The organism is Thauera humireducens (assembly GCF_001051995.2).
GTDB lineage: Bacteria > Pseudomonadota > Gammaproteobacteria > Burkholderiales > Rhodocyclaceae > Thauera > Thauera humireducens.
Map to the genome: position 1 here is coordinate 3,055,019 of NZ_CP014646.1, position 115,343 is coordinate 3,170,361.

The window sequence follows — 115,343 nt, forward strand, 5'->3', positions numbered from 1 at the left end:
GCCTGTCGCATGTCGTTGGATTAGGGCTGAATTGTATGTTGTCTGATGTCTTCAGCCAAGCACGCGAATGCTCGTCAGAACCATCACTTGTCAGACATCATCAGTAAAACCTCGGGGATCGGCCTGGTCATCACATCACCAGACACGTCTTGAAGCCCCCATTCATGCAATGCAGTAAGGGTTTGAGCCCTTATCGAAAGCGAAAAAACTCTTTGTATGCGCGCATTTCATGCTGCAAAGCAATAAATAGAATCTTTTCATTCATCAGGAAAAGTCTTGCACGAGGAAAAACCGAATTATAGGATGTCAGACATCTTAAGCCGCAGGACGCAGGAGCCCTCTTCATGAGTCTTTCCCAGCCCGCCAGCCACGCCCCGGTCGTCACCACCATGCGAGTCGTCCCGGTCGCCGGCCAGGACAGCATGCTGCTGAACCTGAGCGGCGCACACGGCCCTTACTTCACCCGCAACATCCTCATCCTGACGGACAGCGCGGGCAATACCGGCCTGGGCGAGGTGCCCGGCGGCGAGAAGATCCGCCAGACGCTGGAAGACGCCCGCAGCCTGATCGTCGGACAACCGGTCGGCAACTGGAACGCCGTGCTCAATGCCATGCGCCAGCGCTTCGCCGACCGCGATGCCGGCGGCCGCGGCCTGCAGACCTTCGACCTGCGCGTGACCATCCACGCCGTCACCGCGGTCGAGGCCGCGCTGCTCGACCTGCTCGGCCAGCATCTGGGCGTGCCGGTCGCGGCCCTGCTCGGCGAAGGCCAGCAGCGCACGGAAGTCGAGATGCTCGGCTACCTGTTCTTCATCGCCGATCGCAACCGGACCGACCTGAAATACCGCAGCGAAGCGGACGCCGACGAAGCCTGGTTCCGCGTGCGCAACGAGGAAGCAATGACACCCGAGGGTGTGGTGCGCCTGGCCGAGGCCGCCCACGCGCGCTACGGCTTCAACGACTTCAAGCTCAAGGGCGGCGTGCTGCGCGGCGAGGAAGAGGTGGAAGCCGTCCGTGCCCTGCACGAACGCTTCCCGCAGGCACGCGTGACGCTCGACCCCAACGGCGGCTGGCTGCTGAAGGATGCGGTGCGCCTGCTGCGCGACCTGCACGGCGTGCTGGCCTACGCGGAAGACCCCTGCGGCGCCGAAGGCGGTTTTTCCGGCCGCGAGGTGATGGCCGAATTCCGCCGCGCGACCGGCCTGCCCACCGCCACCAACATGGTCGCCACCGACTGGCGCCAGATGGGGCATTCGATCCAGTTGCAGTCGGTGGACATCCCGCTCGCCGACCCGCACTTCTGGACGCTGGCCGGTTCGGTGCGGGTGGCGCAGATCTGCCACGAATGGGGCCTGACCTGGGGCTCCCATTCCAACAACCACTTCGACATCTCGCTGGCGATGTTCACCCACTGCGCCGCCGCCGCGCCCGGCCGCATCACTGCCATCGACACCCACTGGATCTGGCAGGAAGGCAGCGAGCGCCTGACGCGTGCGCCACTGCAGATCGTCGACGGCAAGGTCGCCGTGCCGCAGAAGGGCGGCCTGGGCATCGAGCTCGACGAGGACCAGCTCGAGAAGGCCCACCGCTGCTACCTGGAGAACGGCCTCGGCGCGCGCGACGACGCGGTGGCCATGCAATACCTGATCCCAGGCTGGACCTTCGACAACAAGCGGCCGTGCATGGTGCGCTGAGCCGCCACCCCCGACCCCACGTCATTTCATACGATCACGGAGAACTCACATGAAACTCGGATTCATCGGCCTCGGCATCATGGGCGCACCGATGGCGGGCAAGCTGCTCGCGGCCGGTCACGAACTCTTCGCGCAGTCGCGCAGCGGGGTGCCGGCCGAACTGCTGGAGAAGGGCGCCAAGGCCTGCGCCAACGCCCGTGAAGTGGCACAGCAGGCCGACATCGTCTTCCTCATGGTGCCCGACACGCCGCACGTCGGTGAGGTGCTGTTCGGCGAGGACGGCGCCGCCGCAGGCCTGTCCGCCGGCAAGATCGTGGTCGACATGAGCTCGATCTCGCCGATCGCCACCAAGGCATTCGCCCAGCGCATCAACGCACTGGGATGCGAATACCTCGACGCGCCGGTGTCGGGCGGCGAGGTCGGCGCCAAGGCCGGCACCCTGACCATCATGGTCGGCGGCAACGAAGCCACCTTCGAGAAGGTCAGGCCGCTGTTCGAGCTGATGGGCAAGAACGTCACCCTGGTCGGCGGCAACGGTGACGGCCAGACCTGCAAGGTCGCCAACCAGATCATCGTAGCCCTCAACATCGAGGCCGTCGGCGAAGCGCTGCTGTTCGCCTCCAAGGCGGGCGCCGATCCGGCCAAGGTACGCCAGGCGCTGATGGGTGGCTTCGCGTCCTCGCGCATCCTCGAGGTGCATGGCGAGCGCATGATCAAGCGCACCTTCAACCCCGGCTTCCGCATCGAGCTGCACCAGAAGGATCTCAACCTCGCGCTCGAAGGCGCACGGGCCCTGGGGCTGTCGCTGCCCCACACCGCCAGCGCGCTGCAGCTGATGAACGCCTGCACCGCCCACGGCGGCGCGGCCTGGGACCACTCCGGCCTGGTGCAGGCCCTGGAGATCGCCGCCAACCACAAGATCGCCGGCAACTGAGCCCCCGACCCCGACCGCTCTCCCAGGCGGGCGCCATGGACGACGCCCGTCGCCGCGGTGCCTGCCACCTCCAACAGCCCTGACGGAACCGACCATGGACCTGCCCATCAACCGTTTCAAGCACGCCATCCAGTCCGGCCAGAAGCAGATCGGCCTGTGGTCGCACCTGTGCAGCAACATCAGCACCGAGATCCTCGCCCATTGCGGCTACGACTGGCTGCTGCTCGACATGGAGCACTCGCCCAACGAGGTCGGCACCATCCTGTCGCAGTTGCAGGCGATGAACGGCGGCACGGCCTCGGCCATCATCCGCCCCTACTGGAATGACATGGTGCTGTTCAAGCGCCTGCTCGACATCGGCGTGCAGACCCTGCTCGTCCCCTACGTGCAGACCGAGGAAGAGGCCCGCAACGCCGTCGCCTACACGCGCTACCCGACCCAGGGCGTGCGCGGCTACGCCGGCGCGCCGCGCGCGTCCAACTACGGCCGCGTCAAGGATTACGCCCATCGTTGCCAGGACGAGATCTGCGTGCTGGTGCAGGTCGAGACCATCGACGGGCTGAAGAACCTGGAAGCGATCGCCAGCGTGGACGGCATCGACGGCGTCTTCATCGGCCCGGGCGACCTGTCGGCCGCACTCGGCCATCTCGGCAATCCCAAGCACCCGGACGTGCTGGCCGCGATCGAGGACGCGATCCGCCGCATCCAGGCCTGCGGCAAGGCCGCCGGCATCCTGACCGGCGACGAGGCGCTGGCGCAGCGCTACGTCGAACTCGGCTGCCTGTTCGTCGCCGTTGGCGCCGACCAGAACGTGCTGCGCGACGGCGCACAGGCACTGGCTGCACGCTTCAAGGGCTGAACTCCCGCTTCGAACCCAGGACGACCATCATGCTCGACAAACCCGCCTCCCCCATCCGCTTCAAGCGCCTGCTACTGACCGGCGCGGCCGGCAACCTCGGCAAGGTGCTGCGCCCCCGGCTGCGCGCCTACTGCGACGTGCTGCGCGTGAGCCACCGTTCGGACCTCGGCGCCCCCGAGGCCGGCGAAGAGATCATGATCGCCTCGCTGGAAGACAAGGACGCCATGCTGGGCCTGCTCGAAGGCGTCGACGCCGTGGTGCACATGGGCGGCGTATCCACCGAGCAGCCGTGGGAGCCGATCCTCGCCGGCAACATCGTCGGCGCCTACAACCTGTACGAGTCGGCGCGCAAGAACGGGGTCAAGCGCATCATCTTCGCCAGCTCCAACCACGTCACCGGCTTCTACCGCCAGGACGAGGTGATCGACACCCGCGTGCCGGTCCGCCCAGACGGCTTCTACGGTCTGTCCAAGGCCTTCGGCGAGAACCTCGCCCAGCTCTACTTCGACCGCTGGGGCATCGAGACCGTCAGCCTGCGCATCGGCTCGTCCTTCCCGGCCCCGGTCGACCGCCGCATGCTCGCGACCTGGATGAGCTACGACGACCTCGAGCGCCTGGTGGTGGCCGGCCTGACCGCCCCCATCGTCGGCCACAGCGTCATCTACGGCATGTCGGACAACGCCACCACCTGGTGGGACAACACCTACGCCAGACACATCGGCTACCGCCCGCTCGACAGCTCGGACGTCTTCCGCGACGAAGTCGAGGCGCGCCAGCAGACCATCGACCGCAACGATCCGGTCGCGCTGTACCAGGGTGGCGGCTTCGTCACCAAGGGACCGTTCGACTGACCCCGCAATCCCTTTTCATAACCGGCCGCGCACCGCCGCAAGCGGCCTCGTAGCACCTCGCCAAAGGAAGGAGACTCAGATGAAAACCCGCAGGAAGTTCCTCGCCACCGGCGCCCTGATGGCGGCGCTCGGCTTCGCCGGCCTCGCTCCGATGAGCGCCAGTGCGCAGATGGTCATGAAGGCCGCCGACGTCCACCCCGCCGGCTACTCGACCGTGGTCGCGGTCGAGAACATGGGCAAGAAGGTCGAGGCCGCCACCAACGGCCGCATCAAGTTCCAGATGTTCCCCGGCGGCGTGCTCGGCGACGAGAAGACGATGATCGAGCAGACCCAGTTCGGCGCGATCCAGATCCTGCGCACCTCGCTCGGCCCGGTCGGCAACGTGGTGCCCGAGGTCAACGTCTTCAACATGCCCTTCATGTTCCGCGACGAGGCCCACCTGCACGCGGTGCTCGATGGCCCGATCGGCCAGGAGATGCTGGACAAGATCAGCGCCTCGCCGGCCAAGATGGTGGCGCTCGCCTTCACCGTGGCCGGCAGCCGCAGCCTCTACACCAAGAAGCCGGTGCGCACGCCCGACGACCTGAAGGGCCAGAAGATCCGCATGATGGGCAATCCGCTGTTCATCGACACCATGAACGCGATGGGCGGCAACGGCATCTCGATGGGCTACGGCGAAGTCTTCACCGCGCTGCAGACCGGCGTGATCGACGGCGCCGAGAACAACGAGCCCAGCCTGTTCACCTCGAACCACTACACCACCGGCACCAAGTACTACACCCAGACCAAGCACCTGATGATTCCCGAGATCATCGTGATGTCGAAGGTCACCTGGGACAAGCTGTCGGCGGACGACCAGGCGATGTTCAAGAAGCTGGGCCGTGAGGCGCAGATGGAACAGCGCGAGCTGTGGAACAAGAGCGTGGAGGAAAGCGTGGCCAAGCTGAAGGCTGCCGGCGTCGAGTTCATCGAGGTGGACAACAAGCCCTTCTACGATGCCACCGCGCCGGTGCGCGCGAAGTACGGCGAGAAGTACGCCGACCTGATCAAGCGCATCGAAGCCGTCAAGTAAGACCCAAGACGTCTCTCCCAGGGGCCGGTGTTCCGAGCGGGCATCGGCCCCACCTCCGGAGTCTTCTCCAAATGAGTCATCCCTTCGTCCGGCTGATGGACCATCTCTATCACGCCTGCATCTGGGTCGCCGGCCTGTCCATCCTGGCCATGTCCCTGATCATTCCCTGGGGCGTGTTCTCGCGCTACGTGCTGGGCACCGGCTCGCACTGGCCCGAGCCGATCTCGATCATGCTGATGGTGGTGTTCACCTTCGTCGGCGCCGCGGCCAGCTACCGTGCCGGCGGCCACATCGCGGTGGCCATGCTGACCGAGCGCCTGCCCGCGACCCTGCAGGGGCTGTGCGCGAAACTGGTCGACCTGCTGATGGCGGCCATCAGCATTTTCGTCGCCTGGTACGGCATGGACCTGGTGCTGGCCACCATGGGCCAGACCGTCGCCGAACTGCCCTCGATGCCGGTCGGCTACACCTATCTCGCACTGCCGGTCGGCAGCATGATCACCCTGCTGTTCGTCATCGAACGCATCGTCTTCGGCAGCCAGCACATGCGCCCGATCGTGCGCTTCGACGAGCACCACGAAGAACACGCCGAAGGAGGCGCATGATGGACGCCCTGGTCCTGCTCGGCAGTCTCGCCGTCTTCATCGCGATCGGGGTGCCGGTCGCCTATTCGCTGGGCCTGGCGGCGCTGGTCGGCGCGCTGTGGATCGAGCTGCCGCTCGAAGCGGTCATGATCCAGCTCGCCTCCGGGGTCAACAAGTTCTCGCTGCTGGCGATTCCCTTCTTCGTGCTGGCCGGCGCGATCATGGCCGAAGGCGGCATGTCGCGCCGTCTGGTGGCCTTCGCCGGGGTGCTGGTGGGTTTCATCCGCGGCGGGCTGTCGCTGGTGAACATCCTGGCCTCGACCTTCTTCGGCGCCATCTCCGGCTCGTCGGTGGCGGACACGGCCTCGGTCGGCTCGGTGCTGATCCCCGAGATGGAGCGCAAGGGCTATCCGCGCGCCTTTGCCACCGCCGTCACGGTCAGCGGCTCGGTGCAGGCCATCCTGATCCCGCCCAGCCACAACGCGGTGATCTATTCGCTCGCCGCCGGCGGCACGGTGTCGATCGCCAGCCTGTTCATGGCCGGCGTGGTCCCCGGTCTGCTGCTCGGGCTGACGCTGGCGATCATGTGCCTGTTCATCGCCAAGAAGCGCAACTACCCCAAGGGCGACCCGATCCCCTTGCGTCAGGCGTTGAAGATCGTCGGCGAAGCGATGTGGGGCCTGCTGACCATCGTCATCATCCTCGGCGGCATTCTGAGCGGCGTCTTCACCGCCACCGAGTCCGCGGCAATCGCGGTGGTGTACGCCTTCTTCGTCACGATGTTCATCTATCGCGACTACAAGTGGTCGGAACTGCCCAAGCTGATGCACCGCACGGTCAAGACCGTGACCATCGTCATGATCCTGATCGGCTTCGCCGCCGCCTTCGGCTACCTGATGACGCTGATGCAGATCCCGACCAAGGTCACCGCTGCCTTCACCACGGTCTCGGACAACCGCTACGTCATCCTGGCGCTGATCAACGTCATGCTGCTGGCGCTGGGCACGCTGATGGACATGGCCCCGCTGATCCTGATCCTGACCCCGATCCTGCTGCCGGTAGTCACCGCGCTCGGCATCGACCCGGTGCACTTCGGCATGATCATGATGGTGAACCTGGGCATCGGCCTGATCACGCCGCCGGTAGGCACGGTGCTGTTCGTGGGCAGCGCGGTGGCCAAGCTGCCGATCGGCGTGGTGACGAAGGCGACGATGCCCTTCTTCGTCGCACTTTTCACCGTGCTGCTGCTGGTCACCTACATCCCCGGCCTGTCGCTGTGGCTGCCGCGTGCACTGGGTCTGTGAGCCGGCCATGAGCACCGTCGTCTATGTCTCGAACGCCGACAGTGGCGACATCGCCATCCTGTCGATGGCGACCAACGGCAAGCTGGCGCCGCTCGGCACTGCCGAGGTCGGCGGCACGGTGATGCCGCTCGCCGTCAGCCCCTGCCGCCACTTCCTTTACGCGGCGCGGCGCAGCGAACCGATGGCGGTGGTCAGCTTCGCCATCGACCCCATCCACGGCGCGCTGAGCCGCCTGGGCGAAGCGCCGCTGCCGGCCAGCATGGCCTACATCGCCACCGATCGCAGCGGTCGCTGGCTGTTCGCCGCGTCCTACCAGGGTGACGTGGTCACCGTCAGTCCGATCGCTGCCGACGGCCGCGCCGGGCCGGTACGGCAGTCGATCGCCACCGGCCGCCACGCCCACGCCATCCTGCCCGCGCCGTCCAACCGCCACGTGCTCGCCACCAGCCTGGGCGGCGGTGTGGTGATGCAGTTCGCCTTCGACGCCGCGAGCGGGCGGCTGACACCGAACGTCCCCGCCGCACTGACCGTGCGCCCTGGCGCCGGGCCGCGCCACCTGCGCTTCCACCCGAACGGCCGCTTCGTCTATCTGCTCAACGAACTCGACGCCAGCGTGGACGTGCTCGGTTTCGACGCGGACACCGGCACGCTCACGCCGCTGCAGACCGTCGATTCCCTGCCGCCCGGATTCGAGGGCGAACCCTGGGCCGCGGACCTGCAGCTCACGCCGGATGGCCGCTTCCTGTACGCCAGCGAACGCCGTTCGAGCACGCTCGCGGCATTCCGTATCGATGCCGACAGCGGCCGGCTCGCCCTCGTCGGCCACGTGCCGACCGAAATCCAGCCGCGCGGCTTCGCCATCGATAGCCGCGGGCGATGGCTGCTCGCCGTCGGCCAGTTGTCCGACCGGCTCAGCCGTTACGCCATCGACCCCGTCAGCGGCGCGCTGGCTTCCGTGCAGCGCATCGAGGTCGGCCGCAATCCGAACTGGGTCGAGATCGTCGACCTGCCCGCGCCCTGATGCCGGACGCGCCCCTCCCGCCCACGCCGAGCCACGCCATGTCCCACCGCCCCGCCCCGCTCACGATCCGCATGCACCCCGCGGACAACGTCGCCATCGTCGCCAATGACGGCGGCCTGCCGGCTGGCACGGCGCTGCCGAACGGTCTCGTGCTGCGCGAGCCAGTGCCACAGGCCCACAAGGTGGCGCTGGTCGACATCCCCGCCGACACCGCGGTACGGCGCTACGACGTCGCCATCGGCTATGCGCTGAAAGACATCCCGGCCGGCAGCTGGGTACATGAACGCCTGCTGCGGATGCCCGAGGCGCGCGAACTCGACGGCCTGCCGATCGCCACCAGGCGCACCGCGCCCTTGCCGCCGCTGGAGGGCTACACCTTCGAGGGCTTTCGCAACCCCGACGGCTCGGTCGGCACGCGCAACATCCTCGCCATCACCACCACGGTGCAGTGCGTGGCCGGCGTGGTGGATTTCGCGGTCGCGCGCATCAAGGCCGAACTGCTGCCGAAGTACCCCAACGTGGACGACGTCGTCGGGCTGGAACACAGCTATGGCTGCGGCGTGGCGATCGACGCACCCGATGCCATCGTGCCGATCCGCACCCTGCGCAACATCAGCCTCAACCCCAACTTCGGCGGCGAGGTCATGGTCGTCAGCCTGGGCTGCGAGAAGCTGCAGCCCGAACGCCTGCTGCCACCCGGCAGCATCCCCATCGTCGACGAACGCAACGTCGCCGACGTCGGCACCAGTGCGGAACCCGGGCTCGACGTCGTCTGCCTGCAGGACGAACGCCATGTCGGCTTCATGTCCATGATCGAATCGATCATGCGCACCGCCGAGGAACATCTCGAACGCCTCAACGCACGCCGGCGCGAGACGGTGCCGGCCGCCGAACTGGTCGTCGGCGTGCAGTGCGGTGGCAGCGATGCGTTCTCGGGCGTGACCGCCAACCCGGCGGTCGGCTTCGCCACCGACCTGCTGGTGCGGGCCGGCGCCACGGTGATGTTCTCGGAAGTCACCGAGGTGCGCGACGGCATCGACCAGCTCACCGCACGCGCCATCGACGCCGGCGTGGCCGAGGCGATGATCGCGCAGATGGCCTGGTACGACGCCTACCTGCAGCGCGGCCAGGTCGACCGCAGCGCCAACACCACCCCGGGCAACAAGAAGGGCGGGCTGTCGAACATCGTCGAGAAGGCGATGGGCTCGATCATCAAGTCCGGCACCGCCCCCATCTCCGGCGTGCTCGCGCCGGGCGAGAAGCTGAAGCAGAAGGGGCTGATCTATGCCGCGACCCCGGCCAGCGACTTCATCTGCGGCACGCTGCAACTGGCCGCGGGCATGAACCTGCACATCTTCACCACCGGTCGCGGCACGCCCTATGGCATGGCAGAATGCCCGGTGATCAAGGTCGCCACCCGCAGCGAACTCGCCCGGCGATGGCATGACCTGATGGATGTCGATGCCGGCCGCATTGCCACCGGCGACGCCACGATCGAAGACGTGGGCTGGGAGCTGTTCCACCTGATGCTCGACGTCGCCAGCGGCCGCAGGAAGACCTGGGCCGAACACTGGAAGCTCGCCAACGCGCTGGTGCTGTTCAACCCCGCACCGGTGACCTGAACCCGCAGCGTCCCCCCGCCATTACATCCGCCGCGCCCCTTCCCTGGAGAACGGGCGCGCATCACAACTTGTACAGGGAGATTCGTACCAATGGACAGTCGCCGCTACTTTACCGGGCCGAGGGCCGTTCTCCTGCTCGCCACACTGTGCTGCATGCTGTGGGGCAGTGCCTACCCGGCAATCAAGAACGGCTATGCCATGTTCGGCATCGCCGCCGACGACATTCCGGGCAAGCTGGTGTTCGCCGGCTGGCGTTTCCTGTTCGCCGGCTGGGTGCTGCTCGTGCTCGCCAGCCTGATGAAGAAGCCCGTGTTCCGGCTGACCGGTCGCGACCTCGGCGCGCTCGGCCTGCTTGGCATCACCCAGACCACGCTGCAGTACGTCTTCTTCTACGTCGGCCTGGCCTACACCACCGGCGTGAAGGGCTCGATCCTGAACGCCACCGGCACCTTCTTCAGCGTGCTGCTGGCGCATTTCATCTATCACAACGACCGCCTGAGCTATCGCAAGGTCCTCGGCTGCACGGTGGGCTTCGCCGGCGTCATGGTGGTCAATCTGGCGGGCGGCGCGGCCGGCTTCGACTTCGAGTTCACGCTGCTGGGCGAGGGCTTCATCGTCATCGCGGCCTTCGTGCTGTCGGCCGCCACCATCTATGGCAAGCGTCTGTCGCAACGCATGGACTCGATGGTGATGACCGGCCACCAGCTCGCCATCGGCGGCGCGGTGCTGCTGGCCATGGGCTATGGCAGCGGGGGCACCCTGCAGGGCTTCACCCTCGCCTCCACCGCGCTGCTGGCCTACATGGTGGTGCTGTCCTCGGCCGCCTTCGCCATCTGGGCGACGCTGCTGAAGTACAACCGCGTCGGCATGGTCACCGTGTACAACTTCCTGATTCCGGTGTTCGGGGCCGTGCTGTCGGCGATCTTCCTCGGCGAGGACATCCTGCAATGGCGCAACGCCCTCGCGCTGGCGATGGTGTCGGCCGGGATCTGGTGGGTGACGACCGAGCGCAGCGCGGAAGCGACGGACGCTGCTGCAGAACGCGCCACCGGCACGAAGGACCGGACCGCCTGAGTGCGAACGGCAATCTCCGTGTCGGACAGGGAATCCTTCAGCACGGACGGGCAGACATGCCCGCGCGGAGGGTGGCGGCAACGTTGCGAGCCGTGAGTTCGACATTCGCCGCCGCCTCGCGCAAGGCGTCATCCAGCGAGCAAGGCGCGTTCAGCACGCTGAACACCGCGTCGATGCCGTGCGCGTAGACGACGCCGACATTGGCCCCGAGCGAGCCGGCGATGCCGATCACCGGCTTGCCGTGGCGCTTGGCCACGCGGGCGACACCGACCGGCGTCTTGCCGTGGACGGTCTGGAAATCGATGCGGCCTTCGCCGGTGATGACGAGATCGGCATCGCGGACGTGGGCCTCGAGTCCGACTGCCGCGGTGACGATCTCGATGCCGGGTTTGAGCGTCGCGCCGAAGAAGGCCAGCATCGCCGCGCCCATGCCACCGGCGGCACCGGCACCGGGTACCTGATCGACCGCGACACCCAGATCACGGTCGATGATGCGGGCGAAATGGGCCAGATTGGCGTCCAGGGTGGGCACCATCCCGGCGGTCGCGCCCTTCTGCGGGCCGAACACGGCCGAGGCACCGCGCGGGCCGGTGAGCGGGTTATCCACATCGCAGGCGACCTCGATGCGACATTCGGCCAGGCGCGGGTCGAGTGCCGACACATCGATGCGCGCCAGCGCCGCCAGCGCCGCACCGCCGGGTGCCAACACCTGCCCATCCCGGTCCAGCAGGCGCGCGCCCAGGGCCTGTACCATGCCGGCCCCGCCATCGTTGGTCGCGCTGCCACCGATGCCGAGGATGAAGCGGCGCGCGCCGGCGTCGAGCGCGCTGCGGATCAGCTCGCCGGTACCGCGCGAGGTGGTGAGGAGCGGATTGCGCCGCGCCGGCGGCACCAGCGCCAGGCCGCTGGCCGCGGCCATCTCGATCACCGCCGTTTCACCGTCTCCGGTGAGCCCGTAGAAGGCCTGCACCGGCTCGCCCAAGGGGTCAGTCACCGCCACCTCCAGCCGTCGCCCGCCGGTCGCGGCGACCATGGCCTCGACCGTGCCCTCGCCACCATCGGCCACCGGCACCAGCACATAGTCGGCCTGCGGGAACACGGCGCGGAAGCCCGCCTCGACCGCCTGTGCAACCTCCAGCGCGGACAGGCTTTCCTTGTATGAATCGGGGGCGATGACGATCTTCATGAACAGGGGGCTCCGGGCGACAAAAGGCTCACGAACAGGACGACACAGCTTAGGGCAGCGCCATCACCGGGTCTTCATGAAATTGCACATAAATGGCGCGTAAAACTGCGCGAAGAATGTGCTTTTTCACATCAATCAACCCTGATCGAGTTCGAGCGCGATGAACAGCAGCAGAACGTCGTCAAGGCGGCCGAGATCCAGTCCGCTGAACTCGCCGATCCGGCGCAAGCGGTAGTCGAGGGTATTGCGATGGACGTGCAGCGCACCGGCCGCGAGCGAGGACTTCATGTCGTGCGCGAACCAGGCGGCAAGCGTGCGCCGCAGGACACCGTCGCGGTCATGTTCCGCCACGCGCTGGAGCGGCCGGCGCAGCTCGTCTGCCTGCCAGCCTTCACCCAGGCCGGCGAGCAGTACCGCCAAGGTCTGGTCTGCATAGCAATGGAGCGCACGCGCCGGCTGGCGACGACGGCCCACGCGCAACACCGTGCGCGCCGACTGATAGGAGCGCACCAGACCGGCACGCCCGGGAAAGACACCGCCCAGCCCCAGCAGCAGGGGGCGCGGCGCCCCGCGCTGGAGGCGGACGAGCAGGGCGTCGACGCGCCCGTGCAGGCGCAAGGGATCATCCCCGGCGCCGGCCACCGGCAGCAGCCCCACGATCTCGCGCAGTGACACGGGTGCGCACAGGACGCCGGGTTCGGCCCGGGCGATCGACTCCAGCACGCGCTGCTGCTCGGCCAGCAGCGCGGTCGCGTCACCCACGGCCGGATCGAGCGCGACCAGCACGGCGACGCGCGGCATGTCCGGATCGACCCCCAGCTTGCGCGCCCAGTCCTCCAGCGCCGGCGTCGGCGTCGCGATGCCGACGAGCTGCAGCACGAGTTCTTCGCGCAAGCGGAGGTCGCGCGCGATGATCCGCATCAGCCACGCCTGCTCCAGCATGGTTTCGGCCGCCATGCGCAGCAGTTCGGCGAACTGCCGGATTGCATCGGGCGCACCACTCAGCCCGATCACCCCGACGATGGCGCCCTCGGCGCGCAAGGGCAGGTTGATGCCCGGGCGGGCATCGTGCAGGCGGCTCGCCAGCGCATCGTCGATCTCCACGGTGCGCCCCTGCGCCAGCACCATCGTCGCGCCCTCGTGCCGCGCACCGAGCCGCGCCGGATCGCCGCTGGCGATGATGATGCCGCGCGCGTCCATCACATTCACGTTGGCGTGCAGGATCTGCATCGTGCGATCGACGATGGACTGGGCGAGCGAGGCATCGAGCAACAGCATGGCGGCAAGGTCGTGCGCACGGGATGGCCCATGCTGCCGCGTCGCCACGGTAGGTACAAGCGCCATCGGACGGTAAACCGCTCAGCCGGGCACGCCCTCGGCTGGCCATATTGCTCACCAACATGCGTCCAAATGTAATTCTCATCCGGTCGCGGTGCCGCAGCGTCGTCAGCGAAGCCCCCTGTCCGCCTGCTGAGAACGGCAGCGTAAGGCACACATCGGCGACGATCCGGCACTGAAACAACTCGTCACGCTCGGTGGGGATCGCCGACGCCTCGCCGTGTTCATATGGATGCCACTGTGCGGAACACGCCAGTTCCGCCTCGAACAACGCAGAAGGAGAACAGCATGAAAGTCCAGACCCTGATTCCCGCCCTCCTGATCACCGTGGCCGCGAGCGGTTGTGCCACATGGGACAACATGTCGTCGCGCGAGAAGAGCGCAGCGACCGGTGCTGCCGTCGGCGGCGTGGCTGGCGCGGTCATTTCCAACGGGGGTGTCCTGGGCACGGTCGGCGGTGCAGCCATCGGTGGTGTGATCGGCGATCAGGTCGGCAAGAAGAAGTAAGCCGCTGCCGCGTCCCCGAGACGCGGACGCCGGATTTTTCCTTTCGCTCTCCTCATTCGGGGCATCGACGCCATGCATGGCCGACATGCCCCGTTTTCTTTCCCGTCTCAGCCCACCGCGCCCATCACCCCGCTGGCCAGCGCAGCGCCAACGACGACCAGCCACGGCGGCAGCCTCCAGAACATCAGTGCCACCAGCGCGAGCAGCGCCAGCGCGAAGTCCGCCGGCCCCAGGACCGCACTCGTCCACACCGGCTGGTAGAGCGCCGCGAGCAGCAGACCGACCACCGCGGCGTTGATCCCCATGAGTGCCGCCTGCATGCGCACGTGGCGACGCAGGCCTTCCCAGAACGGCAGTACGCCGACCACGAGCAGGAAGGCCGGCAGGAAGATCGCCACCAGGCAAAGCAGACCGCCGAGCCAGCCGTTCGGCGCACCCGTCATCGAAGCGCCAAGAAAGGCAGCGAAGGTGAACAGCGGCCCAGGCACGGCCTGTGCAGCACCATAGCCCGCGAGAAAGGTCTCGTTGTCGACCCAGCCATTGGGCACGACTTCCGCCTGCAGCAGCGGCAGCATCACGTGGCCGCCGCCGAAAACCAGCGAACCGGCACGGAAAAACACGTCCATGCGCGCCAATGCGGTCGCGTTCCACCCGTCCGCCAGCAAAGGCAGGACGAGCAAGAGGCCGAAGAACAGGACCAGCGCCGCGATTGCCGCCGGGCGGCCGACGCGGATCGGCAGCGACTCGTGTCCGTCGCGCGCCGCGGGACGAAACCAGGCGAGGCCGACGAGCGCGGCGAGGACGATCACGCCCACCTGCGTCCATGCCGACGGACTCGCCAGCACGATGCAACTCGCCACCGCCATGATGCTGACACGGGACGCATCGGGGCACAGCGTACGCGCCATGCCCCACACTGCCTGGGCCACGACGGCCACGGCGACGACCTTGAGCCCGTGCAGCACGGCCGGCGACAGCAGCGTGTCCTGTGCCGCGACGCCGAACGCGAACAGGATCATCGCGAAGGCCGAAGGCAGGGTGAAACCCGCCCAGGCCGCCAGCGCCCCCGCGTAACCTGCGCGCGACAGACCGAGCGCAATCCCGATCTGGCTGCTTGCCGGACCGGGCAGGAACTGGCACAGCGCCACCAGATCGGCATAGCTGCGCTCGCTGAGCCAGCGCCGGCGGGCGACGAACTCCTCGCGGAAATACCCGATATGCGCCACCGGCCCGCCGAAGGACGTGAGCCCGAGACGCAGGAAAGCCAGGAAGACGGACCACGCGTTGCGGTCGTCGCGAAGGGGTTCGGTCATGGCCGAGTGTCTCGCTGCTGGATCAACGGCAGGGATTATCGATTATTCCCCGTGACGCACGATCGTGCCTCGCGACTAACCAGGCTCTCGGGAATGCGGGCCGGCACGCATAGTCAGGCACTGAAGATATCTGCCCGAGCGGACTGCGAACCCCGCAAGGCAGCCCCGTAGTTCCTTGATAGAATTGCGCTTGTCCCGCCTCGCCCAAACCCGCGCAGGCGGTTTTTCTTTCTGCCGACGACTCTCGATGACCACCACCCCCTATCCGCCCGAGTTGCTGCGCGACGTCGAAAAGCGCCGCACCTTCGCCATCATCGCCCACCCCGACGCGGGCAAGACCACGCTGACCGAGAAGCTGCTGCTGTTCGGCGGCGCGATCCAGCTCGCCGGCACGGTGAAGGCGCGCAAGTCCGCACGCCATGCCACCTCGGACTGGATGGAAGTGGAAAAGCAGCGCGGCATCTCGGTATCGAGCTCGGTGATGCAGTTCGAGTACATGGACCACACCGTCAACCTGCTCGACACCCCGGGCCACGAGGACTTCTCCGAGGATACCTACCGCGTGCTCACCGCCGTGGACGCGGCGGTGATGGTGATCGACGCCGCCAAGGGGGTGGAGGCGCAGACCATCAAGCTGCTCGAGGTCTGCCGGCTGCGCAACACGCCCATCATCACCTTCGTCAACAAGATGGACCGCGAGGTACGCGAGCCCTTCGAACTGCTCGCCGAAATCGAGGACGTCCTCAAGATCACCTGCGCGCCGGTGACCTGGCCGCTGGGCATGGGCAAGGCCTTCCGCGGTGTCTACCACCTGCTGCAGGATCAGGTCCTGACCTTCACCCCCGGCCAAGAGCGGCGCAGCGACGCTGAAGTGCTGAAGGGCATCGCCAACCCCGAACTGGATGCACGCTTCCCAATGGAAGTAGGCCAGTTGCGTGAGGACGTCGAGCTCATCGAGGGTGCCTCGCCGCCCTTCGATCTCGACGAATTCCTGGCGGGCAAGCAGACCCCGGTGTTCTTCGGCTCCGGTATCAACAACTTCGGCGTGCAGGAGATCCTGCAGTCACTGATCGACTGGGCGCCGCCGCCCCAGGCGCGACTCGCGGGCACCGGTGCCGACGGCACGCGCATGGTGCAGCCGGCCGAACCGGCCTTCACCGGCTTCGTCTTCAAGATCCAGGCCAACATGGACCCGAAGCACCGCGACCGCATCGCCTTCTTCCGCATCTGCTCGGGTCGCTACACGGCCGGCATGAAGGTCAAGCACGTGCGCGCCGGTCGCGACATGAAGCTCGCCAACGTGCTCACGTTCATGGCCAATGAGCGCGTGATCATGGAAGACGGCGTCGCCGGCGACATCGTCGGCATCCACAACCATGGCCAGTTGCAGATCGGCGATACCCTGACCGAAGGCGAGAACCTCGGCTTCAAGGGCATCCCGTACTTCTCGCCGGAAATGTTCCGCGCCGCTCGCCTGCGCGACCCGCTCAAGTCCAAGCAACTGCAGAAGGGTTTGCAGGAACTGGGCGAAGAAGGCGCCATCCAGGTGTTCGAACTCGAAGGCGGCCAGATGCTGCTCGGCGCGGTCGGCGTACTGCAGTTCGAGATCGTCGCCCAGCGCCTCAAGGACGAGTACAAGGTCGATGCCATCTTCGAGCCCGCCGACATCCACACCGCGCGCTGGCTCACCTTCCCCGACGACGTCACCCGCCGCAACTTCGAGCGCGAGCAGGCGCTGCGCCTGGGCAAGGACATCGACGGCAATCCGGTGTATCTGGCCACCAGCCGCTACAATCTGGAAGTCACCGCCGAGAAGTGGCCGAAGGTGACCTTCCACGCCACACGCGAGCATGGGGAAGTGCTGGGCTGATTCCCACTCCCCAGAGTCGGCACGCTGACGCCTGCCGACTCCGCGCAGCTCAACGCGCCGACAGCGCCTCTCCAATCCCCGCACCGATCTCGCGCTGGCGTCCGATGGCCCGGGTGATCTGGGTCACCACCTCCACACGCCTTTTCGCCCCGGACTGGATTTCGGTCATTGCATCGCGTGCGCTCGATGCAAGCGCCAGTCCCTCATCGACGATGCAGAGCGTGTCGCGTACCGCATCGGACGCATCGCGCGACGTGCTGTTGAGATCGGCTGCAATCCGACCAATGCGTTCGCTGGCACTGCGCGCCTGCTCGGCCAGCTTTCGAACCTCGTCGGCCACGACCGCAAAGCCCCGGCCGGCCTCACCTGCCCGTGCGGCCTCGATGGCGGCATTGAGCGCCAGCAGGTTGGTCTGCTCGGAAATCTGCGTGATCGAGGCAACGATGCTGCGAATCTCGCCTGACTGCGCGGCCAGCGCGGTGAGATCCTGCTGCGCGCGGAGCAGACCGGCACCCAGCTTTTCGATCGACCCACGGGCGCGTGACATCAGCTCGGCCCCGGTCGCCACATTGCCACCACTCACCTTGGCGAGGGTATTCGCCTCGTCCATGTCGGCCAGGGTTCGATCCACCAGCCCGATCAGCTCATGCGTGAGTGCGAGCGCGCGGCTTTCCGCTTGCTGCAAGCGTTCCAGTCGCGTTGCAGCATCCGTGAGCTCAGCGGCCGGCTGCGCACATGCCTGAGCCTCGTGCAGGCTGAGCTGCAGGCGCTCGACCTCGTCCTGCGCCCGCGAACACCTGCCTTCAAGCGCCGCAACCAGCGCCGCCTGCTCGTTCGCCGCCCTCGCACTGCGCACACTCGATCCCGCCGCGGCCATGACGCACAACAGCGCAAGCCCGACAGGGACGGGAGCCAAATCAGTCGCCAGGAAGAAACTTGCAACCATGAACGCCGCGGACAACAGCCAAAGCGCGACCACGGCATTGAATCGGGAAATCGAGTTGAGATCGGACATTGCTCGGCGTCGTAGCTGAAGTAGGCCCTCAGCTTAATACGACAACCTGAAAATATCGAGATTTTGCCTCTCGATAAGGGCGAGGGGCATCAGTTGCCGGTGACGATCCCCTCGACGACCTTCTTGCCCTCCGAATACAGCGCCACCTGTCCGTCCTCGAACTCGACATTCATGCAGGCGGTGTTGCCCTTGAGCTTGCCGTCCAGCCATTCGCGGCAGTAGCGCGCCTGCTCGTCCACCCACCAGCGCGCCTTGGCACCGGTGGTGTCGGTCAGCATGCCATCGCTACCGAACTTGAGCGTGTAGGCGGACTCGGTGCGCAGATACACGCCGATGAAGGTGGCGCCGCTCAACAGCTGTTCGACTTCGGCCTTGCTGGTGATGAAGTTCTGCGCCAGCGCACCACCGGCCGCTGCAGACAATGCCAGCGCCGCCGCCAGGGCGCGTCCCGTGTTCCCGAGCTTCAGCTTCATGTTCGTCCTCATGTACGTACTTTCGGTCGATCGATGCGGAATGTCCCGCGATTGTCCATCTGCCGCGTGCGCCGCCGCCCCGTTCAGCCGCGTGCGCCCAGACGGCCCACGAGACCACGCAGGGTCTCCTGCAGGTCGGCCGGCATCACCACCACCTTGGAGCTGCCGGACTCGCCCAGCTTCTCGAGCGAGGCGATGTATTTCTCGCCCAGCAGGTAGAGCATCGGCGTCGTCTGGTCGCCGATGCTGGCCGTCACGCGGCGGATGGACTCGGCCGAGGCTTCCGCCAGCATGACCTGGGCGTTGGCGTCGCGCTTGGCGGATTCCAGCCGTGCCTCGGCTTCGAGGATGGCCGCCTGCTTGGCGCCTTCGGCCTTGGTCACCGCCGCCTTGCGCTCGCGCTCCGCTGCGGCCTGCAGCTCCATCGCTCTCTGCATCGATTGCGAGGGCTTGATGTCCTGGATCTCGACCGACTTCACCGTCAGCCCCCAGTCCACCGCCTCGTCGGCGATGCTCTCGCGCAGCCGCGCCTTGATCTTGTCGCGCGAGGAAAGCGCCTCGTCCAGCTCCATTTCGCCGACGATCGAGCGCAATGTCGTCATGATCAGGTTGCGGATCGCCTCGGAGAAATCGGTCACGCCATACACCGCCTTGACCGGGTCGGTGACCTTCACGAACGCGATGGCATTGGTCAGGATCACCGCGTTGTCACGGGTGATGACTTCCTGTTCCTGCACGTCGAGGATGATGTCCTTCGTCACCAGCTTGTAGGCGACGTTGTCAAGGTAGGGAATCAGAATGTTGAGGCCGGGACGCAAGGTGGCGTGGTACTTGCCCAGGCGCTCGACCACCCATTCCTCGCCTTGCGCCACCAGGCGCACGCCCTTGGCGATGGTGATGACGACAAACACCAGGATGGCGAGCGCAATGGCGAGGCCTTCGGTCATGAGTTCTTCCTTTCGTTTGAATTGATCAGGCCTTCGTCACCTTGACGAAGCTGCCTTCGACGCTGACGACACGCACGCGCTCGCCGGCCGCGATCGCGGTCTCCGCCATGCAGGCCCACTCCTCGGCGCCCAGCACCGGCCGCTGGAAACGCACCCTGCCGCGCTGGAAGGGGGCGACGGCACTGACCAGCAGACCCACCTCGCCGATCACCTCGCCCGCAGCCGTGCCGACGAGGGTCTTGTGCTGCGACCGCTTGAACACGCGGAACCACAGCACCGCCATTGCCACGGACGCGACGATCCAGGCCGCGATCTGCGTCGTCAGCGACAGTTCCGGCGCGACCAGCAACACCAGTCCGACCAGCAGCGCGCCGAAGCCGAACCAGATGACGAAGAAGGCCGGCACCGCCAGCTCCAGCAGCACCAGCCCCAGACCAGCCAGCTCCCAGTGCCACCATTCGATGATCAAGGCGTTTTCCATGGCGAGACTTTAGCGCACCCCGACGGCAAACGGATTTGACCTGTCGCAGGGCGCAGTGGGAAAGCTGTGGTTCCAGGGGGGGCGAAGTTGTGGACAACGATGATTCCGGTCTGGCGACGCGTTTCCATCAACAAATGATCCCGCGCTTCAAGCCCAGATATGAACGGCTTTATACAGATTGCAAATACCTGTTTTTATAGGTTAAAAACGACTTATCCACAGAAATCGCCGGTACACTATGTTTACAGTCTTTTAAATATATAAAACCTGTGTACACCCAGAAGAAAAAAAGCGCCGACCGCAGCCGACGCCTTTTCTACAGCCCCTTCGGGACAGGAATCAGAACGGCGGATCGTCCGCTGCAGGCTGCACGACTGCGGAAGACGACGGTGCCAAGGCCGTCGACGGCTCGGCCGCGACAAAGGCGATTTCGCCCCCGAGTGCCTGCACCACTGCCGGCAGCAGATGCGTCAGTTCACCTGTCATCAAGGCAAACTCAGCGTTGAACAGCGCTTCCGCGTCTTCCTTCTCGCCATCGATCTGGTCACGCACGACATCGAGGAAGTCCAGTCGCTTGATCTCGAGCTTTTCGGTGAGCACGAAGCTGACGCGGTCGTCGAAGGTCAGTGCCAGCCGGGTCGGCAGCTTGCCGGCTTCCAGATGGCCCTTCACTTCGTCACCGTCCAGTGTGTGACGCACGTAGCGCACCGCGGCCTTGTCCTCGCTGACCGAGCGCAGTTCGCAGTCTTGGTCGATGGTGAAGCCCGCCGGTGCCTCGCCACCGGCCAGCCAGTCGGCCATCGCCGACATCGGCGACAGTTCGGTGCGCAGCAGCGTCAGCGGAAAGCTGTCGAGGGTGTGGCGCAGTTGCTCGAGCATGTCCTCGGCCTTGCTCTGGCTCGCAGCGTCGATGACCAGCCAGCCATTGACCGGGTCGATCCAGGCGAACATCCGGCGACGACGGGTGAAGGCGCGCGGCAGGAGCTCCTGCGTGACCTGATCGCGCAGTTCCTTCATCTGCTTGCGACCGAGCTTGTAGCCCTGCTGCTCGGCAAGCTCCTCGGCGCGCTCGTCGGCCTCCTGCTTGACCACGGCCGAGGGCAGCAGACGGTGCTCGAAACCGAGCGAAACCAGCCACTGGTCACCGACGGCGTGCACCAGCACGTCATTGTTCAGCGGCGACAACCAGCCGCGGCTCTCCATGTCCTGGCTGCCGCAGGGATGGAAGGGCTTCTTCGCCAGTTGTTCCTCGAGGCGCTCGGCACTCATGTCCCACTTGGCGGGCAGGCGATAGATCTGCAGGTTCTTGAACCACATGGGGGTCTTTCCTTGTCGTGAACGAATACACGCCCGCTGCCGGGGCAACGGGCGCGGTCAATGGCGGGGATTACTGCTGCAGACCGCCGGATGCGGCGATCATGCGGATGACGCGAACGGTATCGACGTCGGACTGGTGGTAAGCCGAGCGCACGAAGTCGGCATAACGCGCATCGTCGCTATCCGCAGTTTCAGGCAGCGTGGTCTGGTAGCAGAAGCGCAGGAACAGCGCACCGGCCTGCGGTTCATCGATGCGAATCGTCAGGCTTCCCCCGGGATGCTGTGCGTTCGCCTCCGACTCGAAGCGAATCCAGTCGAAAGGACTGAACGTGACGCGGTCTCGAATGACCACGCCACCGAAGTCGAGGTCGCGCACCAGGCCAGCGTCGCTGCGCTCGACGATACGACAGGCTTCGAGACCCGGCAGGAAGGGACGGGCGTCCTCTGCCCGGCACAAGAGGCCGAACCACAACTCCTCGCGCGTCAGCGGATCCTGCAGGGGGTTAGCGAGATCGTTGACCTCGATCAGATGTTCGAATTTCAAGGGCATCTCCTGTGCAGGCGCGACAGTTTACCCCGTCGACCGGCCGGGCCGGGATACCATGCGCGCCATGCAACTCGAACGACTTCTCCATGCCCAGGGCTTCGGCAGCCGCAAGGAATGCCGCGCCCTGATCCGTGCCGGCCACGTCAGCGTCGCCGGCGTTTCCTGCGAAGACCCCTATGCGGATTTCGACCCCGGCAGCAGCGATGGTTCGGCCGGCCTCGAATTCAGTGTCGGCGACGAAACCTGGCGCTTTCGTGCCAAGGCCTACCTGATGCTGCACAAGCCCACGGGCTACGAGTGCTCGCACAAGCCGACCTTCCATCCCTCGGTCTTCACGCTGCTGCCGCCACAGATGCTGCTGCGCGACGTGCAGTGTGTCGGCCGGCTGGACCAGGACACGACCGGGCTGCTCCTGCTGTCGGACGACGGGCAGTTCATCCACCAGTGGAGCTCGGGCAAGAAGCGCACGCCGAAGGTGTATGAGGTGACGCTGAAGCATGCGGTCGGCGAGGATTTCGTCGCCCAGCTGCTCGCCGGCGTCGAGCTGCATGACGAACCGGCGCCGATCGCGGCGGCGGCCTGCGAACTGACATCCGAAACGACCCTGCGCCTGACGATCTGCGAAGGCAAGTATCACCAGGTCAAGCGCATGATCGCCGCCGCGGGCAACCGCGTCGAAGCCCTGCACCGCAGCCGAGTCGGCGGACTCTCGCTGGACCCCGCACTGGCGCCGGGCGAGTGGCGCTGGCTGGAAGCGGCCGACCTGCAGACGCTGGCCGACTACGCCTGAATCAACGCTGGCTTCGGGCCGGCGTTCAGAAACGCATTTCCAGGCCGGCTCCGACGGCCCAGCTGCGGTCGCGCTCGCGATCCTCGTGGCCCCGGGGCCAGAAATGGCCGACGATGAACTCCGCCAGCAGCCAGTCGCGATAGACGGGTTGCAGCCACTTCAGGCGGATGCCGTATTCGCCCACGTCGGTTTCCGCGCCGGTTTCACCACTGGCCAACGCCTCGAGCGACAGCAGCCTGGTATCGCCGAAGGTCTTGAACATCCCGATGCTGCTCGACCACGCGAAGCCGTCGGTTTCCTTGGTGAGGGTCGCCGCGTTCTGCCATTTCAGCGCCAGCGATGGCGAATAGGCGTGCTCGAGGTTGATTGCTGTGGTCGAACCCAAGCCGTCGCTGGCACGCCAGAACACCGTCTCGCGGAACTCGGCGCTGTTCGATGCCGAAAGCGCCCATGACCTGCGATAGCGTGCCTGTGCGTAGGGCTTGATGCCCCCCCGCACCCCGACCCGCAGATCGACATAGTCACGCAGGTTGAAACCCAACCCAAGGAAGCCGGTCTGGTCCGCGCTTCGACGCTCGCGCAGCAGCTGCTGTTCGCGGGAAAAGGTCTCCGGCTGGTCAGAGATCAGCTCGCGCTCGTTCTCCTGTCCGAAGAACACGTAGGCCTTGTCCTTCAGGTTCGGCAGGTCGAATCGGGCACGAAAGCGCACGCTGGTGCTGCTGCCGTCGTCTTCACGCCAGCTGGCGCGAATGCCCAGTCGGCCGTGCGACACCTTGCCGCCGTCGGCAAAGGGCTTGTCGCCGAACCAGTCGTTCACCTCTTCGCCCAGCCAGTGCGCGAATTCGCGAACCTTGCGCCGGGTCGTGTCGACGAAATCCTCCGATTCGTGTTCCGCGCCCGCAAGCCGCTGAGTGGGGGGCGCCGCAGGTGTCGTCCGCGCATCGTTGTCCCGCACATGCGGTGAGGTCGTGCCTGCACACCCTGCGAGTGCAACCACCAGGGCGAAGTGCCAGAAACGCCGGCAGATCATGACTGCCTCCCTTTGGGCCTTTCTTGTCCTTCCGATTCTACGCCGGTCTGTTCGACGGGGTTTTGCAGGGTCCACTGTCGTGCGGCGGGCAGCCAGATGGGGGAAGGTTTGTTTGTTCTGTTTTTCTTTTAATTTAAATAATAAAGATGTAAACAGTCGGGCAAAAACTGTGGATAAGTCCTGTGCGCCCTTGAAGGACAGGGTTTTGGCTGCGGTAAAACACCGTGGACAAACCCCGTAGACCGCTGTGCGTGAATTGTCCATCGTTTTTCGACACAAGCGGATTGTCCGGCTTGTTCACAAGCTTTCCCGCACTTTTGTCCAGGAATATCCACAGTCATGCAGTCCGTTCATCGCTCATCTGCCCTTAACTGGGAGATCTTCTGTCAGGTTGTGGATAATTTTGGGGATATTGGCGTCTGCTGGCGGCTCGCACGCGATCTCGCGGCTCGGACGGGATCTCAGGTCCGCTTGTGGGTGGACGATTGGACGGTGCTGACGCGCATCTGTCCCGAGGCACGAACGCTCGATCCGCAGCAGGGGGGACGGGTTGCCGGTGTCGACTTGCGGCAGTGGACGGATCCGTTCCCGCGGGTGGCGCCGGCCGATGTCGTGATCGAGGCGTTCGCCTGCGAGATCCCGGAGGCGCACCTGCAGGCAATGGCGGCGCGAACGCCGGTGCCGGTGTGGATCAATCTCGAGTACCTGTCGGCCGAGGACTGGGTGGCCGGTTGTCATGCGCTGGCATCGCCGCATCCGCGCCTGCCGCTGGTGAAGCACTTCTTCTTTCCCGGTTTCGACGAAGGCACGGGGGGCCTGCTGCGCGAGCCGGACCTGCTCGCGCGCCGCGATGCCTTCCGCGCCGATTCGGCCGGGCGGGGCGACTGGCTCGCGCGCCGCGGCGTGCTTGCCGGCCATGACGAGACCTGCGTGTCGCTGTTCGCCTACGAACAGGCCCGGCTGCCCGGCCTCATCCGCCTCTGGACGCAGGGGGCGCAGCGACTGCATGTGCTGGTTCCCGAAGGGCGGGTGCTGGGCGATGTCGAACGTGCGCTGGGGCGCACCGCGCTGAAGGTCGGCGATTGCATTCACGAAGGCAGTCTGAGCGTGCATGTGCTGCCCTTCACCGACCAGGATGGCTACGACGAGCTGCTGTGGGCCTGCGACCTGAACTTCGTGCGCGGTGAGGATTCCTTCGTGCGCGCACAGTGGGCCGGCGTGCCCTGCGTGTGGCAGATCTATCCGCAGGACGAGGATGCGCACTTCGACAAGCTCGAGGCCTTCATGGCCCGCTACCTTGCCGGTGCGGCCCTGCCCGAGGCGGAAGCGTTCGGCGCCTTCTGGCGCGCCTGGAACGGACGCGGTGACCCGGCGGCCGCCTGGCCGGCCTTCGCCGCCGCGCTGCCCGGACTGCAGCGTCGTGCCGCGCGCTGGTGCGACGACCTGGCGCGACAATCGGATCTTGTTTCACGCTTGACAGGATTCTGTTCCCACATTCCGGCCGTCGCGGGGTAGAATCCCGCGCCTAATTTTCAAAGACATGCGGCTCTCGCCGCGTCGATTTCATTCAGGAAACAGCATGAAAACCGCTCAGGAACTCCGCTCCGGCAACGTCATCATGGTCGGTAGCGACCCGCTGGTGGTGCAGAAGGCCGAATACAACAAGTCCGGCCGCAACGCCGCGGTCGTCAAGATGAAGCTCAAGAACCTGCTGACCGGCGCGCCCTCCGAATCGGTCTACAAGGCTGACGACAAGTTCGAAGTGGTCGTGCTCGACCGCAAGGAAGTGACCTACTCCTACTTCGCCGATCCGATGTACGTGTTCATGGACGCCGACTACGAGCAGTACGAAGTCGAAGCCGAGAACATGACCGACGCGCTGAAGTACCTCGAAGACGGCCTGCAGTGCGAAGTCGTGTTCTACAACGGCAAGGCCATCTCGGTCGAACTGCCGAACAGCGTCGTGCGCGAAGTCGTCTACACCGAGCCTGCCGTCAAGGGCGACACCTCGGGCAAGGTCATGAAGCCGGCCAAGATCTCCACGGGCTTCGAGCTGCCGGTGCCGGCCTTCGTCGAAATCGGTGACAAGATCGAGATCGACACCCGTACCGACGAGTACAAGAACCGCGTCAAGTAATCGACGTCGTTCTGCAAGCGAAAGGGCCCGCGTGGCCCTTTTGTTTTCTTGAGCGTCGAACCAGGCGTGCCGTGTGTTGTCTTCCTTGGCACAATCCTGTCGTTCCTCGTCAACTCACCGTCATCGCCGCCATGAAGCCCCTGATTGTCACCCTCGCCGGCCCGATCCTGATGCTGCTTGCCGCCTGTGCGCCCGAGGCCCCCGCGGAGAAAGCGGAGAAGGCGGCAAGCGAAGCGGCCGAGGCCGCGCGCGAGGCGCTCGACAAGGCGGGCGAGGCGGTGAAGAAGCTCGGCGAGTCCGGTAGCGCGGCCGCCCAGGCGGTGGTCGAGTCCGCCACCGAGAAGGTGAAGGAAGGCGCAGAAGTGGCCGAAGAGGCGGTGCGCGAGAATTCGGACGTCGCCCGCGAAGTCACCGATGCGGGCGTGCGTGACGCCAAGGAGGCTGCCGAAGCCGCGGCCCAGCGGATCGCCGACGCGACGCGCGGCGCGGCGCAACGCCTGAAGGAAGCCGGCCAGGGCGCGCTCGGCAGCGTGCGTCCGCGCGAGGATGGCGCACCGGTCGAGGACGCCACGGTCGAGGCGGCGACGGAACCGAAACCCGACGCCGTGAAGTGAGTCCGGCTCCGCCGGGCTGGCGATGTCGCTCCGGCCGCAATGGTCGATGTCGGTGCCTGATCCCCACCCGCAGGGGAACCTTTCACCCCCGGGCATGAGTCGGATGCCGGTCCGCGCCTAGAATGGCGTCTTGTGTCCGAGCTTTCCGTCCCATGTCCGCCTCTGCAACCCGCTACACCCCGGTCGATGCGCCCGCTTCGATCGCCGACGCCATCCGCATCCGCGGTGCGCGCCAGAACAACCTGCGCAATCTCTCGCTCGATTTGCCGCTGAACCGCCTGACGGTGGTGACCGGCGTATCGGGCTCGGGCAAGTCCTCTCTGGTGTTCGACACCCTGTACGCCGAGGGCCAGCGGCGCTACGTCGAGACCTTCTCGCCCTACGCGCGCCAGTTCCTCGATCGCATGGATAAACCGCAGGTGGATCGCATCGAGGGCGTGCCGCCGGCGATCGCGATCGACCAGACCAACCCGGTGCGCACCTCGCGCTCGACGGTGGGCACGATGACCGAGCTCGCCGACCACTTCAAGCTGCTGTACGCGCGCGCCGCGCACCTGCACTGCCGCTGCTGTGGCAAGCCGGTGCGGCGGGATTCGGCGGTCAGCATCGCTGCCGAGCTGCGCGCGCGCGCGGCCGCCGAGGGCGATCCGCGCCTGGTGGTGTGCTTTCCGGTGCCGGTGCCGTCCAACTTCAGCGAAGCGGAGGTGACCGGCCTGCTCAACGCGCAGGGCTACACCCGCATCCAGGAACGCATCGCCAGTGCCGGCCCCGAGGGGCAGGACGTGCTGCAGGTGGTGCAGGACCGCTTTCGCGCCTCGAACGCCGAGGATGCGCGTCTGGCCGAGGCGCTGGAGTCGGCCCTGCATCGCGGTCATGGCCGGCTGTCGGTGTATGCGTCGGGCGAGGGCGTGAGGGCTGAGACAAGGAATGGGACGGGGACGCCGGGCGAGGCGGTGTGGCGCTATTCGTCCGGCCTGCATTGCGCGGACTGCGACATCCATTATTCGGAGGCGACACCCGGCCTGTTCTCGTTCAACTCGCCGATCGGCGCCTGCGAGACCTGCCGCGGTTTCGGGCGCGTGATCGGGGTCGATTTCGGCCTGGTGGTGCCGGACGAGTCAAAGACCCTGGCCGAAGGCGCGGTGAAGCCCTGGCAGACCGAGAGCTACCGCGAGTGCCAGGCCGACCTCGAGAAGATGGCGAAGAAATACGGCGTGGCGATGGACATCCCGGTGCGAGACCTGCCATCCGAGCATCGTCACTGGCTGTTCGAGGGCGACCCGAAATGGAAGAACTGGGACAGCTCGTGGCCGCGCTACTGGTACGGCGTGCGCCACTTCTTCGACTGGCTGGAGACCAAGGCCTACAAGATGCACATCCGCGTGCTGCTGTCGCGCTACCGCAGCTATACGGAGTGCCCGGCCTGCCATGGCGCGAGGCTCAAGCCCGATGCGCTGCTGTGGCGGCTGCCCGTGGGTGACAAAGGCATCGCGATCCACGAGCTGATGGCAATGCCGGTCGATCGCATCCGCGAGGCCGTCGCCGCGCTGCAGATCCCCGGCCAAGCTGAGAAGCTGAGTGACGAAGCCACCGAGCTGGTGCTGGGCGAGATCCGCAGCCGGCTGACCTATCTCGCCGACGTCGGCCTCGGCTACCTGACGCTGGATCGCCAGTCGCGCACGCTGTCGGGTGGCGAGGTGCAGCGCATCAACCTGACCACGGCGCTGGGCACCTCGCTGGTGAATACGCTGTTCGTGCTCGACGAGCCCTCGATCGGCCTGCACCCGCGCGACATCGGCCGCATCCTCGGCGTGATGACGCGGCTGCGCGACGCCGGCAACACGCTGGTGGTGGTGGAGCACGACCCGCAGGTGATGGTCGCTGCCGACGAGCTGCTGGAGATCGGCCCCGGCCCGGGCGAGCGCGGCGGCAACATCGTCGCGCGCGGCACGCCGGCCGAGATCACGGCGAATCCGGACTCGGTGACCGGTCCGTGGCTGGCAGGCAGGAAGCGCATCGACATCGACCGTCCGCCGCGGCCGGTCGATGACGCCACGCCGCGCCTGACCCTGGTCGGCGCGCGCCAGCATAACCTGCGTGACCTCACGGTCGGTTTTCCGCTGCAGCGCATGACCTGCCTGACCGGCGTGTCCGGCTCGGGCAAATCGACGCTAATTCAGGATGTGCTGTACCCGGCGCTGGCCAAGCATTTCGGCGAGGCGACCGAATCGCCTGGGGTGTTCGATCGTCTCGAGAATGTGGATAACTTGCGTGGCGTGGTCATGGTGGACCAGTCGCCGATCGGCAAGAGTTCGCGGTCCAACCCGGTCAGCTACGTCGGCGCGTGGGACCCGATCCGCAACCTGTTCGCCGCCCTGCCGGAGGCGAAGCAGCGGGGTTACTCCCCCGGCACCTTCAGCTTCAACGCCGGTCACGGCCGTTGCCCGACCTGCACCGGTTCGGGCTTCGAGCATGTGGAGATGCAGTTCCTGTCCGATGTCTGGTTGCGCTGCCCGGACTGCGACGGCAAGCGTTACCGGCCGGAAGTGCTTGAATTGAAATGGAACGGGCTGTCGGTGGCCGACGTGCTCGAGCTGACCGTGCATGAAGCGCTCGACGTTTTCCGCGAGCATCCCAAGGCGATTGCCGCACTCGCACCACTGGCCGATGTCGGCCTCGACTACCTGCGCCTTGGCCAGCCGGTGCCGACCCTGTCGGGTGGCGAGGCGCAGCGTCTCAAGCTTGCCGGGCATCTTGCCGAGGCGTCGCAGAAGAAGACTGTACGCAAAGCCAGGGTTGTGGATAACTTTGTTGAAAATTCCGGGAGCACGTCTGAGCCGGGGCTGCTGTTCCTGTTCGACGAACCCACCACCGGCTTGCATTTCGAGGATGTCGCGACGCTGCTCGGTGCCTTCGACAAGCTGCTGCAGGCGGGGCATTCGCTGATCGTCATCGAGCACAACCTCGACGTGATCGCTGCGTCCGACTGGATCATCGACCTCGGCCCCGAGGGCGGCGACGGCGGCGGCGCGATCGTGGTCGAGGGGCCGCCCGAGGTGGTGCGCACTCATGTCGCATCGCATACGGGCGCCGCGTTGCGCGACTACGCCGAGGCACTGGAGAAGACGCGCATGGCGCCGCTGATCGCGGCCGAACCGCGGGTGGAATACCGCCCGGTCGCCGCGCCGGCGATCGCTGGGTCCGTCATTGAAATCCGCCATGCGCGCGAGCACAACCTCAAGAACGTCAGCCTGCAGATTCCGCGCGACCAGTTCACCGTGATCACCGGTCTGTCGGGTTCGGGCAAATCCACGCTGGCCTTCGACATCGTGTTCGGCGAGGGCCAGCGCCGCTACCTGGAGTCGCTCAACGCCTACGCGCGCCAGTTCGTCCAGCCGGCCAGCCGGCCGGACGTGGACGGCCTGTTCGGTATCCCGCCCACGGTGGCGATCGAGCAGCGCACCAGCCGCGGCGGGCGCAAGAGCACGGTGGCGACGCTGACCGAGATCCACCCCTTCCTGCGCCTGATGTACGTGAAGCTCGGCACGCAGTTCTGCCCGGACTGCAACGTGCCGGTGACGCCGCAGAGCTTCGAGGCCATCGTCGCGCAGATCCAGCGCGAGCTGCGCGGTGCCTCGGTCGAAGTGCTCGCGCCGCTGGTGGTCAACCGCAAGGGCCTGTACACCGACCTCGCCAAGTGGGCGCGCGGCAAGGGCCACACCCAACTGCGCGTCGATGGCGACTACCTGCCCACCGCCAAGTGGCCGCGGCTGGACCGCTACAAGGAACACAACATCGAGCTGCCCACCGGCATGGTGGTGGTGCAGCCGGAGCATGAGTCCACGCTGCGCGAGTTCGTGCGTCAGGCGCTGGAGATCGGCAAGGGCGTGATCAAGGTGCTGGAGATCGGCAAGCTCGGCGCGGCGCCGATCACCTTCTCCACCCTGCGCGCCTGCCCGAGTTGCGGCACCGGCTTCCCCGAGCCCGATCCGCGCCTGTTCTCGTACAACGCCAAGCATGGCTGGTGCCCGAAGTGCTACGGCACCGGGCTGAAGACCGCGGCACGCATCGAGGACCCGAACGCGCTCGACCTCGGCGACGCGGAGGAGATCATCGTCAGCGACGAGCTCTGCCCCGCCTGCGACGGTGCGCGCCTCAACCCGGTGGCGCGCGCGGTGCGTTTCCGCGCGCTCGGCCTGCATCAGCTTGCGGCGCAGCCTGTGGATAAGGCGGCCGGCTTCTTCGCCGATCTGGCGCTCAGCGAGCGCGAAACCGACATCGCGCGCGATCTCGTCAGCGAGATCCGTGGCCGGCTGGCCTTCCTGCAGCACGTGGGCTTGGGCTACCTGGCGCTGGACCGTGCCGCGCCCACGCTGTCGGGCGGCGAGGCGCAGCGCATCCGTCTGGCGGCGCAGCTCGGTTCCAACCTGCGCGGCGTGTGCTACATCCTCGACGAACCGACCATCGGCCTGCACCCGCGCGACAACCGCCTGCTGCTCGACACCCTTGAAGCGCTGCGCGACCGTGGCAACACGCTGCTGGTGGTCGAGCACGACGAGGACACCATCCGCCGCGCCGACCACGTCATCGACCTCGGCCCCGGCGCCGGCGTGCGCGGCGGCCGGGTGGTGGCCGAAGGCCGCATCGACGACCTGCTGGCGGCGCCCGAATCCGCCACCGGCGAATGCTTCCGCCATCCGTTGCAGCACCCGCTACGTCCGCGCCGCGCGGTGGCGGACGATCACCCCGCGATCCGCATCGAAGGCGCCAGCCTGCACAACTTGCGTGACGTCGGCGTGCGCATTCCGCTCGCGCGCCTCACCGTGGTGACCGGCGTGTCCGGCTCGGGCAAGTCCAGCCTGGCACGCGACGTGATCCACGCCAACCTGCGCGCCCGCCTGGGCGACCCCGAGGCCACCCGCGCCCGCCGCCGCGGCCAGGCGCAGCCGGAGGAGGTCGACCAGGCGCTGGTCGGCTGCAAGGGCCTCCACGGCTGGCAGCAGGTCGGCCGCGTGCTGGAAGTCGACCAGACTCCGATCGGCAAGACGCCGCGCTCCTGCCCGGCGACCTACGTCGGCTTCTGGGACGCGATCCGCAAGCTCTTTGCCGACACCTTCGACGCCCGCACCCGCGGCTGGAACGCCTCGCGCTTCTCCTTCAACACCGGCGCCGGGCGCTGCCCGGTGTGCGACGGCGCAGGCCAGACCACCGTCGAGATGAACTTCCTGCCGGATGTGAAGACGCCGTGCGAGGCCTGCGGCGGCGCGCGCTTCAACCCCGAGACGCTGTCGGTGCGCTGGAAGGAGAGGACCGTGGCCGAGGTGCTGGCGATGCCGGTGGACGAGGCGGTGGACTTCTTCTCCGCCCATCCCGCGATCGCCCACCCGCTGCAGCTGCTGCAGGACGTCGGCCTCGGCTACCTGACCCTGGGCCAGCCCAGTCCGACGCTGTCGGGTGGCGAGGCGCAGCGCATCAAGCTCGTGACCGAACTCGCCAAGGTGCGGCGCCGCCCCGGCGACGCGGAGGACACCGGCGGCGTGCCGCTGCCGGCCGACAAGCACAGCCTGTACGTGCTCGACGAGCCTACCGTCGGCCTGCACATGGCCGACGTGGACAAGCTGATCCGCGTGCTGCATCGCCTTGCCGATGCCGGCCACACGGTGCTGGTGATCGAGCACGACCTCGACGTGATGGCCGAGGCCGACTGGCTGATCGACCTGGGGCCGGAAGGCGGCGACGGTGGCGGACGGGTGGTGGCCGAAGGTCCGCCGGAGCTGGCGATGGCAACGGCGGAATCCCATACCGGGCGGCATCTGCGCGAGTTCCTGGCCCAGCGCAGGGCAGGATGATGCAGTGCAGCGGAACCCCGGCCGCTGTGTCCGGGTCATCTATGCGGCATGCCGCCGTTCGGCGGCGGGCGGCGGTCGCAATCATCTTTCGTGGGCGGGTGCCGTCAGGAAACCCGCGTTGTGGATCAATACAGGAATGCAGGAATGAGCACGCGAACGATAAAGGTGTGGGATCTGCCCACGCGCATTTTCCACTGGCTGCTGGCCATACTGGTGGTCGCCGCCTTCGTCACGGGCTGGCTGGGCGGCAACCTCATCGAATGGCACGGCCGTGCCGGCATCGCCATCACCGGCCTGCTGGCGTTCCGTCTCGTGTGGGGTTTCATCGGCTCGACCTACGCCCGTTTTGCCGACTTCGTGCCCGGCCCCGCCCATATCTGGGCGCACATCCGGGGTGAATGGAACGGTCTGGGCCACAATCCTTTCGGCGCCCTGTCGGTACTCGCCCTGCTGGGCATCCTGATCTTCCAGGCGGTGAGCGGGCTGGTGTCGAACGACGACATCGCCTTCGAGGGACCGCTGTACGCGCTGGTCAGCAAGGACACCAGCGACTGGCTCAGCAGTCTGCACCGGCTGAACTTCTGGGTGATCATCGCCTTGGTGGCGGCGCACGTGGGCGCCATCCTGTATTACCTGCATGCGAAGAAGGACAACCTGGTGAAGCCGATGATCGTCGGTACCAAGGAGGTCTCCGACCCGGATGCCCGGGCCGCGCAGGGCGGCGGTGTGCTGGCTTTCGTGGTTGCACTCGCGATTGCGCTCGCGGTGGTCTGGGCTGCCAACGGGGGTTTGCTGCCGCCGCCGCCACCGCCCGCGCCAGCCGAAGCGACGCCCGCCTGGTAAGCGCGGACGGCACGGTCGCCGTGGCGGCGGCGGTCGTGCCCCCCGGCCTTCAGGTGCGGCGCGCGCGGCTCAGCGTTCCCATCGGGAGTTCGCCGAACAACTCGCGGTAGTAGCGCGAGAACAGGCTCATGTGCCAGAAGCCCCACTTGGCGGCGACGTTGGCGATGGTGACGATCTGCTCCGGCGCGCTCTGCAACTGGGCGCGCACCCGGTGCAGGCGGATGTTGCGCATGTAGGTCACCGGGGTGATGCCCAGCACGCGGATGAAGGCATGGTTGAGCGTGCGCCGGCTCACCCGCAACTGTTCGCACAGCTCGCCGATCGTGGGCGGGTAGCCGGGGTTGGCCAGGGTCGCCTCGCGTACGCGATTGACGATGTAGCGGTGGATGCGGTGCTCGTGGTGCTTGGAGCCGTCCGAACGGCCGCGGGCCAGTACCTGCACGCAGGACGCGAGCAGTTCGTCCTCGAAGTGGCGCCACGCCTGATCGTTTCCGTCATCGCCGGGCAGGTGCTCCGCGAATCGCTGCAGGCCGCCCAGCACCGCCGATTTCAGGCGAGCCGAGATCTCCGCCGAGACACTTTCCGCGGGCTTCAGCGACTCCAGCAGTTTGCGCAGGTTCATGCATTCGACGCGTTCTGCGTAGCACTCGAGGCACTCCGCGGGAATGACGGCGGCGGCGATCTCCGAGCGTCTGGAGGTCCGGAACAGCAGCTCGCTGTTCTTGTCGAGCGTCAGCACGGACTGGGCGTTGATCGGCAGCAGGCCCCAGCTGGCTTCGCCCTCGACGACGGTCGGGAAGCCGATGACATAGCTGTCCGGCGGTGCGCTGGCCACTTCATCGACCGAGCGATTCATTGCTTCGCGGAACAGCTGCAGCCCTTGCCGGGACACGCTGGTGACTGCGCCGGTGAATTCACCCTTGCACAACTGCGTGTAGTCCTGTGACCAGAACGGCAGTGCATCCGCCTGTTCGAGCACATCGCTCGTCGTTCGCCGAACGACCATGAAGTCGCCGCGCGGGGTCGGCACCCGGCCGGCGAAGCTCTCGTTGAGATTCAATTCAACTCCTCCTCCGCATCCCTGTTCTCGTCGATGCGCACTTGAGCGGCATCGGCGGACATGGCTTTATCGTTTGAGTCTCCTCGACCTGCAGGTACCCGTGGGCCTGCTGCTGGCAAGGGCGGCGTCTTGTTCGCGCCGTGATCCCACTGCCACGCATGCAACATAAGCCAGATGCGTAGGCGCGGGATAGCAAGAATCAGCAACAGACCCTGCCCGACCGGGTTCACCGGCCGGGTCATGCCGAATATTGCTACGAGTGTCCGGGGTGCCCTCCTAACCTGAACCTGCACGATCAACCAGCGGGCCTCGGAGCCCGAACAGGAGGGGACAATGAACTCAAGCCCGGGTGCGGCTCGCTATGACGAGCCGGCATATCAGGATGACGGCACCGCCTGCATTCCAGACCAGCAGCGCTTCGCCCAGTCGCAGTCTGCAGCGGCACGCAGCCTGTGGATGCTATTGGCGGCGGCCGCCGGCGTGGCAGCGGGTTCTGCACTCGCGACACAGTTCCCGGTGGGCGGGTCGCTGACGCTGATTCTAGCGGTGCTTGCGCTGGTCGGCGGCCTGCTGTCGACGTGGTCGCCCTGCGGCTATTCCAGCTTGAGCCTGCTGCGTCCGGCGGGCCGCTACTCGGCAGCCTCGGTCCTGCGCTGGACGCCGACCTTCATCGCCCATGCCATCGGCTACGCCGTCGGCGCGCTGGTTCTCGGTTCCATGCTCGGCCTGGTCGGCGGCATCGCCCTGGGCGCGCTTCCGCTCGAGTATTCGGCAATCGGCCTTGCGGTGCTCGCGATCGCCTACGGGGTTCATCAGTTCGGCTTCCTGAAGATGCCGTATCCGCAGCGCCGGGCCCAGGTGCCGCACGATGCGCGTTTCCGCTTCCGTCCCTCGGTCATCGGGCTGCTCTACGGCTATGCGCTGGGGATGAACTACCTCACTTACGTGCAGACGCCGATGCTCTACATCGCCACCGGTGCGGCGCTTGCCAGCGGCAGCGTGGGGTCGGCCATCGCGATCATCGCCCTGTTCAACGTCGGCCGCTGCCTGCCGGTCGCGATCAATTTCCTGCCGGTCACCGACCAGGGGGTCCAGGCCTGGCTCGCGCGCTGGCAAGAGCGTGCGGTCGAGGTGGATGGCTTCGTTCTGATCGCACTCGGTTCGGCCGCGCTCGCCTTGTTGCTCGGCTGAAACGGTTCCACGCGCCGTCGCGGTGCGATCCAGCGCGGCGCAAGCACGAGAACCAGAAATCAACAGGAGACAAAATGAACAAGAAGCTTTCGACCGGCGCCCGACGCGGGCGCCTGGACATCTTGCTCGGCGGCGTGGCCTCCACGGCGCTGATCCTGGGGGCGGCTTCGGTTTCGGCGCAGGTGCCGGAACAGCTCGGCGCGGAGGCCACGGCGCAACTGCAGGAAGAGTCCGTGATCCTGTCCGCGCCGCCCAGCGATTCGAAGCGCGTGTATGTGCTGGATCCGGGCCATTTCAACGCGACCTCGACCGTCTACACGATCGATGGCAAGTCGTCTTCCCTGCTCGGCATGACCGATGCGGGCAAGCTGCCGCATGTGATGCTGGCCAGCGACGGCGGCTTCTTCGCGGTGGCGAACACGGTGTATTCGCGCATTTCGCGCGGCACGCGCAATGACTACGTCGAGCTGATCGACAGCCGCACGCACGACGTGCTGGCCGATATCGACATTCCGGAAGGCCGCTTCCTGACCGGTGTGCTCGAACGTCTTGCGGCGATGTCGACCGACGACAAGCACCTCCTGTTCCAGCAGTTCTCGCCGTCGCCGGCGGTGGGACTGGTCGATCTGGAGAAGAAGTCCTTCGTCAAGATGATGGAAGTGCCGGACTGCTACCACCTGTTCCCGGTGCCCAAGCAGCAGTTCTTCATGCACTGCCGCGACGGTTCGCTGCTGCAGGTCGGCTACGACGGTACGGGAAACACCACGCAGAAATCGACCAAGGTGTTCCATGCCGAGAACGAGTACCTGCTGAACAACCCCTTCTATTCCAACGCGAGCGGACGTCTGGCGTGGCCGACCTACGAAGGCCGCATCTTCCAGGCGAAGCTGTCGGCGTCGGGCGCCGAGTTCCTGCCGCCCATCGAGGTATTCACCGAACAGGAGAAGGCAGCCAAGTGGCGTCCGGGGGGCTGGCAGACCATCACCTATCACACGGGCAGCAACGAGCTCTATCTGCTCGCCGACCAGCGTGAGAAGTGGACGCACAAGCTGCCGAGCCGTTTCGTGTTCGTGGTGGATGGCGCGACCGGCAAGCGACTGCGCCGGATCGACCTGAATCACGAGATCGACTCGATCGCGGTGAGCCAGGATGCCGAGCCGCTGCTGTATGCGGTGTCGGCGACCGACAAGGCGCTCTACACCTACGACGCCCGCAGCGGCAAGGCGGTCGGCACGGTAGATGAGCTCGGCAGGGCGCCGATCCTGATCGTCACGCCGGACAGGTGACGCGCGATGAACTGGCTATCCAACCCTGCCGTGCTGGTGTTCGCCAAGATGTTCCTGGCGCTCGTTCTGGTTGCCGCCGCCGTTCCCAAGCTGCGGCATCCCGACGAGTTCCTGGGCGTGGTCGCCAACTACCGCATCCTGCCCTCGGCCCTGGTGGCACCGTTCGCGGCCTTGCTGCCCTGGATCGAGCTGGCATGTGCGGCAGCGCTGTTCATCCCGGCGACGAGCGTGCTCGCCGCCGGCGTGGCAGCCGGACTGTGTGCGTCCTTCGCCCTGGCGCTGGCCATCAACATCGCCCGCGGTCGTACCCATATCGACTGCGGCTGCCTGCGCCGGCCGGCCAGCAAGAGCCGGATCGGCAGCTTCCACGTCGCACGCGCCCTCGGTCTCGTCGGCATCGCGCTGTTCATCGCGGGCACCGGCAAGGCCACCGGCGAAGCGTCGTTCGGCAGTCTGACGCTGGGTGTGGTGGCGGCCCTGATGCTCGTGCTGATCTATCTGGTGGCCGATCTCATGACCGGTCTGCCGGATGCACGTGCACGCAAGCACTGACAACAAACTCTTCAAGGAATCCATCCAATGGCAAGCGAAATCCTCTTTGCATCCAACGTCCTGCTGTGGGCCGGCTTCATCGCCCTGTCGGCGCTCCTGTTCGGCGTGGTGCGCCAGATTGGCCTGCTCCACGAACGCTCGGCCCCGCTGGGCGCGATGATGATCGACCACGGCCCGGACATCGGCGAACGCTCGCCGACGTTCAAGGTGACCGAGTTCGACGGTACGCCGATCACGGTCGGTCGTCCGCTCAACCCGGGTCGCCCCAGCCTGCTGATGTTCACCGGCCCGACCTGCCCGATCTGCGCGAAGCTGCTGCCGATCATCCGCTCGGTGGCGGCGGCCGAAGGGGCCGATGTGGTGCTGATCAGCGACGGTACGCCGGCCGAGCACAAGGAGTTCCTGCGTCTTCACCCGCTGCAGGGCGAGCGCTACGTGGTGTCGGCCGAAATCGGCATGCGCTTCCAGGTCGCGAAGATTCCCTACGGCGTGCTGCTGGATGGCGAGGGGGTGATCCAGGGCAAGGGGCTGTGCAACACCCGCGAGCATGTCGAGAGCCTGTTCGAGACGGTGCGCATGGGCCATGCCTCGCTGCAGGGGTATCTCCAGCGCGAAACCGCGTCCGAAGCCGCGGGCAAGTACGAACTTCACTGATGGAAGCCCGTCGCTGCCTGTCGGGCGGCAGGGGGCGCCTCATCGAAGCAGCAAGGCAAGACCAAGCACGACCACGCTGAAGGAGACCGAAGTGAAGAAGAACACAGGATTTGACTCGACCATCGAGAGGCTGGCGCGATCGACCGCCAGCAAGACCAGTCGCCGCGGCTTTCTGGGCAAGCTCGGCGCCCGCCTGGCCGGCGTGGCGTTGCTGCCGCTGCTGCCGGTCGACCGCCGCGGCCGCCTCAACGAAGCGCATGCGGCCACGGTTGGCGGGCTGACGCGGCAGGGCTTCAAGCCGCAGGACAAGGACCCGAAGTCCTGCGATTACTGGCGCCATTGCTCCATCGACGGCAACCTCTGCGACTGCTGCGGCGGCTCGCTGACCTCCTGCCCGCCGGGCACCGAGCTGTCGCCCAGTTCGTGGGTGGCCAGCTGCTACAACCCGGGCGACGGGCAGAACTACCTGATCGCCTACCGCGACTGCTGCGGCAAGCAGACCTGCGGGCGCTGCAACTGCGTCAATACCGAGGGCGAACTGCCGATCTATCGACCGGAGTTCAACAACGACATCGTGTGGTGCTTCGGTGCCGATAACGACGCGATGACCTATCACTGCACGATCTCGCCCATCGTCGGCAAGGCGAGCTGAGTGCAGTGGAAACCGCAAGCCGTGTCCTGTCGTCCGCAGCGCCGCGTGCGCTGCGGGCGTTCGCGCTCGGCCTGTCGGTGTCGCTTGTCTGCGTGCCCGCTGCCGCCATGGACGGTGGCGGGCGCAGCGACTACCGCCGGCCGGATTCGCCGCCCGCCCCGGGGGGACAGCCGCCCAGTGCGGCGCAGATCGAGCTCGGCCGCACGCTGTTCTTCGATCCGCGGCTGTCGCGCGACGCGACGATGTCGTGCGCGACCTGCCATGCGCCCGAACTGCGCTGGAGCGACGGCCGGGTGCGGCCGATCGGGTCGGAACAGGTGGTCCATGCCCGGCGCACGCCTACGGTGGTCAACAGTGCATGGCTGAGCGCGCTGATGTGGGACGGGCGCGCCGCGTCGCTCGAGGCCCAGGCGGCATTGCCGATCACCTCGCCGCACGAGATGGGACAGGCGATGCCGGCACTGGTCGAGCGCCTGTCGGGCATCGCCGGCTATCGCCGCTTGTTCGGCCAGGCCTACGGCGACGAGGTGGTGTCGGAACGTCGTGTGGCCGAAGCCCTGGCCAGCTTTCAGCGCACGCTGGTGTCGCCGGTCGCGCCCTTCGATCGATGGGTGGCCGGTGAGGACGATGCGATCGACGCGCAGGCGCGTGCTGGTTTCCGTGTCTTCACCGGCAAGGCACGGTGCGTTGCCTGTCACAAGGGCTGGCGTTTCACCGACGACAGCTTCCACGACATCGGGCTGGATTCGACCGACCCCGGGCGCGGCGCGCACGTGCCGGCGGAGGTGGTGATCATGCAGCACGCCTTCAAGACGCCGTCGCTGCGTGATCTGGCGGTGGAGGGACCCTACATGCACGACGGTTCCATGCACAGCCTGGAAGAGGTCATCCGGCACTACGAAAAGGGCGGGCGGCAGCGGCCCAGTCTGTCGCCGGAAATGAAGAGCTTCGAGCTGGACCCCCATGAGCGTGCGGCACTGATCGCGTTCCTGCGCACGCTGGATGGCGGGTTTGTCCGTGTCGACCCGCCGGTGCTGCCGGAGTGAGGTGAGCACATGATCGACCGCATGAGGAAATCCGCAGCCGCCTGGGCTGCCGCATTGGGGCTTCTCGGGGCGCTGGCGGCATGTGCGACGACTCCGCCACCGCTGGCGGCGCGGATGACGCTGTCGCACCACGAGTTCGAGCCCTGGTCCTTCGTGCCGCGCGCGGGGGAGCCGATCGAGATCGACAACCGTTCCGACATCGCGCACAGCATCTACATCACCTACCCCGACGGCACCGTGGTGAGCCTGGGCACCCAGCTGCCGGGCACGGTGCTGCGCTGGACGCCACCGCAGGATGGCGAGTTCGTGCTGCGCTGCTGGATACATCCGGTGATCCGTGCCGCACTGACGGTGGGCGCCGGTCCGGTCTCGGGCGGCGGCTCGGACGGGCGGCGGCAGCATCATGGTGCCACCCCCCACTGACCCCGTTCCGGCACCGGGCGTCAGCCCGCGGCGGCAGGCGTTCCGGCGCGTGGCGCGTGCGCTGGGCGGCGTGATGATCGCCACCCTCGCGGCCCGCGGCCTGCTGGGTGCGCGCCCGGCACGCGCCGCGCACATGCTGCGGCCGCCCGGCGCCCTGCCCGACGCCGATTTCGACGCCCGTTGCATACGCTGCGGCCTGTGCGTGCAGGGCTGCCCGTTCGATATCCTGAAGCTGGCGGACTGGGACGATCCCGCCCCGATCGGAACGCCCTTTTTTGTCGCCCGCCAGGATCCGTGCCGGATGTGCGCCGACCTGCCTTGCGTGCGTGCCTGTCCGTCCGGGGCGCTGGACCCGCTGCTGGTCGATGTGCGCGAGGCCGACATGGGCGTGGCGGTACTGGTCGGTCACGAGAGCTGCCTCAATTACAAGGGATTGAGCTGTGGGGTATGCGTGCGTGTGTGCCCGGTGCGCGGCGAAGCGATCGCGTTGCGCGAGATCGTGCGCAATGGCGCGGTGATCCGCGTGCCCACGGTGAATACCGACCAGTGCACCGGCTGCGGCAGCTGCGAGAAGCATTGCGTGCTGTCGCATGCGGCGATCCGGGTGTTGCCCCGGGCGCTGGGCATCGGCCGCTCGGGCGCCAATGCGGCCGGGCGTGGCGGGGTCCGCTGATGAAAGCGATGCGGCGCCGCTTCCCATACTGGCTGCTGGCAAGGCGCAGCGTGCAACTCGCCGTGCTCGCCGCCTTCATGTACGAACTGCCCGGTCTGGGCCGGGTGGTGACCGGCAATCTGGCGTCGAGCACCTGGTTCGGACAGCTCCAGCTCACCGACCCTTTCGTCGCCCTGCAGGCGCTGCTGGCGGGCCAGGCCCTGGGGGCGGCCGCGCTCATCGGCGCGCTGGTGGTCGCAGTGGCGTACGCGGCGTTGGGCGGCCGCATCTACTGCGCCTGGATCTGCCCGATCAACCTGCTGACCGACCTGGCCCATTGGCTGCGCACCCGCCTCGGCGTCCGGCGCCATGTCCCGGTATCGCGACATGTCCGCTATGGCGTCCTGGCCGCCGCAGTGTGCGCCTCGGCGGCTGGATCGACCCTGGCCTGGGAGATCGTGAATCCCATCACCCTGCTGCAGCGCGAACTGATGTTCGGTGTCAGCAGCGGCAGCTGGCTGCTGGTGGTGCTCTTCCTGTTCGACCTGCTGTACAGCCGGCGTGGCTGGTGCGGGCATCTCTGCCCCGTCGGGGCGTTCTATGCCCTGCTCGGACGGTTCGGACGGCTGCAGGTCGGTGCATCCGGGATGGGCGAACGGAGCGCGTCGGTGAGGGCCTGCCCCGAGCCGCAGGTGCTGGCACCGATCGTATCGGGGCAGGCAGAGGCGGTGAGGTCGGGCGAGTGCATGCGCTGCGGCGCATGCATGGATGCCAACCCGTCGGCAGGCCTCGGGATGCGTGTCCGGATCGTGGCCCGGCCGCGCATCCCGCCTGCCTGAAGGTTCAGCCTTCCAGCTTCAGGCTGCCGCGCATCATCGACCAGTGGCCGGGGAAGGAGCAGAAGTAAGTGTATTTCTCGTCCTTGCCGAGCGCGCTCACCTGAAAGCTGACCGAAGCGCTCTCGCCGCCGCCGAGCAAGGGCGTGGCGGCGATCACGCGCGCGTCACCCTTCGCGATGAAGTTGTTCTCCGCGCCAGCCGCCACCCCGGCCTTGGCGATGCTCTCGACGTCGGCACTGCGGGCCAGCACCCAGTTGTGGCCCATGCCGGTCTTGGGCATGCGGCCGCGGTGCTGGAAATGAACGGTGAAGGTCTCGCAGCTCGACGGCACGGTGATGCTGCGTACGTCGAAGGTCATGGTGTCAGCGCTGCCGACGGTGGTCTCGCAGGTTTGTGCCTGCGCCACGACCGGCGCGAGCAGCAGGGGAAGCAGCAGTTTCAGGCGCATGACGTCTCCAGTCCAGGATGTGGGGGATTCCGTGAGGAATTCTGAAGACGCGCATTCGCGAGCCGTAGCAAGAATCGGCAGTACTTGTGTCGCGATGTCGAAAGCGTGGCGTGACCGGCCTGCCGTGGCGCCCTGTTGCCGGTTTATTGCATGCCCGGGGCGCGTTCGTGTGCAGAATGAAGTCTCGATACCGGGTCGTGGTCTCCTCCGCACACCGGTCATCGTCGGGGTCCTGCAGCGAGAGGCAGGATGCCGCCGTTCCCGTCATCGGCGATCCGCCTGAGTGGATCGCCGATCTTTTTAGCGCCTCATCGGGGCGCCTGTCCGGGTAGCAGACCCGTCTCAGTCTTCCAGGCGGTACTTGTCGTGACAGGCCTTGCAGTTCTTGCCGACTTCGCCGAAGGCGGTCTTCACGGCGGCGGCGTCACCGCTGGCGGCGACCTTGGCCAGTTCGTTTGCGGCGGCGTTGAAGTCACGCGCGATCTTGCCGACGTTGTCACCGTCGGTGAAGAACTCGGGCTTCACACGGGTCTTGACGTTGCCGATCGCCTTGTCGGTGCCGGGGCCATACAGGGCGCCCATGCCGGAGTTGGCGATGCCGGCGATGGCATTGGCGGCGGCGATGACCTGATCCTTGTTGTAGCTGCCTTCCAGGTTGGTCTTGATCTTGCCCATGTTCCAGCTCATGAACGAGTAGCCAGCCTGGCGATAGCGGATCTGGTCTTCGGGCTTGACCTGTGCGGAGGCCAGGGTCGTCAGGGACAGTGCGAGCACGCCGAGGGTGGCGCGGGCGATGGACTTCTTCATGTGTTGCCTCGTGGTTACGATGGATCGAAGGTCCGGGTTCAGGTTTCCGGACCGGTCTGTGACAGCGCCGACAGTGTAGCGGTTCGCTCTCCGTTCAGTCATTGGTCATCGGATGGCCTGCCGTCGCCCGATCTGGGCGGGGTATCCGTCGCTATTCCGGCGACGGCGAAGGGCTGCGTTGGCCTACACTGGCGTCATCTTGGCGAAATTCAAGTTCATATTGGGAATCAGGAGACCGATGATGCGCCGCATGGCTGATACGCCAATCTGGGTCCGGCTCACCGCAGCCATCTGGCTCATGCTGGTGCTTGCCTGGGGGGGAATGATCGCCTGGGAAACCAAGGCGAGTCGTGACATGGCGATTGCACAGGCCAAGGACTTCGCCGGTACGGTCAACGAGATGACCATGGCCGGCCTGACCGGCATGATGATCACCGGCACGGTCGGCCAGCGCGATGTCTTCCTCGACCAGATCAAGGAACTGTCGGTCGTGCACGACCTCAAGGTGATCCGCGGCGAAGCGGTGAGCACGATCTTCGGGCCCGGCAATGCGGGCGAGGTGGTCATGGATGAGGCCGAACGCCAGGCCATGGCTGACGGTAAATCGATGATGGTGCTCGAGCACAGCGCCGAGCACGGCGACTACCTGCGCGTCGTGATGCCCTCGCTGGCGTCGAAGAACTGGCTCGGCAAGGACTGCATCGCCTGCCACCAGGTCGCCGAGGGGACCCCGCTGGGGCTCGTCAGCATGCGCATCTCGCTCGACAAGGCCGAGGCCGCGGTGGCCGAGTTCCGCAACAAGAGCCTGCTGTTCGCCTTCCTCGTGTCCCTGCCCCTGCTCGGCTTCGTGTTCCTGTTCATCCGCCGTTTCGTGAGCCGGCCGCTCTCCTCCCTCGCGGGCAGCCTGTCCGAGATCGCCAAGGGTGAAGGTGACCTCACCCGCCGGCTCGAGCGCCGCGGCGAGGATGAGATCGGCCGTACGGCGGGTTCCTTCAACAACATGATGGGTACGATCGCCACGCTGGTGCGCCAGGTCGGCGATGCGGCCGGCGAAGTGACCGTGGCGGCGCAGAACCTGGCGAGTGGCGCCGCGGACCTGGCGATCCGCTCGCACCGCCAGAACGACAGTTCGGTGACGGCGGCGGCGGCGGTCGAAACGATGATGGAGAACGTCACGCACATCGCCGACAGCACGGCCTCGGTGCGCGAGCGTTCGCACGAGAGCCTGCAGCGTTCGCGCGAAGGCCAGGAGAGCCTGCAGCGGCTGGTCGAGGGCGTCGGCCAGGTCGAGGCCGCGGTGCGCCAGATGGCGGGCACGGTCGGCGACTTCGTCCAGTCCACCGCCGCCATCACGCGCATGACGAGCGAGGTGCGCGAGATCGCCGAGCAGACCAACCTGCTGGCGCTCAATGCGGCGATCGAGGCCGCGCGTGCCGGCGAGCAGGGCCGCGGCTTTGCGGTGGTGGCGGACGAGGTGCGCAAGCTGGCGGAGAAGTCTGCCCGCTCTGCGGGCGAGATCGACGAGATCACGCGCGAGATCGGCCAGCGCTCGGATTCGGTGCAGGGTGCGATCAACAGCGGCCTGGAGCACCTCGAGTCGAGCCGCCGCGTCGCCGACGACGTGGCCCGTGTGCTGGTGACGGCCAATGCGCTGGTGGCCGAGGTGGGCGAGGGTCTGGACCGCATCGCGGCCGCGACCGCCGAGCAGCGCCGTTCCAGCGAGTCGGTGACCGCGAGCATCGACGACATCGCCGGCATGGCACGCGAGAACAACGTCGCCATCGAGCAGACGGTCAATGCGGCGCGCGAACTCGAACAACTCGCCCGCCGCATGCAGGAATCGGTGGCGCGCTTCCGCGTCTGAGACGGGGGTCGGCCGGCGCCGTTCGCGGCCGGCCGGCCCGGATTTGCGGCTTACTCCAGCCGCAGCGGCACGAAGATGCGCGATTCGCCGCGCTGGATCAGCAGCGCGAAGCGCTTGCCGGAGGCTTCGACCAGGCTGCGGAACTGCGCGACGCTGGTCACCGCCTGGTTGTTGAGCGCAAGGATGATGTCGCCGCGCTGCAGGCCGGCACGGGCCGCCGGACCATCGACCCCTTCCACCACCAGTCCGCCGCGCAGGCGCAACTGGGCGGCCTCCTGCGACGTCAGGGGGCGCGCCGTCAGGCCGATGCCGGCATTCACGCTTTCGACCTGGCTCGGCGTCGGCGCGCTCGCGACGTTGTCCGCGGTCAGTTCGTCCAGCGTGGCCACGACGTCACGGCTGCGGCCGTCGCGCCACACTTCCATGCGGATGCGCGTGCCCGGGCGCTTCTCGCCGATCACGCGCGGCAGATCGGCCGAATCGCCGATGCGCTTGCCGTCCACGCCCAGCACCACGTCGCCGGCCTGCAGCCCGGCCTTCTCGGCCGCACTGCCCGGCTCCACGCTGGCGACCAGCGCGCCGCGCGCATCGGGCAGGCCGAAGGACTGGGCGAGATCCTTGTCCACCCCCTGGATCGCGATGCCCAGGCGTCCGCGCTGGACGCGGCCATGGGTGATGAGCTGGTCCTTGACGTTCATCGCCACGTCGATCGGGATGGCGAAGGAGATGCCCATGAAGCCGCCGGAACGCGAGTAGATCTGCGAGTTGATGCCGATGACCTCGCCTGCCAGGTTGAACAGCGGTCCGCCGGAGTTGCCGGGGTTGATCGCGACGTCGGTCTGGATGAAGGGCACATAGGTCTCGTCCGGCAGGCGGCGCGCCTTGGCCGAGATGATGCCGGCGGTGACGGTGTTGTCGAAGCCGAAGGGCGAGCCCATCGCCACGACCCATTCGCCGACGCGGGCATCGTCAGGCTTGCCGATCTTCACCGCGGGCAGGCCCTTGGCATCGATCTTGAGCAGCGCGACGTCGGTGCGACGGTCGATGCCGACCACCTTGGCCTTGAACTCGCGCTTGTCGATCAGCGTCACCGTGACTTCGGACAGCGTCGCGTCGCCATCCTCTCCGGCGACGACGTGGGCGTTGGTCAGCACGTAGCCGTCCTGGCTGACGATGAAGCCCGAGCCGATGCCCTGGCGTGTGCGTGGTCCCATGCCGGGCTGGCCGGGGAAGCCCGGCGTCGGTACGCCGAAGCGGCGCAGGAAGTCGTAGAAGGGGTCGTTGGCGAACGGGTTCTGGCCGGCCATCGCCTGTTGCTGCTGCTGGACGACGCTGATGTTGACGACGGCCGGACCGACCTGCTCGACGAGGTCGCCGAAGTCGGGCAGGCCGTAGCGGTTGGGCGCGACGAGCGAAGCACCCGGTGTCGCCTGGGCGTGGGCGGCGGGAACGAGCGGTGCCGCCGGCAGCAGGGTGGCGACGGAAACGGCAAGGGCGGTGGCGAGGAGAGGTTTGCGCATGGTCGAGTCCATAAGATTTTCGATGCCGACAGTGGCGGTGGACGCGGTTTTGCGCATCCTGTTCCCGTTATCGCATCAACACGCCACATGGGGACGGGTCGGGCGCGGATCAAGTGCGGCCGGCAGGTCCGCTGCGGGGCGTGGCGATCAGGTGCGAGTCGGGATGCGCGCAGGCGTTCAGAACGGCAACTGCAGCGAGACGAAGACCTGGCGCCCGGCCTCGTTCGCGGCCCGGCCCGCGTAGCGCGGCATGGCCTGAAGCGGCTTGTGGGCCAGTTCCTGGTGGGCACCGAGCAGGTTCGTGGCGGTGAGCTGGATCTCGAGCGCTTGCGCGCCGACGCGCAGGCTGCGGCCCAGGCTCCAGTCGAGCGTGGTGTAGGCCGGCACGGTGTAGCGCTGCCCGGGGGCGTAACCGGTCCCGGCCTCGAGCGGGCCCATGTGCAGCACCGATGCGGCCGAACGCCAGGCACCGATCTCCTGCAGCCAGGTCAGGCTGGCCGAATAGGGTGCAACGCTGCGGCGCACCGCCGGATCGTCGGCACGACGCTGCATGACCGTGTGGGTCAGCAGCAGGGTGGTGCCGGCGCGCGGGCGCAGCGTCAGCTGGTATTCGATGCCGGTGAGGCGGACCTTGCCCGACATGTTGGCCCACTGCGTGCCCCCCATGATCTGGTGGATCAGGAAGGGGTTGCCGCCCAGCATGTCGCTCAGCGCCTGGCTGGGTACGAAAGGCGCCGGATCCAGCACCGGGGTGCGGCGGATGTAGTCGGTGATGTGCTCGTCGAAAACGCGCACGTCGGCCAGCCCGCCCCAGGGCAGCGGGCCGAGATAACCGAGTTCCCAGCTGTCGATCTGCTGCGGCCGGATGCCGGGATTGGGCGTGTGACGCTGGTTGACCACGCCGAGCACGTCGGTGCTGACCTGCACGTTGGCCCAGCGTTCGTAAAGGGTCGGCTGGCGCCAGGCGCGCGAGTAGCCGACGCGCCAGGCGGTGGCGGGCGCCGGTTGCCAGTTGAGGAACAGGCGGGGGGCAAGCCGCAGCGTGTCGCCCTCGATATGCTCGGCCATCGCACCGGCGTTCCACAGCCATTCGGGCGCCATGCGCCATTCGGCATTGCCGAACAGGCGCCACTCCCGTTGCGAAGGCGTGCGGCCGTCCGAGAACAGGAAGGCCGATTCGATCCGGTCCTCGCGCCACTCCGCCCCCCACAGCAGGCGCAGTCCGTCGGTCGGGCTGAAGCGGTGCTGCAGCTCGATGTTGTCGCGTACGCTCCGGCGGTTGTTGTCGACCTCGCCACGCAGTTGCGGTAGCCGTGCCAGGAAATCGCAGACCACCGTCAGCACGCAGTTGGCGCGTGAATCGACCTGCCATTCGTCGCGGGTCCGTTCGCCGTTCCGATACCAGGACAGCGACCATTCCTCGTCCGCGCTCGGGGTGTGCCGCCACCCCAGATGCAGCGTGTAGTTGCTTTGCTCGAGGTCGCGCTCGCCGCTGCCGTCGAACAGGGTGTCGCGGAAGCCGACGCCGAGCCGGCCGTCGCTGTAGGCAGCCGAGAACTGCAGCGCATTCATCGCGTCGAGCGCGAGGTCGCCACGCAGGTTGAAGCGCCGCAGGCGTTGCGCGTCGCGCAGCCCCGACCAGCCGTCGTCGCGCTGTTCCTCGGCGCTCAGGCGCAGGCCAAGTGGCCCGTCATGCAGCACGGCCCGGCCGGCGAGATCGGCAATGCCGTGGCTGCCGAGCCGGGTCGAAACCGAGTTGCCGGTTTCGGAGCCGGTGTGACGGGTGATGATGTTCACCACGCCGAGGAAGGCATTCGAGCCGTAGGTGGCGGAGTTCGAGCCGCGGACGATCTCGATGCGCTCGATGTCCTCCAGCAGGACCGGTAGCGCGCTCCAGTTCGCACCACCCGAATAGTGCGGGGAATAGACCGAGCGCCCGTCGATCAGCACCTGCATCTGGTTCGGATAGTCGGCGCCGAGGCCGTGGTAGGTCACCCATTGCTGGCTGCCGCGCTCCTGTGCGACCTGCATGCCGGGCACCAGGCGGAAAAGGCGGGCGAGGTCGCGATAGCCGGTGGCGGCGATCATGTCGGCGTCGATCACCGTCACCGCGCCCGGCGAATCCTGCAGCGCCTGCGGCAGTCGCGAGGCGCTGAGCACGACCGGGAGCGACTCGAAGAAGTGGGCGTCGGAATCCATCGCAGAGGCAGTCGTCGTCGTGCCCAGCGCGGGGAGCAGGACGGCGAGGGCGAGGCGTGGACGGATCGGCATCGGCGGGTACGGGAGGAACGGTGGCGCGAGTATACCGGGCGTGATCGGGCTGCGCAGGAAACGGGTGGACGGGGTAACATCGGGCGACGCCCAATTCAGGCTTTCAGCCACGCCCGCTGGGGGTAAGACCATGACCCTGACCGACCTGCGCTATCTCGTCGCCCTCGCCCATGAGCGTCACTTCGGCCGCGCAGCCGAAAGATGTCACGTTTCCCAGCCGACCCTGTCGGTGGCCGTGAAGAAAGTCGAGGATGAGCTCGGCATCCAGCTGTTCGAACGCAGCGCCACCGAAGTCAAGATCACCGAGACGGGCCGCCGGATCGTGGCGCAGGCCGAGAAGGTGCTGATGGAGGCGAGCCAGATCCAGGAGATCGCGGCTGCGGGCAAGGATCCGCTCGCCGGGCCGCTGCGTGTCGGCGTGATCTACACGATCGGCCCCTACCTGCTGCCGCGCCTGATTCCGCGTGTTCACCAGCTGGCGCCGCGCATGCCCCTCATCATCCAGGAGAACTACACGGCTCGCCTGGCCGAGGCGCTCAAGCGCGGCGAGCTCGACGTCATCATCATCAGCCTGCCGTTCGAGGAGGTGGGGGTGGTGGCGCAGCCCGTGTATGACGAGCCCTTCCGTGTGCTGATGCCTGCCGATCATCCCTGGACGCAGCACCGCGAGGTCGATGCGCAGCAGCTGGCCGAGGATCAGCTGCTGCTGCTCGGAGCCGGAAACTGCTTCCGCGACCAGGTTCTCGAGGTGTGTCCGAGCTGCCGCAACATCGGTGGTCTGCAGCGCTCGCTGGAGGGGAGTTCGCTGGAAACGATCCGCCACATGGTGGCGACCGGACTGGGCGTGACCGTGCTGCCCAGTTCGGCCGCGGACGGAATGGCGGCCAATCCGCTCGTTGCGGTGCGGCCCTTTGCCGAGCCCCAACCGTCGCGCCGCGTCGCGCTGGCGTGGCGGGTCACCTATCCGCGCAGCGGCGCCATCGACGTCCTGCGGCGTGCGATCTTCGACAGCGAGCTGCCGGGGACCAGGCCGGTCGGCCGCGTATCGATGCCGGAGGCAGTCGCCGGCGCCTGAGCGCGGCCGCCACCGTCCGGGGCGTCAGGTCGCCAGGCAAAGGAAAAAGGGCTGCGCAGGCAGCCCTTCGTTTCTTCTTGCCGGTGTTCAGCTGGCCTTGCGGGACGGGCTGCGTTTCTTTGCCGGGGCTTTGGTGGCTTCGGCATCGGCGTCGCCTTCGGCGGAAGCCTTTGCCGCCGGTGCCTTGCCGGCGGCTTTCGGCGCCTTGGCCTCGAACTCGAAGCCGACCTTGCCGTCCTTGCCACGTACCAGGAAGGCCGAGAACTTGCGTCGCGTGCGCGCCGACACGAAGCCCTTCAGCAGATCGGTCTTGCCTTCGGTCAGCAGCTTGGCCATCTGCTCGCGCTCGATCGGCTGCTGCAGGATGATCTTGCCGGAGCGGAAATCGCAGCTCTTGCCGGGGCCGACCGACTTTTCGCAGACGTAGGCCATGCCATGCTCGAACACGCCACTGGCGCACTTCGGGCAGGCGCCGACCGATGCCTGGGCGGAGAAGTCGACCGCCTCGGCTTCCTCGCCCTCCTTCGGTTGGCCGAAGTCGAAGGCGGGCTGCTTGTCCTCGTTGAGCACGATGTCGGCATTGAACAGCCGGCCCATCTTGTTGCGGAAACCGAGCAGCGGGCCGACCTTGCCCTCACGCAGCAGGGTCTCGATCTCGTCGTACTCGAACTGGCGGCCGGCGACGATCTTCCAGGTGCTCCAGTCGCAGCTCTGGCAGGCGAACTTCTTGTAGTTCTCCTTCACCACGCCGCCGCACTTCGGGCAGGGTGTCTGCAGCGTGACGAAGTCGCCCGGCACGGTGTCGGATTCGAAGCGCTTGGCCCGTTCCACGACTTCGCGCGCCATGTCGGCGATTTCCTGCATGAAGGCTTCGCGGCTGAGTTCGCCGCGCTCCATGCGCGACAGCTTGTACTCCCAGCCGCCGGTCAGTTCGGGCGAAGTCAGCGCGGTGACGCCCAGGCCTTTCAGCAGGGTGATCAGCGAGAAGGCCTTGGCGCTCGGGATCAGCTCGCGACCGTCACGGTGGATGTACTGCTCGGTGATCAGGCCTTCGATGATCTGTGCGCGGGTGGCCGGGGTGCCCAGGCCGCGTTCGGCCATCGCCGCGCGCAGCTCCTCGTCGTCGACCATCTTGCCCGCGCCTTCCATCGCCGACAGCAGGGTGGCTTCGTTGAAGCGCGCCGGCGGCTTGGTCTGCAGCGACTTCAGCAGGATGTCGTCGGTGGTGATGGTTTCGCCCTGCTTCACTGCCACCAGTTGCGGGCCGCCGCCCTCCTTGGCGTCTTTCTCGTCACTGGCGGCTTCCTTGCCGTAGATGCTGAGCCAGCCCGGATTGACCAGCACCTTGCCTTCAGTCTTGAAGGCCTCGCCTTCGACGCGGGTGATGCGGGTGGTGATCTGATATTCGGCTGCCGGGTAGAACACCGCCAGGAAACGCTTGGTGACCAGGTCGTAGATCTTCTGCTCGGCTTCGGACAGGCTCTTGGGCAGCGTCCCGGTCGGAATGATCGCGAAGTGATCGGAGATCTTGGCGTTGTTGAAGATGCGCTTGTTCGGCTTCACCCAGCCCTGCTTGACGATCTCGTTGGCAAACGGCGCGTACTGGCCGGGCAGGTTGCGGATGACCTCGTTGACCGTCGGGATGTAGTCCTCGGGCAGGGCGCGGGCATCGGTACGCGGGTAGGTCAGCACCTTGTGCTTTTCGTACAGCGCCTGCGCCAGTTGCAGCGTGACACGGGCCGAGAAGCCGAAGCGGCCGTTGGCCTCGCGCTGCAGGCTGGTGAGGTCGAAGAGCAGCGGCGACAACTGGGTGGATGGCTTGGCTTCCTCGGTGACCACGCCCGGCTTGCCCTCGCACTTGGTACGGATGGCCTCGGCCTGGGCCTTGTCCCAGATGCGGAATGCGGTCGCGTGCTCGTCGCCTTCGGGCTTCCTGAACTTCTCGTCGAACCAGCGCCCGGGATAATGTCCGGCCGCCGCGGCAAAGTCGGCTTCCAGCTCCCAGTAGTCGCGCGGCTTGAACTTGCGGATCTTGTCTTCGCGCTCGACCACCAGGGCCAGCGTCGGTGTCTGCACGCGGCCGACCGTCGTCAGGTGGAAGCCGCCGGTCTTGGAGTTGAACGCGGTCATTGCCCGCGTGCCGTTGATGCCGATCAGCCAGTCCGATTCGGCGCGGCAGATCGCGGCGTTGCGCAGGCCTTCGACGTCCTGGGCGGCACGCAGGTGAGCGAAGCCGTCGCGGATCGCCTGCGCAGTCATCGACTGCAGCCACAGGCGCTGCATCGGCTTCTTGGTGCCGGCGTGCTGGGCGATGAAGTTGAAGATCAGCTCGCCCTCGCGCCCCGCGTCACAGGCATTGATGAGGCCGGTGACGTCCTTGCGCTTGATCAGCCGGGTCAGCAGCTTGAGCCGGTCCTCTGTCTTCTCGATCGGCCTGACCGCGAAGTGCGGCGGGATGACCGGGAGGTGGGCGAAGGTCCACTTGCCGCGCTTGACCTCGAATTCCTCGGGCACGGCGAGCTCGAGAAGGTGGCCGACGGCCGACGACAGCACGTAGTCGTCGGACTCGTAGTAGTCCTTCTCCTTGGTGAAGCCGCCCAGCGCACGGGCGATGTCCTGTGCGACGGAGGGCTTTTCCGCGATGATCAGTTGCTTGCTCATGCTCTCTGGCTATGGGGCGGGCTGGCGGGTGCCAGCCTCGGGAGTGGTGGGGCTGAAGCCGCGGATGATAAAGACGCCGCGTTGCGCCTTGCAAGCTGTGCCGGTGCCTGCGTCAGTGCAGGGTCGGCGCGTAATCCCAGTCGTCGTCCTCGCTCAGGAGTTCGTCGACCATCAGGGTGTCGATCGGGTGTTCCTGCTGCCACAGCACCATCAGTACGATGACCTTCAACCGGTTGAGCGTGATGTTGAAGCCTTCCAGCGCCATGGCGCGCTCGATGATGAGTTCGCGATGTACGCCTTCGAGCACGCCGGCACTTTCCATCAGGGTGAGGAATCCACGGCAGTCGGGACTGAGGTGGGCCTGTTCCTGCTCGGAGTAGATGCGGATCGAGCCTTCATCCGGTGCCGTGCCCGGGTGGATCTCGCGCGCCACACGCCGCAGTCCGGCCAGCCATTCCAGCGCTTCGGAGATCTCCTCGTCCTCGAAACCCGCTGCTGACAGCTTGCGGGCGAGCAGGTCGGACTCCGGGCAGGCGTCGGCGTGGATGTAGCTTTCGAACAGATAGACGAGGATGTCGAACAAATCGGCCTCTCAGGGGAACGGCGGGAATGCGGCAGGCGATGCGCAGGGCGCATGCGGGGAGGTTGGAGTGCGGTTCTCAGGCGCGCTGGAAGCGTCCGCCCGGCAAACGGGTGACGTGTCCGTCCAGCTCCAGCGGCAGCAGAATGGCGTAGAGGGCATCGACCGTCAAGCCGCAACGGGCAGACAGGGTATCGAGGTCGACGGGGTCGTGCCCGACCGCAGCGAGCATTCGTGTCGCTTCGTCGTCGATGGGAAGGCGGGCCTGGGCAGGCGTGCGGGTGGCGCCGGGCAGGCTGCCTTCGGTATCCGCCGCGGCCTGCGTCGACCAGCCTGGGCGTCCGCGCAGTTCCTCGATGATGTCCTCCGCGGTCTCGACCAGCTTGGCACCGTCGCGGATCAGGCGATGGCAGCCGCGCGCGAGCGGGGAATGGATCGAGCCCGGGATGGCGAAGACTTCGCGCCCGCACTCGGTGGCCAGGCGCGCGGTGATCAGCGAACCGCTGTTCAGCGCAGCCTCGATGACCAGGACGCCCTGTGCCAGTCCGGCGATGATGCGGTTGCGGCGCGGGAAGTTGTGCTGCAGCGGCGGCGTGCCGAGTGGAAACTCGCTGACGATCGCGCCGCAGGTCGCAATCTCGCGTGCGAGAGCCGCATTGCGGGCGGGGTAGATGCGGTCGATGCCCGTGCCGATGACGGCGATGGTGCGACCCGCAGCGGGGCCGGCAGTGAGGGCACCGCGATGTGCTGCGGCGTCGATGCCGGCCGCGAGCCCGCTGACGATGGTGAGGCCGCGGGCGGCGAGGTCGAGTGAAAAGGCCTCGGCGTTGGCCATGCCTTGTGCCGTCGCGCTGCGTGCACCGACGATGGCCAGTCCCGGATGCTGCAGCAGGGCCGGATCGCCCTTCACGAAGAGCATCACCGGCGGATCGGGAATCTCGAGGAGGCTGCGCGGATAGGCCTCGTCCGCGAGGGTCAGGACGTGGCTGCCGGGCTCGGCTGCCCAGGCGAGCGCCGGGTCGATGCGGTCGCGCACCGGGGGAGCGAGCAGCGCGTCTGCCAGCTTGCCGCCGATGACGTCCGCGACGCTGCTGCGCCCCGCGGCAAAGATGTGCTGCGGAAGTCCGAAGGCCGCAAGCAGGCTGCGCTGTCTTTCGGCCCCCAGTCCGGGTACCGAGGTCAGGCGCAGCCAGTCTTCGAGATCGTCCGCGGCCAAGAGTGTATCTGCAGGGGGTGTCTGCAGGGCGCCTGCCGGTCAGGGCTTGCGCGCTGCGTCGCCGATGGTCACGGGGCCATCGGTCTCCATCACCAGCGCGTAGGACACGCGGTCGAAGACGCGGAACACGAACACCACGCCGAAGCGCTTCTCGGGCAGGTTGAAGACTTCCTTGCCGTCCTCGCCCTTGTACTCGACGGCGCCGCGGTTGCGGAACAGCGACAGCACGTGGCCGCGCTCGATGCCGTCACGTGCGCCCACGTTCAGCGAGATGACGTTCAGGCGGCCGGTCTCGGTAACGCCGCGGTAGATCGACATCACGCGGCCATCCACCTCCTGGTCCGGGGCGTGAGGCGCATACGAGAACACGCTGGGGCTCTCGCTCGGCACCATGAGGTCGCCGGTGCCGATTTCCTCGACCGCCGACAGGATCTCGAGGGTGGCGGGCTCGCCGTGCTCGGTCACGCGGGCGGTGCCGAGGTAGTCGGCCTCGTAGGCGATCGTTTCACGGGTGACGGGATCCTGCAGCGGACGGGCCGGGCGCAGGATCTGCCAGACCTCGGTGTCGGGCTTGACGTTCTTGGCGAACACCGTGTCGCCCGAGCCGGTCAGCACGCGGCTGGTTTCGGTCGCGACGATGGTGGCTGCGTCCTCGAGGCGAGCCTGGTCGACGACGAGCGGCTTGTTGAGGAAAGGCTCGATGACGTGAAGCGGGATGCTCGGCACCGCGGTATCGAGCTGTTCGTTGTAGACCTGCGGCTGCAGCTTGTCGCTGCCCCCGACGCGACGACCGATCGTCAGCCACGGGCCGCTGCGGTCGAGCATGATCACCTGACCCGGATAGATCAGGTGCGGGTTGCGGATCTCGTCGCGGTTCAGGCGCCAGACTTCCGGCCAGCGCCAGGGTTCGCGCAGGAAGCGGCCGGAGATGTCCCACAGCGTGTCGCCCTTGATCACCGTGTAGCTGTCGGGCGCATCGTCGGCGAGCTGTATCCCGGACTGTGCGATCGATGCACCGCTGAAGAGCGTCGCAATGCCGACGAGGAGAGGGAATATAATTCGGATCATTGATCGCTTCCGGTGGTAGCGGGGCGTACGGATCAAGCTGAGGAACGCCGTCGGCCTGGTTATGTCGAATGCGCAGTGGAACGGCAAGCATTCCGCCGTACTCCTTCAGCACATGCGCATGCGTGTGAAATCACTTGAAATTCTGCACTTAAAGGTTTATTGCGGCAAGCATTCATGGCACTTCTACCCATCCTTCGCTATCCAGACCCACGTCTCCACACGCGTGCCGCGCCGGTGGAGCAGGTGGACGATGACATCCGCCAACTCGTCGCCGACATGGCCGAGACCATGTATGAGGCGCCAGGCATCGGTCTTGCGGCAACCCAGGTCAATGTCCACAAGCGCGTCGTCGTGATCGACGTCACCGAGGACAAGTCCGGGCTCATGGCGCTGATCAATCCCGAGATTCTCGAGCGTTCGGGCGAGCAGGTATGCGAGGAAGGCTGCCTGTCCGTACCCGGAATCTACGAGAAGGTGATCCGTGCCGAGCGTGTGAAAGTTCGCGCCATGGATGAAAACGGCCAATCGCGCGAGATCGAGGCCGAGGGCCTGCTGGCGGTTTGCATCCAGCATGAGATCGATCATCTCGACGGCAAAGTCTTCGTCGAATACCTCTCCTCGCTCAAGCTCAGCCGCATCAAGGGCAAGCTGGCGAAGAAAGCGCGCATCACCGCGTGATGGACGTCGCTCCGCTCCGCGTGGCGTTCGCCGGAACGCCCGAGTTCGCCGCCTCCGCGCTCGAGGCCATCCTGGCGGCGGGTTATGAAGTGCCGCTGGTGCTGACCCAGCCCGACCGTCCTGCCGGCCGCGGCATGAAGCTCACGCCCAGCCCGGTGAAGCAACTGGCGCTGGCGCGCGGCATCGAGGTCGACCAGCCCGAGAAGCTGCGCACCGACGAGCAGCGGTCGCGCCTGGTCGCGTGTGCACCCGACGTGCTGGTGGTGGCCGCCTACGGGCTGATCCTGCCCAAGGCCGTGCTTGAGCTGCCGCGCCTGGGCTGCATCAACATCCATGCCTCCCTGCTGCCGCGCTGGCGTGGCGCGGCGCCGATCCACCGTGCGATCGAGGCGGGTGACGCCGAGACCGGCATCACCATCATGCAGATGGACGAAGGCCTCGACACCGGGGCGATGCTGCTGACGCACGCGCTGCCCATCCTGCCGACCGACACCACCGCCACTCTGCACGACCGTCTGGCGACACTGGGCGGCAAGGCCATCGTCAGCGCGCTGGCCGAGCTGGACAAGGGCGGCCTGACGCCCGTGCCGCAACCGGCGGAAGGCGTGACCTACGCCGCCAAGATCGGCCGTGCCGAGGCCACGCTCGACTGGACGCGGCCTGCGGTCGAACTTGAGCGCGCGATGCGTGCCTTCGACCCCTTCCCCGGCCTGGCTGCCTCGCTGCGGGGCACGGTCATCAAGTTCTGGTCCGCACAGCTCGCTGACGCCCAGGGCGAGCCCGGCACGGTGCTGGCCGCCGACGACGGGGGGGTGCTGGTCGCCTGCGGCCACGGTGCCTTGCGTTGCACGGTGTTACAGCGTCCGGGCAGCAAGCGCCTGCCGGCGGGGGAATTCCTGCGCGGATTTCAGGTCTCTGTCGGCGAACGCTTCGCATCGGGCGAGGCCGGTCCGGCTTGATGCCGGGCGCCTGCGCCCCCATCTGTCGAACAACCCGCATCTTTAGGAAGGACCCCGCAATGTTCGGAAACTGGATCAAGACCTCCATCCTGATGGCCGGCATCGTCGCGCTGTTCGGCGCGATGGGTGCCGCCATCGGCGGCCAGCAAGGCATGCTGATTGCCCTCGTCGTGGGTGGCGCGATGAATTTCTGGGCCTACTGGTTCTCGGACAAGGCCGTGCTGAAGATGTACAACGCACGCCAGGTCGATGCCAGCACCTCGCCCTACCTGTACAACATGGTGCGCGAGCTGGCGCAGCGTGCAGACCTGCCCATGCCCAAGGTCTACATCATCGATGAGGACCAGCCCAACGCCTTCGCCACCGGCCGCAACCCTGAGAACGCCGCGGTGGCCGCCACGACCGGCATCATGCGCATGCTGTCCGAACGCGAGTTGCGCGGCGTGATGGCGCACGAGCTGGCCCACGTGAAGAACCGCGACATCCTGATCTCGACCATTTCGGCCACCGTGGCCGGTGCGATCTCGATGCTGGCCAACTTCGGGATGCTGTTCGGCAACCGCGACGGCGAGGACCGCCCGAATCCGATCGTGTCGATCGCGATGATGATCCTCGCGCCGCTGGCCGGCATGATCATCCAGATGGCCATCAGCCGTACGCGCGAGTTCGGCGCCGACCGTGGCGGCGCGGAGATCTCCGGCGACCCCGAGGCACTCGCCAGCGCGCTGGCGAAGATCGACGCCTACGCCCGCGGCATTCCGATGCACACCGCCGAGCAGCACCCGGAAACGGCGCAGATGATGATCATGAACCCGCTGTCGGGGGGCGGTCTGCGCGGCCTGTTCTCGACCCACCCGGCGACCCAGGACCGCATCGCCCGCCTGCGCGCGATGATCGGGCGCTGAGCCTGTCATGACCTGCGGCATCGGCCGCGGTGTGAATCGCCCCGCCGCCCGTCCCGGGCCGCGGGGCGATTCGTTTGGGTGCGCGGGTTTCAGCGCGCCGGCGACGCTTCGTCTCCCGCTGCGGGTGCGGCACGGGAGATCGTCTCGAGTCGCGCTTCCTTGCCGTCGATGCTGCGCACATGCACGTCGATCTGGTTGAAGGCGATGTCGATGCCGTGCTCCCTGAACAGTGCATCGATGCGGCGGTTGATCTCGTCGATAGCGAGGTTGCGGTCCGCGAGTTCGCGCACGTGGATGCGCAGCTCGTGGTCCAGTGTGCTGGCGCCGAAGGCGAGGAACAGCGCCATCGGCGCCGGTTCCTTCAGCACGCGCGGGTTCTCGTCGGCGATCTGGAGCAGCAGCCTGCGCGTCAGCGCCAGATCGGAGCCGTAGGCGACGCCCACCTTCACCGTCACCCGCGTCACCGTGTCGGTCAGCGACCAGTTCACCAACTGGCCGGTGACGAAGGTCTTGTTGGGGACGATGATCTCCTTGCGGTCGAAGTCGGTGATCGTGGTGGCGCGGATCTGGATGCGGCTGACCGTGCCCGACAGGTTGCCGATGGTGACGACGTCGCCGATGCGCACCGGGCGCTCGAAGAGGATGATCAGACCGGATATGAAGTTGGCGAAGATCTCCTGCAGACCGAAGCCCAGACCCACCGACAGTGCCGCCACCAGCCACTGCAGCTTGTCCCAGCTCACGCCCAGCGTACCCAGCGTGGCGACGATGCCGATGCCGGCGATGAGATAGGACAGCAGCGTGGTGATGGCGTAGGCGCTACCCTGCGCCAGCTTGATGCGCGACAGCACCAGGACTTCGAGCAGGCCGGGCAGGTTGCTGGCCAGCGCGAACGCGAGCGCGGCGATGACCAGCGCGCCTAACACATCGCGCAGGCTGATCGGCACCAGGGTCGCGGTGGCGCCGGTGCCGCTGGCGTACTCGTACAGAGTGATGTTGTCGAGGTAGGCGAAGACCGTGATCAGGTCGGCCCACACCCAGTACAGGCCGCCCAGCAGCGCGCCGAGCAGGCCGAGGCGGATCAGGCGCAGCGACTGCTGGCTGACCTTCTCGACATCGATCACCGGCCGTTCGAGGATCTCGGGGTCGCTCGCGACCTCAAGCACGGCTTCGCGCTCGGCTGCCTCGCGCCGTTCGACCGCTCGCTTGTGTTCCAGACGCCGCGCCGCCACGGCCAGGCCGCGCACCGCAGTGGCCTCGGCCATACGCCAGACGATGAGCACGAACAGCGTGTCGATCAGGCGGCCGGTGAGCTTCAGCGCGGTGTAGTAGTAGCCCATCGCCAGCGCACCGATCAGCGCCAGCGGCATCAGCGCCAGCACGAGGCCGATCACCACACGCAAGGGCGACGGTGCCGCATCATGCGGGCGCTGGTGCGACAGCAGGCGGCCCATCAGCCAGGCCATCACGGCATAGCTGGCGAGCAGGGTCAGCATCCCCAGCACGTCGTCCGCGAGTCGTTCGGGCTGATGTTCGGCGATGGCGACGACCAGCACCACCGCCAGCACGACCAGACCGAGGCGGCTGAGCCGGCGGTGCAGGGCGCGGATCAGCTCGGGCCGCCACTCGAAGTGGCGTTCGGCCACACCACCGGGCGACAGCACGCGGTAGGCGGTGTAGAACACCAGCCAGGCCTCGGCCATGTCGATCAGGCCGATGCCCAGTGCCATGTTCTGACCGCGTCCGTCCATCTGCAGGGCGAGCCCGGCAAGACCCAGCAGCAGGCTCACCGGCAGGGCCAGCAGCAGGTTGAGGAGGATGGCCAGCGGCGTGTGATATTGCGTGTCGCGGCGCACGTAGCCGATGTCGGCGTGCAGGCTGGCGAGCTTGTCGCGCAGCCAGCGCCGGCGCACCAGCAGCAGCACCGAGAGCAGCAGTACCGGCAGCAGCACCAAGGGGCGTGCCAGCAAGCCTTCCCACAATTGCGTGGTCACGGCCCGCCAGGGCATGGCCGCGATCTGCTGCTCGAGCGCCGCGGGCAGGCTCTTCACCCATTCGAGATCGAGCGGGCGGTTGCTGGGCACCCAGAAGATCTGTTCATCGAGTGTCGCGCGCAAGCGGTCGGCGGTCGCCTGCAGCTGGGTCTCGTGCAGTTGCAGGCTGACTGATTCACCGAGGACGGCATTGAGCTCGTGGTTCAGGCGCTCCAGGAGTTCTGCCCGTGTTTCGAGCAAGGCAAGCAGGGCTTCGCGTTCGCTGTTGTCGGGCGGCGCGGGCTGCCCGGCCAGCAGTGTGTCGAGGTAGGCCGCCGGGCTGCCCAGGGCCTCGCGCTGCTTGTTGAGCTCGAACTGGTAGAGGCGGACGTCGGCGATCTGGTGGGTCAGTTCAGTGTCGACGCTCGGTACGGGCAGCGCACGACGCTGCTCGTTGAGGATGCGCGACAACAGCGGGCTGCCCTGCAGGATGTTGATCTGTTCGGCGATCAGGTTGCTGTTGCGGTTGAGGGCGTCGAGGCGCTGGCGGGTGTCGAGGTTGCGCTGCTTGAGTACGGCGAGTTGCTCGGTGGCACGCAGCAGGTAGGCCGACAGCGTCTGGTTGGTGGCGGTCTCGCGCGCCAGCAGGCTGCCGTCGGCCGCCGCGGTTTCCTGGCCAGCCAGCTTTTGCACCGTTTGCAGGGTCTGTGCCCGCCGGCGTTCGCCGATCGCGGCCTGGATGACCTCCATGTCACGTTCGATCTCGTCCAGCTCGAAGGTGGCCAGTTCGCGCTGCGCCTGGGCAAGTTCCTGCAATTGGCTGCTGCCCGACAGTTCCGCCAGCTGCAGTGCGGCGCGCGCATCGAGGGCATGCCATTCGGCCGCCAGGGACTCGCGGCGTTCGGCGCTGAGCGCACGGTTCGCCTCGCGACCGCTGCGCAACGCGGATTCGATGGCCTGCATGCGGGCCTGCGTCGCAGCGATCTCGGACTGGGTACGTTCGGTGCTGGCGCGCAGGCTGAGGGCGCTGGCCTGGTCGAGTTCGGCACGCCAGCGCGCGAGTTCGGCGTTGGCCTGTGCCAGCCGGGCCTCGAGTGCGTCCAGCGTCTCTGTCGGCGGGATGGTGAGCGCGGCGGGTGGCGTCGATTGCTGGCGCGCAAGCTTGTCGCGTGCCTCCTTGATGAGCGCTGGTGCCTGGTCGAGCTGCCGGCGCAGGTCCGCGAGCCGGCGCCGGGCGTCCTCCGCCGCAGCGAGCTGGGCGAGCGCCTGCTGCAGGTCCTGCTGTGCGGCGCGCAACTCGGCTTCGGGCAGTTGGCGTTCGCTGAGCGTGTCGAGCCGTGCCTGCAATTCGCTGGCGACGGGGCGGGTTGCCGGCTGGGCGAAGGCGATCAGGGGCAGGAGCAGCAGAAGGAGCAGGATGCGCAGTCGAAGCATCGGGGGCAAGGCCTGGGGTGGGAAGCCGGAAGCGTGGGAATGCGCAGTTTACCCACGGCGGTTATGCTTAGGGCAGGCGCTGCAGCGCGATGCACCTGCCGCATCGCATCCGGGGCAGTGCGTGAAGGGGAGCGGCCCATGAAGCCTCATGTCTTCGTCGCCATGCCGTTCGGCATCAAGCCGGGTCACGACGGCGCGCCGATCGACTTCAACCGCATCTACGACGATTACCTGGTCCCTGCGCTGGCGGCAGCGGGGCTGGAGGCGTTTCGCGTCGAGCAGGAACTGCGTGCCGGAGACATCCGCACCGACCTGTTCCAGGAGTTGCTGCTCGCCGACCTGGTGGTGGCCGACCTCACGCTCGACGATCCGAATGTCTGGTACGAGCTCGGGGTGCGCCACGCCTTGCGCGCGCACGGCGTGATCCTGGTGCAGTGGCCGCGGCCGGCGCAGCCCTTCGACCGCTACACCGAGCACAAGCTGCATTACCGGCTGAAGGACGGCCGGCCTGACCCCGCGACACTGGCCGAGGATCGCGCGGCCCTGACCCGCATGGCGGAGGCGGCGCTGCAGGCCTGGCAGGACCGCCAGCGGAGTCCGGTGTACAGCCTGCTGCCGCACCTGCGGGAGCCGGACTGGAAAACCCTTCTGCCGGGGGTGCGCAACGCGTTCACCGTCGCCTGCGAAGAATGGATGCGCCGCATGGCGGTGGCGCGGCAGAACGGCCGTGCCGGTGACATCCTGGTACTGGCCGACGAGATGCCGACGCGCGCACTGCGTATCGAGGCCCGCCACGCGGCGGGTGAAGTCCTGCTCAAGCTGCGCCATCACGATTTTGCCCTCGAGCAGTTCGAGGCCGTGCTCGCGCTCGATGCCGGATACAAGCCGGCGCGCGAACGGAAGGCTGTCTGCCTCGGCCGCCTGGGGCGCCTGGAGGAAGCGCGCGAATGGGTGCGCCGGCTGAGCGAGACGTATCCGCACGATGCCGGGGTGTGGGCCTTGTCAGGCCGCATCGAGACGGACAACTGGGTGAGCCGCTGGTGGCGAGACGGCGCGTCTGCGGCGGAACTGCGCGGGGCCGCGGAGTCCGAAGATGCTGCGCTGGCCGAGGCGATCGAACCGTATCGCAAAGCCTTCGTCATTGATCCCGCGCACCATTGTTCCGGCGTCAAGGCGCTCATGCTGCTGAGATTGCGACGCCATCTGGGGGGCGACGGCGAGCCGGCTCCGATCGACGACCTCGTCGGCGGGGTGCGATGGGCGGCGCTGAGTGCGCAGGAACGCAACCCCCAGGACTGCAGGGCCCGCGCGAGTCATGCCGCGTTGTGCCTGCTGGTGGAACCGCTCGAGACGGTTTGCCGGGCGTACGGCGCCACGGCCGCGGCCGCCAACGGCGACTGGATTGCGCTCGCCTCCAGCCGCCAGACCTTGTGCCTGCTGCGCGACCTCGAATTCCGCCCGCGCGAGACGGCGGCGGCGCTCGGGATCATCGACCGCGAGATCGCCCGCAGCACGCCGCCCTTGCAGCCGCGGCGCGTGTTCCTGTTCAGCGGGCACATGATCGACGCCCCCGATCGTGCCAGCCCGCGCTTTCCGCCGGACAAGGAAGGGATCGCGGCACGGAGGATCGCGGCGGCGCTCGATGCGCTCGGTGCGGGCCCCGGCGACCTGGCGCTGGCCCAGGGTGCCAGCGGGGGCGACCTGCTGTTTCTCGAGGCCTGCAAGGTGCGCGGCGTGCGCCTGCAGTTGATGCTGCCCTTTGCCGAGCCGGCGTTCATCGAGCGCTCGGTCCGGCCCGCCACGGACGGCGCGCGCTGGTGCGCGCGTTATCGCGCCTTGCGTGCCGGGTTGCCGGATGCGCCGCGCACGATGCCGGCTGAACTGGGCCCGCTGCCCAGGATCAGCCCCACGGCGTGGATGGATCCCTACGAGCGCTGCAACCGCTGGCTGTTGTACACGGCCCTGGCGCTGGGGATCGACCGCGTGCATTTCCTCTGCCTGTGGAACGGCGACGGTGGCGACGGCTCCGGCGGTACGGCGCACATGTACGAGGAGGTCAGGCGCAGGACGGGCCGCGTCACCTGGATCGACGCCCGAACGCTGTGAGGATGCGCACGCTGATCGCCGCGCGACACGGACGCACGGCGATCAGTGCGCCGTCGCTTGCGTGCGGATGAGGTTGGCGAGTGTCGCCAGGGCGCGGGGTGGGGCATCGGATCTGCGCGACACCATCCCGGTCGGCACCAGCCCGATCTCGGCCGGCACAGCGCGCATCTCCAGCCGCCGCGCATGCGCCGACTGCGCGACGATGCGCCGCGGCATAAGTGTCCAGCCCAGGCCGACCGACACGCAGCCGAGGATGCCTTCCAGCGTGCCGAACTCCATCGCGTCGGCCTGGGCATGGCCTAGCGCGCGCTGCAGGGCGATGGCGCGTGCGCGGTAGGCGCAGCCCTCGCGGAACAGGATCAGCGGACTCAGCACCGGATCGGTGCCGGGGGCGAAGACCTGCACCAGTTCCTCGACCACCAGTTCGTCGAACTGCAGCGCCGGATGCACCACCGGGCCGGCGACGAAAGCGCAGTCGAGCTTGTGGGCGAGCACGTGGTCCACCAGCGTTGCGCTGGTATCGGCCCGCACGCGCAGCTCCAGCGCGGGGTGGGTGGCGCGCAGTTCGCTCAGTGCAGGTGGCAGGTAGAGCGCGGCGAAGGTCTCCATCGAACCGATGCGCAGTTCGCCCGCCTCGTCGCCGGCCTGGCGCACGGCGGCGACCGTCTGGCGTTCGAGGTTGAGCATGCGGCGTGCGTAGTCGAGCAGCACCCGACCCGCAGGGGCGAGTTCGACGCCGCGGCCGGAGCGGAAGAACAGCTCGGTGCCCAGTTCCTCCTCCAGCCGGCGGATGCGGGCGGTGACGTTGGACTGCACGGTGTTGAGCTTGCGCGAGGCAGCGAGGATGCCGCCTTCGTCGACGACGGCTTCGAAGGTGCGCAGGGCGAGGAGCTCCATTCCGCTATCTCCAAAAAAGAACTGTTCGTTCTATAAGATTCGCTTGTATCGATATCGTACGCCGACTATCGTTCGGTATCCACGAGCCGACAGCACACGAACGCCATGAACGACCAGATCCAACGCATGAAGGTGCTCGGCGCCGGCATCTTCAGCCTCATTCTCGCGCTGGGTGTCGCGCGCTTCGCCTATACGCCGCTGCTGCCGCTGATGCAGCAGCAGGCCGGCCTGAGCCTGGCCGAGGGCGGCTGGCTGGCGGCGATCAACTATGCGGGCTATCTGTCGGGCGCGCTGATCGCGGCCTCGATCAGCGATCTGGTACTGAAGGACCGCCTGTTCCGCGTCGGCATGGTGGTGGCCGTGCTGACCACGCTGATGATGGGCCTGACCACCAACGTGACGCTGTGGGCGGTGTCGCGCTACTTCGCCGGCCTCTCCAGCGCGGCGGCGATGCTGCTCGGGACCGGGCTGATCCTGAATTGGCTGATCCGCCACAACCACCGCAGCGAGCTGGGCATCCACTTTGCCGGCATCGGCCTGGGCATCGCCGGCTGTGCGGCCGCCGTTGCACTGATGGGGCCGTCGCTCGACTGGCGCACGCAGTGGTTCGTGTTCACCGCCATCGCGTGCGTGCTGCTGGTGCCCGCGCTGGGCTGGCTGCCCGCGCCCGACACCAGTCCGGTGACCAGGAGCGGTGCGCCGATGCACGACAACCCGCCCAGCCCGCTGTTCCTGCGCCTGTTCATGGCGTCCTACTTCTGCGCGGGGGTGGGCTACGTGGTCAGCGCGACCTTCATCGTCGCCATCGTCGATCGCCTGCCAGGCCTGGAAGGGCGCGGCACCATGAGCTTTCTCGCCATCGGTCTGGCAGCCGCGCCGGCCTGTATCGTGTGGGACTTCGTCGCGCGCCGCACCGGCGAGCTCAACGCGTTGATCCTCGCCGCGGTGCTGCAGATCGTCGGCATCCTGCTGCCTGTGGCGGTGGGCGGACTGGGTGGTGCGATCCTGGGTGCGCTGCTGTTCGGCGGTACCTTCATCGGCATGGTCAGCCTGGTGCTGACGATGGCCGGGCGCTACTACCCGACGCGGCCGGCCAAGATGATGGGCAAGATGACCCTCTCCTACGGTGCCGCGCAGATCATCGGCCCGGCGGCGACCGGCTGGCTGGCGGCGAGCTTCGGCAGCTACGCCGGCGGGCTCTACCTGGCCGCGGGCATGATGGTGCTGGGTACCCTGCTGCTGTTCATGCTGAAGGCGGTGGAGCGGCGCGACATCGCGGCACGCGCGTCCGCCGAGCCATGCATGCAGGCCTGAGGCCCGCGGTAGGCGATTTACCTTGCGGATTTGACGTTTTCCGGGTGCCGGGGTGAGGCGATGCGTGGTATTTTCCCGCCTGCTGCGAAAGCACGTCCACGTGTCGCGCATGTCGACCGGGAGCCGCCACCGCGTTGGCGTCACAAGACCAGAATCTAGGGGAAAAGAATGGCTGAGGGGAAATCCAAGATCATCTACACGCTCACGGACGAGGCGCCGATGCTCGCCACGTGCGCGTTCCTGCCCATTATCCGTACCTTCACCGAGCCGGCGGGCATCGAGATCGAGAAGGCCGACATCTCGGTCGCCGGTCGCGTGCTGGCCGAGTTTCCGGAATTCCTGACCGAGGCGCAGCGCGTGCCGGACACGCTGGCCGAACTCGGCCGCCTGACCCTGCTGCCCGACACCAACATCATCAAGCTGCCCAACATCAGCGCATCGGTTGCGCAGCTGAAGGCGTGCATCAAGGAGCTGCAGGAGAAGGGCTACGCCGTTCCGAACTATCCCGAGAACCCGACCACGGACGAAGAGAAGGCGATCAGGGCCCGTTACGGGAAGTGCCTGGGCTCGGCCGTCAACCCGGTGCTGCGCGAAGGCAACTCCGACCGCCGCGCCCCCGCCGCGGTGAAGAACTTCGCCAAGAAGCACCCGCACTCGATGGGTGAATGGAAGCAGTGGTCGCAGACCCATGTCTCCCACATGCACCATGGCGACTTCTATCACGGCGAAAAGTCGATGACGCTCGACAAGGCGCGCGACGTCAAGATGGAGCTGATCACCAAGTCGGGCAAGACCATCGTGCTCAAGCCGAAGGTTTCGCTGCTGGACGGCGAGATCATCGATTCGATGTTCATGAGCAAGAAGGCGCTGTGCGAGTTCTACGAGAAGGAACTCGACGACTGCCGCGAAGCAGGCATCCTGTTCTCGCTGCACGTGAAGGCGACGATGATGAAGGTCTCGCACCCGATCGTGTTCGGTCACTGCGTCAAGATCTACTACAAGGATGCGTTCGAGAAGCACGGCAAGCTGTTCGAAGAGCTCGGCATCAACGTCAACAACGGCATGGTCGACCTGTACGAGAAGATCAAGACCCTGCCCGAGTCCAAGCACGACGAGATCATCCGCGACCTGCACGCCTGCCATGAGCACCGCCCCGAGCTGGCGATGGTTGATTCGGCCAAGGGCATCACCAACTTCCATTCGCCCAACGACATCATCGTCGACGCCTCGATGCCGGCCATGATCCGCCAGGGCGGCAAGATGTGGGGTTCGGACGGCAAGCAGTACGACAGCAAGTGCGTCATGCCGGAATCGACCTTCGCCCGCATCTACCAGGAGATGATCAACTTCTGCAAATGGCACGGCAACTTCGACCCGCGCACGATGGGCACGGTGCCGAACGTCGGCCTGATGGCGCAGAAGGCCGAAGAGTACGGCTCGCACGACAAGACCTTCGAGATCCCCGAGGACGGCGTCGCCAACATCACCGACCTTGCCACCGGCGAGGTACTGCTGTCGCAGAACGTTGAAGCGGGCGACATCTGGCGCATGTGCCAGGTCAAGGACGCGCCGATCCGCGACTGGGTCAAGCTCGCCGTGACCCGCGCGCGCAACTCCGGCATGCCGGCGATCTTCTGGCTCGACCCCTATCGTCCGCACGAGAACGAGCTGATCAAGAAGGTGAAGACCTACCTGAAGGATCACGACACCAGCGGCCTCGACATCCAGATCATGTCGCAGGTGCGCGCGATGCGTTACACGCTCGAGCGCGTGGTGCGCGGCCTGGACACGATCTCGGTGACCGGCAACATCCTGCGCGACTACCTGACCGACCTGTTCCCGATCATGGAACTGGGCACCTCGGCCAAGATGCTGTCGATCGTGCCGCTGATGAACGGTGGCGGCATGTACGAAACCGGTGCCGGCGGTTCGGCGCCCAAGCACGTCCAGCAGCTCACTCAGGAAAATCACCTGCGCTGGGATTCGCTGGGCGAGTTCCTGGCGCTGGCGGTGTCGATGGAAGACCTGGGCATCAAGACCGGCAACGCCAGGGCCAAGCTGTTGGCCAAGACGCTGGACGAGGCCACCGGCAGGCTGCTCGACGAGAACAAGTCGCCGTCGCCCAAGACCGGCCAGCTCGACAACCGCGGCAGCCAGTTCTACCTGGCGATGTTCTGGGCCGAGCGCCTGGCCGGGCAGACCGAGGATGCCGAACTGGCCGCCCGGTTCGCGCCGCTCGCCAAGGCCCTGCGCGACAACGAAGCCAAGATCGTCGAGGAACTGACGGTGGTGCAGGGCAAGCCGGCCGACATCGGCGGCTACTACAAGGCCGATTCCGATAAGACCAAGGCCGTGATGCGCCCGAGCGCGACGCTCAACGCCATCCTGAAGGCCGCGCGCGCCGCCTGATCGAAGGCCGGGCAGACCCCGGCCAGTGCAGGCAGAAGAGCCGGTGTCCCGCGAGGGACATCGGCTTTTTTCATGGCCTTGGCCGTGCATCGCCATGTCCGGCGCGGGAACTCGCGACACGCTGCTGCGGACTGACGGAAGCAGACCCTCGTTGCAGTTTCTCCCAAGTATCGACCCTATGCTCAGAACGCTGAAACAGCTCTTCAATACCCTGACTCCGCCGACGGCCGAACTCGCCGTACCGGAACACACCCTCCAGCTCGCGGCCGCGGTCCTGCTGATCGAGATGATGCGTGCCGACAGCCACTGCGGGCACGAGGAGCGTCAGGCCGCGGTCGATGCGCTCGCGGTCAAATTTGCCCTGGGAGACGACGAAGTCGCGCGCCTGATGGAGCTCGCCGATGCGACCTCGCGCGACGCGCCGGATCTCTACTCCTTCACCTCGAAGCTCAACCGGGGCTTCAACCCCGAGCAGAAGGTGAGGATGGTCGAGTACCTGTGGCAGGTCGCCTATGCGGATGGGCAGTTGAGCCACCATGAGACGCACCTGATGCTGAAGCTCGGCGACCTGCTCTACATTCCGCGCGGTGACTTCGTGGCCGCCAAGCAACGCGCACGTGCGGCGGCCGGTCTCGCTGCCGAGTGAGCCGTCCGCCATACCGGAACCGCGTCCCGATTCCAGCCTGCATTGCGTGGGCGTCGTGTTGCCACACTTTGAGGCGCTTTGATGCACATCAAAATGGCAATCTGGTGCCGCCTGTATCCTCGTAGCCTCGGATGCCCGGATTCTGGGCATTTCCGGCATCATGGAGGAAAAGCGGCGTGCCCATTACCTGGAACCCCGAGCTCGATACCGGCATCGACGTGATCGATCAGCAGCATCGACGCATTGTCAATTACATCAACGCGCTAGAAGTGGCCAATGCAACCCGGGACCGGGCTGCAATCGGGCGTACGCTTGATGAACTGGTCGAATACACGATTTCGCACTTTGCCTTCGAGGAAAGCCTGCAGGAAGAAGCCGGCTACGCCTTCAGCAAGCCGCACAAGCGTGTGCACGAGCTGTTCGTGCGGCGGGTCAATGAGTACGTCGAGCGTCACCGCCTGGGCGACGACATCGGCGATGAACTGTACAAGTTGCTCGCGACCTGGCTGGTCAACCACATCAAGCGCGATGACAGCGACTACGTCGGCGCGGTGAAGGCGAACATGATCGGCATCATCGCCGAAAAGCGCGAACGTCAGGACGGCGGCTGGTTCCGCCGCTTCTTCCGCAGGGCGGCCTGACTACGCCGCGGCAGGCTGCTCAGGCCGCACGGCACTCGTTTGCGAGCGGGGCCTGAGTACGTCCATCCAGCAGCAGGCCCTTCCATGGCAGGTCGATCCACACGAGGCCGCTGGCGGCATCCTCGAAGCGCGGCAGGCCGGAATAGGACGGGTCGCGCTCGAGTTGGTAGTGACGCCCATTCCAGTCGAGTTGTAGGCGGTGATTGACCTTGTCCCGCACCTCGCGTTGCAGCGCCAGGCGGATGCCTTGCTCGCAGCGGTAGTCGCCGCTGGGCAGGGCGAACTCGAACTGACCGGCCTGGGTGGAGATGCCGCTGTCGGGCTCGACCACCCTGGGCGGCTGGACGGTGCAGGCGGTAACCAGAAAGGCGAGGGTCAGGCTGGCGGGGATGGCGCGGATCATGAGCGGCGGTCCTTCGAGGCGAGTCGCACGATTGTAGATTGATCGTCGCGAGGATGCCGGCGCCGCTGTCGGCCCGCCCCGGCAAGGACTTCCTGCCGGGGCGCGGGCCGGACTCCAGCGCGGCACATGCCCTGCCGTTTCCCGGCCATCGTCCAGGCACGACGTCATGCGCCGCCGGTCGGCCTGGGCGACCTTGCCGCACGGATCACTTCACGTTCAGCAGGCTCTCGTCCCACGTGTCGTGCTTCTGCAACCCGAGCAGGTTGGCGACTGTGGCGGCGATGTTCGACAGGCCGGCGGTGTCGGTCTGTGTCAGGTCCAGCCTGCCGCCGCTGACGTTGTCGTAGAGAACCAGCGGCACCGGGTTCAGCGTGTGCGCGGTCTTGGCCTTGAACGAGCCGTCCTTGTTCTGTGCCGGCTGCTTCGTCTTCTTGTCGAGCTCGAACATCTCGTCGGCGTTGCCGTGGTCGGCGGTGATCAGCGCCACCCCGCCTGCGGCATCGATCGCCGGCAGCAGGCGCGACAGCGCCAGGTCCACCGCCTCGATCGCCATCGTCGCGGCGCGGAAGTTGCCGGTGTGGCCGACCATGTCGCCGTTTGCGTAGTTGCAGCGCAGCACCTTGTACTGGCCGGACTGCAGCGCGGCGATCATCGCGTCGGTGATCTCGGCCGCCTTCATCCACGGCCGCTGCTCGAAGGGTACGACGTCGCTGGGGACTTCCTGCCAGGTCTCGCCCTCGAACTTGTTCGAGCGGTTGCCGTTCCAGAAGTAGGTGACGTGGCCGAACTTCTGCGTCTCGGAGCAGGCGTACTGCGCCAGGCCCGATTTGCTGAACCACTCGCTGGACGTGTCCTTGATTGCTGGCGGTGCGACCAGGAAACGCTTGGGCAGCTGCAGGTCGCCGTCGTACTGCAGCATGCCGGCGTAGGTCACGCGCGGGGTGCGCACGCGGTCGAATTCGGTGAAGTTCTCTTCCACGAAGGCGCGGGTGATCTCGATCGCGCGGTCGCCACGGAAGTTGTAGAACACGACCGAATCGCCGTCCTCGATGGTGCCGATCGGATTGCCATTCTCGGCGATGACGAACTCGGGCAGGTCCTGGTCGATGGTGCCCGGGTTGCGCTCACGCAGACCGTTCACCGCCTCGGTGGCGTTGGCGAACTGCGGGCCTTCGCCCAGCACGTGAGTCCGCCAGCCGCGTTCGACCATCGGCCAGTTGGCGTCGTAGCGGTCCATCGTGATGGTCTGGCGGCCACCGCCGGAGGCGATGCGGGCGTCGAAGCCGCCGGTGCTGATGTCCCGCAGGAAGGCTTCGAAGGGGACGACGTAGTCCAGCGCGCTGGTCTCGGGCACGTCGCGGCCATCCAGCAGGGCGTGGATGCGCACGGTCTTCACGCCTTCGGCCTTGGCCTGCACGACCATCGCCTTGAGGTGGTCGATGTGGCTGTGCACGTTGCCGTCGGAGAACAGGCCGATGAAGTGGAGCACCCCCCGGCCGGCCTTGGCGCCGGCGACGATCTGCTGCCAGGCCTCGCCCTGCCAGATCGCACCTTCGGCAATGGCGTTGGCCACCAGCGCGGCGCCCTGCGCATAGACCTGGCCGGCGCCGATCGCGTTGTGGCCGACCTCGGAGTTGCCCATGTCGTCGTCCGACGGCATGCCGACCGCGGTGCCGTGGGCACGCAGGCGGATGTTGGGGTACTTTGCGAACAGGCGGTCCAGCGTCGGCTTGCGCGCGGCGTCGATGGCGCTGCCCACGTCATGCTTCGGGATGCCGTAGCCATCCATGACGATCACGACGACAGGGCCCGGAACGCCGGCGAAGGCGGGGAATTTTTGCAGCATGGTCGCTTCCTGAAGGAAAAATTCGGGGCCGGCGAGGCGGGCACAGGGCACCGCGACCGGCGAAACCGTTATTTTCCTTCAAATCGGGGCTGTGATTGCATGGGCGTTTTCAATCGTTGCGATCGACTGCGCCTTGCCCGCGCCGTGTTCAGCCCGTCCACAGCGGCGCCCCTGCCGCGTCCCGATAGCTGAGATAGGCGCGCAGATCGAACTCGTACTGGTGGTACTGCGGCTCCATGTGCAGGCACAGCTGGTAGAAGGCCTTGTCGTGCTCGCGCACGCGCAGGTGCGCGAGCTCATGGACGACGATCATGCGCAGGAACGCCAGCGGCACCTCGCGGAAGAGGGTCGAGACACGGATCTCGCGTTTGGCCTGCAGGCGGCTGCCCTGCACGCGCGAGACTGCGGTGTGGGTGCCGAGCGCGTTGCGGATCACGTGCAGCGTGTTGTCGAAGCAGACCTTGCTGAGTGGCGGTGCCGCACGCATGTGCTCTGCCTTCAAGACCTGCACGTAGTCGTACAGTGCGCTGTCGGAGCGCACCGTGTGCGCGTGCGGATAGCGCTTGCAGAGTACCTCGGCGAAGCGGCCCTGTTCGATCAGCGCGGCGACCTGTTCGCGCAGATGCGGCGGGTAGCCGGCGAGATAGTCGGGGGCGGCCCTGGGGCGCATGGTGGTTGTCCTGGGGGTGGTGTTCAGAAGTCCCGTCGGCTCACTTCTTGAATTCGTCGTGGCACGACTTGCAGCTCGCGTGGACCTTGTCGTAGGCCGCCTGGGCGGCTGCCTTGTCGCGCGTCTGCGCGGCCTGCGCCAGGGCGTCGGTCAACGCGAAGAAGGTGATGCGCTCGGCTTCGAAGGCCTGCGGGCGCTCCCACACCGCGGCTTTGGCCTTGGTCGGGGGGTAGTTGGTATCGGGCCCGAAGTGGCCCCAGGGCGCATCGCGGCGGCTCACCAGCTCGGAAGCCAGGCGGGCGAATTCGTCGGGCTGGTAGCGGTTGTCGCGCAGCATCTTGCCCATCGGCTCGAAGCTGCGCAGCATGGCCTTGAAGGCGTCCTGGCGCTGCTTCACCGGCTGTCCGGGCCGGGTGTCTTCGACCGGACCGCTGCAGGCGGCGAGGGTCAGCAGGATCAGCAGGGAAGGAAGGGCGAATCGGGGCATGGCGTACTCGTGAGGTTTCGGGTGATGTCGACGGGCATGGCGCCCGGTGACAATGGAGGCCGTCCGGCCGGACGAAGTTCAATCGGACCGCTGCCGGGGCGAGGGGGCGCGTTGCGCAGGGGCCGCTAGGCGGCTTCGATCTCGACCCGGTTGCGGCCCTTGCGCTTGGCAGCGTAGAGCGCCATGTCGGCGCGGCGGATGAGGTCGGACAGATGCGTTTCGCCCGGTCGGAGCGTCGCGATGCCGAAGGAGGCCGTAACCGGGCAAGGCAGGGCGTTGGTGTCGTGTGCAGCCGCCTCCGCGATGCAGTGGCGCAGGGTTTCGGCAACGATCAGCGCCTGTTCGAGATCGGTATGCGGCATCAGCACGACGAACTCCTCGCCCCCGAAGCGGGCCAGGATATCGGTGCTGCGCAGGCGGTCGCGGATGACCCTGACGACCGTCTGCAGCACCTTGTCACCCTCGGGGTGACCCCACTCGTCATTGATCCGCTTGAAGTGGTCGACGTCGAGCGCGAGCAGCGAAACGGCCCCGCCGTGGCGGCGCGTTCGCTTGAATTCGAGATCGGCCAGGACGTCGAACTGGCGGCGGTTGTAGGCACCGGTGAGCGGGTCGACCGAGGCCTGCGTCTCCAGCCTCGAGGTCAGTTTCTGCAGGGCGCGCATGTTCCGCTGGTTGCGCCGCGAGGCGGCGAGCATTGCCAGGGCGCCGGCGACCAGTACGAGGTTCAGTGCGATCCAGAATGGAATTGCATCCTTTACGCTCGACCACCACAGGCTCAGCATGCGTTCGCGGGTGATCGAGGTGATGACCCACAGTTCGTGATCGGGCATGTAGGTCCAGGTCTGCCGGCGCAGTGCCTTGTCGAAGGGTGAGATGTCCTCACGCTTGATCAGGCCGGGGCGTGTATCGGCCGGCGGCAGGTCATCCGGCAGTTTGACACTTTCCTCGGTCGGGCGGTTGGTCATGACGGGCAGGCGCGTGATGACGTGGCCGTCGGCCTTGATGATGCCCAGCCCTGCCCCTTCGACCTCGAGGGCTTCGGCGAGGTCGCGGTTGAACACCGAAAGGTCGATGATCGCGACGATCACGCCGTCGAAGCTGCCATCGGCCGTCCGGAGCGGACGGCTCAGGCTGAAGAACCAGCGATCCGGATAGGCGCGCGAGGCACGGACCGGGCCGATGTACAGCCGCCGATTCGGGTCGTCGCGCAATGCAGTGAAGTATTCGCGATCGCTGACGTCGGGGCGGGGCCCGTCGTTCGCCCAGTGCTGGATCTGTCCGTCCCGCGACAGTACGAGCAGGTCGATCAGCTTGGCGTCGAGGGCGCCCAGCCTGCGGAGTTCGTCGCCGAGCGCAGGTGTGTCCCGCCGCCCCGCGAGGTCGCTCACCACGTACTCGTAGAGGTTCAGCGTCTGCTCGATCTGCGACAGCAGCGCCCGGTGCTGCAGCGTCTGTGCTTCGTCGCCGCGCACGAGCGCCTCCTTTCGCCCTTCGATGAGCTGATGGACGATCAGGCTGTTGAGGCCGGCGAGCAGGATCGCGCAGACGAAGACGATTGCCCGTGGCAGCAGCAGGGAATCAATCAGCCGGTCGGTCCGGACAACGCGCGGTTCGGTCGGCGCACTCAACGGGAACTCATTTTGCAGGGATGGAGGGCAAGCGCGCCTGCGCACTCTGGTGGGGCGCGGGCGACCTGGCGAGAATACCGGAAATCGCCTTGCCCCCCCGTGTCCGTGCGCCTCAGCGTGACGTGCGTTGCACTAACAGGCGCCGCAATGGCTCGCCGACGACGGTACGGAAGCGCGGGCTGTGCAGGCAGATGCCGCCGACGAGCCCGACCAGGCAGCCGAGCACGGTGTCGATGAAGCGCGACTGGATGAGTTCGGCGGGCACGGCGTGGCCCAAGGTGGCTGCTTCGGCAAGCAGGATGGTCAGCGGCGTGATGAACACGACCGCGAACCCGTAGTGCCGTACGACCGTGCTCTCGATGATGAAGGCGAGGATGACCACCAGCAGGCTCACGCTCCAGGGCGTCAGCGGCAGCATCAGGATGGCCCACGCGAGCAGCATGCCCAGGGCGGTGCCCAGCACGCGGTGCAGTTGGCGGTTCCAGACTGCGCGCAGCGTCACGCCCTGGATCACCGCAAGGCAGCTGACCGGCACCCAGTAGGGACGAGGCAGTTGCAGGGCCAGCGCGATCGCGAGCGCGAGGCCGACGAAGACGCCGATGACGACCGCGTCGAACACCACGAAGTCGAAGGTGGGAGGCGGGAGCGGCGCCACCGGTTCAGCCGGCTGCAGGCGCAGGATGTAGAGGCTGTAGAAGAAGCCGATCAGTGCGGCGAGCAGCACGCCCATCGTCAGCAGGCCGACCTTCAGCGGGATCTCCTCGACGGTGCCGGGCGTGTAGGCCGCGATCGAGGCGGCCATGACGAAGAACAGGCTGCCGGGCGGTCCGACCCGGTAGAAGCGGCACACCATCGTCACCACGATCGCGACGAAGCTCAGCATCCACACCATCAGCACCGGCATGAAGTGGCCGATCGCGCCCACGGCGTAGCTGGCCGACATGCCGAAGCCGCAGGCCATCATCCACACCATGCGATGGTTCAGTGGCGTGTTCGGCAGGTACAGGAAGGCCAGTCCGCCGAGCGAGGAGATCAGCCCGTAGTCCAGCCGGCCGAATCCGGCCCCCACCGCCAGTGGCAGGCCGCAGGCGAGGGCGGCGGCCAGCGGCATCTGCCAGCGGCGAGTGCTGGGATTGATGGTGGTGAGATGGCGCCATTCCGTGCGCACGAAGGCGCCAAGGCGGCGCAGGAGGGACGGGCTTTCCATGCTCGGGAGCCAGAGGTGAAATGCGATGTGTAACACACCCGCGGCGACGCTTGCGATAGCATCCTGCCGTATTACCTTTTCCGGATGACACATGAGCGCCCCCACGCTGATTGCCCTCATTTCGCAAAAGGGCGGATCGGGCAAGACCACGGTGGCGATGCAACTGGCGGCGGGCCTGGCACTGGCCGGCTACCGCGTTGCGCTGGCCGATCTTGACCCGCAGGAAAGCGCCTCGCGCTGGGCCGAATCCGCATCGCCCGAAAGCCCCTTCCCGGCGCAGCTGGTGCGCCTGCAGGGCAAGCCCAAGGACATGGCGCGCACGCTGAAGCCTGTCGCCAACGGCGTCGATATCGTGGTCATGGATTGCCCGCCGTCGATCGAGCACTCGCACACCATGAGCGCGCTCGAGCTGTGCGACCTCGCGCTGGTGCCGGTGGTGCCCAGCCCGACCGACCTGTGGGCGACGCGCGGCATCGAGCGTCTGATCCTCGATCGCCAGCAGCAACGTCCTGCGCTGCGCGGCGCCTTGCTGCCCAACCGGGTGACGCGCACGGCACTGGCGGGCGACGTGCTCGACGTGCTGCAGGATTTCGAGCTGCCGGTGCTGGATGTCTCCTTGTCGCAGCGCAGCGCCTATGCGCTGAGCGCCGTGCGCGGTACCTCCGTGTTCGGGCTCGGCCGTGCTGCGGCCGCTGCCCAGGAGGAGGTCGAGCAACTGGTCTCGGCCGTACTCGGACTGATCGAAGGATGATTCATGGTTAGCACGAAGAACACTCAGTCGCGCTTGCGTGAAACGCTCAAGCAGGAGGACAGCTCGCTGGCCGAGCGTCTCCCCGCACCGCCCAGGACCCCGGCTGCGAAGCCTGCAAGCCGGAAGACGCCGACAGCGGCGCCTGCAGCGCGTACGCGGCAGAAACCAGCCGCGGTGAGCGCGCCGGCTGCGGCTGCTGCGCGTCAGGCCGAGGCGAAGCCCCCCGCCGCCTCCGGCGCCGAACCCAAGGCTGCATCCCGCCCCGCTTCGGTGGACCGACCCCCCAAAGCGCGCTCCCCGGCGACCGAGAAGACCAAGCCCGGGAAGACGAAGGCAGACAAGGACAGGCACGAGAAGGTCGCGCGCGACTCTTTCTCGATGCCGGCCAGCGAGCACAAGCGCATCAAGGCACTGCGTGACGCGCTGGCGCAGGCGGGCTACGAGGCGAGCAAGTCGGAAGTGCTGCGCGCAGGCGTGGCGCTGCTGGCCAGCCGCGGGCTGGGCGAGATCATCAACCTCGTCGGTGATTTGCCCAAGGTGCCCAAGGGCAAGCGCGGCAAGAAGCGTTGACTCCTGCTGCGGGGTGATCGGCGCCTCGTTTGGCACGGCGGGCCGCATTCCGGCACACCTGCGGACCGGGAAGCAGGCATGCCGGGCCTTCAGGTGCTGTACCGTCGATCGATTGCGTCGGCGGCATGGGCGGGAGCGTTGTCGTGTCGCCGTCCAGCAGGCGTTCGACTTCGACCACGGCCCGGCTTTCGGTCGGCTTGAGGTGAAAACCCATGCGTTGTGCCAGCGCGATCATCGACCGGTTGGTGGCAAGCACCCGCCCGTACATGCGCGCAAGGCCGCGACGGCTTGCGCTGTCGATCAGCGTCGCGATCAGCCTGCGTGCAATGCCGTTTCCTTGCCAGTCGTCGCCCACGACCAGGGCGAACTCGCAACTGCGGCCGTCGGCGTCGAGGCAGTAGCGGCCGGATGCGACCTCTTGCTCGTCGCCCTCGCGTGCCGCGAGCACGATGAATGCGACGCACTCGGTGGGGTTGGGTGAACAGATGCAGCGGGCTTCGGCTTCCTCGAGGCGGAAGTCGCCCCGCCCGAAGCGGAAGTAGCGCGTGCCGTAGGACAGCGACTCGACGAAGCGGAGGGTGCGTTCAACGTCCTCCGGGCACACCGGACGCAGTGTCAACGTGGTGCCGTCGGCGGCGCGCCAGACATTGAATGGACGATGGTGTGGGGGAACTGGCGCGGGAGCCGGGTGCGCGCGCATGGGCTTGAGCCGAGTGCAGAAGAATCCGCGTGATTGTCCTTGGCCTTCATTGCAGGAAGATGACAGGGCGCGCACGCGGGCTGGGGTGCCCGAGGCGAGCGGGGCTGGACAGGCGCGATGCAGCGGTCAGGCGGTGAGCGGCGCGTCGTCTGGCTTGCCTAGCGCAGCACGAAGTCGGCGTCGGGCTGCGGCGCCGGGGGCGGTGTCTCGCCCAGCATCTCGCGCAGGCTGGCGTCGATGCCGGCGACGATGGCGTTGAGTGCGAGGTCGTTGGGCATGGTGCCGAAGGGTTCCTCGATCTCGTCGCTGAGGGCTTCGAGCGCAAAGAATGTGTAGGACACGAAGGCCACGACCAGCGGCGTCATCACCCCGATCGAATCGACCAGGCCGAAGGGCAGCAGCATGCAGTAGAAGTAGGAACTGCGATGCAGGATCACCGAGTAGGTGAAGGGCAGCGGCGTGTTGGCGATGCGCTCGCAGCCGCCCAGCGCGGCGGACAGGTCATCCAGCCCGGCTTCCATGTGCTGGGCGAGGATCGGCGAGAGCTGGCCGGCCTCGCGTTGTGTGGCCAGCCACTGGCCGAGCCACACCAGGATCAGGTTCGGTGCTGAACGCGTGCCGGTCAGGCGCTTGCGGACATCTTCGGGTAGCAGACCTTCGAGCCCGGTGTCGCAGGGCTGCCGGCGGAGCTGGTTGCGCATGGCGGTGGCGAAGGCCACCAGCCCGAGCACGAAGGGGCGCACCCCGTCGCCGCGGGCGGTGAGTGTCAGCGCCTGGCGGGCGAGGTTGCGGGTGGCGATCAGCACGGCGCCCCACAGCTTGCGCGCTTCCCAGTAGCGATCGTAGCTCGCGTTGATGCGGAATCCGAGAAAGATCGCGAGCGCGACCCCCATCAGCGAGAAGGGTGCGGCCGTCAGCGTGACCTTCCAGTGGAATAGCTCGCCGTGCACCACGAAGACCGCGCACGACAACAGGAAGACGAAGAGTTGCTGCCAGAAGATGCGGTGAATCAGCGAGCCGCGACGGACGAACAGCAGTCGGATCCAGTGCGGACGGGGACGAACGATCACGGTGAGGGGTGGGGCAATCGGGCAAAGCGGGATTCTGGCAGGTTTTCGCGTGCCTGAACGGTCTCGTGTGTGGTCAATGCGCGGCCGGCTTCCCATGCGACCATGGCTGCCTTGCGTTCGCTGCCCCAGCGATATTCGCCGACATCGCCGCCTTCGCGCAGCACGCGATGGCAGGGAATGAGGAAGCCGATGGTATTGGCTGCCAGGGCGCTGCCGACGGCACGCGCGGCGCGCGGCGCGCCGGCCCGGCGGGCAAGCTGTCCATAGCTCAATATCTGGCCGGATTCGACGCGCAGCAGTGCCTCCCAGACCTTGATCTGGAAGTTCGTGCCGTGCAACACGAGATGAATGCGCCCGCGGGTCGGCGTGAGGGGAAAGATCCGCTGCGCCAGGGCCTGAGCCTGTGCAGGGTCAGGCACGAGCGTGGCCGCAGGCCAGCGCGCCCGCAGTTCGTCGAGCAGGCGAGGGTCGTCGGCCGTACCGAAGGCGAGATGGCATACGCCGCGCGGTGTCCACGCGATCAGCGCGTCGCCGAACGGCGTGGGGGCGACGCCGTGGCCGATGTCGATGCCGCGACCGGCAGTGCGGATCTCGCCCGGCGTCATCGCTTCGCAACTGACCATCAGGTCGTGCAGGCGGCTGGTGCTGCTAAGGCCCGCGTCCTCGGCAACGGTCAAGGTGTCGGCGGCGGCGAGCTGATGGCGCGCGTACTCCTTGGTCAGGAACTGCAGGAAGCGCTTGGGCGAGATGCCCGCCCATTCGGCGAAGACCCGCTGCAGGTGTTGCGGGCTAAGGTGCACCGCCGCCGCGATCTCGTCGAGCGTGGGTTGTTCGCGGGCGTGCGCGCGGATGAAGGCGATGGCCTTGGCGACGCGCGCATAGTGGCGGGAGGGGTGTTCGGCGGGTGACATGGTCGGCAGGACTCCGGATGGCTGCGCCAGCGTGTGCCTGAAGTATGTCAGCCCCTTGCCGGCGATCAATCCGATTCTTGCGGACCGATGCCGGGCATGCGTGGAGCGCGACCGGCTCCACGCATGCGCCCAGGCTCAGAAGACGCTGAACGGGTAGTCGATGAAGATGCGGACTTCGTTGCCCGAGGTGTTGTAGGCGCGAGCGTCATCCGAGACGCGCAGTGCGGAAGCGCGCAGGCGCACGTTCAGATCCTTGGCTGCACCGTTCTGCACCTTGTACGACAGCTGGTTGAAGAACTCGCGCTCCTTGCCGTTGCGGGTGGTACCGGCGTCGATGTCGCTGCCGCGAACGTAGGCGACGCGATAGCTCAGGCCCGGGAAGCCGTACTGGGCGAAATCCACTGCGTAGCTGAGCTGCCAGGAGCGCTCGTCCTTGCCGTTGAAGTCGGACCAGTAGGAGTTGGCCAGCCAGATCGAGTTGCCGCCGTCGCCGATGCCGCCGGCGTTCTGGTAGAAACCGTAGTCGTAGCCGACGTCGCCGCTGCTGCGCTGGTAGGCGAGGGTGAAGGCATGCGGTCCGGTGGCGTAGGTCGCGGCCAGGCTCCAGATGCGGTTCTTGCTTTCGTTCGCGTCGAAGTCTTCGTCGAACTGGGTGCGGTAGCCGTTGAAGTCGAAGGTCAGCGCGTTGCTGGCGATCGGCATCGTGTAGTTCAGGTTCAGGTACTGGCGCTTGAGCACGTCCTCGACGTCGGAGGCGTACACCGAGGCGCTCAGCGCGTCGTTGAACTTGTAGCTGCCGCCGATCACGTCGATACCCTTCAGCCCGCCGCTGTCGCGGCCTTCGTCGCTCTTGCGCGACTGGGCGTGGAAGGTGCCTGCGGTCAGCTCGAGGCCGTCGATCTCGTTCGACGTGATCATGGTGCCGGTGAAGCTCTCGGGCAGCAGGCGCGAGCTGTCGTGATTCAGCACGGGCAGGTTAGGGCGCAGGTCGCCGTAAGCGAGCACGGTGTTCGACAGGCGCAGCTTGATCGAGGCGCCGCCCTTGGCGAGGTCGTCATCCACTTCGCCCGTCGTCGGGTTCTGGTAGAAGAAGTCGATACCGCCTGCACCGGCCCGGCCGCGACCGCCATCGAGGCGTACCGCGTAGGCGGCGAAGGCATCGATGCCGACGCCGATGGTGCCCTGCGTGAAGCCGGAGCTGAAGTTAGCGATGGCGCCCTGGCCCCATTCGGCCTTGTCCTGGCGGCCCTGCTTGTAGTCACGGCTGATGTAGGCGTTGCGCAGCAGCACGTCGAGCGCGCTGTCCTCGACGAAACCCTTGGCATCGGCCTGCCCGGCGGCCAGCGCCGGGCTTGCGCTCGCCAGTCCCAATACGATCAAAGCGGCAAGCTTGCTCGACATGTTGTGTGGTCCTGTAAGTTGATGGTGTTCTGATCGGGCGCGCCGTAAGTGGCGCATGCGGCGCGGATTCTCGCACTCATGCGTAGCGGCTGCAGGACGCTGTGGCGGGATTGCATCAGTTCGCCCCTTGCGCTCCGGAGCGTCTGACGGGACCGGGTCGTCGGCGCGGCGTGCGAACTCGGTGCGCGGTATCGGGTCCAGTGAAAACGTGGCGGGGCGCGATCCCGCCGTCCCTGCGGAGGCCCCGCCCTTGACGACCTGGCAGCAGCGCCTGTTCGATGTCCGCCGCGACGAAGTGCTGCCGGTGTGCCTGGCGGTGCTGTTCTTCTTCTGCGTGCTGGTGGCGCTGATGATCCTGCGTCCGGCGCGCGAGGCGCTCGGCCTGCGCGGCGGCATCGATGCGGTGCGCTGGCTGTTCATGGGCACCGCGGTGGTCACGCTCTTGGTCAATCCACTGTTCGGCTGGCTGGTGAGCCGCTTGCCGCGGCTGCAGTTCATCTCGGCGACCTACGCCTTCTTCGCCTGCAGCCTGGTGGGCTTCTTCCTGCTGCTGGTGCTGGCGCCCGCGGCGGTGGGTGTGGTGAGCGGACTGGTGTTCTACGTGTGGTTCAGCGTCTTCAACCTGTTCGCGACGATGGTGTTCTGGGCGCTGATGGCCGACCGCTTCACGCTCGAGCAGGGCAAGCGCTTCTTCGGGCTGATTGCGGTGGGCGGCACGCTGGGGGCGATCGCCGGTCCATGGCTGGCCTCGCAGCTGGCAACGCCGCTGGGGACGCCGACCTTGCTGCTGGTCTCGGCCGGGTTCCTGGCGGCCGGGCTGGCGGCGGCGTGGGGCATCGCGCGCGTCCGCCCATTGCTGCCTGCCGCGACACCGGGCGATGCGGTGGCCACCGTCGATGCGCAGGCGCCGATTGGTGGCAGCGCCTGGGCGGGCGTGCGGGCGGTGTTCGGCTCGCGCTACCTGCTCGGCATCGCCGCCTATGTGGTGATTCTGGCGGTGATGGCGACCTTTCTCTATTTCACCCGGCTGCAGATGGTGGCCGAGCTGGGCGACGACCTCGACCTGCGCACGACTGTGTTCGCACGCATCGACCTGATCACCCAGGTCGCCACCTTGCTGCTGCAGGCGCTGGTGGCGGGGCGGCTGATGCAGTGGGTGGGCGTGCCGCTGACGCTGGCCCTGCTGCCGCTGACCACCGCGCTCGGCTTCATCGGGCTGGCGCTGGTTGGTTCGCTGGCAGCGCTGATCGCCTTCGAGGCGAGCTTCCGCGCGGTGCAGCGGGCGCTGATGCGGCCGGCGCGCGAGACGCTGTTCACCGTGCTGCACCGCGAGGACAAGTACAAGGCGAAGGCCTTCATCGACACCTTCGTCTATCGCGGCGGCGATGTGATCGGCGCGCAGCTCGAAGGTCTGCTCGGGCGGCTGGGCATGGGGCTGGCGGCGCTGGCCAGCGTTGCCGTGCCGCTGGCGCTGATGTGGGCGGTGCTGGCTCTGTGGCTGGGGCGTACGCAGCAGGCCATGGCCGAGTCGCTTGCCGCAGAAGGAAGCGGACCGGAGCGGGCCGCCTTGCCGCGGTCGTCATCGTGACGTCCCGGAGCCAGACTCTATTGGAGGAACCCGACATGATCTCCCGCCGTGATTACCTGAAGTTGTGCGTCGCCACCGGCGTCGCGCTCGGCACAAAGAGCGTCCCGTCGCTGGCCGCGAACGCGGACAAGCAGCTGGCGCTCATCACCCGCGCCATCCCCGCGTCCGGCCAGCGCCTGCCCGCCGTGGGCCTGGGTAGCTCGGCCACCTTCGCCGAGGTGGCGGGCAGCGAGGACGTCGCCGCCGTGCGCGAGGTGCTGCAGGCGCTGATCGCGCATGGCGGGCGGGTGTTCGACACCGCGCCGTCCTACGGTGCGTCGGAGGCGGTGGCGGGGCGCGTTGCCGCCGAGCTCGGCATCACCGACCAGGTGTTCTGGGCGACCAAGCTCAATGTGGCCGGATGGGGCGGCGGGCGGGCCGACCCTGCGGCGGCGCGGGCGCAGCTCGAGACCTCGTTCCAGCGTCTGGGCAAGCCGGTGCTCGACCTCATCCAGGTGCATAACCTCGGCGATGTGCCGACCCAGCTCGGCCTGCTCAAGGAGCTGCGTGCCGACGGGCGCGTGCGCTACATCGGCGTCACCACCACCTTCCCGCGCCAGTATGCGGAGCTCGAGCAGATCCTCGCCCGCGAGCCGGTCAACTTCATTGGCATCGACTACGCGATCGACAACCGAACGATGGAAGAGCGCATCCTGCCGCTGGCGCAGGACCGCGGCGTGGGCGTGCTGGTCTATGCGCCCTTCGGGCGCACCCGGCTGTGGGAGCGCGTGCGCGGCCATGCGGTTCCCGAGTGGGCGGCTGAATTCGATGCGCACTCGTGGGCTCAGTTCTTCCTCAAGTTCGTGCTGTCGCATCCGGCCGTGACCGTGGCCACGCCCGCGACCAGCAAGGCACGTCACATGATCGACAACCTTGGCGGCGCGCTGGGGGTGCTGCCCGATGCAGACATGCGGCGGCGGATGATCGCCCTGGTCGAGGACTTGTGAGGTCTTCGTTGCAACATCCTGTTTTTCTGGAAAAAACATGAGGCAGCGCAACCGCTGGCTATTCCGGCTGGATGGCTTGTATCGCAAGGTCATGATGGCCATAATGCGTGATTGCTCGCCTAGCTCATGCCATGTCCAGCTTGCCGCTTACCTCCGTCGAGGATCGACTCTACGTATTGCGTACCCGTTGGGAGGGCTATACCGCGGACGGCAGCTTCGAGCACTTCATCGAGTTCGCAGTTGCCATCAATAGCCTGGCCGAGCACTTCAACCGCTTGCGCTTGCCGGGGCTGGTGAGACTGTGCGAGGGGCTCGAGAATGCCGCGCTCGCCAAGCTGGGCGACCAGTCGGCCCACCCCTTGCCGCAGCAGGACATCGTGTCGCTGCAGCGCCAGCTCGACACGCTGCTGGGTGCGGTGGGCACGTCGCGTGCGCCGGTGCCCGTGCGCCGTGCCGAAACGCCGTCGACGGCCTTGAAGGAGATCGATTGGGTGAAGCCCCGCTCGGTCTGGGTGGTTGCGGATGCCAACGGGCATGAGCTGGCCGAAGGCCTCAGCCGGCAGTTGCACTACTTCGGTTTCCAGGTGTTCCAGCTGTGCTGGGATTGCGCATTGCCGCAAGCCGAGGCGCCGCTTGCCGTGCTGTTCGTGCCCAGCCATACCGTAGCGCAGCCGAAGGACCTCGCCCGTATCGAGCAGGTCCGCGCGGCCTGTCCGGCGAGCCAGCTGTTCTTCCTGGGCGTAAGGTCCGAGATCGATCCGATCGTGGTGTTGATGCGCGCCGGAATCGACGTGACGATTCCGGCCGACGAACAGTCTTCGACGGTACTGAGCCGCGTGCTCGACCTGGTCCAGACGCACGAACAGGAAAAGCACAGGGTGCTGGTCGTCGAGGATTCGCGGGTTGCGGCTGCGCTGATCCAGCGCACGCTGGCCGAGCATGGCATCGACAGCCACGCGATCGGCGACCCCGGCACTTTGCTGGAAGTCCTCCGCGATTACCGGCCGGACCTGATCCTGATGGACATGCACATGCCGCGTTTCAATGGTGTCGAGGCCACGCGCGTGCTGCGCCAGATGTCGGCCTATCAGTCGATCCCGATCGTCTATCTGTCGGGCGAGTCCGACATCGGCATGCAGGTCGAGGCGCTGCGTCTCGGCGGCGACCAGTTTCTCATCAAGCCCTTCAACCCGGTGCTGCTTGCCGCGGTCGTCAAGACCAAGATCGCCCGCTTCCGCGAAACCCAGCGTTCGAGCCGGGTCGATGGCCTCACCGGCCTGCTCAACCATACCGCCGCCAAGGCGCGGCTGCAGGCTTTGGTTGCTGCCGCGGTCGAGCCGGCGCGCATCACGGTGGCGATGATCGACATCGACCACTTCAAGTCGATCAACGACACCTACGGCCATCCGGTCGGCGACCAGGTCATCCGCGGCCTCGCCTGGCTGCTGAAGGCGCGCTTGCGCGCCACCGACCTGATCGGCCGCTACGGCGGCGAGGAGTTCATCGTCGCCCTCCCCGATGTCGATCCCGAAATGGCGCGAAACGTCATCGACCGCATCCGGACGGACTTTGCCGCGCTGCCTCATGCGCATCCCGGCGGGGTGCTTTACGCGACCTTCAGTGCCGGGATCTCGGTCTATCCGGAGGTCGATGCCGCTGCCGGACTGACCGAAGCGGCCGATGGCGCCTTGCTGCAGGCGAAACGACTGGGGCGCAATAGGGTGGAGTTCGCGTTTGCGTGAGAGTCTGGCGTTCGACGTAGCGCATGGAAGGTTTGCGCCGGCGCTTCTGCGAGCGTGATTTTCAGCAACTGGGGCGGGTGTGTGAGCTCCGCTAGGCGGCGCCAGCCTGCACACGCTGCTTCGCTTCGTGCAGCATGTGCAGGGTGATCTTGTGCACCTCGGCCTTGCTGGCTTCGATGTGAGATCGGATCGCAATCGCAGCTTGAGCCGCTTTGCGCTGTGCGATCAGCCGAAGGATCTCCCGGTGTTCATCGTAGGTGATGTCGACGCGGCTGGCCTGAGTGAAGTCGAGCCGGCGGATGATCCGAATCTTCTCGGTGACCTCTTGATGGACTCGCGCCATTTCCAGATTCCCCGTGGCGAGGATCAGCTGATGGTGGAATGCCTCGTCGAGTGCCCAGACCTGATTGCCATCGGTTAGACGCTCGCCCTCCGGGATCGCCCATACATCGAGAAGGGGGCCGATGTCCGGTGCCGACTCGGCTTCACAGAGCTGCTTCACTGCCGCGAGTTCGAGAACGATCCTCAAGTCGTACAACTGATCGAAGCGCTTGAAGTCGAACGGGCGAACGCTCCAGCCACTTCGGAACGACACCTGAAGGTAGCCCTCTCGTTCCAGGCGATAGAGCGCATCACGGACTGGCGTACGCGACACCGTGTGGCGCGTTGCCATCTCGGTTTCGGTAAATCGATCGCCAGGCAAGAAAACGAAGTCGAAGATATCCTTCTTGATTCGTTCGTACACCTGATCCGCGAGCTGATTCGTCTTGTTCGGGATGGGTCGAAGCTGTTCCATGTTTCACCTTTCTGTGCCGGGCGATGAGGCAATGCGTGAAGGTCAAGCTAGAGCAGGAAGCGTAGCCCCACGATGAGCAGGACGCCACCGAAGGACAGCCGAATGAGTTGCGGAGGCAGCGAGTGGGCGAGGATCACGCCAAGCCTTGCGAAGGGAACGCTGGTCAGGGCAAGGCAGATGAAGGCCGGCCACATGATGTAGCCAAGCGACCATTCGGGTAGCGAAGGATGTCCCCAACCCACGATGGCAAAGCTCACGGCACCGACGAGTGCGATCGGCATCCCGCACGCTGAAGAGGTCCCGACGGCCAAGGGCAGGGGCGCGCCGCAGCGGGAGAGCCATGGAACGCTCAGTGTCCCACCGCCGATGCCGAACAGCGCCGACACCCCGCCGATGACGGCCCCTGCGGCCCCCATGCCGACCGGCGTCGGTGCGCTTTGGGTCGGCTTTGGCTTGAAGCCGATCACGACCCTTAGCGCGATCACGATCAGGAAGATGCCGAAGAGTTTGCCCAGCACGCCCCCGCTGAGCCTGCCGGCGATAAAGACCCCTGCGACGGCGCCGATGACGAGTCCCGGTAGCAGGAGGAAGAACCACTCGCGCTTGACGCTGCCGCGCTGGATGTGACCCCAGGCCGAGGACGCCCCGGTTACAGCGATTGTCGCCAGGGAAGTGCCGACGGCCAGGTGCATGGCCACATCCGCCGACACGTTCTGCTCGGCGAACGCAAGCATGAGCGCGGGAACGATCACCAGTCCGCCGCCAATCCCGAACACGCCCGCCATGGTGCCCGCGACGGCGCCCACCGCGAGGTAACTGAGGATGATCAGTCCAATGCTCACGATACGTCCTCAGAAGGTGGGCCGGCGGCGGTGCCAGTCGGTTATGGACTGGTAGAGCATGCCCACATCGACCAGCGTCTGCTCCCGTGCGGCAGGGGCAACGAGTTGCATGCCGACCGGCAAGATGCCAGTGCTGTCGAATCCCGTAGGCACGACCAGGGTGGGAAGGCCGAGGTTCGTGAAAGGCAGATTGAATACCGGCGAGCCCGTTGCGGAGAGTCCCGCTGGGGCGGCAGATGGGGCCGCCGGGGTCAAGAGGGCATCGACCTGCCCGAACACTTCAGCGAACACGGACCGGTATTGCGCACGGATACGCTGCGCCCGCAGATAGTCTGTCGCCTTCAGGCCCTGACCATCGGCGAGATAAGCCCGAACCTCGGGCGTGTAGCGGTCCGGTGTCCGCGCGTACCAGTCCGAGTGGAAAGCGGCCATTTCCGACTGCATCACCACCGCGTGTGCGGCTGCGGCGGCTTCGAACCCTTCGGGCAGTTGGACGGCCACCACGCGAACCCCGGCGTCTTCGAAGGCACGACGCGCGTCGTCGATACCGGTCTGCACGTCGCGGCTGGCACTTGCGAAGTAGGGATGATCCACGAAACCGATGGTGAAGTCCCGGCGTGCATGCAGCTCGAGCGGTTGGTATGGGAGTGCCCAGGTGAACTCGTCTTCCGGGTCGGGACCGGCGATGCCGTTGTAGAGCAGCACGGCGTCCTCGACCGAATGCGTGAAGCCGCCGATATGGTCGAGCGTCCAGCTTGCCGGGATCACCCCAGCCTTGCTGACGCGCCCGAATGTTCCCTTGAGGACAGTGAGTCCGTTGTAGGCAGCCGGTCGCGACAGCGACCCCGCCGTCTGGGAGCCGAGGGCGAACATGGCCATCGAGGCAGCGACACTGGCTGCCGAGCCACTGCTGGAACCGCCGGGTGTGTGTGCGTAATTCCATGGATTTGCGGTCTTGGGCGGACCGCCCATGTGTGCGAATTCAGTCGTCGTCGTCTTGCCGAGCATGACGGCGCCCTGCTCTTCCAGCCTGTCGATGACGGTCGCGTTCTTGTCAGGCTGGAAGCCCGCGAGAACACGTGATCCGGCCTCGGTCGGAAGTTGCCGCGTGTGGATGATGTCCTTCGCGCCAAACGGAATGCCAAACAGCGGCGGGATCGCCGCCATGGTGCCGAGTCTGGCGTCGAGTGCCTTGGCCCGGTCCCGCGCCGCCTCAAGTCCGAGGTGTGCCCACGCCCTGATCGTGGGTTCGCGCTCGGCGATGCGTCGGACGTGTTCTTCGACGAGTTCGCTTGGCGAGATCGCTCCGTCATTGAGAAGCCGATGTGCCTCGGCAATCGAGTCGAGGTTTTCGTGGCTGCGCAGCATCATTGTTCTCCTGAGACGGACGGGACGTAGAAGCGGGGTCCGAAGGAAGGGACGACCGTCATATCGACAGCTGTCTGCCTGACACGGACGACTTGAGGCGGACAGGGACCGTAGAGGTCGTCCCGCAGGAACTTCCGCAGCGGAAGGCGGTACTGAGTGCGTTCGATCATCTCGGGATCTACCGTCAGCGCGACCGCACGCCATGGCGCAGCGTCGAGCATGGCGACCACCTCGCCAGTCGGGTCGCAGCCACAGCTCTTGCCGAAGTAGTCCAGGCTCTGGTCGCTTGCGGGTGTCTCGTGGCCAGCGCGATTCACGCCGAGGACGTAGATGCCGTTCTCCATCGCACGCGCGGCACATTCCTGGACCCAGCGCTCGCCCCGCTCGGCGCCCGAGGACGCCGCAGGAATCACGATCAGTTCGGCACCCTGGCGGGCCAGGGTGCGCGCCGCTTCGGGGAAGGAGCGGTCGAAGCAGATCAGCACGCCAACGCAGACGCCTCGAACCTCGAACACCGGTAGGGCATCACCGGGCGCGAAGTAATAGGCTTCGTCGGTCGTCAGCGTTTCGAGATGGAGGGTCGGGACATGGGTCTTTCGATAAACCCCTCGGCACGCCCCTTGCGGATCGATCAACACCGCGCTGTTGTAGTAGCGGACGAGGTTGTCGGGTGAGACCCATTTCTCGAAGAGCGTCACCAGGACGAAGACTCCCCTGGCCTTCGCACGCGCGGCGAATCGCTTTACCGTCTCGCCATCCAGGGTTTCCGCGTGTGCGAAGGCCGTTTGGTCCCGGGTCTGGCAGAAGTACGGGGTGGCCATCAGTTCTGGAAAGACGACCAGGTCGGTATCCGGGCGTTCGAGAAGCGCCTCGTCGAACGCCCTTTCGAGCGTGGCAAGGCGGTCACCCAGGGTCTCGCCGGGAAGGCAGGGGCCGCATTGCAGCCCCAGGACGCGGAGGCTCATTTCACACCACCGTCGATGGGCATGGTCGAAAAGCGCGGTTCGACGATGTCTGCAAACACCATGTCCGTCTTGATGTTGCCGACGAACTTCTGCATGGCGATCGCGTTGTCGAATGCCTTGGGCGTGATCTCGACGCCCTGCGGATAGACGTTGTTGGCGAGCATGCGCTTGACCGCAGTATCGACCACCGCAGCGTCCAGGCTCGGAAACTCCTTCCGCGCAACAGCCTGCGCCTTCTCGGGCGAGGTGTGCATCATCTTCAACGAGTCGCCGATCGCGCTCACGAAGCGCTTGACCAGGTCGGGATTGGAGTCGATGAGCTGCTGGGAGGTGTTGATGGTCGAGAAGGCATACTCCGGATAGTCCTTCGGGAATTCGTAGATGACCTTCAGCCCTTGGGAGAGGCCTTGTTCGACCTGGGGTTGATAGGCGACGGCGATGTCGGCGCGTCCGGCGATCACCGGACCCAGCTCGGATCCGTTCTGGACCTCGGTGACCGTGACGTCCGTCTGAGGGCTGAGCTTCGCATCTGCGATCATTCGCTTCAGAAGAGTGTTCGACGTTCCCGGGGCAAGGCCGACCACGACCTTCTTGCCCTTGAGGTCCGCCGGTGAGGAGAACTCGACCTCCTGGCGTGCCAGCACCCAGACGGGCGCGCTGTTTGCGACCGCGCTGATGGCTTTTGCCTTTCCGCCCTTCTCCTGAGCGAAGCCAACGTGTTCAGGTCCATGCACCGAGAACTGCGATTCGCCTGCCAGGACGGATGCCAGGGCCGTGGGTCCGGAACCTGCGGAGCGAACCACCGGTACATCGAGGCCGTGGTTCCTGAAATGGCCTTCATGTTTTGCCACGTAAACCGGCAAATAAAGCAGCGAATGGAAGGCCTCTGTAACGAGGATCGTATCCATCTTGTCGGCGGCGACTGCGGGCTGGTGAGCGAGCGCGGTGCCCAGGGCGATGGCGGAGAGGAGCTTCGAGACGGATTTCATTTTGAATTTCCTTCTGACGATGACGGGGAGGGATTACTTGCCGGACCACGAGAGGATGTTTTTTTCGATGCGCGAGACGATCACGTAGAGGGTGGTGGCGACGAGCATCAGGACGATCACGCCCACCCACACGGCATTGAGATTGAAGAGGTTGCCGGCCACGAAGATCATTCGGCCGAGGCCCTTGTCCGAGGCGATGAACTCGCCGCCGATCTCCGCGATCAGCGCGAAGCCGATGTTCAGGCGCAGTGCGGAGATGATCCACGGCAGGGTTGCGGGGATGACAAGCTTGGCGAAGATCTGGCGTCGCGTCGCTTTGAGCGAACGCATCAGATTCACGAGGTTGTCGTCGATCTGGTGCGTACCCTGGTAGGCCGACAGGAGGGCCACCACGAAGGTCGCCACGAAGGCCAGCGCGACTTTCGACAGCATTCCCGAGCCGAACCAGATGATGATCATCGGGGCGAGAGCGATCTTCGGAAGGCCGTTGAGCGCGACCATGAAGGGATCGATGACCCGCGCGACCTTGCTCGAGTACCACAGCGCCAATCCCGAGATCGAGCCGAGTACGCTTCCGAGCAGGAAGCCGACGACCGTTGCATAGACGGTGGTCAGGGTGTCGTCCAGCAACTGGCCGCTTTCGATCAGCCTGAGGGCTTCCTTGGCGATCCCCTCGGGGGACCCCATCAGGAAGGGATTCACCCAGCCGATGTTGACCGCCAACTGCCAGAGAGCAAGGACCGTGGCGATGATCGCGCCTCGCCAGAGATTGTCCGTGATGAACGGCGTGTTCTTGAGCTGGTTGAAGGTGAGCGCCTTGCGCCCCTTGGTTCCCCTGCCGGGGACGGTTGCCTGTGCGATAGCCATTAGTGTGCCGCTCCCATCTGGATGTCGAGGTCGGACCAGATCTGATCGAAGAACTCGTGGTATTCGGCGTCGCTGCGCGCCTTGAGACACGACCCGTGCTTGCGGGCCAGACCGACGTCGTAGATCTTCTTGACGGTCGTCGGGCGCTTGCTCATGACGGCGATCCGGTCGGACATCGAGATGGCCTCACCGATGTCATGCGTGATCAGCACCACGGTCTTGCCGAATTCGCGCAGGATCGAAACGATCTCTTCTTCGAGCACGAGACGTGTCTGGTAGTCGAGCGCGGAAAAGGGCTCATCGAGCAGGATCACGTCGGGATCGGTGATCAGGGTGCGGATGAGCGCGACCCGCTGCCGCATGCCCCCGGAGAGCTTGCTCGGGTAAGCCTCTGCGAAGTCTCCCAAGCCGTAACGCTTGAGATAGCGATGGGCGAGCTCATACCGCTCTTCCTTGCGCTTGCCTGCAATCTCGAGCCCCAGGCTGACGTTGTCGATGATCGTGCGCCATGGAAAGAGCAGATCGGTCTGCAGCATGTAGCCGATCCGGGCGGGGCGCTTGGCGTCCTGCTTGCCGTGCAGGGTGATGTGCCCGCCACTTGGCTCGAGGAGCCCGGCAATGATGTTGAACATCGTGGTCTTGCCGCATCCGCTCGGCCCGACGATGCTGATGAACTCTTTCTTGCGGATTCCGAGGGTGATGTCCCGAATGACCTCGATGAGCCCGCCATCTGCGTCCTGGAAGTGTTTCTTCACCCCTTGGAGAGAGACGGCGAGCTCGCCGCCCACAGGTCGATCCACTCGTGGCGGATCTGCAATCAATGCACTCATACGACGCTCCAACAGTCATCTGTCTATCGATACCAGCGGGAAGGATTACTTCCGCCAGTGCTGCTTGCTTTGCATGCCATCTTGTATTCAAGAATGCATGCACATCTAAGCGAGAGACGTGCCAGTTGCTTTTCTGCGTATGAAAAGTGCGATTAATCAGTCTTTTAGGTGGATTTCTTTCGCCCTTCAGGCGGGGCTGCGGGCGAAGTTGACCGCTGGCCTGGTCGCATATTGGTGCAGGTGCACATGAACGCGCCCCATTTCAATGCGCGCAGCCACTACGACGCTGAAGGGCTTGCTTGCGTGGAGCCGTCTCCGAACAGCGCTATCCGCAAGGGGCGAGAATGAGAAAAGGGCGGGGAACCCTGCCGGATTCGCCCGCCCCTTGCTGGTCGTCTGCCAGTTTTTACCTAGCAATTTGCCAATTTATGTCTCTCGCTACAACAACATCACACATCAATGTTCTGCGCATACAGCGCATTGCTCTCGATGAACGCCCTGCGCGGCTCGACGTTATCCCCCATCAGCGTGGTGAATATCTCGTCGGCGGCGATTGCGTCGTCGATCTGTACGCGCAGCAGGCGGCGCACGGCCGGGTCCATGGTGGTTTCCCACAACTGCTCGGGGTTCATCTCGCCGAGGCCCTTGTAGCGCTGCTTGCTGAGGCCGCGTTCGACTTCGGCGAGCAGCCAGGTGATGGCGTCGGCAAAACGGGTGACGGACTGGCGCTTCTCTCCGCGACGGATCTCGGCGCCCGGACCGATGAGACCGCTGATGGCTTCTGCGGCGTTGCGGATGCTGCGGTAGTCGCCGGACACGAGGAAGTCCTGTTCGACCCAGCCGAACTTGCGGTTGCCGTGGTGCAGGCGCTCGATGGTGAGGCGCCAGCCTTCGGATTCGTCGTGGTACTCGGCGTAGATCTGCAGGCCGTCGGGCAGGTGCGGCTGGATGCGCTCGGCGGAGGCGCGGGCGGCCGCTTCGTCGTCGAGGCTGACCTGGAGGTCGTGGGCCAGCATGACCTGCAGCACTTCGGGGTCGATGTAGCTGGCCAGGCGCCTGACGACGGCTTCGGCCAGCAGGTAGCTGCGGGCGAGGCCGCCGAGCGCCTCGTCGGTGATGGGGGCGGCGCCTTCGCGCGGCGTCAGGCTGGCGCCGTCGAGCGCGAGCTTGAGCAGGTGGCCGTTGAGCTCGTGGTCGTCCTTGATGTAGATCTCGGTCTTGCCGTGCTTGATCTTGTACAGCGGGGGCTGCGCGATGTAGATGTGGCCGCGTTCGACCAGTTCGGGCATCTGGCGGTAGAAGAAGGTGAGCAGCAGGGTACGGATGTGCGCACCGTCGACGTCGGCGTCGGTCATCAGGATGATGCGGTGGTAGCGCAGCTTCTCGGGCTTGTAGTCGTCCTTGCCGATGCTGGTGCCCAGCGCGGTGATCAGGGTGGCGATTTCCTGGCTCTGCAGCAGCTTGTCGAAGCGCGCCTTCTCGACGTTGAGGATCTTGCCCTTCAGGGGCAGGATCGCCTGGAACTTGCGGTCGCGACCCTGCTTGGCCGAGCCGCCTGCGGAGTCGCCCTCGACCAGGTAGAGCTCGCACAGCGCGGGGTCCTTTTCCTGGCAGTCGGCGAGCTTGCCGGGCAGGCCGACACCGTCGAGCACGCCCTTGCGGCGCGTCATCTCGCGTGCCTTGCGCGCCGCGTCGCGGGCGCGCGCGGCCTCGACGATCTTGTTGCAGATGGTCTTGGCGTCGATCGGGTTCTCGAGCAGGAAGTCGCCGAGCTTGTTGGCGACGACTTCTTCCACCGCCGGGCGGGCTTCCGACGAGACCAGCTTCATCTTGGTCTGGCTGGCGAACTTGGGGTCGGGCATCTTGACCGACAGCACGCAGGCGAGGCCTTCGCGCATGTCGTCACCGGTGATGTCGACCTTGGCCTTCTTGGCGATCTCGTTTTCTTCGATGTACTTGTTGATGACGCGCGTCATCGCCGCACGCAGGCCGGTGAGGTGGGTGCCGCCGTCGGCCTGCGGGATGTTGTTGGTGTAGCACAGCACCTGTTCCTGGTAGCTGTCGTTCCACTGCATCGCGACTTCGACCGTCAGCTCCGCGTCGTGCCCCTGCCCGGTGGGAATGCGGGTACTGCCTTGGGCGTAGAACACGTTGGGGTGAAGCACCGTCTTGGCGCGGTTGATGTACTCGACGAAGCCCTTCACGCCGCCGGCGAAGGCGAAGTCCTCTTCCTTGCCGGTGCGCTGGTCAACCAGGCGGATCTTGACGCCATTGTTGAGGAAGGAGAGTTCGCGCAGGCGCTTGGCGAGGATGTCGTAGTGGTACTCGACCGTGCCGAAGATTTCCTCGTCGGCGAGGTAATGGACCTTGGTGCCGCGCTTGGTGGTTTCGCCGATGACGCGCGGCGGGCTCACCTCGACGCCGTCGACGACCTCGATGACGCGGTTCTGCGGCTTGCCGCGCTCGAACTCCAGCAGGTGGCGCTTGCCGTCGCGGGCGACGGTGACGTGCATCCACTTCGACAGCGCATTGACGCAGGACACGCCCACACCGTGCAGGCCGCCGGACACCTTGTAGCTGTTCTGGTTGAACTTGCCGCCGGCGTGCAGCACGCACATGACGATCTCGGCCGCCGAGCGCTTGGGCTCGTGCTTGTCGTCCATCTTCACGCCGACCGGAATGCCGCGGCCGTTGTCGGTGACCGAGATCGAGTTGTCGGCGTGGATGGTGATGACGATGTCGTCGCAGTGGCCGGCCAGGGCCTCGTCGATCGAGTTGTCGACGACCTCGAACACCATGTGGTGCAGGCCGGTGCCGTCGGAGGTGTCGCCGATGTACATGCCGGGGCGCTTGCGCACGGCCTCCAGCCCTTCGAGCTGCTGGATGCTGGATTCGTCGTAGTCGTTGCCACCTTGCGGGGCCGGCGTGTTTTGCGGTTCGGACATGGTCATCTCGGTGATTCGTAAAGAACGGGGTGTTGCGGCGGGGCTTCGACTCAGATCCGCATCGGCATCACGACGTACTTGAACTTGTCGTTGCCCGGCAGCGTGATCAGCGCGCTGGAGTTGCCGTCGTTGAAGCGCCAGTCGACCGTCTCCGAGGAGAGGTTGTTGAGCACGTCGAGCAGGTAGGTGACGTTGAAGCCGATGTCGAGCTTGTCGCCCTGGTAGTCGATCTCGAGCTCGTCCTGCGCTTCTTCCTGCTCGGCGTTGGTCGACACGATCTTGAGCACGCCGTCCTCGAGCACCATGCGCACGCCGCGGAACTTCTCGTTGGTCAGGATCGCGGCGCGCTGCAGCGCGGCCAGCAGCGGCTGGCGGGCGAAGTTGACCAGCTTGGGATGGGCCTGCGGAATCACGCGCTCGTAGTCGGGGAACTTGCCGTCGATGAGCTTGGTGACGAGCTCGATCGGACCGAAGCGGAACACCGCCTGGTTGCCGGCGAGCACGATCTCCAGCGGGTCGTCGTTGTCGGCGAGCTGGCGGGCGAGTTCGAGCACGGTCTTGCGCGGCAGGATGGCTTCGGTGCGCGGGGTCACCGGGGCTTCGAGGTCTGACGCGGCATAGGCCAGGCGGTGGCCGTCGGTGGCGACCATGCGCAGCTCGCTGCCGTCGGCGATGATCAGCAGGCCGTTGAGGTAGTAGCGGATGTCCTGCTGCGCCATCGAGTACGACACCTGGGCGAGCTGACGCTTGAAGGTGCGCTGGCTGACCGTGATGCGGGCGGCGGCCTCGTCGGGCGGCGACAGGCGCGGGTAGTCGGCGGCGGGCAGGGTCTGCAGCTGGAAGCGGCTGCGGCCGGCCTTGACGGTGAGGCGCTTGTCGTCGAGCGTGAGGCTGATGTCGTCGCTGTCGGGCAGCGCGCGCAGGATGTCCTGCAGCTTGCGCGCGCCGACGGTGATCGACACGTCTTCGCCGCCGATGTGGCCGCCCGTGGTGGTGCGGATCTGGATCTCGATGTCGGTGGCGAGCATCGTGAGCTGGTCGCCGCGCTTCTCGATCAGCACGTTGGACAGGATCGGTAGCGTGTGGCGCTTTTCGACGATGCCGGCAACCGACTGCAGCGGGGCCAGGAGCGCATCGCGGGTGGTGGTGAGCAGGAGCATGGCGTCAGATCAGGCGTTGGGTTGATCGAAGGGTGGGTCTGGCTCAGCCCCGCAGGACCTGGGTGAGCACGTGGACGTCGTGGTTGAGCTGGTGGTCGCCGAGGCGCAGCTCGGTGATGGTACGGCAGGCGTGCAGGACAGTGGTATGGTCGCGGCCGCCGAAGGCCTCGCCGATGGCCGGCAGCGACATCGGCGTGAGCTCCTTGGCCAGCCACATCGCCACCTGGCGCGGACGCGCGATGACGCGCGTGCGCTTCTTGGAATGCATGTCCGCGACCTTGATCTTGTAGTAGTCGGCCACGGTCTTCTGGATGTGCTCGATCGACAGCTGGCGGTTGTGCGCGTGCAGCAGGTCCTTGAGCGCCTCCTTGGCGACTTCCAGCGAGATCTGGCGGCCGTGGAAGCGGGCGTAGGCGACGACCTTGTTGAGCGCGCCTTCGAGTTCGCGCACGTTCGAGCGCAGGTTCTTGGCGATCAGGAAGGCGACGTCGTCGTCGACGCTGACACGCAGCGCTTCGGCCTTCTTCTTGAGGATGGCGACGCGCATCTCCAGCTCGGGGGGTTCGATCTGAACCGTCAGACCCCAGTCGAAGCGCGAGATGAGGCGGTCTTCCAGGCCCTGGATGTCCTTGGGGTAGGTGTCGCAGGTGATGACGATCTGCTTGCGCGCCTCGGTGAGCGCGTTGAAGGCATGGAAGAACTCCTCCTGCGTCCGGTTCTTGTTGTTGAAGAACTGGATGTCGTCGATGATCAGCATGTCGAGCGAGCGGTAGTAGCGCTTGAACGCGTCGAAGCTCTTCTGCTGATAGGCGCGCACCACGTCGGCGTAGTAGTCCTCGACGTGCACGTAGCGCACCACCGCGCGCGGGTTGTGCCTGAACACCGCATTGCCGATGGCGTGCACCAGGTGGGTCTTGCCCAGGCCGACGCCGCCGTAGACGAACAGCGGGTTGTACGAGGTGCCCGGGTTCTGGGCCACCTGCATCGCGGCAGCGCGGGCGAGGTCGTTGGCGCGGCCGGTGACCAGGGTGTCGAAGGTGAAGTCCGGGTTGAGGCGGGTCTTCTCGTAGGCCAGTTCGAGGCCGGACGAGGCCGCGGCGGGCTCGGGCTCGCGGCTGGCGATGACGGCCGGCGCGCGCGGGGCACGCGATGGCGCGGCGGTATCCGCGGCAGCCGGCTGCTCGGCAGCATCGTGCGCACTCGGGGTGGTGCGTGCAGGCGCGGTCGTTGCGGTGGCCGTGGCGGGGCGGCTGGTGCGTGCGGTACTGACGGGCGGCAGCTGCAGTTCGATTTGCAGCGGACCACCGGTAAACGTCTCGCTCAGCTCGTGGATGCGGCTGAGGTAGCGCTCGCGGACCCACTGCAGGACGAAGCGATTGGGGGCGATCAGCCGGAACGTGCCGTCTTCGCCGGCTTCGGCCCGCAGGGTCTTGATCCAGGTGTTGTATTGCTGCTGAGGCAGCTCCTGCTCAAGGCGCGACAGGCAGAAAGGCCAGAGTTCTTCGGTCACGGCGGTTTCGGAATAAATGTGCGGCAATATAGTCAAGCGGTGCGCCGGACACGCTGCGGTGTACGGCGAACCGGCTTGTGGTGTGTGTTGTCTGAGGAGCCTGCATGGGCGGCCTCTCGACGTCGGCTTGGCGACGTCTGCCTTGACGGCGAGGCTCAGGAAGCCGACATTCTAACCCCGCAGGGGGGACTTATCCACAGGGCGTCCCAAAAATTGTTATTGACAAACATGGGATTATCCATTTAACTCTCGCGTTTGACCTAACACTGGCAGCCGATCATGAAACGCACTTATCAGCCCTCCGTTGTCCGTCGCAAGCGCACCCACGGCTTTCTGGTTCGCATGAAGACCCGTGGCGGCCGTGCGGTCATCCGCGCACGTCGTGCCAAGGGCCGTCATCGCCTCGCCGTCTGAGGTGACGCCGCTCACGAGCGCTGACCAGAGTTTCCGCAGCGCTCACAAATTGCACAAAACGGATGAGTATTCATCCGTTTTTGCTTTTCGGCGGGCCCTGCGTGGCCGCTTCTACATGCTCCACTACCGCCCCAACGGTCTCGATACGGCCCGACTCGGCGCGGTGGTCGCGAAGAAGCTCGCCAAGCGCGCCAACACGCGCAACCTGGTCAAGCGCATCGCGCGCGAATGCTTTCGGCGCAACCGCGAATCGCTGCCCGCGGTCGACATGGTTGTCCGTCTGCATGCGTCGGTCGCCACGGCGACACGTGCCGAGCTGAACCAGGATCTGCTTGCTCTGTTCCAAAGGCTGCCCCGGCAATGAAAACCGTCTTGATCGCCCTGCTGCGTTTTTACCGCTACGCGATCAGTCCCATGCTGGGGCGCAATTGCCGTTTTCACCCGACCTGTTCCGAGTACGCGATCGAAGCGGTGCAGCGCCATGGCGCCTTGCGCGGCGGCTGGCTCGCGGCCAAGCGGGTGGGGCGTTGTCACCCTTTCAATCCGGGCGGGTATGATCCCGTTCCCTGACCTGAGATAGAACGAATCCGATGGATCAACGCCGCCTCATCCTCTTCCTGATTTTCTCCTTCTCGCTGGTGATGCTGTGGGAAGGCTGGATCAAGCACAACAACCCGCAGCCGGCGCCGCAGGCGACCGCAGCGGCTGGCGTCGCCGCGACCGCCAACGCCGATGGTTCGGTGCCGACCCCGTCGGCCAGTCTGGGCGCGGGGCAGAGCGCCGTGCCGGGCGAGCAGGTGGCCACGGCCGCCGCGCCGCGCGTGGTGGTCGAGACCGACCTGCTGCGCGCCGAAGTCTCCGCTCAGGGCGGTGACATCGTTCGCCTGGCGCTCAAGCAGCACAAGGCCAGCGGCGAAACCGAGGCCGACTTCGTGCTGCTCGACGATGGCACCACCCGTCACCAGTACGCGGCCCAGTCGGGCCTGATCGGCGAAGGGCTGCCGACGCACAAGACGGTGTTCGCATTGCCGGGCAGTGCGTTGTCGCTGAAGGATGGTGAGGACAGCGTGGTCCTGCGCCTGCAGGCGCCCGAGCAGAACGGCATGCAGGTCACCAAGGTGATGACGTTCAAGCGCGGCAGCTATCTGATCGACGTCGCGTACGAGATCCGCAACGGCAGTGACCAGCCGATCGCGCCGCACGCCTATTTCCAGCTCACCCGCGACGGCAATCCGGCCGAGCAGGTCGAGGCCTTCGGCGTCACGACCTTCACCGGCCCGGCCGTCTTCACCGATGCCGGCAAGTTCCAGAAGGTGCAGTTCGACGACATCACCGATGGCGACGCCAAGTTCGTGAAGACCGCCAGCGACGGCTGGGTGGCGATGGTGCAGCACTACTTCGTCAGTGCATGGCTGCCGGAGCAGGGCGTGCAGCGTGAGTATTTCGCCCGCGCGCTGGGCAACAATCTGTTCTCCGCTGGCCTGATCATGCCGGTTGCAGCGATCGCGCCGGGCACCGAGGCGACCGTCGGTACCCGCCTGTACGCGGGGCCGCAGGAGCAGGACAAGCTCGAAGGCATCGCCCCGGGCCTCGATCTGGTGGTGGACTACGGCTGGCTCACGGTCATCGCCGCGCCGCTGTTCTGGGTGCTGTCCTGGCTTCACAGCCTGACCGGCAACTGGGGCTGGGCGATCATCCTGGTCACCGTGGCACTCAAGGCGATCTTCTTCCCGTTGTCGGCCGCGAGCTACAAGTCGATGGCCAAGATGCGCGTGCTCGGTCCGCGCCTGCAGCGCATGAAGGAGCTGTACGGCAACGACAAGGCCAAGATGCAGCAGGAGATGATGAATCTCTACCGCACCGAGAAGATCAATCCGCTCGGCGGCTGCCTGCCGATCCTGGTGCAGATCCCGGTGTTCATCGCGCTGTACTGGGTGTTGCTGGGCAGCGTCGAGATGCGCCATGCGCCCTGGCTGGGCTGGATCCAGGATCTGTCGGCCAAGGATCCGTACTTCATCCTGCCGGTCATCATGGGCGTGTCGATGCTGATCCAGATGAAGCTGAACCCGACGCCGCCGGATCCGATCCAGGCGAAGGTCATGATGGCGATGCCGATCATCTTCACCTTCATGTTCCTGTGGTTCCCGTCCGGCCTGGTGCTGTACTGGGTGGTCAACAACGTGCTGTCGATCGCCCAGCAGTGGCAGATCACGCGGATGATCGAAAGTGCAAAACCCGGCAGCAAGGCCGCCTGACACGATCGCGGCCATCGCGACGGCACCGGGCCGCGGCGGCATCGGTGTCGTCCGCGTCTCGGGTGCCCGCCTGCGTGACTTCGCGACGGCGCTCTGCGGCCGCGAGCCGCAGCCACGGCGGGCCGTGTTCACCGCCTTCCGCGACGCCGCGGGCGTCGCGATCGACGAAGGCATCCTGCTGTACTTTCCCTCCCCAGCTTCCTTCACGGGCGAAGATGTGCTCGAACTGCAGGGCCATGGCGGCCCGGTGGTCATGCAGATGCTGCTCGAGCGCTGCCTGGAACTGGGCGCCCGCCTGGCCGAGCCGGGCGAGTTCACCCGCCGCGCCTTCCTGAATGGCAAGCTGGACCTGGCTCAGGCCGAGAGCGTGGCCGATCTCATCGAGGCCTCGACCGCGGCAGCGGCGCGTTCAGCGGTCCGCTCCCTGTCGGGCCGATTCTCCGATGAGATCAGGCGCATCGTCGATGCGCTGATCGACCTGCGCATGCTGGTCGAGGCGACGCTGGACTTTCCGGAGGAAGAGATCGAGTTCCTCGAGCGCGCGCGGGCGATGCCGCGGCTCGACGAGATCCGTGAACACCTCGTAGGCGTGCTCGATCGCGCGCGTCAGGGCGCGCTGCTGCGCAGCGGCCTGAACGTGGTGCTCGTCGGCGAACCCAACGTCGGCAAGTCCAGCCTGTTGAATCAGCTCGCCGGCGAAGACCGCGCGATCGTCACCGACATTGCCGGCACGACGCGCGACGCGCTGCGCGAGACGATTCAGATCGAGGGCATCCCGCTGCACATCATCGACACCGCCGGCCTGCGCGAGACCGCCGATACGGTGGAGCGCATCGGCATCGAGCGGACGTGGCGCGAGATCGAGCGTGCCGACGTGATCCTGAGGCTGGTCGATGCAAGCGTGGTGGCCACGGATGCCGCGCTCGAGGCGATTGATGCCCGCCTGCCGCAAGCGGCCGAGCGCATCACCGTCGCCAACAAGATCGACCTGTGCGGCCTCGTGCCGGGCCGTTCCGAGGAGGGCGGACAGGTTCGCCTGCAGGTGTCGGCAAGGAGCGGCGCCGGCATGGACCTGGTGCGCGCCGAACTGCTGCGCATCGCCGGCTGGCACGCGCATGGCGAGGATGTCATCCTCGCCCGCGAGCGGCACCTTCACGCCTTGCGCGTGGCGTTGGCGCACGTGGATGCGGCTGCGACCCAGTCGGCGGCGCTCGAACTCTTTGCCGAGGAGCTGCGGCTGGCGCAGGAGAGTCTGGGCGAGATCACCGGCGAGTTTACGGCGGACGACCTGCTGGGGGTCATCTTCTCGCGGTTCTGCATCGGCAAGTGAGGCGGCACACCCGCGTCCGGTGTCTGACACATGAGACAAAGCCCGCTGCGTGCGGGCTTTGTCTTTGGCGCTTGCTGCGGCCGTCGGGGCTTACGAGAACATGTCCTCGTAGATCAGCCGCGCCCAGTTGAAGTCTTCCGGAATCGTGGCCGGCGAGCGTTCGTTGAAGTCCATCTGGGTCTGCTCGATGATGCCCTGGTCGTTTACCCTGTAGTCGAACTGGACCGAGATGCCTTCCTGCGGGTTGGTGTTCACCATCATGTAGCAGAGGTTGTCCGGTAGGATGTAGCTCGGTTCGCGCCCGGCTTCGCGCTCGGCGATGTAGCGTGCGACGATGCGTGCATGACGGTTGGCGACGTGCCCGGCCTTCGGGTAGAAGGCGAATTGCGGCGACACGAAACCGACTGCGTCGCCGATGACATAGACATCCTTGTCGTTGCGGTCGTGCAGGAAGAGTGGATCGACGTCGGCCCAGCCGCCGGGACGCCCGGCGCCGGGCTGTGGCACGACACCCGCTTTCCAGGCCAGATCGCCGGCCTGGTGCGGAGCCATCAGGATGGCGTGGTCGAAGCGGAAGTCGCCGGCCTCGGTCCTGATCTCCTTCTTGAACGGGTCGACTTCTTCGATGCGCGCATTCGGCACGTAGGTGATGATGTCCTTATAGAGCTCTTCGAACGCTGCGCGGAAGCCCGGACCGATGGGACGCACGCCGTCCTTATGATCGAGGATGATGATGCGCCCCGGGATCTTCTTCTGCTTGAACATCGAGGCGATGAGGCAGGCGCGTTCGTAGGGGCTGGGCGGGCAGCGCTGCGGAGGGGGCGGCAGGGTCATGACCAGGTCGCCGCCCTTGAAGGCGTGCAGTGCGTTCTTCAGATGGAAGTGCTCTGCATTGGGAATGTAGGCGGCGGGAAAGCGAGCACGTGTCGCTTCGGCCATGCGCCGATCGTTGGCGAACCAGGCTTCGTAGTTGTAGCGGATGCCCGGCGCGATAATGAGGTAGTCGTAGGCGATGCTGCCCGCAGCGGTGACGACGGCCTTGCGATCGCGCTCGATCTCCAGGATCTCGGTCTGGATGAAGCGGTAGCCGTACTTCTCGGCGACGGCGAGATAATCGTGGGTGAGGAACTGGGTGTCTACGGCATCGACCAGCCACTTGTTGCTCATCGGGCAGGAGAAGAAGACCGGGTTGCGTTCGAGCAGCACCACCTCAAGATGAGGGGCGTACTGGCGGAGATACTTGGCCGCAGTGACGCCACCCCAGCCGCCGCCGCAGATGACGACGCGCGGGTTCTTGCCGCGTGGGGCCAGGGTGTCGGTCGATCGTCCGATCAGGAAGGGCAGGGCGCGCGCGGTGTCGGGCGATGGCGAGGCGCCCATGGCGAGCGTGGGGGCTGCGGCCGCGGCTGCGGCCGCGATACCGCCGGCGGCGGCGAGAAATCGCCGGCGCGGGTGCGAGGTTTGTTGGGTCATGATGGCTCCCGTTTCGTCAGCCGCCCCGGTGCGGGATGCCGCCGGGGCTTAATAGGCAGGCGCGTACGCCTGCAGGCAAGTGTCCGCCGGAGGCGGCACGACGGACCGCCGATGTAAGGATCGGCATGGTGGGTCCGGCCCGGGCTGGCATCGCGCCGGCTCAGTGCGGAACGGATGATGCCGTAAGTGAGCGCTCGCGACGAGGCGTGACGTTGGGTAGGCCGGCTGGCACAATGCCGGGGCGCAACGGGTGGGCTCGCGTTTGCGCAGCGTGCGGGCTCCCGGCGGACAGTGGCTGTAATCTATCTCGATGGAGTCGAAAGTGAGTTGGGAGCCCGAGCGCTACCTGAAGTATGGCAGTCTGCGCTTGCGCCCTGCGCTGGACCTGCTCATGCGGGTCAGGCACGACAGTCCCAGGCGTGTGGTCGACCTGGGGTGTGGTCCGGGGACCGTCACGACCGTGTTGGCCGAGCGATGGCCAGATGCCGAGATCATCGGTGTGGATTCGTCCGCCGAGATGTTGGCGCGTGCGGCTGCGGCGTATCCGCGCCTGATGTGGGTCGATGCGGATATCGCGCACTGGCGGACGGATGTGCCGGCTGATGTGATCTTCTCCAATGCGGCGCTCCATTGGCTGGACGACCACGAGGGCTTGTTTGCGCGCCTCGCGGCAAATCTGGCTCCAGCCGGGGCGCTTGCGGTTCAGATGCCGGCCAACTTCGATGCGCCGTCGCATCGCAGCATTCGCGCACTTGCTGACGGGGCGAAATGGTCGTCGTGCCTTGCCGGCGCGCGTATGGGGTCGGTGATGACTGCGGAGCGCTACTGGACGCTGATGTCGTCACTGTTTCACAGCGTTGAGTTGTGGGAGACGATTTACTGGCAGCGACTGCAGGGCGAGAACGCGGTTCTCGAATGGTTGCAGGGTACGACACTGGTGCCGTATCTCGCGCGCCTGGATGAGGGGCAGCGCGCGGAGTTTCTGGCAGAACTTGGCGTCGAGCTGTTGCGCGCCTATCCGGTTCGAGCGGAGGGCGACGTGCTCTTTCCGTTCAAGCGTCTCTTCATGATCGGCGCGGGGGTGCGCTGATGTTTCACGTGAAACAATTCTGATGGAAGTCGAGTTTCTCGTTCTGGCGCTCGGGGTCGCTGCGCTGTTTGCTGGTTTCGTGGACGCGATCGTCGGTGGCGGCGGCTTGATCCAGTTGCCGGCCCTTTTTACCGCCTATCCGGGCGTCGCGCCGGCTACGCTGTTCGGAACGAACAAGCTTGCCAGCGTCATCGGTACGACCAGCGCCGCGATCCAGTACAGCCGTCGGGTGGCCATCCCCTGGGCTGTCGCTGCCCCGGGGGCAGTCGCGGCCCTTGTCGGTTCGTGGTTTGGGGCGAAGGCCGTTGCCTTTCTCGATCCGGCACTCCTGCGACCGCTCATCCTGATGTTGATGGTTATGGTCGCCGTCTATACCTTCGTGCGCAAGGATCTCGGTTCGATCTCGACGGAGCCGATCCATGGGGCGCGCTCGGTAACCCTGGCAGTATCGATTGGTGGAGTGGTTGGCTTCTATGATGGCTTCTTTGGGCCAGGTACCGGCAGCTTCCTGATCTTCCTCTTCATCCGTTTCCTTGGCATGGATTTCCTGCGGGCCTCCGTCACCGCCAAGATTCTGAATGTGGCGACGAACGTTGCCGCAATCGCGTACTTTGCCGGGAATGTCGAGTTGATGTGGCAGCTTGCGGCGTTGATGGCGGTGTGCAATCTGACGGGGTCGGTTGTTGGATCGCGGATGGCAATGCGGCATGGAACCGGGTTCGTGCGCAAGATGTTCCTTGCCGTGGTCAGCGTTTTGATTGCAAGACTGGCGTACGACACCTTTCTCCGCTGATCCGGGCGGTGTTTCACGTGAAACATACTGCCAAGTATGTTTGCCTGAATGCTCTCATTCTCGCCGTGGTAAAATCGCTCGTCCGATTCGTCGTCCCCGTCCGCTCGGGGCATGAACGGACTTTGCCTCATCGCAGCGCTGTGCCGCGGCAGCGTCCAAGGCATTGATGCGCGAATGGGGGCCTCAGCAGACACCCTTCGCGCCGAAGAGTGTCGCGAAGGCGGACTGGCGTTTTGGGGCGGGCTTCTTTCGTTTCATGCCGAGCACGGTGTGCCGGCCGGCGTCAGCGGGGCGGTCGTGCGCGTGGAGTCCTACTCGCCTTTGCCGGCAAGCGCCGATGTGGTGCGCGATAGGAATGTCTGCAACCATTCGCGAGGCAATAAGGATCGTGTGCGTACTGGGTGCTCCCGTGTTATCGATGCTTTTCAGCCCGATGAGCGCGTCGAGCATCGGCGTATGCGTGGGCGCCTGCCCGTCGAGGCCTGAGCGATGAAGGGGCGTCTGCTTCCGGCTCAGGAGGGTGTTCTTGCCGAACAGCTTAGCGCCGACGTGGGTTTCTTCTGCCGTGCGGGGCGTCTGCTCGAGAAGGGGCGTTCCGAGTGGCAGGATTACGAGGTGTGGGATACGCCCGCCTTCGGCCGCCTGTTCCGTCTCGATGGCTGCTTCATGACCTCGGAGCGTGACGAGTTCTTCTACCATGAGAACCTGATCCATGTGCCGGGCATGGCTCACGCCGGGTTACGCAAGGCCCTGATCGTGGGTGGAGGCGATGGCGGTTCGGCGGAGGAGTTGCTGAAGTATCCGGGCATCGAGCGCATCGTGATCGCGGAGCTCGACGAGAAGGTGGTGGAGATCTCCCGCCGATATCTTGATGCCGTGCACCATGGATCGCTCGATGATCCGAGGGTCGATATTCGAATTGGCGATGGCATGCAGTACTTGATGTCCGACGGGCCGGCTGCCGGGGAGCGCTATGAGCTGATCGTGCTCGATCTGACCGATCCGGTGGGGCCCGCCGAGGCCCTGTACTCGGAAGACTTCTTCCGTGCAAGCAACGCCTTGCTGGCCGACGACGGCGCATTGAGCTTGCACATCGGGCCGCCGATCTTCCAGCCCGAGCGTGTACGCGAACTCGTCCAGCGCCTGCGACGGGTGTTCCGGTTTGTCAGGCCGTATTTCCTTTATGTCCCGCTTTACGGAAGCCTTTGGGGGCTGGCGACCGCTTCCAATCAACTTGATCCCTGCGCACTGGGAGCCGACGAGATCGAGCGGAGGCTTGCCGAGCGCCGGATTGCGCGCCTTCAACATTACAATGGCGCTGTTCATTGCGCACAGTTTGCCCTTCCCAACCATCTGCGCGCGTTGCTGGCCTGAAGCGGCCGGCGACGCGTGTCGCCCGAATCAGGTCCCTCGTGAATTCGTCTTCCGCTGCGCCTCGTCGCGCTCATGTCCGCCCGCGCTCGCACGCGGCGCCGGTTCGCACATCGCGGTCTGCTCCGCCCCCGGCTCTGCCGGTCGACAGCCTTGGCTATGCCATGCTGCGGGCTGCCGAACTGGTTGCTGGCGTGATCGAGGGCGGCAATCTCACCGACGCCTTCGAGCGCATGCTCGAAGCCCATCGGGATTGGCCCGAATCCACGCGCGGGGCTGTGCGCGATCTCGCCTGGACGACGCTGCGCGACTTCGGTCGCGGCGATGCCGTGCTCGACCGCCTGCTGCACAGCCCGCCACCGACCCTGGTCCAGGCCCTGTTGCTGGTGGCCGTTCAGCGCCTGAGCCAGCGTCCTGCGCAGGCCCACACGGCGGTCGACCAGGCGGTGCAGGCAGTGGCGACGGCGATGCCCGGCCTGAAAGGCATGGTCAATGGGGTGCTGCGCAACGCGCTGCGGCAGCAGTCCGAATGGGCAGGATGGATTGGCGCGAGCCGGGTGTCGGCGCACGCGTATCCAGCCTGGTGGATCGAACGGATCCGGGCGTCCCTGCCCGAGCAGTGGGAGGCCGTGCTCGCGGTGGGTAATCAGCGTCCGCCGATGGCGTTAAGGGTGAATCTGCGTCGCTGCACGCTCGAGGCCGCGCGTGCCGAACTCGCCGCGGCGGGAATCGAGGCAAAGCGCCTGGGCGATGCCACCCTGTTGCTGGCGCAGCCAGTGGCCGTGGCGCGCCTGCCGGGTTATGCCGAGGGCAGGGTGTCGGTGCAGGACGCAGGCGCCCAGCAGGCCGCTCGACTGCTGGCCCCACGGGACGGCGAACGCGTGCTCGACGCCTGCGCTGCGCCGGGCGGCAAGACGGCGCACCTGCTGGAGTCCGCCGACGTCGAGCTGCTCGCCCTCGAACTGGAGCCGCAGCGCGCTCAGCGTATCGGCGCCAATCTGGAGCGCCTCGGCTTGCGCGCCGAGATCCGTGTGGCCGATTGCTGCGACCTGCGCAGCTGGTGGGACGGGCGGCCATTCGATCGCATCCTCGCCGACGTGCCGTGCTCGGCATCCGGTGTCGTGCGCCGTCATCCGGACATCAAGTGGTTGCGTCGCGACGAGGACATCGCGGGCTTCGCGAAGCAGCAGCGGCGCATCGTCGATGCGCTTTGGCAGACGCTGGCGCCGGGTGGCACAATGCTTTACGTGACCTGCTCTGTGTTCGAGCAGGAGAATGCGGCGCAGATCGCACGCTTCCTCGATCGCCATGCCGATGCCGAATGCGTGCCCATCCATGCTGCCTCCGACTGCCAGTTGCTGCCCGACGCCGAACATGACGGCTTCTACTTTGCCCGGCTCCGCAAGCAGGCGTGACCGCGCCCTGCGCGTCGTCGCGCTGCTCGCATTGATGGCGTGTGCGACGCTTGCACGCGCCAACGAGGCGCGTATCGTGAGCGCCGAGGTCGTCGCAGGCGAGGGCGGTTACGTGCTCAACGCCGACATCGACGTCGAGCTCAACCCCCGCTTGGCCGACGCGGTGAGCCGGGGCGTATCGCTGTACTTCACCACCGAGCTGCGCATCGAGCGTCCACGCTGGTACTGGCTCGACGAGGTCGTCGTCGATCGCAGTCTCGATTACCGGCTGTCCTACCATCCGATCACGCGCAGCTATCGCCTTTCGATCGGCAGTTTCCATCAGAGCTTCGACTCCCTGGACAGTGCCGTACGCACGATGCGCAGGGTGCGCAACTGGCAGGTTGCCGAGCTCGCCGAGTTGACGGCGGGGGTGTCGCACGAGGTTGCGCTCCGCTTCCGCCTCGATACCTCGCAACTGCCCAAGCCCTTCCAGGTCACGGCGATCGGCAGTCGGGACTGGAACCTCGGCACCGACTGGGCGACGTGGACCTTCCTTCCGGGTGCGGCGGGCCAGCGATGAAACGCATCCTTCTCGTCATTGCCGCTGCGCTGGCAGGCATTTCGCTGTTCCTGCTCACCTCGGCGAGCTCGAACTCCGATCTCTTCGCCAGCAGCTATCCTTACCTGCTTGCCTTCAATGGCGTGCTCGCGGTGGTCCTGGGCGGACTGGTGGGCGTGCAGTTGCGCCAGCTATGGCGCGAGTACCGCTCGCGCCAGTTTGGCTCGCGGCTCAAGTACCGGCTGGTGCTGATGTTCGGGCTGATGGGCGTCGTTCCCGGTCTCGTGATCTACGCGGTGTCGCTGCAGTTCGTGGTGCGCAGCATCGAGTCGTGGTTCGACGTTCGGGTGGAGTCTGCGCTGGAGGGCGGCATCGCGCTGGGGCAGAACGCGCTCGACTACCTCGTCAGCCAGATGGGTGACAAGGCAGGGGACATGGTGCTGGAGCTCGAAGACGCGAGCACGGTGTCGGCGGTCATGTTGAACCGGCTGCGGGAACAGGCGGGCGTTGGCAGCGTCACGGTGATTGCCGCCAATGGCCAGGTGCTCGCTACGGCGGCCGATGCGATGTCAGCCCTGCTTCCGGACCTGCCCAGCGTCACCCAGCTGCGCCAGGCGCGGCAGACACGGATCTTCCATGCGATCGAGAGCCAGAAGGATGGCCGGCTGGTCATCCGTGTCATCGTGCCGATTCCCCTGCGCACGCTGGCGGGCGAACCCAACCTGCTGCAGCTGACACAGGCCGTGCCCGAGAGCTTCGGCCGCCATGCCGAGGCGGTGCAGGATGCATACCGCGAATACCAGCAGCTCACCCTCGGGCGCGAGGGGCTGAACCGCATCTACACGCTCACGCTGACCCTGACGCTGTTGCTGGCATTGCTGACCGCACTCGCCGCCGCCTTCATCATCGCGCGCCGGCTGGCAGCGCCGCTGCTGATCCTGGCCGAAGGGACGCAGGCGGTCGCACAGGGCGATTACAGCCCCCGTCAGGCGCTGCCGGCACGCGACGAACTGGGCGTGCTGACCCAGTCTTTCAACCGCATGACGCGTCAGCTCGAGGATGCGCGCGCGGCCGCCGAGCGTAACCGCGCGGCGGTCGAGTCGGCGCGCGCCTATCTGGAGAGCGTGCTGGCGAACCTGTCGACCGGGGTGCTGGCCTTTTCCGCCGAGGGCGGCCTGCGCGCGGCCAACCACGGCGCGATGCAGATCCTCGGTGACGAACTGGCCGGCTTCGAGGACATCACGCTGGCCGAATGGCCGCGTCTCGAAGGCTTCCGCGACGCCTTGCTCGAAGGCTTCGCCGCCAACGAGGGCGACTGGCAAAGCCAGATCGAGCTGCCGGTCAAGGACAGCACGCCGCTCACGCTGCTGATCCACGGCTCGCGCCTGCCCAAGAGCACCGGCGGTGGCCTGGTGGTCGTGTTCGACGACATCTCGCGTCTGGTGGCAGCGCAACGCACGGCGGCGTGGGGCGAGGTTGCCCGGCGGCTCGCACACGAGATCAAGAACCCGCTGACGCCGATCCAGCTCTCCGCCGAGCGGCTTGCGTTCAAGCTTTCCGACAAGCTCGACGACAGCAGCCGCGAGATGCTCGAGCGCGGCACGACGACCATCGTCAACCAAGTCGAGGCGATGAAGAACCTGGTCAACGCTTTCCGCGACTACGCGCGCCTGCCCGCGCCGCAACTGTCGGCGATCGACCTCAATGCCCTTATCCGCGAGATCCTGAACCTGTACGAGAGCTTTGCCTCGCACATCCGGCTCGAACTGGAGGGCGGACTGCCTCTGGTGCAAGGCGACGCCAGCCAGATCCGGCAGGTCGTCCACAACATCCTGCAGAATGCGCAGGATGCGCTCTCCGGGACCGAGGACGGCGAGGTGAGGGTGATCACGCGGGTCGAGGGTGAGCGCGTGGCGCTGCTGTTCCGCGACAATGGGCCGGGGTTCCCGGCCGAGCTGCTTGCACATGCGTTCGAGCCCTACTTCACGACCAAGTCGCGGGGCACGGGACTGGGACTGGCGATGGTGAAGAAGATCGTCGACGAGCACGGCGGCGATGTGCGGCTGGCGAACCGCGATGGTGGCGGGGCGGAGATCCGTATCCGGCTGCGCTTGGCCGAAATGAATGGTAAACACTGAATAAGATGGCAAAGATACTGATCGTTGACGACGAAGTCGGCATTCGCGAGCTCCTGTCCGAGATCCTGCGCGACGAGGGCTACGACATCCTGCTGGCGGAGAACGCGGGTACGGCACGCGCGATGCGCAACGCCGGCCGCCCCGACATGGTGCTGCTCGACATCTGGATGCCGGACACCGACGGCATCTCCCTGCTCAAGGAGTGGGCGGCCAATGGCCAGCTCAACATGCCGGTGGTGATGATGTCGGGCCATGGCACGATCGACACCGCGGTCGAGGCCACGCGGATCGGGGCGATCGACTACCTCGAGAAGCCCATCGCCCTGCAGAAGCTGCTGGCGGCGGTCAAGCGTGGCTTGCAGCGCCCTCAGGCACCAGGCGCCCCGGCGCCGTTGACCCTGGCGGCGTTCACGCGCTCGGTGCCCCTGCGCGAGCTGCGCCGGCGGGTGGAGCAGATCGCGAGCAGCACGCGCGTTCTGCTGCTGCGTGTCGGCGCGGGCAGCCTGGCCGAGCTCGTCGCCCGCAGCGTGCAGAGCAGCTCCCCGGCATGGCTCGACCTGTCCGCGATCAGTGCGCCGCTCGACATCGCGCAGTTGCAGGCAACGCAGGGCGGGGTGCTGTTCGTGGGCGAGCTCGCGCGTTTGTCGCGCGCGCAGCAGAAGAACCTCGCCTTCGCCGTCGAGCGGCTCGACCGCTACGACCTGCGCGTGGTCGTCGCGACCGACCGCAGCGCGGAGGGACTGCTCGCCGAAGGCTGGGAGGAGGCGCTGGTGTCGCGCCTGTTCGAAGTCAGTCTGGCGCCGCCGTCGATCGCGGACGTGCGCGACGACCTGCCCGAGCTGGCGAGCCAGGTCCTGATGCATCTGTCCGAAGGCGGCGAGGTGCCGCTCAGGCGCTTCTCCACGGCCGCGCTCAACCAGTTGCGCAACCTTCCTTGGCCAGGCGGCTATGCCGAACTGCGCGCGGCGGTGAAGTCGCTGGCGCTGGGAACGCTGGAGGAGGAGATCGGCGCGGGTGACGTGCGCCGCTTGCTACCCCCTGATGCGGCGGCGGGCTCGGTCGGCGTATCGCTCGACCAGCCTCTGCGCGAGGCGCGCGAGGCCTTCGAGCGCCTGTACTTCGAACACCACCTTCGCCTCGAGGGCGGCAACATGACGCGACTGGCCGAGAAGACGGGCCTCGAGCGGACGCACCTCTACCGCAAGCTCAAGCAACTGGGCCTGCAGGCGGGGCGCCGCCATGAGGAAGCCTGAACCGCGGCGGGTGTTGCATTGCAGCAATCGCTGTATCTGGATGTTGCACGGCAGCGTAGAATCCGCCGCTGAAACGCATCTCGGGAACGCTCGGTGAAGATCATCATTCTCGGCGCCGGCCAGGTCGGCGCGTCGGTCGCGGAAAACCTGGTTTCGGAGGCGAACGACATCACGCTCGTCGATACCAGCGCCGAGTACCTTGCCGCCCTGCGCGACCGCCTCGAGGTGCGTACGGTCTGCGGCAACGCCGCCTCGCCTTCGGTGCTGCGCGAGGCAGGGGCCAACGACGCGGACCTGCTGATCGCCGTGACCCAGTCGGACCAGACCAACCTGTGCGCCTGTCGCATCGCCAAGGCGGTGTTCAACCTGCCGACGCGGATCGCCCGACTGCGCTCCACCGACTATGTCGATCATCCGGAACTGCTGGACGACGACAACTTTGCCGTCGACTTCTCGATCTGCCCCGAACAGGTCGTCACCGACTACATCAAGCGCCTCATCGCCTTTCCCGAGGCCCTGCAGGTACTGGAGTTCGCCGAGGGCGTCGTCAGCCTGATCTGTGTGCGTGCCTTCGAGGGCGGCCCGCTGGTGGGCCACCCGCTGAAGGCCCTGCGCTTTCACCTGCCGAACGTCGAGGTCCGTATCGCGGCGATCTACCGCAACGGGCTGCCGATCATTCCCCAGGGGGACACCATCATCGTGCCGGGAGACGAGGTCTTCTGCCTTGCGGCCACGGTGCACATCCGCCAGGTGATGCGTGAGCTGCGCCGTTCCGACCGGCCGATGCGCCGCATCATGATCGCCGGTGGCGGCAACATCGGCTTCCGTCTCGCGCAGTCGATCGAGCAGAACTACCACGTCAAGATTCTCGAGGTTAACCGCGACCGTGCCGAAACGCTGGCCACGCAGCTGACGAAGGCGCTCGTGCTGCGCGGGGACTCCACCGACGAGAAGCTGCTCGAAGCCGAGGGTATCGACGAGACCGACCTCTTCGTCGCGCTCACCAACGACGAGGAGGACAACATCATGTCCGCCTCGCTCGCCAAGCGCATGGGCGCGCGCCGCACGCTGGCGCTGATCAACCGCAAGAGCTACGTCGACCTCGTGCAGGGCGGGCCGATCGACATCGCCATCTCGCCGGCTCATACCTCGATCGGTACGCTGCTGGCGCATGTGCGACGCGGCGACGTGGTTGCGGTGCACAGCCTGCGCCGCGGTGCCGCCGAAGCGCTCGAGATCATCGCCCATGGCAGCCGCAGGGACTCCAAGGTGGTCGGACGGCCGATCGAGGAGATCATGCTGCCCAAGGGCGCGACCATCGGGGCCATCGTGCGCGACGAGAAACGCGAGGACGGGCGCGTGGTGCGGCGGGAGGTGATCATGCCCCACCACGACACGGTGATCGAAGAGGATGATCACGTGATCGTGTTCTGCACGCACAAGAACCTGGTGCGCAAGGTCGAGAAGCTGTTCCAGGTCGGCTTCCATTTCCTCTGAGCGCTCACCCTCATGCGTGCCTACCACCCACCGCTGAATGCGCTCGGCCTGATCATCATGATCTTCGGCCTGCTGATGGGCTTTCCGCTCGCGGTGTCGGCCTGGCTCGACGACGGTGCGACGCTGGCCTACGACCAGGCGATCTTCGGCACCTTCGTCGCGGGCTTGATCCTGTGGACGATCACCCGCGGCGTACGGCGCGACCTGCGGGTGCACGACGGCTTCTTCCTGGTCGCTGCCACCTGGGTCGTCCTGCCGCTGTTCGGTGCCCTGCCGCTGCTGGCCTTCCTGCCCACGCTCAGTTTCACGGATGCGTACTTCGAGGCGGTGTCGGGGCTGACCGCGACGGGCGCCACCGTGCTGACCGGCCTCGACGACCTGCCGATCTCGATCAACCTGTGGCGCACCTTCATGCACTGGATTGGCGGCATGGGCGTCATCGTGCTGGTGGTGGCGATCCTGCCGCTGCTGGGCATCGGCGGCCGGCAGCTGTACAAGGCCGAGGTGCCGACGCCGATGAAGGACGCCAGTCTCACGCCGCGCATCGCCGAGACCGCGAAGGGGCTGTGGCTGACCTACCTGCTGCTGACCGTCGCCTGCGGTTTCAGTCTCTGGGGGGCCGGGCTGGAGGGCTGGGATGCGCTGATCCATGCCTTCACGATCACCGGCCTGGGAGGGTTCTCGAGCAAGGATGCCTCGCTCGGCCACTTCGACAACCTCAACGTGGAACTGGTGACGATCACTTTCGCCCTGCTGGCCGGCCTGAACTATGCGACCCACTACCTCGCACTGGTGCGTGGCTCGTTCCGGCCCTACCTGCGCGATCCGGAGATCCCGTTCTACTTCGGTGTGCTGCTGTTCAGCATCGCCATGCTGACCGTGTACATGATGTACTGGCAGATCCACGCCGACCTGTTCACGACCTTGCGCAACGTGGCCTTCCATGTGGTGTCGATCTCGACCTCGCTCGGTCTGGCCATCGACGACTACACCAGCTGGCCCATGTTCGCGCAGATCTGGATCCTCTTCCTCGGCAGTTTCGTCGCCTGTTCGGGCTCGGCCGGCGGTGGCATCAAGATGATGCGCGCGATCATCCTGTACAAGCAGGTGCTGCGCGAGATCGTCCGCTCGCTGCACCCGCATGCGGTGCGTCCGGTGCGCATGGGCAACAAGCCGGTACCCGAGACGATCCTGCATGCCGTGCTCGGCTTCAGCTTCATGTACATGGTGTCGATCGTCAGCCTGACGCTGATCCTGTCGGCCACCGGTCTCGAGCTGGTGACCTCCTTTTCCGCCGTCGTGGCCTGCCTGAACAACACCGGACCCGGGCTCGAGGCAGTGGGGCCGGCGGCGAACTATCAGGCGCTCAGCGCATTCCACAAGTGGGTGCTGGCGTTCACGATGATCCTCGGGCGACTCGAGATCTTCACCTTTCTCGTCGTGCTGACGCCGGCTTTCTGGCGCCGCTGAAGGGGCGTTGCGCACCGGCTTGATGCGTGACAACCCCACCGCCGGCGCCGACGGGCGATAATGACGGCTTGTGCCCGAACGATTGCCAAGAGGACTCGACGTGAGCCGTCTCAAGAACGACACCTTCCTGCGCGCACTGCTGCGCCAGCCCACCGAATACACGCCCGTCTGGCTGATGCGCCAGGCCGGGCGCTACCTGCCGGAGTACTGCGAAACGCGCAAGCGTGCAGGCAGTTTCCTCAACCTCTGCAAGAACCCCGCGCTGGCCTGCGAAGTGACGCTGCAGCCGCTGGCACGCTACGACCTCGATGCGGCCATCCTGTTCTCGGACATTCTCACCGTGCCCGACGCGATGGGCCTCGGCCTCTACTTCGCTGAAGGCGAGGGGCCGCGCTTCGAGCGTCCGCTCAAGGACGAGTGGGAGATCCGCAACCTCAGCGCGCCGGACCCGCATGCCGAGCTGCAGTACGTGATGGATGCGGTCAGCGAGATCCGCCGCGCGCTCGACGGCAGCGTGCCGCTGATCGGCTTCTCCGGCAGCCCGTGGACCCTGGCCTGCTACATGGTCGAAGGCGGCTCGTCGGACGATTACCGCAAGGTCAAGAGCCTGGCCTACAGCCGCCCGGACCTGATGCACCACATCCTCGACGTCACCGCGCGTGCGGTGGTGAAGTACCTCAATGCCCAGATCGAGGCCGGCGCCCAGGCCGTGATGGTGTTCGACTCGTGGGGCGGGGTGCTGTCCGAGGCCGCCTACAAGGAGTTCTCGCTGCGCTACCTCGAGCAGGTACAGGCTGGGCTGATCCGCGAACGCGACGGCGTGCGCGTGCCGAGCATCGTATTCACCAAGGGCGGTGGCCTGTGGCTCGAATCGATTGCCGCCGTCGGCTACGACGCGGTGGGCCTCGACTGGACGATGGACATCGGTCGCGCCCGCCAGCTCGTCGGCGACAAGGTGGCATTGCAGGG

101 protein-coding genes (1 of these 101 cut by a window edge) are annotated in these 115,343 nt (G+C 66.4%); 57 read left to right on the top strand and 44 right to left on the bottom strand.

Annotation, left to right across the window (positions count from 1 at the left end; genetic code table 11):
• Positions 1-344 precede the first annotated feature (344 nt).
• The 10 genes from gudD to AC731_RS14370 all read left to right on the top strand — a co-directional run bounded on the left by gudD (position 345) and on the right by AC731_RS14370 (position 11,015).
• A complete protein-coding gene (gene gudD, locus AC731_RS14325; RefSeq protein WP_048707051.1) occupies positions 345-1,694 on the top strand; it encodes a glucarate dehydratase in 1,350 nt (449 codons plus the stop codon).
• A 49-nt stretch (positions 1,695-1,743) separates the two neighbouring features.
• The gene (gene glxR / locus AC731_RS14330; RefSeq protein ID WP_048707053.1) at positions 1,744-2,628 is read left to right on the top strand and encodes a 2-hydroxy-3-oxopropionate reductase; all 885 of its coding nucleotides are present in this window, start codon (positions 1,744-1,746) and stop codon (positions 2,626-2,628) included.
• 94 nt (positions 2,629-2,722) lie between these two features.
• Positions 2,723-3,487: an aldolase/citrate lyase family protein gene (locus AC731_RS14335; protein ID WP_004263406.1), complete on the top strand. Its 765-nt coding sequence runs from the start codon at positions 2,723-2,725 to the stop codon at positions 3,485-3,487.
• A gap of 29 nt (positions 3,488-3,516) precedes the next feature.
• On the top strand, positions 3,517-4,338 hold the full coding sequence (locus AC731_RS14340) for an NAD-dependent epimerase/dehydratase family protein (RefSeq protein WP_004263409.1): 822 nt from the start codon (positions 3,517-3,519) through the stop codon (positions 4,336-4,338).
• A 79-nt stretch (positions 4,339-4,417) separates the two neighbouring features.
• The gene (locus AC731_RS14345) at positions 4,418-5,410 is read left to right on the top strand and encodes a TRAP transporter substrate-binding protein (RefSeq protein ID WP_004263414.1); all 993 of its coding nucleotides are present in this window, start codon (positions 4,418-4,420) and stop codon (positions 5,408-5,410) included.
• Positions 5,411-5,481: 71 nt separating this feature from the next.
• Positions 5,482-6,015: a TRAP transporter small permease gene (locus AC731_RS14350; RefSeq protein ID WP_048707056.1), complete on the top strand. Its 534-nt coding sequence runs from the start codon at positions 5,482-5,484 to the stop codon at positions 6,013-6,015.
• Positions 6,012-7,298: a TRAP transporter large permease gene (locus AC731_RS14355; RefSeq protein WP_232435116.1), complete on the top strand. Its 1,287-nt coding sequence runs from the start codon at positions 6,012-6,014 to the stop codon at positions 7,296-7,298. Before AC731_RS14350 ends, AC731_RS14355 begins: the two co-directional genes overlap by 4 nt.
• Positions 7,299-7,305: 7 nt before the next feature.
• Complete coding sequence (locus tag AC731_RS14360; protein ID WP_048707060.1) at positions 7,306-8,319, top strand: lactonase family protein; 1,014 nt, start codon at positions 7,306-7,308, stop codon at positions 8,317-8,319.
• Positions 8,320-8,357: 38 nt separating this feature from the next.
• Entirely contained in the window at positions 8,358-9,941 is a 1,584-nt protein-coding gene (gene garD, locus AC731_RS14365) for a galactarate dehydratase (RefSeq protein ID WP_048707063.1), read from the top strand.
• Between the two features lie 90 nt (positions 9,942-10,031).
• A complete protein-coding gene (locus AC731_RS14370) occupies positions 10,032-11,015 on the top strand; it encodes a DMT family transporter (protein WP_048707065.1) in 984 nt (327 codons plus the stop codon).
• A 37-nt stretch (positions 11,016-11,052) separates the two neighbouring features.
• Here AC731_RS14370 and AC731_RS14375 read toward each other — a convergent pair whose 3' ends face one another.
• Together AC731_RS14375 and AC731_RS14380 are read right to left on the bottom strand one after the other, a co-directional pair.
• A complete protein-coding gene (locus AC731_RS14375; RefSeq protein ID WP_048707067.1) occupies positions 11,053-12,201 on the bottom strand; it encodes a glycerate kinase in 1,149 nt (382 codons plus the stop codon).
• Between the two features lie 135 nt (positions 12,202-12,336).
• Complete coding sequence (locus AC731_RS14380; protein ID WP_237266539.1) at positions 12,337-13,545, bottom strand: sugar diacid recognition domain-containing protein; 1,209 nt, start codon at positions 13,543-13,545, stop codon at positions 12,337-12,339.
• 282 nt (positions 13,546-13,827) lie between these two features.
• On the opposite strand from AC731_RS14380, the gene AC731_RS14385 reads away from it, so the two are divergent.
• Positions 13,828-14,046: a glycine zipper 2TM domain-containing protein gene (locus AC731_RS14385; RefSeq protein ID WP_004263444.1), complete on the top strand. Its 219-nt coding sequence runs from the start codon at positions 13,828-13,830 to the stop codon at positions 14,044-14,046.
• 107 nt (positions 14,047-14,153) lie between these two features.
• Here AC731_RS14385 and chrA read toward each other — a convergent pair whose 3' ends face one another.
• Positions 14,154-15,359: a chromate efflux transporter gene (gene chrA, locus AC731_RS14390; protein WP_048707071.1), complete on the bottom strand. Its 1,206-nt coding sequence runs from the start codon at positions 15,357-15,359 to the stop codon at positions 14,154-14,156.
• A 247-nt stretch (positions 15,360-15,606) separates the two neighbouring features.
• Here chrA and AC731_RS14395 point away from each other — a divergent pair, with 247 nt between their 5' ends.
• Entirely contained in the window at positions 15,607-17,229 is a 1,623-nt protein-coding gene (locus AC731_RS14395) for a peptide chain release factor 3 (RefSeq protein ID WP_048707074.1), read from the top strand.
• Positions 17,230-17,278: 49 nt separating this feature from the next.
• Here AC731_RS14395 and AC731_RS20390 read toward each other — a convergent pair whose 3' ends face one another.
• From AC731_RS20390 to AC731_RS14425, 6 genes are all read right to left on the bottom strand, one after another.
• Positions 17,279-18,244, bottom strand: coding sequence for a methyl-accepting chemotaxis protein (locus AC731_RS20390; protein ID WP_048707076.1), 966 nt, complete (start codon positions 18,242-18,244; stop codon positions 17,279-17,281).
• An 89-nt stretch (positions 18,245-18,333) separates the two neighbouring features.
• Complete coding sequence (locus AC731_RS14405) at positions 18,334-18,717, bottom strand: hypothetical protein (protein ID WP_048707078.1); 384 nt, start codon at positions 18,715-18,717, stop codon at positions 18,334-18,336.
• 83 nt (positions 18,718-18,800) lie between these two features.
• The gene (locus tag AC731_RS14410) at positions 18,801-19,664 is read right to left on the bottom strand and encodes an SPFH domain-containing protein (RefSeq protein ID WP_004263469.1); all 864 of its coding nucleotides are present in this window, start codon (positions 19,662-19,664) and stop codon (positions 18,801-18,803) included.
• A 25-nt stretch (positions 19,665-19,689) separates the two neighbouring features.
• Positions 19,690-20,145 (bottom strand): NfeD family protein, encoded by a 456-nt coding sequence (locus AC731_RS14415; RefSeq protein ID WP_004263475.1) that lies wholly within the window; start codon positions 20,143-20,145, stop codon positions 19,690-19,692.
• A 339-nt stretch (positions 20,146-20,484) separates the two neighbouring features.
• Positions 20,485-21,462, bottom strand: coding sequence for a recombination-associated protein RdgC (locus AC731_RS14420; RefSeq protein ID WP_004263480.1), 978 nt, complete (start codon positions 21,460-21,462; stop codon positions 20,485-20,487).
• Positions 21,463-21,532: 70 nt separating this feature from the next.
• Complete coding sequence (locus AC731_RS14425; RefSeq protein ID WP_004263482.1) at positions 21,533-22,006, bottom strand: SRPBCC family protein; 474 nt, start codon at positions 22,004-22,006, stop codon at positions 21,533-21,535.
• Positions 22,007-22,064: 58 nt separating this feature from the next.
• Between AC731_RS14425 and AC731_RS14430 the strand changes: the two genes are divergently transcribed.
• Complete coding sequence (locus AC731_RS14430) at positions 22,065-22,799, top strand: 16S rRNA pseudouridine(516) synthase (protein WP_004263484.1); 735 nt, start codon at positions 22,065-22,067, stop codon at positions 22,797-22,799.
• 25 nt (positions 22,800-22,824) lie between these two features.
• On the opposite strand, the gene AC731_RS14435 is transcribed toward AC731_RS14430, so the two are convergent.
• Positions 22,825-24,093 carry a hypothetical protein gene (locus AC731_RS14435; RefSeq protein ID WP_237266540.1) on the bottom strand — a complete coding sequence of 423 codons (1,269 nt, stop codon included), beginning with the start codon at positions 24,091-24,093 and terminating at the stop codon, positions 22,825-22,827.
• Between the two features lie 75 nt (positions 24,094-24,168).
• On the opposite strand from AC731_RS14435, the gene earP reads away from it, so the two are divergent.
• The 5 genes from earP (at position 24,169) to AC731_RS14460 (ending at position 33,272) form a co-directional block, all read left to right on the top strand.
• Positions 24,169-25,344, top strand: a complete 1,176-nt coding sequence (gene earP, locus AC731_RS14440; protein ID WP_048707083.1) for an elongation factor P maturation arginine rhamnosyltransferase EarP — start codon at positions 24,169-24,171, stop codon at positions 25,342-25,344.
• A 64-nt stretch (positions 25,345-25,408) separates the two neighbouring features.
• Positions 25,409-25,966, top strand: a complete 558-nt coding sequence (gene efp, locus AC731_RS14445; protein ID WP_004263495.1) for an elongation factor P — start codon at positions 25,409-25,411, stop codon at positions 25,964-25,966.
• Between the two features lie 131 nt (positions 25,967-26,097).
• Positions 26,098-26,580 (top strand): hypothetical protein, encoded by a 483-nt coding sequence (locus AC731_RS14450; RefSeq protein ID WP_048707085.1) that lies wholly within the window; start codon positions 26,098-26,100, stop codon positions 26,578-26,580.
• A gap of 152 nt (positions 26,581-26,732) precedes the next feature.
• Positions 26,733-32,429, top strand: coding sequence for an excinuclease ABC subunit UvrA (uvrA, locus tag AC731_RS14455; RefSeq protein ID WP_048707088.1), 5,697 nt, complete (start codon positions 26,733-26,735; stop codon positions 32,427-32,429).
• Positions 32,430-32,573: 144 nt separating this feature from the next.
• Positions 32,574-33,272, top strand: a complete 699-nt coding sequence (locus AC731_RS14460; RefSeq protein WP_048707090.1) for a cytochrome b/b6 domain-containing protein — start codon at positions 32,574-32,576, stop codon at positions 33,270-33,272.
• Between the two features lie 49 nt (positions 33,273-33,321).
• Here the strand turns inward: AC731_RS14460 and AC731_RS14465 are convergent, their stop codons facing one another.
• Positions 33,322-34,332, bottom strand: coding sequence for a helix-turn-helix domain-containing protein (locus tag AC731_RS14465; protein ID WP_004263514.1), 1,011 nt, complete (start codon positions 34,330-34,332; stop codon positions 33,322-33,324).
• On the bottom strand, positions 34,329-34,574 hold the full coding sequence (locus tag AC731_RS19940) for a hypothetical protein (protein ID WP_156480722.1): 246 nt from the start codon (positions 34,572-34,574) through the stop codon (positions 34,329-34,331). The genes AC731_RS14465 and AC731_RS19940 overlap by 4 nt, the downstream gene beginning before the upstream one ends.
• 91 nt (positions 34,575-34,665) lie before the next feature.
• Between AC731_RS19940 and AC731_RS14470 the strand changes: the two genes are divergently transcribed.
• From AC731_RS14470 to napH, 9 genes are all read left to right on the top strand, one after another.
• Positions 34,666-35,523, top strand: coding sequence for a methylamine utilization protein MauF (locus tag AC731_RS14470; protein WP_048707092.1), 858 nt, complete (start codon positions 34,666-34,668; stop codon positions 35,521-35,523).
• Positions 35,524-35,597: 74 nt separating this feature from the next.
• Positions 35,598-36,809: a methylamine dehydrogenase (amicyanin) large subunit gene (gene mauB, locus AC731_RS14475; protein WP_048707096.1), complete on the top strand. Its 1,212-nt coding sequence runs from the start codon at positions 35,598-35,600 to the stop codon at positions 36,807-36,809.
• A 6-nt stretch (positions 36,810-36,815) separates the two neighbouring features.
• Positions 36,816-37,361 carry a MauE/DoxX family redox-associated membrane protein gene (locus tag AC731_RS14480; protein WP_004263525.1) on the top strand — a complete coding sequence of 182 codons (546 nt, stop codon included), beginning with the start codon at positions 36,816-36,818 and terminating at the stop codon, positions 37,359-37,361.
• A gap of 27 nt (positions 37,362-37,388) precedes the next feature.
• Entirely contained in the window at positions 37,389-38,015 is a 627-nt protein-coding gene (gene mauD, locus AC731_RS14485; RefSeq protein WP_004263528.1) for a methylamine dehydrogenase accessory protein MauD, read from the top strand.
• 91 nt (positions 38,016-38,106) lie between these two features.
• Positions 38,107-38,667 carry a methylamine dehydrogenase (amicyanin) small subunit gene (gene mauA, locus AC731_RS14490; RefSeq protein ID WP_004263530.1) on the top strand — a complete coding sequence of 187 codons (561 nt, stop codon included), beginning with the start codon at positions 38,107-38,109 and terminating at the stop codon, positions 38,665-38,667.
• Between the two features lie 5 nt (positions 38,668-38,672).
• Positions 38,673-39,713, top strand: coding sequence for a tryptophan tryptophylquinone biosynthesis enzyme MauG (gene mauG / locus AC731_RS14495; protein ID WP_205626599.1), 1,041 nt, complete (start codon positions 38,673-38,675; stop codon positions 39,711-39,713).
• Between the two features lie 9 nt (positions 39,714-39,722).
• Complete coding sequence (locus tag AC731_RS14500; protein ID WP_156480723.1) at positions 39,723-40,136, top strand: cupredoxin domain-containing protein; 414 nt, start codon at positions 39,723-39,725, stop codon at positions 40,134-40,136.
• Positions 40,117-40,809, top strand: coding sequence for a MauM/NapG family ferredoxin-type protein (locus tag AC731_RS14505; RefSeq protein WP_048707099.1), 693 nt, complete (start codon positions 40,117-40,119; stop codon positions 40,807-40,809). The genes AC731_RS14500 and AC731_RS14505 overlap by 20 nt, the downstream gene beginning before the upstream one ends.
• Positions 40,809-41,627, top strand: a complete 819-nt coding sequence (gene napH, locus AC731_RS14510) for a quinol dehydrogenase ferredoxin subunit NapH (protein WP_053085826.1) — start codon at positions 40,809-40,811, stop codon at positions 41,625-41,627. Before AC731_RS14505 ends, napH begins: the two co-directional genes overlap by 1 nt.
• A 4-nt stretch (positions 41,628-41,631) precedes the next feature.
• Here napH and azu read toward each other — a convergent pair whose 3' ends face one another.
• Positions 41,632-42,075, bottom strand: coding sequence for an azurin (gene azu / locus AC731_RS14515; protein ID WP_048707104.1), 444 nt, complete (start codon positions 42,073-42,075; stop codon positions 41,632-41,634).
• Positions 42,076-42,417: 342 nt separating this feature from the next.
• The gene (locus AC731_RS14520; protein WP_048707106.1) at positions 42,418-42,882 is read right to left on the bottom strand and encodes a c-type cytochrome; all 465 of its coding nucleotides are present in this window, start codon (positions 42,880-42,882) and stop codon (positions 42,418-42,420) included.
• Positions 42,883-43,123: 241 nt separating this feature from the next.
• Between AC731_RS14520 and AC731_RS14525 the strand changes: the two genes are divergently transcribed.
• Positions 43,124-44,746, top strand: a complete 1,623-nt coding sequence (locus tag AC731_RS14525; RefSeq protein ID WP_205626682.1) for a methyl-accepting chemotaxis protein — start codon at positions 43,124-43,126, stop codon at positions 44,744-44,746.
• Between the two features lie 50 nt (positions 44,747-44,796).
• On the opposite strand, the gene AC731_RS14530 is transcribed toward AC731_RS14525, so the two are convergent.
• Positions 44,797-46,266: a DegQ family serine endoprotease gene (locus tag AC731_RS14530; protein ID WP_038011336.1), complete on the bottom strand. Its 1,470-nt coding sequence runs from the start codon at positions 46,264-46,266 to the stop codon at positions 44,797-44,799.
• Positions 46,267-46,443: 177 nt separating this feature from the next.
• Positions 46,444-48,537: a TonB-dependent receptor plug domain-containing protein gene (locus AC731_RS14535; RefSeq protein WP_048707109.1), complete on the bottom strand. Its 2,094-nt coding sequence runs from the start codon at positions 48,535-48,537 to the stop codon at positions 46,444-46,446.
• 130 nt (positions 48,538-48,667) lie between these two features.
• On the opposite strand from AC731_RS14535, the gene AC731_RS14540 reads away from it, so the two are divergent.
• Positions 48,668-49,612, top strand: coding sequence for a hydrogen peroxide-inducible genes activator (locus AC731_RS14540; RefSeq protein WP_004257266.1), 945 nt, complete (start codon positions 48,668-48,670; stop codon positions 49,610-49,612).
• A gap of 87 nt (positions 49,613-49,699) precedes the next feature.
• Here AC731_RS14540 and AC731_RS14545 read toward each other — a convergent pair whose 3' ends face one another.
• From AC731_RS14545 to AC731_RS14560, 4 genes are all read right to left on the bottom strand, one after another.
• Positions 49,700-52,273, bottom strand: a complete 2,574-nt coding sequence (locus tag AC731_RS14545) for a DNA topoisomerase III (protein ID WP_048707111.1) — start codon at positions 52,271-52,273, stop codon at positions 49,700-49,702.
• A 112-nt stretch (positions 52,274-52,385) separates the two neighbouring features.
• Positions 52,386-52,856, bottom strand: coding sequence for a Smg family protein (locus tag AC731_RS14550; protein WP_004257274.1), 471 nt, complete (start codon positions 52,854-52,856; stop codon positions 52,386-52,388).
• 76 nt (positions 52,857-52,932) lie between these two features.
• On the bottom strand, positions 52,933-54,069 hold the full coding sequence (gene dprA / locus AC731_RS14555) for a DNA-processing protein DprA (protein ID WP_048707112.1): 1,137 nt from the start codon (positions 54,067-54,069) through the stop codon (positions 52,933-52,935).
• Between the two features lie 39 nt (positions 54,070-54,108).
• Positions 54,109-55,137 (bottom strand): LysM peptidoglycan-binding domain-containing protein, encoded by a 1,029-nt coding sequence (locus AC731_RS14560; protein WP_156480724.1) that lies wholly within the window; start codon positions 55,135-55,137, stop codon positions 54,109-54,111.
• A 174-nt stretch (positions 55,138-55,311) separates the two neighbouring features.
• Between AC731_RS14560 and def the strand changes: the two genes are divergently transcribed.
• Genes def through htpX form a run of 3 tightly spaced genes read left to right on the top strand, consistent with a single transcriptional unit; the run spans position 55,312 to position 57,679 of the window.
• The gene (def, locus tag AC731_RS14565; protein ID WP_048707122.1) at positions 55,312-55,815 is read left to right on the top strand and encodes a peptide deformylase; all 504 of its coding nucleotides are present in this window, start codon (positions 55,312-55,314) and stop codon (positions 55,813-55,815) included.
• On the top strand, positions 55,815-56,774 hold the full coding sequence (fmt, locus tag AC731_RS14570) for a methionyl-tRNA formyltransferase (RefSeq protein ID WP_048707125.1): 960 nt from the start codon (positions 55,815-55,817) through the stop codon (positions 56,772-56,774). Before def ends, fmt begins: the two co-directional genes overlap by 1 nt.
• Positions 56,775-56,833: 59 nt before the next feature.
• A complete protein-coding gene (gene htpX / locus AC731_RS14575) occupies positions 56,834-57,679 on the top strand; it encodes a zinc metalloprotease HtpX (protein ID WP_004257288.1) in 846 nt (281 codons plus the stop codon).
• Between the two features lie 89 nt (positions 57,680-57,768).
• Here htpX and mscK read toward each other — a convergent pair whose 3' ends face one another.
• Positions 57,769-61,086 carry a mechanosensitive channel MscK gene (gene mscK, locus AC731_RS14580; protein WP_048707128.1) on the bottom strand — a complete coding sequence of 1,106 codons (3,318 nt, stop codon included), beginning with the start codon at positions 61,084-61,086 and terminating at the stop codon, positions 57,769-57,771.
• Positions 61,087-61,224: 138 nt separating this feature from the next.
• Between mscK and AC731_RS14585 the strand changes: the two genes are divergently transcribed.
• A complete protein-coding gene (locus tag AC731_RS14585) occupies positions 61,225-63,192 on the top strand; it encodes a tetratricopeptide repeat protein (RefSeq protein ID WP_048707130.1) in 1,968 nt (655 codons plus the stop codon).
• Between the two features lie 42 nt (positions 63,193-63,234).
• Here AC731_RS14585 and AC731_RS14590 read toward each other — a convergent pair whose 3' ends face one another.
• Positions 63,235-64,089 (bottom strand): LysR family transcriptional regulator, encoded by an 855-nt coding sequence (locus AC731_RS14590; protein ID WP_048707131.1) that lies wholly within the window; start codon positions 64,087-64,089, stop codon positions 63,235-63,237.
• 105 nt (positions 64,090-64,194) lie between these two features.
• Here AC731_RS14590 and AC731_RS14595 point away from each other — a divergent pair, with 105 nt between their 5' ends.
• The 4 genes from AC731_RS14595 (at position 64,195) to AC731_RS14610 (ending at position 69,099) form a co-directional block, all read left to right on the top strand.
• Positions 64,195-65,403, top strand: coding sequence for a YbfB/YjiJ family MFS transporter (locus tag AC731_RS14595; RefSeq protein WP_048707133.1), 1,209 nt, complete (start codon positions 64,195-64,197; stop codon positions 65,401-65,403).
• Between the two features lie 168 nt (positions 65,404-65,571).
• Positions 65,572-67,812 (top strand): NADP-dependent isocitrate dehydrogenase, encoded by a 2,241-nt coding sequence (locus tag AC731_RS14600; RefSeq protein WP_048707134.1) that lies wholly within the window; start codon positions 65,572-65,574, stop codon positions 67,810-67,812.
• Positions 67,813-67,990: 178 nt separating this feature from the next.
• Complete coding sequence (locus AC731_RS14605) at positions 67,991-68,458, top strand: tellurite resistance TerB family protein (RefSeq protein WP_048707136.1); 468 nt, start codon at positions 67,991-67,993, stop codon at positions 68,456-68,458.
• Positions 68,459-68,634: 176 nt separating this feature from the next.
• Positions 68,635-69,099 (top strand): bacteriohemerythrin, encoded by a 465-nt coding sequence (locus AC731_RS14610; protein ID WP_048707138.1) that lies wholly within the window; start codon positions 68,635-68,637, stop codon positions 69,097-69,099.
• Between the two features lie 19 nt (positions 69,100-69,118).
• Here the strand turns inward: AC731_RS14610 and AC731_RS14615 are convergent, their stop codons facing one another.
• From AC731_RS14615 to AC731_RS14640, 6 genes are all read right to left on the bottom strand, one after another.
• Positions 69,119-69,502, bottom strand: coding sequence for a hypothetical protein (locus tag AC731_RS14615; RefSeq protein WP_048707140.1), 384 nt, complete (start codon positions 69,500-69,502; stop codon positions 69,119-69,121).
• 205 nt (positions 69,503-69,707) lie between these two features.
• The gene (gpmI, locus tag AC731_RS14620) at positions 69,708-71,348 is read right to left on the bottom strand and encodes a 2,3-bisphosphoglycerate-independent phosphoglycerate mutase (protein WP_048707142.1); all 1,641 of its coding nucleotides are present in this window, start codon (positions 71,346-71,348) and stop codon (positions 69,708-69,710) included.
• A 148-nt stretch (positions 71,349-71,496) separates the two neighbouring features.
• Positions 71,497-72,018, bottom strand: a complete 522-nt coding sequence (locus AC731_RS14625; RefSeq protein ID WP_048707145.1) for a YgjP-like metallopeptidase domain-containing protein — start codon at positions 72,016-72,018, stop codon at positions 71,497-71,499.
• A gap of 40 nt (positions 72,019-72,058) precedes the next feature.
• Complete coding sequence (locus AC731_RS14630) at positions 72,059-72,505, bottom strand: c-type cytochrome (RefSeq protein ID WP_004257325.1); 447 nt, start codon at positions 72,503-72,505, stop codon at positions 72,059-72,061.
• A 125-nt stretch (positions 72,506-72,630) separates the two neighbouring features.
• On the bottom strand, positions 72,631-74,136 hold the full coding sequence (locus AC731_RS14635; RefSeq protein ID WP_048707146.1) for a GGDEF domain-containing protein: 1,506 nt from the start codon (positions 74,134-74,136) through the stop codon (positions 72,631-72,633).
• A gap of 112 nt (positions 74,137-74,248) precedes the next feature.
• Positions 74,249-75,343, bottom strand: a complete 1,095-nt coding sequence (locus tag AC731_RS14640) for an FUSC family protein (protein WP_048707148.1) — start codon at positions 75,341-75,343, stop codon at positions 74,249-74,251.
• Positions 75,344-75,434: 91 nt separating this feature from the next.
• Here AC731_RS14640 and parA point away from each other — a divergent pair, with 91 nt between their 5' ends.
• On the top strand, positions 75,435-76,094 hold the full coding sequence (gene parA / locus AC731_RS14645) for a ParA family partition ATPase (protein ID WP_048707150.1): 660 nt from the start codon (positions 75,435-75,437) through the stop codon (positions 76,092-76,094).
• A gap of 3 nt (positions 76,095-76,097) precedes the next feature.
• Positions 76,098-76,664, top strand: a complete 567-nt coding sequence (locus AC731_RS14650; protein ID WP_082794338.1) for a hypothetical protein — start codon at positions 76,098-76,100, stop codon at positions 76,662-76,664.
• Here AC731_RS14650 and AC731_RS14655 read toward each other — a convergent pair.
• The 4 genes from AC731_RS14655 to AC731_RS14670 all read right to left on the bottom strand — a co-directional run bounded on the left by AC731_RS14655 (position 76,606) and on the right by AC731_RS14670 (position 80,746).
• On the bottom strand, positions 76,606-77,364 hold the full coding sequence (locus AC731_RS14655; RefSeq protein ID WP_082794339.1) for a GNAT family N-acetyltransferase: 759 nt from the start codon (positions 77,362-77,364) through the stop codon (positions 76,606-76,608). The two genes, AC731_RS14650 and AC731_RS14655, sit on opposite strands and share 59 nt — an antisense overlap.
• 158 nt (positions 77,365-77,522) lie before the next feature.
• Positions 77,523-78,434, bottom strand: coding sequence for a bestrophin family protein (locus AC731_RS14660; protein ID WP_048707154.1), 912 nt, complete (start codon positions 78,432-78,434; stop codon positions 77,523-77,525).
• Positions 78,431-79,345: a methylated-DNA--[protein]-cysteine S-methyltransferase gene (locus AC731_RS14665; protein ID WP_048707156.1), complete on the bottom strand. Its 915-nt coding sequence runs from the start codon at positions 79,343-79,345 to the stop codon at positions 78,431-78,433. The genes AC731_RS14660 and AC731_RS14665 overlap by 4 nt, the downstream gene beginning before the upstream one ends.
• 135 nt (positions 79,346-79,480) lie before the next feature.
• Positions 79,481-80,746: an OprD family outer membrane porin gene (locus AC731_RS14670; protein WP_048707158.1), complete on the bottom strand. Its 1,266-nt coding sequence runs from the start codon at positions 80,744-80,746 to the stop codon at positions 79,481-79,483.
• 250 nt (positions 80,747-80,996) lie between these two features.
• Here AC731_RS14670 and AC731_RS14675 point away from each other — a divergent pair, with 250 nt between their 5' ends.
• The 3 genes from AC731_RS14675 (at position 80,997) to AC731_RS14685 (ending at position 85,062) form a co-directional block, all read left to right on the top strand.
• The gene (locus tag AC731_RS14675) at positions 80,997-82,334 is read left to right on the top strand and encodes an NTP/NDP exchange transporter (RefSeq protein WP_048707159.1); all 1,338 of its coding nucleotides are present in this window, start codon (positions 80,997-80,999) and stop codon (positions 82,332-82,334) included.
• Between the two features lie 35 nt (positions 82,335-82,369).
• On the top strand, positions 82,370-83,320 hold the full coding sequence (locus AC731_RS14680) for an aldo/keto reductase (RefSeq protein ID WP_048707160.1): 951 nt from the start codon (positions 82,370-82,372) through the stop codon (positions 83,318-83,320).
• A gap of 131 nt (positions 83,321-83,451) precedes the next feature.
• The gene (locus AC731_RS14685) at positions 83,452-85,062 is read left to right on the top strand and encodes a diguanylate cyclase domain-containing protein (protein ID WP_048707162.1); all 1,611 of its coding nucleotides are present in this window, start codon (positions 83,452-83,454) and stop codon (positions 85,060-85,062) included.
• Between the two features lie 91 nt (positions 85,063-85,153).
• On the opposite strand, the gene AC731_RS14690 is transcribed toward AC731_RS14685, so the two are convergent.
• The 10 genes from AC731_RS14690 to dnaA form a co-directional block, all read right to left on the bottom strand.
• A complete protein-coding gene (locus AC731_RS14690) occupies positions 85,154-85,858 on the bottom strand; it encodes a GntR family transcriptional regulator (RefSeq protein ID WP_048707164.1) in 705 nt (234 codons plus the stop codon).
• 47 nt (positions 85,859-85,905) lie between these two features.
• Positions 85,906-86,700, bottom strand: a complete 795-nt coding sequence (locus tag AC731_RS14695) for a sulfite exporter TauE/SafE family protein (RefSeq protein ID WP_048707166.1) — start codon at positions 86,698-86,700, stop codon at positions 85,906-85,908.
• Between the two features lie 9 nt (positions 86,701-86,709).
• The gene (locus AC731_RS14700) at positions 86,710-88,071 is read right to left on the bottom strand and encodes an amidase (RefSeq protein ID WP_048707168.1); all 1,362 of its coding nucleotides are present in this window, start codon (positions 88,069-88,071) and stop codon (positions 86,710-86,712) included.
• Complete coding sequence (locus tag AC731_RS14705; protein ID WP_048707171.1) at positions 88,068-89,033, bottom strand: carbon-nitrogen hydrolase family protein; 966 nt, start codon at positions 89,031-89,033, stop codon at positions 88,068-88,070. Before AC731_RS14705 ends, AC731_RS14700 begins: the two co-directional genes overlap by 4 nt.
• Entirely contained in the window at positions 89,030-90,022 is a 993-nt protein-coding gene (locus AC731_RS14710) for an ABC transporter substrate-binding protein (RefSeq protein ID WP_048707173.1), read from the bottom strand. The genes AC731_RS14705 and AC731_RS14710 overlap by 4 nt, the downstream gene beginning before the upstream one ends.
• A gap of 33 nt (positions 90,023-90,055) precedes the next feature.
• Entirely contained in the window at positions 90,056-90,889 is an 834-nt protein-coding gene (locus tag AC731_RS14715; protein ID WP_048707174.1) for an ABC transporter permease, read from the bottom strand.
• Entirely contained in the window at positions 90,889-91,719 is an 831-nt protein-coding gene (locus AC731_RS14720) for an ABC transporter ATP-binding protein (protein ID WP_048707176.1), read from the bottom strand. The genes AC731_RS14715 and AC731_RS14720 overlap by 1 nt, the downstream gene beginning before the upstream one ends.
• A 449-nt stretch (positions 91,720-92,168) precedes the next feature.
• Complete coding sequence (gyrB, locus tag AC731_RS14725) at positions 92,169-94,664, bottom strand: DNA topoisomerase (ATP-hydrolyzing) subunit B (RefSeq protein ID WP_048710182.1); 2,496 nt, start codon at positions 94,662-94,664, stop codon at positions 92,169-92,171.
• Between the two features lie 50 nt (positions 94,665-94,714).
• Complete coding sequence (gene dnaN, locus AC731_RS14730) at positions 94,715-95,824, bottom strand: DNA polymerase III subunit beta (protein ID WP_048707178.1); 1,110 nt, start codon at positions 95,822-95,824, stop codon at positions 94,715-94,717.
• A 43-nt stretch (positions 95,825-95,867) separates the two neighbouring features.
• On the bottom strand, positions 95,868-97,334 hold the full coding sequence (gene dnaA / locus AC731_RS14735; RefSeq protein WP_038011343.1) for a chromosomal replication initiator protein DnaA: 1,467 nt from the start codon (positions 97,332-97,334) through the stop codon (positions 95,868-95,870).
• A gap of 279 nt (positions 97,335-97,613) precedes the next feature.
• Between dnaA and rpmH the strand changes: the two genes are divergently transcribed.
• From rpmH to mnmE, 5 genes are read left to right on the top strand one after another with little or no spacing between them, the layout of a single operon-like run.
• Positions 97,614-97,748 carry a 50S ribosomal protein L34 gene (gene rpmH / locus AC731_RS19650; protein ID WP_002926183.1) on the top strand — a complete coding sequence of 45 codons (135 nt, stop codon included), beginning with the start codon at positions 97,614-97,616 and terminating at the stop codon, positions 97,746-97,748.
• 1 nt (position 97,749) lies between these two features.
• Positions 97,750-98,112, top strand: coding sequence for a ribonuclease P protein component (gene rnpA / locus AC731_RS14740; RefSeq protein WP_082794340.1), 363 nt, complete (start codon positions 97,750-97,752; stop codon positions 98,110-98,112).
• Positions 98,109-98,318: a membrane protein insertion efficiency factor YidD gene (yidD, locus tag AC731_RS14745; protein ID WP_048707180.1), complete on the top strand. Its 210-nt coding sequence runs from the start codon at positions 98,109-98,111 to the stop codon at positions 98,316-98,318. Before rnpA ends, yidD begins: the two co-directional genes overlap by 4 nt.
• 20 nt (positions 98,319-98,338) lie before the next feature.
• Positions 98,339-100,003 carry a membrane protein insertase YidC gene (gene yidC, locus AC731_RS14750; RefSeq protein WP_048707181.1) on the top strand — a complete coding sequence of 555 codons (1,665 nt, stop codon included), beginning with the start codon at positions 98,339-98,341 and terminating at the stop codon, positions 100,001-100,003.
• The gene (gene mnmE, locus AC731_RS14755; protein ID WP_048707183.1) at positions 99,975-101,333 is read left to right on the top strand and encodes a tRNA uridine-5-carboxymethylaminomethyl(34) synthesis GTPase MnmE; all 1,359 of its coding nucleotides are present in this window, start codon (positions 99,975-99,977) and stop codon (positions 101,331-101,333) included. The genes yidC and mnmE overlap by 29 nt, the downstream gene beginning before the upstream one ends.
• A gap of 90 nt (positions 101,334-101,423) precedes the next feature.
• Here the strand turns inward: mnmE and AC731_RS14760 are convergent, their stop codons facing one another.
• Positions 101,424-102,806, bottom strand: coding sequence for an NAD(P)/FAD-dependent oxidoreductase (locus AC731_RS14760; protein ID WP_082794341.1), 1,383 nt, complete (start codon positions 102,804-102,806; stop codon positions 101,424-101,426).
• A 322-nt stretch (positions 102,807-103,128) separates the two neighbouring features.
• Between AC731_RS14760 and AC731_RS14765 the strand changes: the two genes are divergently transcribed.
• Entirely contained in the window at positions 103,129-103,896 is a 768-nt protein-coding gene (locus tag AC731_RS14765) for a methyltransferase domain-containing protein (protein WP_237266541.1), read from the top strand.
• Positions 103,897-103,918: 22 nt separating this feature from the next.
• Positions 103,919-104,689: a TSUP family transporter gene (locus AC731_RS14770; RefSeq protein WP_048707187.1), complete on the top strand. Its 771-nt coding sequence runs from the start codon at positions 103,919-103,921 to the stop codon at positions 104,687-104,689.
• A gap of 183 nt (positions 104,690-104,872) precedes the next feature.
• Here the strand turns inward: AC731_RS14770 and AC731_RS14775 are convergent, their stop codons facing one another.
• A complete protein-coding gene (locus AC731_RS14775; protein WP_048707189.1) occupies positions 104,873-105,139 on the bottom strand; it encodes a hypothetical protein in 267 nt (88 codons plus the stop codon).
• A gap of 39 nt (positions 105,140-105,178) precedes the next feature.
• Between AC731_RS14775 and speE the strand changes: the two genes are divergently transcribed.
• From speE to hemE, 8 genes are all read left to right on the top strand, one after another.
• Complete coding sequence (gene speE, locus AC731_RS14780) at positions 105,179-106,063, top strand: polyamine aminopropyltransferase (RefSeq protein ID WP_048707190.1); 885 nt, start codon at positions 105,179-105,181, stop codon at positions 106,061-106,063.
• A 161-nt stretch (positions 106,064-106,224) separates the two neighbouring features.
• Positions 106,225-107,475 (top strand): 16S rRNA (cytosine(967)-C(5))-methyltransferase RsmB, encoded by a 1,251-nt coding sequence (gene rsmB, locus AC731_RS14785; protein WP_048707192.1) that lies wholly within the window; start codon positions 106,225-106,227, stop codon positions 107,473-107,475.
• The gene (locus AC731_RS14790; protein ID WP_038011312.1) at positions 107,435-108,037 is read left to right on the top strand and encodes a DUF4390 domain-containing protein; all 603 of its coding nucleotides are present in this window, start codon (positions 107,435-107,437) and stop codon (positions 108,035-108,037) included. The genes rsmB and AC731_RS14790 overlap by 41 nt, the downstream gene beginning before the upstream one ends.
• Positions 108,034-110,154, top strand: coding sequence for a sensor histidine kinase (locus tag AC731_RS14795; protein WP_048707194.1), 2,121 nt, complete (start codon positions 108,034-108,036; stop codon positions 110,152-110,154). Before AC731_RS14790 ends, AC731_RS14795 begins: the two co-directional genes overlap by 4 nt.
• A 5-nt stretch (positions 110,155-110,159) precedes the next feature.
• A complete protein-coding gene (locus AC731_RS14800) occupies positions 110,160-111,407 on the top strand; it encodes a sigma-54-dependent transcriptional regulator (protein ID WP_004257510.1) in 1,248 nt (415 codons plus the stop codon).
• A gap of 93 nt (positions 111,408-111,500) precedes the next feature.
• Positions 111,501-112,904: a Trk system potassium transporter TrkA gene (gene trkA, locus AC731_RS14805; RefSeq protein WP_048707196.1), complete on the top strand. Its 1,404-nt coding sequence runs from the start codon at positions 111,501-111,503 to the stop codon at positions 112,902-112,904.
• Positions 112,905-112,916: 12 nt separating this feature from the next.
• A complete protein-coding gene (locus AC731_RS14810; protein WP_048707198.1) occupies positions 112,917-114,374 on the top strand; it encodes a TrkH family potassium uptake protein in 1,458 nt (485 codons plus the stop codon).
• Between the two features lie 100 nt (positions 114,375-114,474).
• Positions 114,475-115,343 carry the 5' portion of a uroporphyrinogen decarboxylase gene (hemE, locus tag AC731_RS14815; protein ID WP_004257537.1) on the top strand. It continues 202 nt past the right edge of the window, so the window shows 869 of its 1,071 coding nt (coding positions 1-869); it begins with the start codon at positions 114,475-114,477; its stop codon lies off the right edge, out of view.

Excerpts from the sequence above, each read along its gene's own strand:
- AC731_RS14700 (WP_048707168.1), bottom strand. The coding sequence starts at position 88,071 with ATGATGCTGCGCAGCCACGAAAACCTCGACTCGATTGCCGAGGCACAT.
- mscK (WP_048707128.1), bottom strand. The coding sequence starts at position 61,086 with ATGCTTCGACTGCGCATCCTGCTCCTTCTGCTGCTCCTGCCCCTGATC.
- AC731_RS14690 (WP_048707164.1), bottom strand. The coding sequence starts at position 85,858 with ATGGAACAGCTTCGACCCATCCCGAACAAGACGAATCAGCTCGCGGAT.
- def (WP_048707122.1), top strand. The coding sequence starts at position 55,312 with ATGGCACTTCTACCCATCCTTCGCTATCCAGACCCACGTCTCCACACG.
- napH (WP_053085826.1), top strand. The coding sequence starts at position 40,809 with ATGAAAGCGATGCGGCGCCGCTTCCCATACTGGCTGCTGGCAAGGCGC.
- AC731_RS14480 (WP_004263525.1), top strand. The coding sequence starts at position 36,816 with ATGAACTGGCTATCCAACCCTGCCGTGCTGGTGTTCGCCAAGATGTTC.
- fmt (WP_048707125.1), top strand. The coding sequence starts at position 55,815 with ATGGACGTCGCTCCGCTCCGCGTGGCGTTCGCCGGAACGCCCGAGTTC.
- AC731_RS14715 (WP_048707174.1), bottom strand. The coding sequence starts at position 90,889 with ATGGCTATCGCACAGGCAACCGTCCCCGGCAGGGGAACCAAGGGGCGC.
- AC731_RS14450 (WP_048707085.1), top strand. The coding sequence starts at position 26,098 with ATGAAGCCCCTGATTGTCACCCTCGCCGGCCCGATCCTGATGCTGCTT.
- AC731_RS14355 (WP_232435116.1), top strand. The coding sequence starts at position 6,012 with ATGATGGACGCCCTGGTCCTGCTCGGCAGTCTCGCCGTCTTCATCGCG.
- azu (WP_048707104.1), bottom strand. The coding sequence starts at position 42,075 with ATGCGCCTGAAACTGCTGCTTCCCCTGCTGCTCGCGCCGGTCGTGGCG.
- chrA (WP_048707071.1), bottom strand. The coding sequence starts at position 15,359 with ATGACCGAACCCCTTCGCGACGACCGCAACGCGTGGTCCGTCTTCCTG.
- AC731_RS14370 (WP_048707065.1), top strand. The coding sequence starts at position 10,032 with ATGGACAGTCGCCGCTACTTTACCGGGCCGAGGGCCGTTCTCCTGCTC.
- AC731_RS14685 (WP_048707162.1), top strand. The coding sequence starts at position 83,452 with ATGTCCAGCTTGCCGCTTACCTCCGTCGAGGATCGACTCTACGTATTG.
- AC731_RS14350 (WP_048707056.1), top strand. The coding sequence starts at position 5,482 with ATGAGTCATCCCTTCGTCCGGCTGATGGACCATCTCTATCACGCCTGC.
- AC731_RS14585 (WP_048707130.1), top strand. The coding sequence starts at position 61,225 with ATGAAGCCTCATGTCTTCGTCGCCATGCCGTTCGGCATCAAGCCGGGT.
- AC731_RS14590 (WP_048707131.1), bottom strand. The coding sequence starts at position 64,089 with ATGGAGCTCCTCGCCCTGCGCACCTTCGAAGCCGTCGTCGACGAAGGC.
- AC731_RS14770 (WP_048707187.1), top strand. The coding sequence starts at position 103,919 with ATGGAAGTCGAGTTTCTCGTTCTGGCGCTCGGGGTCGCTGCGCTGTTT.
- uvrA (WP_048707088.1), top strand. The coding sequence starts at position 26,733 with ATGTCCGCCTCTGCAACCCGCTACACCCCGGTCGATGCGCCCGCTTCG.
- AC731_RS14430 (WP_004263484.1), top strand. The coding sequence starts at position 22,065 with ATGCGCGCCATGCAACTCGAACGACTTCTCCATGCCCAGGGCTTCGGC.
- gpmI (WP_048707142.1), bottom strand. The coding sequence starts at position 71,348 with ATGCTGCAAAAATTCCCCGCCTTCGCCGGCGTTCCGGGCCCTGTCGTC.
- AC731_RS14340 (WP_004263409.1), top strand. The coding sequence starts at position 3,517 with ATGCTCGACAAACCCGCCTCCCCCATCCGCTTCAAGCGCCTGCTACTG.
- htpX (WP_004257288.1), top strand. The coding sequence starts at position 56,834 with ATGTTCGGAAACTGGATCAAGACCTCCATCCTGATGGCCGGCATCGTC.
- AC731_RS14810 (WP_048707198.1), top strand. The coding sequence starts at position 112,917 with ATGCGTGCCTACCACCCACCGCTGAATGCGCTCGGCCTGATCATCATG.
- AC731_RS14385 (WP_004263444.1), top strand. The coding sequence starts at position 13,828 with ATGAAAGTCCAGACCCTGATTCCCGCCCTCCTGATCACCGTGGCCGCG.
- AC731_RS14415 (WP_004263475.1), bottom strand. The coding sequence starts at position 20,145 with ATGGAAAACGCCTTGATCATCGAATGGTGGCACTGGGAGCTGGCTGGT.
- AC731_RS14705 (WP_048707171.1), bottom strand. The coding sequence starts at position 89,033 with ATGAGCCTCCGCGTCCTGGGGCTGCAATGCGGCCCCTGCCTTCCCGGC.
- rsmB (WP_048707192.1), top strand. The coding sequence starts at position 106,225 with ATGCTGCGGGCTGCCGAACTGGTTGCTGGCGTGATCGAGGGCGGCAAT.
- AC731_RS14530 (WP_038011336.1), bottom strand. The coding sequence starts at position 46,266 with ATGCGCAAACCTCTCCTCGCCACCGCCCTTGCCGTTTCCGTCGCCACC.
- gudD (WP_048707051.1), top strand. The coding sequence starts at position 345 with ATGAGTCTTTCCCAGCCCGCCAGCCACGCCCCGGTCGTCACCACCATG.
- AC731_RS14505 (WP_048707099.1), top strand. The coding sequence starts at position 40,117 with ATGGTGCCACCCCCCACTGACCCCGTTCCGGCACCGGGCGTCAGCCCG.
- AC731_RS14335 (WP_004263406.1), top strand. The coding sequence starts at position 2,723 with ATGGACCTGCCCATCAACCGTTTCAAGCACGCCATCCAGTCCGGCCAG.
- AC731_RS14800 (WP_004257510.1), top strand. The coding sequence starts at position 110,160 with ATGGCAAAGATACTGATCGTTGACGACGAAGTCGGCATTCGCGAGCTC.
- mauD (WP_004263528.1), top strand. The coding sequence starts at position 37,389 with ATGGCAAGCGAAATCCTCTTTGCATCCAACGTCCTGCTGTGGGCCGGC.
- AC731_RS14560 (WP_156480724.1), bottom strand. The coding sequence starts at position 55,137 with ATGATCCGAATTATATTCCCTCTCCTCGTCGGCATTGCGACGCTCTTC.
- AC731_RS14720 (WP_048707176.1), bottom strand. The coding sequence starts at position 91,719 with ATGAGTGCATTGATTGCAGATCCGCCACGAGTGGATCGACCTGTGGGC.
- AC731_RS14435 (WP_237266540.1), bottom strand. The coding sequence starts at position 24,093 with ATGGACAATTCACGCACAGCGGTCTACGGGGTTTGTCCACGGTGTTTT.
- AC731_RS14595 (WP_048707133.1), top strand. The coding sequence starts at position 64,195 with ATGAACGACCAGATCCAACGCATGAAGGTGCTCGGCGCCGGCATCTTC.
- dnaN (WP_048707178.1), bottom strand. The coding sequence starts at position 95,824 with ATGCTCCTGCTCACCACCACCCGCGATGCGCTCCTGGCCCCGCTGCAG.
- AC731_RS14605 (WP_048707136.1), top strand. The coding sequence starts at position 67,991 with ATGCTCAGAACGCTGAAACAGCTCTTCAATACCCTGACTCCGCCGACG.
- AC731_RS14775 (WP_048707189.1), bottom strand. The coding sequence starts at position 105,139 with ATGCTCGACGCGCTCATCGGGCTGAAAAGCATCGATAACACGGGAGCA.
- AC731_RS14360 (WP_048707060.1), top strand. The coding sequence starts at position 7,306 with ATGAGCACCGTCGTCTATGTCTCGAACGCCGACAGTGGCGACATCGCC.
- AC731_RS14375 (WP_048707067.1), bottom strand. The coding sequence starts at position 12,201 with ATGAAGATCGTCATCGCCCCCGATTCATACAAGGAAAGCCTGTCCGCG.
- AC731_RS20390 (WP_048707076.1), bottom strand. The coding sequence starts at position 18,244 with ATGTCCGATCTCAACTCGATTTCCCGATTCAATGCCGTGGTCGCGCTT.
- AC731_RS14625 (WP_048707145.1), bottom strand. The coding sequence starts at position 72,018 with ATGCGCCCCAGGGCCGCCCCCGACTATCTCGCCGGCTACCCGCCGCAT.
- yidD (WP_048707180.1), top strand. The coding sequence starts at position 98,109 with ATGAAAACCGTCTTGATCGCCCTGCTGCGTTTTTACCGCTACGCGATC.
- gyrB (WP_048710182.1), bottom strand. The coding sequence starts at position 94,664 with ATGTCCGAACCGCAAAACACGCCGGCCCCGCAAGGTGGCAACGACTAC.
- AC731_RS14795 (WP_048707194.1), top strand. The coding sequence starts at position 108,034 with ATGAAACGCATCCTTCTCGTCATTGCCGCTGCGCTGGCAGGCATTTCG.
- AC731_RS14395 (WP_048707074.1), top strand. The coding sequence starts at position 15,607 with ATGACCACCACCCCCTATCCGCCCGAGTTGCTGCGCGACGTCGAAAAG.
- AC731_RS14665 (WP_048707156.1), bottom strand. The coding sequence starts at position 79,345 with ATGTCACCCGCCGAACACCCCTCCCGCCACTATGCGCGCGTCGCCAAG.
- AC731_RS14545 (WP_048707111.1), bottom strand. The coding sequence starts at position 52,273 with ATGAGCAAGCAACTGATCATCGCGGAAAAGCCCTCCGTCGCACAGGAC.
- AC731_RS14380 (WP_237266539.1), bottom strand. The coding sequence starts at position 13,545 with ATGGCGCTTGTACCTACCGTGGCGACGCGGCAGCATGGGCCATCCCGT.
- AC731_RS14520 (WP_048707106.1), bottom strand. The coding sequence starts at position 42,882 with ATGAAGAAGTCCATCGCCCGCGCCACCCTCGGCGTGCTCGCACTGTCC.
- efp (WP_004263495.1), top strand. The coding sequence starts at position 25,409 with ATGAAAACCGCTCAGGAACTCCGCTCCGGCAACGTCATCATGGTCGGT.
- speE (WP_048707190.1), top strand. The coding sequence starts at position 105,179 with ATGAAGGGGCGTCTGCTTCCGGCTCAGGAGGGTGTTCTTGCCGAACAG.
- AC731_RS14500 (WP_156480723.1), top strand. The coding sequence starts at position 39,723 with ATGATCGACCGCATGAGGAAATCCGCAGCCGCCTGGGCTGCCGCATTG.
- glxR (WP_048707053.1), top strand. The coding sequence starts at position 1,744 with ATGAAACTCGGATTCATCGGCCTCGGCATCATGGGCGCACCGATGGCG.
- AC731_RS14650 (WP_082794338.1), top strand. The coding sequence starts at position 76,098 with ATGGTTAGCACGAAGAACACTCAGTCGCGCTTGCGTGAAACGCTCAAG.
- AC731_RS14540 (WP_004257266.1), top strand. The coding sequence starts at position 48,668 with ATGACCCTGACCGACCTGCGCTATCTCGTCGCCCTCGCCCATGAGCGT.
- rpmH (WP_002926183.1), top strand. The coding sequence starts at position 97,614 with ATGAAACGCACTTATCAGCCCTCCGTTGTCCGTCGCAAGCGCACCCAC.
- AC731_RS14630 (WP_004257325.1), bottom strand. The coding sequence starts at position 72,505 with ATGCCCCGATTCGCCCTTCCTTCCCTGCTGATCCTGCTGACCCTCGCC.
- AC731_RS14670 (WP_048707158.1), bottom strand. The coding sequence starts at position 80,746 with ATGTCGAGCAAGCTTGCCGCTTTGATCGTATTGGGACTGGCGAGCGCA.
- AC731_RS14420 (WP_004263480.1), bottom strand. The coding sequence starts at position 21,462 with ATGTGGTTCAAGAACCTGCAGATCTATCGCCTGCCCGCCAAGTGGGAC.
- AC731_RS19940 (WP_156480722.1), bottom strand. The coding sequence starts at position 34,574 with ATGACCCGGCCGGTGAACCCGGTCGGGCAGGGTCTGTTGCTGATTCTT.
- AC731_RS14790 (WP_038011312.1), top strand. The coding sequence starts at position 107,435 with ATGACGGCTTCTACTTTGCCCGGCTCCGCAAGCAGGCGTGACCGCGCC.
- AC731_RS14760 (WP_082794341.1), bottom strand. The coding sequence starts at position 102,806 with ATGACCCAACAAACCTCGCACCCGCGCCGGCGATTTCTCGCCGCCGCC.
- yidC (WP_048707181.1), top strand. The coding sequence starts at position 98,339 with ATGGATCAACGCCGCCTCATCCTCTTCCTGATTTTCTCCTTCTCGCTG.
- AC731_RS14460 (WP_048707090.1), top strand. The coding sequence starts at position 32,574 with ATGAGCACGCGAACGATAAAGGTGTGGGATCTGCCCACGCGCATTTTC.
- AC731_RS14600 (WP_048707134.1), top strand. The coding sequence starts at position 65,572 with ATGGCTGAGGGGAAATCCAAGATCATCTACACGCTCACGGACGAGGCG.
- mauB (WP_048707096.1), top strand. The coding sequence starts at position 35,598 with ATGAACAAGAAGCTTTCGACCGGCGCCCGACGCGGGCGCCTGGACATC.
- AC731_RS14640 (WP_048707148.1), bottom strand. The coding sequence starts at position 75,343 with ATGGAAAGCCCGTCCCTCCTGCGCCGCCTTGGCGCCTTCGTGCGCACG.
- AC731_RS14535 (WP_048707109.1), bottom strand. The coding sequence starts at position 48,537 with ATGCCGATCCGTCCACGCCTCGCCCTCGCCGTCCTGCTCCCCGCGCTG.
- AC731_RS14345 (WP_004263414.1), top strand. The coding sequence starts at position 4,418 with ATGAAAACCCGCAGGAAGTTCCTCGCCACCGGCGCCCTGATGGCGGCG.
- garD (WP_048707063.1), top strand. The coding sequence starts at position 8,358 with ATGTCCCACCGCCCCGCCCCGCTCACGATCCGCATGCACCCCGCGGAC.
- AC731_RS14470 (WP_048707092.1), top strand. The coding sequence starts at position 34,666 with ATGAACTCAAGCCCGGGTGCGGCTCGCTATGACGAGCCGGCATATCAG.
- AC731_RS14680 (WP_048707160.1), top strand. The coding sequence starts at position 82,370 with ATGATCTCCCGCCGTGATTACCTGAAGTTGTGCGTCGCCACCGGCGTC.
- AC731_RS14405 (WP_048707078.1), bottom strand. The coding sequence starts at position 18,717 with ATGAAGCTGAAGCTCGGGAACACGGGACGCGCCCTGGCGGCGGCGCTG.
- AC731_RS14710 (WP_048707173.1), bottom strand. The coding sequence starts at position 90,022 with ATGAAATCCGTCTCGAAGCTCCTCTCCGCCATCGCCCTGGGCACCGCG.
- AC731_RS14615 (WP_048707140.1), bottom strand. The coding sequence starts at position 69,502 with ATGATCCGCGCCATCCCCGCCAGCCTGACCCTCGCCTTTCTGGTTACC.
- AC731_RS14525 (WP_205626682.1), top strand. The coding sequence starts at position 43,124 with ATGCGCCGCATGGCTGATACGCCAATCTGGGTCCGGCTCACCGCAGCC.
- parA (WP_048707150.1), top strand. The coding sequence starts at position 75,435 with ATGAGCGCCCCCACGCTGATTGCCCTCATTTCGCAAAAGGGCGGATCG.
- AC731_RS14410 (WP_004263469.1), bottom strand. The coding sequence starts at position 19,664 with ATGACCGAAGGCCTCGCCATTGCGCTCGCCATCCTGGTGTTTGTCGTC.
- earP (WP_048707083.1), top strand. The coding sequence starts at position 24,169 with ATGCAGTCCGTTCATCGCTCATCTGCCCTTAACTGGGAGATCTTCTGT.
- AC731_RS14655 (WP_082794339.1), bottom strand. The coding sequence starts at position 77,364 with ATGCGCGCGCACCCGGCTCCCGCGCCAGTTCCCCCACACCATCGTCCA.